The following is a 115,343-nucleotide window of genomic DNA, read 5'->3' as shown; positions in this document are numbered from 1 at the left end:
GTTACACCCCAGAGCGACATCTACAACCTGGGAATTGTGCTTTACGAAATGCTCGTGGGTGTCCACCCGTTCCTCAACACGCCAGAAGCAGGACTGGTATTAAAACAGTTGAACACGCCCTTGCCGGCAATATGCCGGCAACGTCCGGAACTGCCCACCGCGATAGACGAGATTGTGTCGCAGGCTACGGCCAAGAACCCGGTAGCTCGTTTTGCCAATACCGACGCCTTTCTGACGGCCTTCTACCAGGCGGTCGACCGGGCACTGGCCAACGAGCAGTCGGCGACGACTGGTTCAACCCGGTTTCCGGTCATCGACGTCCAGGAAAAGGCGATCCTGACGCCGCCAGAACCGCAAAACCCTTATAAAGGATTGCGCCCGTTTCAAGAAGCGGATACGGTTGATTTCTTTGGCCGCGAGGCATTGGTGCAGCGTCTGCTGACACGTCTACAAACAGGGAAAATGCCGGCACACTCCTCCCCCGCAAAGCCTGTTCAACCCGTTGCCGCACCGCTGCCTCTTCCCTCCGCACCTGGTATCCTATCACCATCAACCCTACCACAACGATTTCTGGCACTTGTCGGCCCAAGTGGCAGCGGCAAATCCAGCGTCATCCGCGCCGGTCTCATTCCCCGCCTACGCCAGGGTATGGTGCCCGGTTCACAGAACTGGTTTATCGCCGTCATCTCCCCCGGCCCCTATCCCTGGGAAGAGTTAGAGGCCGCGCTGCTTCGCCTGTCGGTCAATCCCCCACCCAGCCTTATCGAACAACTACAGCAAGATGAACGCGGCTTGCTGCGGGCCATCAAACGGGTGCTACCACCGGACGAGGGGGAACTGCTGCTGGTCATTGACCAGTTTGAAGAGCTGTTCATACTACCCAAGACCACGGAATCACCGACCCGTTTCTTGAACAGCCTGCGGCTGGCCCTGGAAGAACCAAACAGTCGTCTGCGCCTGGTGATCACGTTGCGTGCAGACTTCTATGATCGCCCCCTCCTTGACCCCGGATTTGGCGAATTGATGCGTCAGGGTACAGAAATTATCCTGCCCATGAGCGCGGAGGAATTGCAGCGCGCCATTTGCGGCCCGGCCGAGCGTGTGGGATTGACCCTGGAGCCGACATTGGTCACCACGATCATCGCCGACGTCAGGGAGCAGCGCGGCACGTTGCCGTTGCTGCAATATGCACTCACGGAGCTGTTCGAACACCGTCAGGATCACCTGTTGACCAGCGCGGCCTATCAAACCATTGGCGGCGTCGCTGGCGCATTGACCCGGCGCGCGGATGAACTGTACGATGGCCTGGGCAAAGACGCGCAAACGGTGACCCGCCAATTGTTCTTGCGCCTGATCACTCTCGGTGAAGGTATCGAAGACACCCGCCGGCGCGTGCCACGCGCTGAACTCCTGGAGCTAGAAGGTGATCCACTAATCACGGAAGCCGTGATTGAGCTTTTTGGCCGGCATCGACTGCTCTCATTCGACCGGGACCCGGCAACCCGGGCGCCCATTATGGAAATAGCACACGAAGCGCTGATCAAGCAGTGGCAACAGGTGCGGCAGTGGCTTGATGACAGCCGGGAAGATGTGCGCCGGCAGCGGATGCTGGAAGCAGCGGCACTGGAGTGGGAGCGCGCCGACAAAGATGCCGACTTCTTGCTGCGAGGCGCGCGCCTGTCCCACTTTCAAGACTGGGTACAATCGTCTGACCTGGTGTTGACACACAGTGAAATGGATTTTCTACAGGCCAGCCTGGCGGCGCAGGCGGCGCGGGAAGCGGTCGAGAGTGCCCGCCGCGCCCGCGAATCGGCGTTAAAAAGACGTTCGCGCCATGTTTTGTGGGTACTCGTTATCGTCATGTTTATCACAACATTGGGCGCTCTCTTGCTGGCCTCTTATGCCGGCATCCAACAAAGACAAGCGGAGCGCAGCGCGGCCGTGGCCCAAAGTTTCGCCCTGGCCGCCAACTCACAAGCCCTGCTACTAGAAGACCGAACCGATCTCGCCCTCACCCTGGCGCTAGAAGCCAATCGTCTGGATGACCCACCCGTTGAATCACAACTGGCCCTGTCTGAGGCCGCTTATACACGTGGCGGAACACGGCTGGTGATGGAAGGGCACATTCCTGTCCCCGCCATGACGACACAGCAGTACGCCCGCACTTCTTTTTCCGGCGTCCAAAGCGTGGCTATCAGCCCGGATAGTCGCTTGGCGCTGTCCGGCGCGGATGATCACACGCTCCGGCTCTGGGACCTGAGTACAGGCAAGGAGCTAAGGCAGTTCGGAGAAGTCAATGGAACCGACAGCGCCAAAGGGCACACCGATGTGGTCCAGAGCGTCGCTTTCAGCCCGGATGGCTCCCTGGCGCTTTCCGGTTCCCGAGACGCCACGCTCATTCTCTGGGACCTGAGCAGTGGGGAAATCGTGCGGCATTTCGGTCAGTCCGGTGATGGGCATAGCGGGGCCATCTGGAGCGTGGCATACCACCCAAACGGCCACACCATTTTGTCCGGCTCCGAAGACGGCAGCATGATTCTTTGGGACGTGGCAACGGGAACAGCCGTGCGCCGTTTCCTTCGTCACACCGGGGCGATCCATGGCATCGCCTTCAGCCCGGACGGTCAGACGATTCTGTCTGGGTCGCAAGACCTGCGCCTGATCTGGTGGGATACGGAAACCGGCAAAGCATTGCGCATCATTGCCGGGTATGAAGGCGCAATCCAGAGCGTGGCCTTCAGCCCGGACGGCCGATCTGCCCTGACGGGAGCCTCTTTACCTCATTTCGATCTATGGTTGTGGGATTTGCAGACAGGCCAACGGCGACAGGAATTTCGCGGGCATACGTCAGATATATGGAGTGTGTCCTTTAGCCCGGATGGTCGCACCATTCTGTCCAGTTCCGCGGATAACACGGTCCGGTTATGGGACGTAGAAACCAGTACGGAGATCGAACGCCTCAGCGGTCACACGCAAGCAGTACTGGCCGTTGCCTTTAGCCCGGATGGCCGACTGGCCTTGACCGGCTCCGTAGACAACACACTACGCCTGTGGCAACTCCGCAGCGGGGCGGAACTCATTCGTTTGACAGGGGACGACGCCTATGTTCCTGACCTGACCGGTTATAGCGTCGCCCGCTTCACGCCCGATGGGCAATCGATTCTTTCCGGTCATTACGACGGCACCGTCCGTTTGTGGCATCTCGACAATCCCGGCGCTCCCGTTTACCTGGGGAACGGGGTACCGCATCAAGGTCCAGTTTGGGGGGTAGCCGTCAGTCCGGATGGTCGCTTTGGTCTATCCGCGTCTTCGGATAAGACGGTTATTTTGTGGGACCTGGCTAACGGTCAGGCGATACATCGACTGGAGGGACACGCCGCGCCCGTGATCAGCGTAACCTTTAGCCCCGATGGACGAACGGCTCTTTCCGGCGGTGCCGATGAGGTAGTCATTGTATGGGATCTGGACACGGGCCAACTGTTGCGACGGTTCGGTTCGCAGCGAGGTTTCGTGCGCAGCGTGAATTTCACCCCGGATGGCCGCCAGGCGCTTACGTCGGCCAACCTCACGATGCTGCTATGGGATGTGGCAACGGGAGACATACAGCAGCAATTTTCAGGACATGCGGCAGAAATCATCGGGGCAAGAATCAGTCCCGATGGGAAGACAGCGCTATCCGGCAGTAGAGATGGCTCTGTTCGCTGGTGGGATTTAGGGACCGGGAGGGAGTTGAAGCACCTCCAACAACCTGGACAGGTGGCCGGCGTTAGTTTCAGCCCCGACGGTCGTTATGCTATTGTCAGTATGAATACAAGCACGGTCTTCATTTGGGACTTGATAAGCGGCGCCAAAATACGCCAATTTGCCGCGTACGGGATTAACGCCGGGGAAATTGATGTCCGCTCAGATGGGCAAATGGCTTTGTCCAGCGCCTGGGGTGAAGGGCTGATCGTGTGGCGATTGGATTATACCTGGGATGATTTGCTGCAATGGGTTTATGCCAATCGTTATATCGTGCAACTAAGCTGCCCCGATCGAGATATTTATCACGTCGCGCCTGCATGTGGCGCGGATTCGGTAGCGCCATCCCTGGCGCCGATGATAACGACGATGCCACAGACACCCGTGGCGCGCGCGCTCGCGGTCACGAGTGTGGCCGCGGAACCACCGGCCGGGCCGCCGCCGACGCCTACGATGACACCGGCGTATGCCGGCATCCTCACGCCAAACACCGACCATCGCGGCCAACTCCCACCCGGCGGCGGCCAAAACTGGGCCTATCAAGGAGAAGTAGACGAACAAATAAAAATCAGCGCTATCGCGGACCATCCTGTGAACGACTTCGTCGCTCAGAACCAACAGCCAGATAGCAGCCTGCTGGACACGCGGCTGCGAGTCTACGCCCCTGACGGCACGCTGCTGGCGGAAAATGATGACAGGCTTAACGGTACGATCAGCGATTCACTGTTGGATAACGTCCTCCTGCCGGCAACGGGCCAGTACACGATTGAAGTCCGCGGCTACCGAGACCAATCCGAAGGGGAATACACCTTGCGCCTGGAACCGGCTATGCCCCTGGATTGCCTTTCCCTTCCCATTGGTGGCATCTGGGGCCTGGCGATCACGCCGGATGGCAAGTATGCGCTGGCCGGTTCCGGCGTCGCCAACATGGACGATCCTTCAACGACAATAAACGATATCCTCGTTTGGGACTTGACGACGCGCGGTGAGGTAATGCGATTTAGCGGGCATGTGGAACGGGTACACACCATGGCGATTTCGCCCGATGGCAATTACGTTCTCTCCGCCGCCTTTTATGAGAAGAGGCCAATCTTGTGGTCTCGCGCCGACGGCACGGTCATCGCTTACCTGGGAATAGATGGGACGGAGCCTACGGGCTATATCACTCAGTTAGCCATCAGCCCGGATGGTCGGGTGGCGGCGGCGGCGTTTATTGACGGGTTGCTTCTTGTCTGGGATTTATCGCTGGAGCATTTTGGGCAGGTGCGCCAGAGCTTGAAACATGATAATCGCATCGAAAGCGTGACCTTCAGCGCCGATAGTCATAGCCTCTTTTGGGGTGACACGGAAGGGGAGGTGGTCATGTGGGCCTGGGAAACAAACGAGATCGTCCGTCACTTTGCCATCGAGGAAAACGGCGGGACCGGCTGGATAGAAAGTCTGGCCGTCAGTCTAGATGGACGCTATCTGCTCTCCACATCCTCATTCCGTGAGGGTGACGGGGATGGCCAGCTTGTCCTGTGGGACGTGGCTTCGGGCCAGGCAACGCTGCAAATGACTGTTCATGCCTCCAGCGTGAACAGTGTTGCCATCAGCCCGGACGGACGGTACGCGGCTTCTGGCTCCGGAAATCTGAGCGTGTCGCCCGGCGAGAGTCTGGTGAGCCTGTGGGACCTGCAAACAGGGGAGGAACTGGCTCGCATTGACGCACACACAAACACAATCACCAATGTCTTGTTTGGCCCCGATGGACATTCCTTGTTTTCGTCTTCTTGGGACGGCAAGCTGTGTACCTGGGACATGGACCTGCTTCTGGCCGGACAACGGCCATAAGGGCGCAGCCGTTAACACGATAGGAATGGACGGATGCGCTGAAAGGGTTCTTACTTACCGCATAATCCCAAGGCAATTTTACGCGAACCCTAAGGGCGCATCCGCCAACAGGTTTGGATAGGCCGCGCCGCTGGCGGCGACATCGGACTCATTACAGGGCGCCCCGATGCCCGTCGTCTGAATTCCCCGACAGCAGCGCGTTTAGCTCAACCCGCAGCGCTGCCGTCTCCGGATGGTCAGGTCCCAAAGCCATATCTTGAACAACCAGGGCGCGCTCCAGGTATGTCCGGGCCTGGGCCGTGTCCCCCGCTGCCTGAGCCACCCGGCCTAACTGGCTCAGGATGACGGCAATATGCGGATGCGCCGGCCCCAGTTTGAGTTCAAAGATCGACAGGGCTTCCTGCAGCATGGGCGCGGCGTCCGCCAGGTTCCCCATATCCTGAAACAAGACCCCTAAATTGACGAGACTGGTCGCCGTTCGCGGAAAGTCCGTATCGAACAGGCGTTCACGGATCGCCTGGGCCTGCCGTGCATAGAAGCGAGCCGCCGACAAATCCCCCTTCGCCTGATACAACGCGCCAAGCTGTCCATAACTAATGGCCGTTTGCGCATGATCCGCTCCCAGATGTTGTTTGTACAGGGCGAGGGCGCGTTCCAGGCATGGTTGCGCCCGCGGCAGTTTGCCGGCAGCCAACAACACGTTCCCCAACACGCTCAGACTCTCGGCTATCTCCAGGAAATCCGGTTCCGCCACCTGTTCGCGTATCAATAACGCCTGTTCCAGGCAATTTTGCGCTTCGTCTGGTTTGTTCATGTCGCCAAACAGGGCGCCCAGGCAGTGAAGCGCACTGGCGGTATCAGGATGCGCGCCCCCCAAGACGCGGCGTCGAATAACCAGCGCCTGCTCAAAATAGGATTGGGCCTCGGCGTATTTCCCACTTAGTTGTAGATACACCGCCAAAGCGTGACACAAGTCCGCCGCTCGCGCGTCCTGGCGCGACAAAGCAATCCCGGTCAAATGGTACAGATGAATATCCCACATGCGTAGTGGTCCCGGATTGCGCCTTTTGTTGAGGCGCTGCGCTTCCCGCAAAACGGCTGCTTCGACATCACTTCGCGCCGTAGCGTCAGGGATCGCCGCGGAATCGGAGACCAGCATGTTGACAAAGGCGGCTAACAGCCGATGCAGGTGGACATAGGTTCTATCGCCGCTTTCCTGGATGAGTCCCAGCGCCAGGAGGCGAGACAAGGCGTCTGCGACAAGCAGTGGGTTGGCGGCTGATGGGTTCCGTCCCGCTTGGGTCAGCGCGGCCCGCAACAAATGGCTGGGAATCGGTTCATTGGGGGCAAAGCAGGCAGCGCGCGCTAATAAAGATTGAGCCAGGGCATCAACATCGTCGTTCGGGTCGAGTCGATTGGTGCTAATTGAGAGGGTGAGGCCTACGTGGGTTTCGTGCCCGGTGGGTGAATAGCCGGCCCCCCATCCCTGTAACGAGGGATGTTTCAGGAAATATTCCCGCAGGGCGCGTAATTGCTCCAGGTAAGCAAGCGGCGTTAAGTCGAACTGGTATCGGTCGAGAAAATTGCCGGCAAGATGCAGCGCCAACGGCAGGTCCCCCAGTTCGGCGGCGATTTCGGCGGCTTCCGTCAGGTCCATATCGGCACAAAACCGGCGCAGCAGGCTGACGCTCTCGTGGCGCGGGAACACCTCTAACGGCAACGCGACGACATCAAGCGCCAGGTCCCAGCGCGCGCGCCGACTGGTGATCAAGACCCGGCATCCCCCGTGCGCCGGTCGCCAGCGGGCAAGCAATGCCTCCTCTTCACAATTATCGAAGATGAGCAGGCGCGGGGATGGCTCACGCCATGCCCGTTGCACCAGGTCCACCTGTCTGTCTACGGGCAAATCATCAAAGTCAGGGGACAAATTGAGGCCATGTAGACCACCGCAAATGGCAACTTGTGCCGGCACGGCGGCCGCGTCGGCAAATGAAAGCCAGAAGATGCCGCCGGGGAAGTAGCGACCATACCGGTGCGCGAACTCAACCGCCAGTTGCGTTTTGCCGATGCCGCCCAGGCCGGTTAGGGCGACGGTTCGATGATGTTTCAGGGTTTGAGCCAGGTCACGCAGCGCATCGGTACGTCCGACAAACAGGGGATTGGGAGTCAGTAGCAGGCGTGAGCCGGTTGGCAAAGGGGCATGAGGGGGGATGGAAAGTGCCGGCATTTCCCGCAAATCCCATTCCACCACGGCAGGCTGCGCCGGCGCAAGCAGTTCCTCATCCGGCCAGTATCCTAGTAGTTCCGCTTCCGCCTCTGTTTGCGCCTGTTCACGCAACGCCTCCAGGGAACAATGTTCCGCCGCCAGCAGCAAAGCATCCGCCTCCCCCCGCGATAGGCGCAGCACCACCGCCAGGCGAACAATATCCCAGCAGTTACGGGGGCGTTTGACATAACCGCTGGCCCAGCGATAAAGCGTTTCCCGGGGAATTCTCTGATAACGGCCAAACTGCTCGCCTATCTGCTGGGAAAGTTGGCTCGCATTACGTCCATCGCGGGTCATAAACCGATTAAGTACATCGGCAAAATCCGCCTTGTCTTGCATATCGCGTTCCCCTTCTCCAAAGATACGCCACTACTGTGACATTGTAACACGACTCCGACACAGAAACGACGCCGGCGGCGACCGACATTTCCTCCGGCCACGCCTACCATGAAGGCAGATGAAGACAACTGCGCAATACCCTCGGCGGGGAATCGCGCAGCCAGATTCTTAGACACCTTGTCAGATGAGCGTGGCTCAATATCGGAGGATGAAATGAACGCCTACTGGAAGAAAACAATCAAAGTTCTGATCATGGCCGCGGCTATCTTCATGACACACTTACTCGTCGCCTATGCGTATGATGACGTACAAATCGGTTCCGAATCGGTAAAGTATGTAGACCCGGAGATTGATAGTGATGCCAACATGATCACGTTTCGCGATGCCTGGCTCACGGGCAATGCCTGGGCCGGATGGCTTGATCCGGCAACCGGCGACCTGGTTTCCGAAACGGGACAGGATTTCTGGCTCGCCGGACAACTCTCGCCTATCAACGAACTGCAAGACAATGGTCCGGAGTGGTTGCGCCACAACGGGGCGCTTATGGTCATCTATACCCGTCAGGAAGGCATGGTGGAGCGGATGTATTTGTGGTCCACGGTGACCGGGCAATCACAACCGGTTATGCCGGGCACCGACTACATTTCCCGCACCCACTTCGACGGCTCGAACAGCGCGGACGGTTCCGGGAAACTGCTGTATCGCCGGCGCTCGCTGCTGTTTGGCTCCTGGGAAGTGTACTGGCTCGATCTGAGCAATCCGACACAGGAACATCGCCTGCCAGACGTGGAACTGGACGTTTCGCTGCCGACCTGGATCGAGAATGATACCATCCTGTACAGTCGCCATCACGGTGATGCCATTCAGCTAGTCCAATACGACACGGCAACCCTGTCCGAGACGGTTCTCACCAGCGACAGCGGCGATAAACTGGGCGCTTATGCCTGGAATGCGCCGGAAGCAGGTGGGGATCTGCTCTACATGGCAGCCGTCAAGATGGAGGGAGACACGTACGCCTCGGAGATTCGCGTTTACCAGATGGTGGCCGGGGCAACAGAACCCATCACATTCGTCACCTTCGCGCCGCCGCCGGAAGCCGGCTCGCACGTGAACATCGCCTCACCGGAACCGTTTGTTTACGATGGCGCTTCCTACATCTCACTGGCGCTGTTCAACGACGCAAAGGATGAAGGGTCGATCTGGGTTTTCGCCTTGCCAACCGAACGAGGCGGTCAGCCTCCGGCACCACAACGCCTGGATGATCCCAATCTGGCGGTGCTGAAACTGGACCCGGAGTGGTATGTAACCCCTGACGGCGCATACGTCTACTATTACTACAATGTTTCCGGCTGGCCCAGCCGCGTCATCCTGCATCGGTGTGCTTTCTACCCGACCGGCGCCGCGTCGCAAGGGGAAGGAAGCGGTTATCCGACGCATCAGGAAGACGAAGAAGTGACGGCGATTCTCCGGGAGAACCGGACCGCCGCTGAGTCCACCCTGAGCGCCCCCCAAACGCAGGAAACCAAACTGATGGGCAACGATGCCGGCATTGGAGACTTGTATGGCTGGTCCGTCGCGCTGGATGGCGATGTCGCCGTCGTCGGCGCGGTCTATGACGATAACAATAATGACATGTCCGGCGCGGCTTACGTGTTCCGCCGCTATGGGCAAACCTGGGTTGAAGAAGCAAAACTGACAGGCAGTGACGTCGTCTTCGAGGATCATCAGGCGCGCATGGTGGCGGTGAATGGGGATGTGATTCTCGTGCCGGCAACCTACGACAATGACAATGGTTACCACGCCGGCGCAGTCTACGTCTTCCGCTGGGACGGCGCGAATTGGAACGAAGAGGCCAAATTAGTCGCCAGTGATGGCGCGGCGGAAGATTACTTCGGTTACGGCGTCGCGGTCCACGGGGATTTGATTCTCGTAGGCGCCAAGGGAGACGATGATAACGGGGTTGACGCCGGGTCGGCCTACATCTTCCGTTGGGATGGCGCGAACTGGAACGAAGAAGCTAAATTGCTGGCCAGCGATGGCGGCGCGGGTGACTACTTCAGTTTTTCCGTGGCCGTGCAAGACAATGTGGCCTTGCTCAGCGCGGTTTATGATGACGATCAGGGAACGGACTCCGGCTCAGCGTATGTTTTCCGTTGGAACGGTCTGGCCTGGGACGAAGAGGCAAAGCTGATGGCTGAAGACGGAACAGCCCATGACCAGTTTGGCTGGTCGGTTTCCCTCAGCAACGGGGTTGCCCTCATTGGCGCGGATGGTGTGGCGAATCAGTCAGGCGCGGCCTATATTTTTCGCTGGGATGGCGCAGACTGGAACGCCGAGGCGAAAGTGACAGCGGAGCCGTTGTCCGCCAACGATCAGTTTGGAAAGTCGGTGTCGCTGGATGGAGATGTGGCCCTGGTCGGCGCGTACGGCACGAATTCCTGGACCGGCGCGGCCTACCGGTTCCGTTTGAACGGCCTGCAATGGGTTGAGGAAGCCGTACTGACGGCCAGCGACGGCAAATACTTGAAGCAATTCGGCCGTTGGGTGGCGCTGAATGGTGAGACGGCTCTGGTTGGCTCACCCGGTCTTCTCAGGAGCATGGGCGCGGCTTACGTCTACACCGAAGGTGCTGCCGCGCAGGACGCACGATAGCATCTGATAGGGGTCTCTCCGGCAATCGCCCGGTAGCAGCCCGCGGTCCACCACTGTGGAGACGATGAGGGTCTTGACCAGGGCAGGTATTCATCCCACCCGGTCAAGACCTTTGTCGTCTTGGGGTCTTCACGGGTCAAACAGAAACGACCTCCTACAGAACGTCCATGAGCTGAGGGTATATCGGCGGGCAAGGCGCTTTTCGGTGGCTGGATATTGGGTTACAATGTTGCTTCGGTGCGGTGTGTGTGTCTGCTGCCTGATTACACGTGACGAGATCTTAACATCCACCCTTCCCCTATTTTGCCATGGAGGTTTGTTTATGGAAATCGACATTAAGACGCTGGAGGAGGCGGACCTTAAGCCCGTTCCTACCAGCAATTTTGGCTTTTGCACGAAGTTTTCGGACCGTATGTTTATGCAGCATTATGATGCCGGCATTGGCTGGCACGATGCCACCATTTGCCCTTATCAATCATTCAGCCTGGAACCCTCCTCCGCGGTTCTCCATTACGGCCAATCTATCTTTGAAGGATTCAAGGCCTATCGTCGGCCTGATGGCGACATCAACCTGTTTCGTCCGTGGGAGAACATGCGTCGGTTTAATCAGTCCGCGGTACGCATGGCAATGCCGGCAGTAGACGAAGAAGAACACCTCACCGCCGTCGTCAAACTCATCGAACTGGACCACAATTGGGTCCCCGACACCCCCGGGTCCAGCCTTTACGTCCGCCCCGTCATGATCGGCACGGAAACGGCCCTCGGCGTCCACGCCAGCAGCCGCTACCTGCACTACGTCATCCTTTCTCCCTCCGGCGCTTACTTCAAAGAAGGCTTCAACCCCATCCCCGTTTACATCTCCGACAAATACCGCCGCGCCGTGGTAGGAGGGACTGGGGAAGCGAAAACTGCCGGCAATTACGCCGCCAGCCTCTACGTCAGCGAAGAAGCCCGCAAAAAGGGGTACTCCCAGGTCCTCTGGCTCGACGCCATCCACGGGCGCTACGTCGAAGAAGTCGGCGCCATGAACATCGCCTTTGTCTACGAAGGCAAACGCATCGTCACCCCCGCCCTCACCGGCAGCATCCTCCCCGGCGTCACCCGCGACTCAGTCCTCACGTTGGCCCCTACACTGGGCTACGAAACCAGCGAGGCGCGTATTGATGTTTACGAGATGCTCGCCGACATCGAATCAGGCAAAATCACAGAAGTGTTCGGCTGTGGCACCGCCGCCGTCATCGCTCCCGTCGGCAAATTTGGTTACTTAGACAAAGAGTACATCATCAATGGCCACAAACCCGGCCCCGTAACCACCCATCTCTACCAGGCGCTCACGGACATTCAGTATGGGCGCAGCAAAGATCCATTTGGCTGGACAATGAAAATCCATGCCAACGCGCACTGAGCAAGCCCCGGATTGGTTCAATCTTCCTGATTGAACCAATCTGGCCCCCCCTCATCATCCCATGTGGGAGAATCCATTGTGACCCGTGTGAAAATTTGTGGCATCACCAACCTGGAAGACGCCCAGGTTGCCGCCGCCGCCGGAGCCGATTATCTCGGCTTTATCCTCTGGCCCGGCAGCAAACGGGCGATCACACCCGCCGCCGCCGCCATCATTTGTGACACGTTATGCCGGCAGCAGCCACGTCCGCTACTGGTTGGCGTCTTCGTCAACGTCAGCGGCGCGGAAATGGCCGCGCACATGGATGCCTGCGGCTTTGATCTGGCGCAGTTGCACGGCGAAGAAGTGCCCGCCCTCATCGGCGATCCCGCCTCGCCCCTCTACGGCCGCGCCTACAAAGGGCTGCGCCCTACCTCCCTGGCGGAAGCGGAAGCCGAGGCGGAATGGTATCAGCCCCCACAGCGCCACCCGGACCACCCCGCGCTGCTCATTGACACGTTTCACCCCAACTTACGCGGCGGCACGGGGCAAACGACGGACTGGCAAATGGCCGCGCACCTGGCCGCGCAGATTCCCGGCCTGATGCTGGCTGGCGGCCTCACGCCGGACAACGTAGCCCAGGCAGTGCGGCAAGTGCGCCCGTTTGCCGTTGATGTGGCCAGCGGCGTGGAGTCCGCGCCCGGACGCAAAGACCACAAAGCAATCCACCGCTTCGTCACCGCCGTGCGGTCTATTTCCTTTCCGTAGTCCGATTTTCCAAATCGGACACTACCAAAAATGAGCCAACTGGATTTCAGACCTTTTTATCGCAAAACCTTACCCCATATCCAGTTACCCGGAGCAACCTTATTCGTAACGTACCGGCTGGCAGGTTCCATATTATGCACTCGCTCAAAGGATTTACGGCCAATTCCGCAAACCGCGCTCTTGGGCGAAGCGGACCGTTTTGGCAACATGAGAGCTATGACCGTGTCGTGCGGAATGAAGAAGAGTTGACCCGGATTCGGAACTATGTCCTGAGCAATCCGGTCAAGGCAGGTTTGGTGGAAGCGGCAGGGGATTGGCCTTGGTCTTATGCTCGTTGGCTGGATTACGTGTGATTAGGATAATCGCACTACCAGGGTTGGGTGCGATTAAGATAATCGCACTACCAGCAGGTTGGGTGCGATTAAGATGATCGCAGGACGATAACCTATGCCTGTCATTTCTCAAGATGGAGACAGTCGCCTTTTGGTCTCAATCATGCTCAAACCGTTCAAAACATTATCGAGTCGTGTTGTCTGGTCTTGCCCCTGGTACAACGTTCGCCAGGATGAAATAGTCACACCCGATGGGAAGCCAGGGGTCTACAATGTGGTGCAGCATCCTGATGCCGTGTGGATCATTCCGGTGACTGACACGGGCGAGATTGTGCTGATACACACCTATCGCTATACTGTAGACGACTGGTGTTATGAGATCCCTGCCGGCAGCGTCAAACCAGACGCCACCCCTTTAACCACGGCGCAGGCGGAGCTGCGCGAGGAAATCGGCGGCAGCGCCCGCGACTGGCACTATCTGGGTCAGTTCTATACGGCCAATGGCATCTGCAACGAAGTGGGGCACTACTTCCTGGCGACGGGCGTCACACTGGGCGCGACGGCCCACGAACCCACCGAGGTGATTGAAGTCCACCCCACCCCCATCCCGGATGCCTTACGCATGGCCGCACAGGGAGCCATCAGTGATGCTCCCAGCGTGATGGCTTTGCTGCTCTGCCAACAAAAACTGCTAGAATGGTATGCAGCAACCACGGCTACCTGATATCTTTGTTTGCACTTGTATGATTCTGGATTTGCTTCATGTTCCCAACAACTCCTGTTCCTGACGCGCGTGGCAAGTTTGGCCCTTATGGGGGTCAGTTTGTGCCGGAGACGTTGATGCCGGCACTCACCACCCTCATCACCGCCTACGACAACGCCCGCACCGACCCCGCCTTCATCGCCGAATTCCAACACCTCCTGCGCACCTACGTCGGTCGCCCCTCCCCCATCACCCACGCCCGCCGCCTCAGCACCGCCCTCGGCGGCGCGCAAATCTACCTCAAACGGGAAGACCTCAACCACTCCGGCGCGCACAAAATCAACAACGCCCTCGGCCAGGCCCTCCTCGCCCAACGCATGGGCAAGCGCCGCATCGTCGCCGAAACCGGCGCGGGGCAGCACGGCGTCGGCACAGCCACCGCCTGCGCCCTCCTCGGCCTGGAATGCATCGTCTACATGGGCAGCGTAGACATCGCCCGCCAGCAGCCCAACGTCCTGCGCATGAAACTGCTGGGCGCGGAAGTACACGCCGTAGACAGCGGCAGCAAAACGCTCAAAGACGCCATCAACGAAGCCATCCGCGACTGGGTCACCAACGTCGAAACCACCCACTACCTGCTCGGCTCCGTCCTCGGCCCCCATCCCTACCCCATGATGGTGCGCGACTTCCAGAGCGTCATCGGGCAAGAAGCGCGCGCGCAAATCCAACAAGAAGCGGGCCGCCTTCCCGACCTGATCATCGCTTGCGTTGGCGGCGGCAGCAACGCCATGGGCATCTTCCACGCCTTCCGCGACGATGAAGACGTGGCCTTGATTGGCGTGGAAGCGGGTGGAGAAGGCATCGGCGGCGGCAAACACGCCGCCCGCTTCGCCGACCTCGCCATTTCCCGCATTGGCGTGCTGCATGGAACCAAAAGCTTCGTCATGCAAACGCCCGACGGCCAGATCATGGAAACGCACAGCATCAGCGCCGGCCTGGATTACCCCAGCGTCGGCCCAGAACACGCCTGGCTGCGCGACCAGGAACGCGCCGGCTACACCTACGCCACCGACGCCGAAGCGTTAGCCGCCTTCCAGACCCTCAGCAAAACGGAGGGCATCATCCCCGCGCTGGAATCCAGCCACGCCCTGGCCGAAGCCATCAAGCGCGCCCCCACCATGCGCCCCGACCAGATCATCCTCGTCAATCTCAGCGGGCGCGGTGACAAAGACCTGGACACAGTTGTCCGGGCGCTGGGACTCGAATAATCCGTGGATCGTGATCAGTTGGCGATGCGCCGGCCATGTTATCTGATCTAAAACCGCGACATTTTTCTCATCACCGAAGTGTTGCCGCATGAATGACCAATGGGAAGCAAAACTACGCCGCCTGGGCGTGGTCAAAGGGACGCGCAATCTCAAACCCACGCCGCCTCCCTCGCCTCCTACCCCCACGCCGCCTGCCAATACCCCGCATACGCTCCCCGATGAGCCGCAAGCCCTGACAACGCTCCTGCCCGGCCTGCGCCTGGAGGAAAACGAGGAGGGCGCATGCCTGGTCATTGACCATGTTTACCCGCTCACGCATGAGCATGGCGGGCATCGGGTCGGGGATTTGCTCCGATTCGCGCCGGAAGCCGCCGTCCCTCTCTGCGGCGACCCTCGCCTGACCTCCCTCCGCTTCCATGATTTCGTCTTCATTGATACAGAAACAACGGGGCTGGCCGGTGCCGGCACGCTGGCCTTCATGGTCGGCGTCGGGTTCTACGAAGGGGATGCCTTTGTCGCCCGCCAATACTTTTTGCGCGACCATGACGACGAACCCGCCATGCTGCAATGGTTGGCAGACCTGCTGCAAGAAAAAGCGGGCCTGATCAGTTTCAACGGGCGCACCTTCGACCTGCCCCTCATTGACAATCGCTACTTGATGAACCGCATGGGGCGCATGGTCGGCGCGGTGCGCGAGATGCCCCACCTGGACTTGCTGCCACCCGCGCGCCGCCTCTGGCGGCAGCGGTTGGGTTCCGTAGCCCTGGTGGAACTGGAAAAGCATCTGCTCTCTTTGCGCCGCACGCAGGAAGACGTTCCCGGCTGGCTCATCCCCCGCCTCTACTACGACTATTTACAGCACGGTGATGGCCGCGAAATGGCTCGCGTCTTTTACCACAATCGCCTGGACCTGATTTCCATGGCCTCCCTGGCGCACCGGCTGCTGCGCCAGTTCCACGACCCACAGCCATACGATGATGCACTGGACCTGGTCAGCCTGGGCAAGTGGCAGAAGGACCTGAATCTGCCGGACGCGGCGGAGGCGAACTTGCGCCGGGCATTGGCACAGCAGGCGCTGCCGTTGGAGGGGTATCAGCGAGGGCTGGCGCTGCTGGCGGATTTACTGAAGCGGCAGGAGCGGCGGGAAGAAGCCGTGCCGCTGTGGCAGCAGGCCGCTGTCACCAGCTACGATGACGTGTGGGCGCATGTGGAGTTGGCGAAGCATTACGAGTGGCACGCCCGCGACCTGGCGCAGGCACAGCATTGGACGGAAGAGGCGCTGCGGCTGGTGAATACGTGGAGTCCGGCCCGCGCTTCCCTGGTGCAGGCGGAACTCACGCACCGCCTGGCACGCGTCTGGCGCAAAAAACAGGGGCTCGGCGACGACGAATCCGAAGCTGCCTGAACGTTGATGGACAGCGCCCTCATTGTGGCGCCCCCTTCTCCTTCTTGCCGCGCCATTATCCCAGCAATCGCTGCGCCACCAGGAGACCCGTCGCCGCGCACACCAGCCCCAACAGATTGTTCCCCACGATACTCAACACCGCCGGCCAGATGTTGCCCTGTCGCAGCATGATGATGCTTTCCACCGCATAGGACGAAAAGGTGGTGTACGAGCCGAGAAATCCGACCACGAGCACCAAACGCATCTCTGACGATAGGCGCAGGCGTTCCGTCACAAACATTAGCAAACCGCCGAGCGCCAGGCTGCCCGTGACGTTGACGATGATCGTGCCATAAGGAAAATCGGCGCCAAACCGTCCTCCTGCCCACGTTCCCACCAGATAGCGGGCATTCGCCCCTAGCGCCGCCCCCACCGCGATCAATAAATAACGCATCATTCCTTCCCCAAAGCGTGCGCGACGCTGCGCCCCCTCGCCTCTCACCACGCCTTTTCCTTATACAACTTCATGGCGTGCAAGATGCTTTCGAGTGCTTCCTGCCGCGGTTCCCAACCAAGTGGTTTGACCTGCTTTCCTTCCAGGTCCTTGTACCGCTCAAAAAAGTGTGCCACTTCCCGCAAGAAATGCTTGGGCACATCATAAATGTTGCGATAATCCTGATAAAGAGGATCATTGGCGGCCACGGCCAGAATCTTGTCGTCGTGATCATCCTGGTCTAACATGCGGAACATGCCAATGGGCCGGGCCGTGATCACGCAGCCAGGGAACGTTGGCTCCTTGATCAGCACGAGGACATCCAGCGGATCGCCATCGTCGTAAAAGGTTTGGGGAATCAGGCCGTAGTCCGCGGGATAATAGAAAGGTGAGGCAAGGACGCGATTGAGGCGAATGAAACCGCCATCATGGTCGAATTCGTATTTGTTGCGGGTTCCACCCGGAATCTCCACAAGGACGTGAATGAGTTCCGGGGGAGCGGGTCCGGTGGGAAGATCATGCCAGAGATTCATGGATTTTTCCTTTATCATGATTCGACGGCTATTGATGCCGTGTCGTACAAGGTACGTCCTCCAAGTCTATGCCAGAAGCAGCCCGTGGTCCAATTTTCCCCCAGGTTGGTATTTTGCCAGTTGTCATTCCAGGTGAGGCGAGGAATCCCACGCAACGTGTAGCAGGAATGTGTGAAAATCCACGAAGTTCGCGTCTGGGTGTGAATCTACCGAATCCGGCAAACGGGGCTTGACCTGGCCCCTGGGGCCGGGCGTATGATAGGGGTATGAAGGAAGAACGGCTTTCCGAATGGTTGACGATTGGCGAGTTTGGCCGACGCGGCCAGCTTTCACGCAAGGCGCTGCGGCTTTATGACGAGCGCGGCTTGCTGCGGCCGGCGCGGATTGATCCCGATTCTGGCTATCGCTACTACACGCGCGAGCAGTTGCGTGTTGCGCGGCGCATTCGTCTGCTGCGCCTGATGGAAATGCCGCTGGAGAAGATGGCGATTGTGCTGGCTGCCTGGGACAGCGATCCCCAACGTGTGCAGCATCAGCTCCGCCTGCAGGTGTCGGTCACGGAAAAGCAGCTTGCCGCCGTGCAATTGGCGGCGCGGCTGCTGCGTGAGGAGTTGCAGCCGAACAAGGAGAATGTGATGTCTTTTACGTTTACGAATCAGGAAGTGGAAAAGCAGATGATGGTTTCGATTCGCCGTCAGATTACTGTGCCGGCATTTCACGAATGGATAATGCCGGCACTGCAACAACTCTGGGGCCACATTCAAGCAGCCGGAGCCACCGTCGCCGGCGACCCCGTGGCCCTCTACTACGGCCCCGTCAACGAAGAAGACGACGGCCCCGTGGAAATCGGCGTTCCCTTCGTAGGCACAGTGCCGCCGCAAGGCGAAATGAAGATCCGCGAATGGCCCGCCCACCGCGCCGTCTGCGTCAAAACCTACGGCGAGTACAACGAATACCCCAAGCTGCTCGAAATGTGGAACGCCCTGGCAAAGTACGTGCAAGAGCAAGAGCTGGAATCAAACTGGGAACAAGACATAACCACCTACGAAGTCTGGCACGCAGACCGCACCATGACAATTAGCTGGCCCGTCTACGAGTTCCCCACTACCTAGCCGCGCGCTGGTGCGACGCGCGCCGGCGCGTCGCACCCTCCCCGGCCACCCTGACCATGAATAGCACCACCATCGTGGCGGAACTGGAAACATACCTCGGCGACCCACGCCTGGACGCCGCGGCGCAATTCCGCCTGCGTGCGCAGGCAGAAGCAACAGCCGCCCTGGCCATCGAGTACGCACGGTATCATCGTCCGGGGGAAGACCTGGACACCCTACGACAGAACGCGGCAGCGCTGCGGCGGCGCGTCCAGGCCACCAATGAGCGGGTCGTCCAGCGCTGGCGCAACCAGATTCAGGCGGGCGGCCATTCGCGGGACGCCCTGATCCGGTTCTGCGCGGACATCATCGGACCCTCGTGGCGAGCGGGGCAACTACACACGACGGCCACGGGCCTGGACGATTTTGTTGACGGGCTGCTGGAACTGCCTGATCAACCCGTGGAAACGCGCCCGCGAGAGAGGGAGATGATCCAGTATGAAGCCGCGCCGGCCCCCGTCGTGTTGGAACTGGCCCAGCGGTTAACGCTGGCGCCCGACGATGTGTTTTACGACCTCGGTTCGGGGCTGGGGAGCGTAGTAATACTGTCTCACTTGCTCACGGGCGCGGTCTGCAAAGGCGTGGAGTTTGAGCCGGCATACTGTCAGGCGGCGACGGCGATGGCGGCGCGCCTGCGGCTGGCGGATGTGGCCTTCATCAACGCCGACGCGCGCGATCTCGCTTACGATGATGGCCGCATCTTCTTCATGTTCACGCCATTCAAAGGCCAGATCATGCGCGATGTGCTGTGCGCCTTGCGCGAGCGAGCCAATCACGGGCTGATCACAGTGGCCAGCTTTGGCTACTGCACGCTGGACGTGGCGGCGGCGTCCTGGCTACGCCCACGGGGAGCCGCCCCGCCGCATCCTTTTCGCCTGGCCGTTTTCGACGGGGTGTGATTTAGACCACGCCGCGCCGCCGTGTTCGCGCGATCACCCGCCGCGCTCTATAATTCTCCCCATGAGCGCCCGCGTGCAATTAACGGAGCAACAGCAAGCCGTCGTCAATCACAATGAAGGCCCCGCCCTCGTCTTTGCCGTCGCCGGCGCGGGCAAAACCACGGCCATGGTCCACCGCATCGAACGGTTGGTGCGGGAGGGGCATTTTCCCGCTGACCGCATTTTGGCAACTTCATTTGGCCGCGGCAATGCGCGCGACCTGGCGCAAAGCCTGCAGCCCTGGCCCCACTGCGCGGGCGTTCACACCCGCACCCTGCACGCCCTGGGGCTGGACATCATCCGCCATGCCCAACGGCACGGCCATTTGCGCCAGTTTAATCTGAAGCAAGAGAGCCGTGAATACACGTTGTTGCGGGAGGTGATGCGCGTGGCACGGAGCGAAAATGCGCCGTATCGCCGCGAGTTGGACAATATGGACCAGGAGGATTTCCTGGCCTATGTACACAGTTGCAAGGGGAACCTGATTTACGCGGACCTGGCGAGCGCGCGCTTGCCGGACGCGGCGCGGGCGATTGCCGCACAGGTGGCGCCCATTGAAGGCCCGCTGAGCTGGTACACGGACCTGTATCAACTGCTGGAGAGGGTGCGCCAGCAGCGGGGGATGATCACGTTCCCGGATATGTTGATGACGGGTTGGCAGATTCTGGTTAGCTACGAGGATGTGCGCGCCGAGATTCAGACGCGGTATCACTGTGTGCTGGTGGATGAATTTCAGGACATCAACCTGGCGCAGTCGGAGATGCTGGATATGCTGACGATGCCGCGCCGGACGAATGGGACGCGCCATTACATGGCGATTGGGGATGATGATCAGACGATTTATGAGTGGCGCGGGGCCAATCCTCATTTCATTCTCGATTTTCCGCGCCGCTATGGGGGGCAAACGTATCTGATCAGCGAGAATTTTCGTTGCCCGGCAGGACCGCTGGTGCTGGCAAATGCGGTGATCCGCCACAACCGGCAGCGACTGGAGAAACGATTGCAGTTGACGAAGGGTTTTGCCGGCACAACTGCCCTCCACTTCAGCCCAAACACGCAAGAGATGGCCGCCGCCATCGTGCGCCAGGTGCGCGTTTACCGGCAGCAAGGGCACGCGGGGAAAGAGATGGCCGTCCTGGTGCGACTGAACGCGCAGACACCCCCGATTGAGCAGGCTTTGATAGATGCCGGCATCAACTACCGCGTCCCCGAACCCTTTTACGACCGCATCGAAGTCAAAACCCTCATTGACTACGCCCGCCTTGCCTGGCTGGAAGACCGCCTCACCCACGGTCACCCCCTCACCCAGGCGCAAGTCAACAGCTTCCGCGACGCCTGGGAAACCATCTGCAACCGCCCCAAACGCTACATCTCCCACCGCCTGCGCGACCAGGTGCGCCGCCAGTTCATGGGTCAGCCGCGCCCGCTCTCCCAACTACTGGCGCAGCAAGCCGAACGGCGCGACAACGAAAGAATCGCCGCCTATCTGCAAAACCTGGGCACGGACCTGCATTGGCTGGGCCAGAACCTGGGGCAGCCGGCGGCGTTTGTGTTGGCGAAATTGGAGAAGCTGCTGGCCTACAAGCAGTTCTGGCGTGATTCCAGTGGATTCACGCAGTCGGGCGAGGGGCGGGCCGTGGCGATTGATACATTCATCGAATTTGCCGGCAACCAGCAATCCCTCCTCGACTTCATGATCAAACTCAACGACCTGCGGCAGCGCAAAGTCGGCCAGGATGGTGAACATAACCAGGACCCCATCACCCTCACCACCCTGCACCGCGCCAAAGGATTGGAATGGCCCATCGTCTTCCTCCCCGACTGCAACCAGGGCGTCATCCCCTTCACCAACGAGCGCGAAAACAACCTGGAAGAAGAGCGGCGGCTGTTCTACGTGGGCATCACGCGGTCGCAGCGCCACCTGCATCTCTATGCCGTGGCCGGGAAACCGGCCTCGCAGTTCCTGGCGGAGGCGGGTTCGCAAGAACTACTGCGGGCGGTCGAACAAGTGCAGGCGGCGCTGACGGCGGACCCCGCCGGTTGGAGCGCACGCGAGGCGCTGGCGCTAATCCGCTCCGTGCCCCGGTTCCAACTGGAATCTTATTTTCGTCGCTGGTGGCGCGCACCTGCCGGCACACGGGCAGCCATCGCCCGTCGCGTGCAGGCGTTCTACGTGGAAGTGGAGCGGTTGTCGGCAGCGGGCATCCGCGAGCTACTGCCGCCGTCTCGCGCTTTGTGGGAGGAGATTGCCCCCCTTTCACCGGATGCTGTTGTGGGAGAATTTGCCGGCATGTCCCAACTCATCGCCACCTACAGCACACCGCCGGACGCCGCCCCCACCCCCCCGCCGCCGGCGCGCAAGCCCGTCCTCATCATACCCGGAACCTGGGTACGCTGCGATGCCGGATGGGGCCAGATTGAAAAAATCTTCGACGCCAAAGGCAATGTCCTCACCAGCCTTTCGCCGCAAGTGACCCGCGCCCGCTACCTGGTGCGCCTGCGCCCTGGCCCCGCCGAGGAACCCGTGGAGATTGATCTGGCGCAAAAGTGGGTCTACTTCCTCAACAACAAACCCATCTACACCTGCAGCAAGTGCGACACCTTCTCCACCGAAGACCCCTACCGCATCACCAGCCAGCACAACAACGCCGCCCACGGCGGCGTTGGTGCCCGCTACCGCCGTGAAAAGCAGCGGTATCGCCCACTCAAACAACTGGATTTCTACGCGGACGCCCCCGCCGATCCGTTCAGCTGAGGGTTCGTGCGAATTTCACTTTGGACTATCCGACGCAGGAACCGCGCATCCGTCATTTCCAATCTTACATACGAATGCGCCCTGAGCAGAAAAATGAGCAACACTACGCAGATTTACCTGACAAGACACGGCCAATCTATCTGGCAAATACAGCGGGACGAAAACTGGGACACCCCCCTTACCGACCTGGGCCACCGGCAGGCGCGGCGCCTCGGCCAATGGCTGGCGGCGCAGCCAGACTTGCCACTGGCCCGCCTGCGCGGCAGCACCCTGGAGCGCGCCCGGCAGACGGGCGCCTACCTGGCGGACGCCCTGCAACTCCCCTTGCTGCCTGACGACAACCTCCGCGAAGCGGAATTCTGGATTGCGCCCCATCTCCCCAGCGTGGATCACCCACGCCAAAGCGCCGATGGCTGGCAGCCGCCGCCCATCTACACGGCATTCAAGCGGCAAGCGCGGCAGGCGCTGGACCAACTGGTAGCGGATACGGAAGAGGCCGGCGGCCCCGTCCTGGCCGTGGCCCACGGCGGCCTTATCGCCACCATGCTGCGCCTGATGGTCAAGAGTGATCATATCGCCTTCTGGAGCCACAACACCGCGCTGCACAAGATCGAGTGGAGCCGCGGGCGCTGGCAAATCATGTACCTCAATCGCCTGGAACACCTACCCGACGACCTGCGCACCTATTGAACGGTCAACATTCAATAAAAAGCGGGAGTAACTATTCACGTCTCCGAGAGATTGGACCAATTTTGTAGACATCAATAAGATTCAACCAGAGCAAATTGGTCCAATCTGGGCAGATGACCTGTATAGTCACAAGCGGGAAACGAAAGACGAACGCCCATCACCAACTTCCCCCGCCCAAGGAACTCGCCGATGATAACCATTCGCCCGGCTACCACTGATGATCACGACGCCATCTGGGATATTTTTCACCGCGTCGTCCGCGGCGGCGACACGTATGCTTTCTTGCCGGAGACCGGCCGCGCCGAGGCGCTAGCCTACTGGCTCTCCCCCCCGGTGCAGACCTGGGTCGCCGAACGAGAAGGGCGCGTGGTGGGCACCTACATCATGCGCCCCAACCAACCCGGCCTGGGCGCGCACGTCGCCAACGCTTCCTATATGGTGCATCCCGACGCGCAAGGCCAGGGCATCGGCCATGCCCTGGGGCGGCACTCCTTGCGGATGGCGCGTGAGGCGGGTTTCCTGGCAATGCAGTTCAATCTGGTCGTTAGCAGCAATGCGGCGGCTGTCGCTCTGTGGCAAAAACTGGGCTTCCATATCGTCGGCGTGCTGCCTCACGCCTTTCGTCATCAACAGTTGGGTTTCGTGGATGCTTACGTGATGTACCAGTGGTTGGATGAAAAAGGGAAGCCGCTTGCTTGACATACGCGCATTTCCGCGAATAATCCCCCACGGGCGTGCGCCTTCCGGCCTGGGCGTGGCGCGACTACGCGAAGAAGTTGGTTTATGCAAGTGCATGACGCTTTAGGATAGATTTCATGGGAATCACATTTGCTTTGGTTTTTGTTGGCAGCCTGATCGTGGTAGCGAACTGGGTGGAGAAACAGGGAAATGAGCTGATTGACCGGTTTTTTACGTGGGTGCTGCTGGCTTATAATTTGCCGGCATTCCTCCTCGGCCTCATCCTCCTCACCGTACCCAACAGCCAGATCGCCGCCGCCATGCAGCTAGATCCCGGCCAGATCAACTTCCCCGCCCTGGGCACATGGCTCGTCCTCATGGCTATCTGGGGCAGTCTCATTGCCCTGCCCGGCGTGCGCCATTTCCTCGCCCGCCGCAGCCCCACCCTCAACCCCGACAGTGCCGTCCACGCCACCGCCCTCTTGTTGGTCGGCTACCTGGTGGGCAACACCCTGGCGACCCTCAGCCAGGGCGGCCTGGAAGGATTAGCCAGCACCGCCGAGCAAGCCACCCTGCTCGACGTTTTCTCGTCTCAATTCCTTTTTGCTGCCGTAGCCTTGCTGGGCGTGGGCATATTTATCCGCCGCCCCGGCAAAGCGGTGCGAGAGCGACTGGGTCTGGAACGTCCCACCCGCGCACAATTGTTGACGGGCGTGGTCGCCATCCTGGTGCTGGTCGTTGCTCAGGCGGTCGCCGGCGCCATCTGGGGCCTTGTCGACCCCCAGCAGGCGCAACTGCTAGACGACATCAGTTCCACCCTCCTCGGCGACATCAACACCGTGGGAGAATGGTTCCTCCTGGCGGCAGCCACAGGCATCGGCGAAGAACTGCTGTTTCGCGGTGCGTTGCAGCCCATTTTCGGCGTCACCGCCACTTCCCTTATTTTTGCCATCGCCCACGTGCAGTACGGCATCACCCCCGTCACCCTGTTTGTCTTCTTCCTGGCTCTCGTCCTCGGCTTCATCCGCCACCGCACCAACACCACGACAACGATGTTCGTGCATTTCGGCTACAACTTCACCCTCGGCCTCCTCGCCCTCCTCGCCGCCTCCCTGCCGTAATCAACCCCACTCCCATATCATCAGAAATCGTGCGAAACTATTACAGCGATTGTTTTCCAGAGAATTACGGATATCTGTGCTGTCTATTTTGCTCAAGATTCCTTCCATCTGATCAAACGATTTGTTGTATGTGATGCCAACAAGGTTCAGTATCAAACCAAATTCGTTAGCGGGATGGAAGAACTGTTCTTCTGGATTCACTTTTGAAAGATCGAAACCTATCTTTTCTTCAATAAAAGGAACCGTTAATGAAGGATGTATTTTCTGAAACAATTGATACATCGATAAGAACCATGCTTCAAGCTCCATAATGGCGAAAAATACCTGGATTCTATCGGGATGACCCATATTCTGGACGGCTGTGCGATGTGCTTGAATAAATAGGGAGATGATATCAGGATCAACAATTTCAGATCGTTTCCTATACTAACGAGAGTACATATCTCGAAGACCTATTATCTCATATCCTTGGCCAACAAGCCTTTCCTCTCTCTCAGCAATGGCACTCAAGACTTTCTCGTCGTTGCCAACATTCACTACCATAACATGAACTTTTGCACTGACAGTCTCATATTTATAAGGAACATCCAAAAGTCTTCCTGAGCGCAATGCGAAACATTCAACACTGAGATGCTCATACCCTATGATCTGAAACAATAAATGCCGAACAAAGATTAATTCACCTTGCCCTTCTGTAAATACTGCAAACTTCTTCATTATATTCCGTTGGCCCGAAGGTAATAATTGCTTGAAAACAAGTCGAAGTTGTTTAGCCCTGTCAACTCAAATTCATCAAACATGCGCTTAGAATTTCTATAGTTATATAGGATGCATTCACTACGTTGCCTCTCCATTATAATCCAGTACTCTAGAGGGACATTGTTCATAACGAAGCGGTCATTAGTCGCCATTATCAACTGTGTGGAGGAATTCCTAATCCTGTTAACTAATAGCGTGATAAGTGCCGACGATCTGCTAAAATCTAGTCCCTCTCCAATATCATCAATGAGAATACAGCTCGGCTCACTTGCCAAAAGCGAGTAATTTACCTGTACGATTACTGACAGTGCCCTGAACATTCCTTGTGATATTGAAGGTTGAAAAGTTCTTCCCTGTCTATCTGTTTCCTTTACATAAATCCCTAAGGGAGGGGCCATGATGCTGGGACGAACCCTCATTTCGGGAACATCGTCAACACCAATATCCTCTATTTGATAACCGATTATTGCCAAGTCTTCGATAATAGCCTTGGTAAAACCATTTGGATATTCTCGCATCCCTCGCAAGAAGATTTCAACAGCCTTTTGAGTCTGCCGAAGATCCATGCGAGCTTGCTCCTCTTCTTCCTCCTGCTTTACTAAGATCGCAAAATGATCCTTGCCCAAAGGTGTTCCAAAGTCATATCTTATCAAACCCTTGCCCCATTCATAAAGATCTTCAAGAAACGGATGCTGAATCGAATCCCTCTTGGCGAAGGCCGCAACTTGATTTACCGGGATTCGAAATCGAATAGCCTTGCCGATTTCTGCGGCATATATCTCACCTGCTCCATCACGCCCCCTCTTCAATCGCATAACAGAATTAACGCGCAATTCTTCTCTAGTTACCGCATACTCATGGTATTCTAAAATGTAAGAAATAGTCTTGTTTTCGCTTTCAAAATCCACTACATAACTACCCTCACGCCATCTTAGTTCGCTGGCTTCTGCCAACAAGTCAGCCAATGCACGGATCACATTAAGCGTTCTCGTCTTGCCGGTTGCGTTCTTACCTACAATGAGATTGATGTTACCAAAGGTGCAATCTGCCAACTTCCATTCCTGAGGTTCCCCGACGAACTCTGTGTAGCTCAATTTAACTAATTTCACGATTTGTCTCCAAACAGGTTGTTTCAAGGGTAGCAATTAGTCGGAAAATTGCAGGAAAAACCATGATACTACAAAATCCATATATTTTCATTGAGCACTGTAACTATTCACGTCTCCGAAAGATTGGACCAATTTTGTAGACATCAATAAGATTCAACCAGAGCAAATTGGTCCAATCTGGGCAGATGACCTGTATAGTCACGAGCAACTAATACTATCAACTCCAGTTACCCCTATCTGGGAAGGTAAGTTCTGAAATAATCACCATACTCTCTTGTCTGATCCCCACCACGTCTGGCAACAATAACACTGCTCAAGCAGATTGCTGATTTCTTGCTATACGGCTGAAAAGACAGCCTCCTCAGATAACAGGCGTAGCAACGTAAACTCCAACTCCCCAATGCAAGGCAGGATTAGCAGAATCACGTCTGAGACAGAAAGGACAGGGTACAACATATTCTCTCAGTGTAACGCAGAATACCAGTCACAACTTCATTGTACCTCTCACCTTGGTGGATAAACAGGGCAAAAGCAGCAGGACACTCCATCATCCTGTCGCCATCAGGCGCGTGACGGGTTGCGTGCGCGTCTCCGTGTTGATGAGCCGACCGTCCTTCAATTCAAACACCACATCCACGGCCTCCATCACCTTGGGGTCATGGCTGGCGATGACGACCGTGACGCCCGTCTCCAGCACAATGCGGCGCAGCAAGGCGATGATGTTGGTCCCCGTGATCGTGTCAAGCTGACCGGTTGGCTCGTCCGCCAGGATGAGGGCGGGCTGATTCACCAGCGCCCGCGCCAGGGCCACGCGCTGCTGCTCGCCGCCGGAGAGTTCGTACGTGCGGTGGCGGGCGCGTTCGGCGAGACCGACCAGTTTCAGGGCATTGAGGACGCGCTCGCGCCGCTCTTTGCGCCCCAGGCGCAACAGGCGCAGGGGAACCTCCACGTTCTCCTGCGCGGAGAGGTAGGGCAGCAGGCCAAAGGTTTGGAAGACGAAGCCGATCTGGCGGCGGCGCAGGTTGACGCGCTCGCCGGCGGAAAGGTCACTGAGCTTCTGCCCGCCGATGGTGACTTCGCCGGTGGTGGGTTCATCCAGGCCGGCAATGAGGTTGAGCAGCGTGGTTTTGCCGGAACCAGAAGGCCCCTTGACGACGACCATTTTGCCACTGGGGATTTCCAGGTTGACGCCATCCACGGCGTGGACTTCCTCCACGCCCAGTTGGAACACGCGGCGCAAATCATGGGTGACGACTGCCGGCATTTTCTCCTCCTCCACCCGCGCCGACAACACCGCCCCATCCTTGCGCTGCCAGAACATCGTCTCCTCCGGCTCTTCCTCCGGGCGCACCAGCCGCGCCACCTGATCCGGCCAGACGGAAACGTGATCCTTCTCCAGGCGCACCTTCACCCGCCCACGCATCCCCAGCGACTCCACGTACACCTTCGGCAGTTGCAGCCGCCCCGCCTGGTCCATAATCACCCACTCCTCATGCTCCAGTTCTCCATCTTCGGCGCGGCGCACGCGGCGCAGTTCCGTGCTGGTGCGGCCATCGCGGATGCCCACGACGCGGTTGACATGGTTGGACACTTTCGGATCATGCGTGACAACGATGATGGTCGTCTGGTACGCCTCGTTGAGGCGGCGCAAGGCATGGAAGATGCTCTCCGCGGAGGCGGAATCCACCTGGCCCGTCGGCTCATCCGCCAGCAGCAGCGGGGGATTATTCGCCAGGGCAATCGCCAGGGCGACGCGCTGCTGCTGCCCACCGGAAAGGCGATCCGGGCGAAAATCGGCGCGGTCGGAGAGGCCAACCATCTCCAGCAACTCCAACGCCCGCTTGCGCCGTTGTCCCGCGTCTAATTGCCCCAACATCATGGGCATTTCCACGTTTTCCAGCGCGGTGAGGTAGGGCAGGAGGTTGCGCGCGGGCTGCTGCCAGACGAAACCGACGGTCTGCCGCTGGTACTGGGTGCGGTCGTTCTGGCTCAGGTTGAGCAAATCCCGGTCGCCGACGGTGATTGTGCCGGCACTGGGCGTATCCAACCCGCCGATAATGTTCAGCAAAGTGGACTTGCCCGACCCCGACGCCCCCACCAGGGCCATCATATCGCCACGGGCAATCTGCAAGTCCAACCCCTGCAGCGCCACCACCTCCAGGTCCGCCACCTTATAAATCTTCACCAGATTATCGCAATCAACAAAAACCGCCCCTACGTCCATCTCATACCTCATACCTCATACCTCATCCCTCATTCATCATTCATCCCCAATGCGCATCACCCGATGAATGCCGGCACGCAACAACGCCAACAGCATCAACCCCAACGCCGCCGCATACACCAGCAGCAGCACCCCATACAACATAAAAACATCGCGCCAATTGACGACAACAGCGTGTACAAAACCGCCACCAATAGCATCCCGCAGCGCCAGCAGCATAAAGGGGCGCATGACATAAGCCAGCCCCAGGCCAATCGCCGTGCCACTACCCACACCCAAAATCAATGTCGCCACCCCCTCCAGGCTAAGCATTGCCAATAGCTGCCCGGTCGCCATGCCCACGGCGCGCAACACCCCAAACTCAAACAAGCGGGCATAGGCGGCAAAATAATGCACCAGCAAAAAGATGATCACGCTAAGAACGCCCAACGTGAGGGCATTGAGATTGAATGCGCCGGTTGTCTCCTGCGCCACCAGTCCAGACTGGAAGGCCGTCAACTGGGCATTAGACGTGCCCAACAGTGTGGCCCCAACGGGCAGGGCAGCGGCAACGGAAGCCTGCCGCGACGGATTCACGCCCAACCACAACTCGCGCGTGCCACCATCCGGCCCCTGCAATTGCACGATGTCCACCTGGTTGGCTAATGCCGGCAAACTCGCCACAAAAAACGGCAGCGATTGACTCCCCGTAGACAGGCGCGGAAAATTCTGAATCAAGCCGCGCACCTCAAAAATCAGATTCTGCTCGCCAATGCGGTACACAACCTGATCCCCCAGCGTCAGGTCGCCCGGCGGGAAATTCTGCGACACCACCGCCGGAATGGTACGCCCGATGGGCTGTTGCAGCACTTCCATGATGGCCGGAATGCTCAAACGAGTGACAGCGGGGGGAAAAGCCGACACTTGCGGCAGCGTCTCCGGATCAACAAACAGGCCAGACACGCTCACGCCCGTGGATGCGCTCAGGCGCGCCCGCGTACGGTACACGGGAGAAACCGCGGTCACCCCCGGCAACGCCGTGATCGCCTCCGTCTGTGCCGCCGCCGCGGCGGTGGGCAAACTGAGTTGCACGCGCATGTCCGCGCCATTGAAGTAGCGAGCAAACGCTTCCTGCCTTTGGGTCACGGAGTAGGAAAAGGCGCTGGCGAACAGGGTGAGCGCGGCGGAGATGCTCACCAGCAGCACCACGCGCCCCGGGCCGATGGGCGCGCGCGCCAATCGTGTCAACCCCAGCGGCAGCACCAGGTCGCGCCGCCCGCGCGTGAGCCAGGCGACAAAGCTGATCAGCAGGGGGAAGAGGCGCAGCAGCAGGAGGGCGACGGAGATGAGAAGGACGGAGGGGCCGAGCAGCAGGAGCGGGTCGGCGACCTGCTCCTGCCCCGCGCCGACGACGAAGCTGCCGCGCTGGTTGAGCTGCCAGTAGGCGATGCCACCTAATGCGAGAAGGAAAATGTCAATGCCGGCACGTTGCCACCCTGAACGCCGCCCCGGACGAGCCGACGCCTGCTGCCAGGCCAGCAAGTTTTGCCGCGAAGCCACATAAACCGACCCCACAATCACCAGCAAACCAACCAACGCCCCCGCTATCGTCAACTGCCACGAGGCCAGGGGAATGGCCGCCGGCGGCGGCGCATCAATCGTTCGCGCCCACAGCCCGACCAAAGCCCGCGCCAGCAGCGGCCCCACGGGCAGCACCATCAAGGTCATGAACGCCCCCTCCACCGCGTACACCGTCGTGACCTGGCGGCTGTCGAAACCGCGCCCCACCAACGTCGCCAGCTCCCCCCGCGACTGATCCAGCATGAAGCCCGTCATCGTCACCAAAGCATACACCACAAAGAGGAAGGATTGCGCCGTAAGCAGGAAAAGGGACAGCCGCGCCGTCGCCAACTGCGCCTGGTAAACGTCAATGATGGGCAGCAGACCGGTGGAAAGCCGCACGCCTGTCTGCGACGCCAGCAGATTATTCAGCGAGGTTTGCACTTGCAGCGCGTTATCCAGCGTGATCGCCTGCCAGTTGATGAAGACGCGCCACGTCTCGCTGAAGGAAAAATACGCCTCCATGGACTCCTGCGGCAAAATGGCGGAGAGGATAACCGTATCCTCGCGGTTGCCGCCGGGGATGCGCTCCAGGCCAAAGGGGAGAAAATCCTCAAACCAGAACTCATCCGCCTCGTCCGTGGGCGCGATAATGCCCACGACTTCCGCCTTGTACTGCTTGTCTGGACTGACGATGCTGTCGCCCACGGCCACGCCATACAATTCGGCGGCGGTCTGTCCGATGGCAATCTCCAGCGTGGGCAGGCGCAGCGGGTTCGTCTGCGCCACGAAATTGGGCAGACGCCCATCAATCACGTCAACATGGTCGTGATACTCGTCCAGCGAGAAGAAGCGTACGAAGAAGAATTCCGGCACCGGGCGCAGATTGCCATCGGGCAGCACAATCCAGCGGGATAGTTCGATGGGGTCTACTACGCGCAGCCGCGCCCGCCTGTCATAAAGCGGCCCGAGGATGTCGCGCAAATCTTGAAATAGGCGCACGCTCAGGTCACCGTTGACCTGCACGTTGCGCGCCAGGGGGGAAGCATCGACGAGCGTCTGGCGCAGGCTGCGGTCGGCGATGGCGGAGGTGTACATGGGCAGCCCGGCCAGCAGGCTGACGGTCAACAGCAGCGTGAGCAGCACGAAGAGGTTGAGCCGCCAATGGCGTATGAGGTGACGGAATGCGAGCTTCAGAAGCATGATTCTACTCTTCGCCGATGCGCAGGATGCGGTGCAGCTTGCGCCGCCAGAGGAGCCAGGTGGCAATGCCCAATGCCGTGAGGAAGCCCACCGCGAGCACAAGGTAGATGCGGCCCACGGCCAGCCAGTCACTGCGAGGAATGAACGGGGGAATAGGCAGGGTGTCTCCCAGGGTGATAGGCAGGCCAGGCAGGGTGATCTGGTTCAAAACGACGCCCAGCAGGGTCCCCAGGGCCAGACCAAAGAGAATGAGGACGACTTGTTCCAGCACGAGCATGGTGTACAACTGCCGCGCGGCCATACCAATGGAGCGCAGCACGGCATAGACGGCTTCGCGCTGGCGGGCGCTGAGGTAGAAGTGGGTGGCAAAGCCGACGAGGCTGAGGATGGTGGTGATGACGTAGCCGAAGAAGGTGACGCTACGTAAACCAAGGGACATGGGATCGGCCTTGATGATAGCACGGGTGGCGGCGATGGTATGCACATCGGAGATGTCGGGGGCAATTTCCAGCGCCTGGGCGACGGTGGCGTCTACGTCTGCTCCATCCTGGAGTTTCAGGAGGAGTTCGTTGGGATTGACGGGGCGGGTTTTGATGTCGTTAAGATAATTGAGAAGCTGGTCCCGTTGGGTGATGAGGTAGCCGGTTTCCAGGTCGTCGTAGAGGGTGGGGAAGTAGTTGACGATACCCTTGATCTGGAATTCTATGGGTTCGGAGGCGACGGTGGCGCGCACGATGTCGCCTACCTGGATGTCGGTGATGTTGCGGAAGGTTTGGTTGACTAATGCCGGCATTGCCCCCCGCACCTCCTCTCCCCCAATCAGCGACACCCGCACCACCGCCCCCGGATCAATGTAGATCAGTTGCAGCCCCAACCGCCCCCGTCCCGCGCGCACAAAATTCAGACTATACGCCGTCGTCGATTCGCCCGTAGCGTACCACACCTCCCGAATATCATCGAAGCCATCGGCAATAATCGTGTCGCCGCTGCTCCGGTCCACCACGGTCAAGTCATCCAGCGCCAACTGCATCGTCGCCGAAAGGAAACCGCCAAAATTCCCCTGTTCGCGGCGCGTGCGGTTGGCAAACCAGAAAGAGTGCAACGACAGCGGGTAAGCCAGTTCACTTTGTGCCGGCACGCTACCGGAAAAATAACGCCAACCATCCGCCGGATACCCCCCCGTCTCCGACGGCAGCAGCTTCACCTGGATCATCTGCCCGCCCGCCGTTTGCAACCGCGCCTCCAGACCAATGCGGTCCAGGTTGCTATCGCCACGGAGCGCGCTGAAGCCCGTATCCTCGCCATCGTCGGGGCCGGACCAGACCCAAACACCCAGGCGCAATGGTTGGCCGGGCAGCGGCAACACCGGATGCGGCGTTGGACCGCCCCGAGCCAGTTCATCCAGCAGCGCGGGCATGGGCTGCGCCGCGAAATCGTCGCGGAAGGTCGTCAATCCGCCGTAGGTGATGGGATCAATCGCCCACAAATCAAAGCGACCAAAGGCGCGCCCCCGCGCCACCGACCCCGTGGTGCGGAAGGCGGTGCTGCTGGCCGCGACGAGGGGCATCGCCTGCAGCGACTCCATGGGCAGCACAAAAGTCGAATCCAGGCGCACGTCGCTGCCGGTCGCGTACTCTGCCCGCTCCAGTTCGCTCAGGTCGAGGGTGGCATTGATGCCCGTGGAGAGCAGCCCCAGGGACATCGCCAGCGTCAGCAGCAGCACCAGGCGCGCCACATGCGTGGGATTGCGCGAGGTTTGCCACATCGCCAGCGCCGTGGGCAGACCGCGTCCACGCGCGGCCAGGGCCGCGCCAAAGCGCAGCACCAGGGGGAAGATGCGCAGCAAGATGGTGCCCGTCCCCAGGAGCAAAGCGAGCGGCGAGAGGAGCAGCAGCCAGTCGATGCGCGCGCCGCCACCGCTGCCGATGATGCCGCCGTAGAGGCGCAGCCGCCAGAGGAGGATGAGGCCACCAACGAGCAGGAACACGTCGAGGTAGAAACGTTGCCATAGGGGGGGGCGATTTTCGCGGGTGACGGATTGGGTGTGGGTGACGATGCTGCGGCGCAAGGCGGGGCCAACGGGCAGCAACAGACCGGAGAGACAGGCCAGCGTGCCAATGCCGGCAGCCAGCCATGCCGCCTGGCTGAGGGTAAGATTCCAGCTTCCCTGGCTCACGTCCCGCAGCGGCCCCAGGAACCCCAGCGCGCGCACCAGCGCCGCCCCCAGAACAGGGCCGCTGAAGAAGGCAACACCACTGATGAGGAGGGCCTCGCCCGTCTGGATGCGAAAAATCTGGCTGCCGGACGCGCCGCGGCTGCGGAGTACGGCAAACTCTCGCTCCACCTGCTTCACGGAGAGGGCGGCAACCATAATCACGTAATAAAGGGCCAGAAGCACGACTTCCGCCGTGAGCAGGAGCAGCGGCGCGCGCACCGCTTCTGATTGGGCGGCGAAGCTGGCAAGCACGTCGCTGAGGTTGGTGGTGATCACGGGGTGCGTAGGCGTGATGTCCAGCAGGTCGAAGATAAAGCCGTCGAGGCGCGAACGCAGCAAGGGGATGTCGGCGACGGAGATGGTCGCCGGATTAAAGAGGACGTTCCAGTACAGTTCGGCACGTCCGCCGGGGAAGTATTTTTCGGCGATGGCGAAGAATTGGTCGGCGGGAACAAAGGCGTTGAATTGGGCGCGCCAGCGTTCGTCGGGGTGTGAGCGCAGGGGATTGAGGGAGCCGGACCAGTAGGGATCACGGGGGTTGCGGGGGCGGACAATGCCGGCAATTTCCAACCACAATTCCGGTTCTTCCGCGCTGCGATTCCGGCTGAGCGGCAGGCGGTCCCCCACCTGCAAATCGTATGCGTTCGCCATCTCCTCGCCAATAGCCACGGCAATCGTCTGCTCATCCACCACCGGGTCGCCGGGGAATACCCCTTCCACCAACTCTGTCTCTCCCTCCAGCGCCCCATCATAGCTGACGTTGACGCGGTCCGTCTCCACCACGTTGTTCTCGAACCAGGGGAAGAGCCAGCTTGTGCCGGCCTGCGGAACCACCTGGTCCAGGTAAGAGGCAAAGCGGCGCTGCACCACGTTATTGACCTGGTCATTCAGCGCCGCGTAATCCGCCGATGACGAACTGGCGGAAAAGACGCTGATGCGCAGGCTGCGCGTGAGGGCGTCCCCCGTGGTGAGGGTATTGCGCAGGCCAAACTCCACGACCGTGTTCACCAGCAGCGGGCCACTGGCGAGCAGGCCGGTGGAGAGGACGACACCCAGGCCCAGCGTGACGAGAATTTGCCAGTGGAAAGCGGCGCGGCGGAGGATGAAGCGGAGAAAATTCATGGGAACGGGATTAACGGTCAATTGGTGAATTCGTGAATGGTTAATGAAACAGTCTCGCCCAGCACCATTGACTCTTCTGAAAAAAGGCCAAAAACCGGGTTTTTACACATGAACCACTCTGGTAATTTCCGCCGGACAATCAAAAAACCCGGTTTTTTCAGTGATTATTCCTCTGGTTACATCCGCCCAGAGCGTAGGTGTTGGGGTAGCGGGTGAAAAAGATGCGCCATTCGCCCTCCTGGAAGCGCATTTTCAATTCGCCGACGTTGCGCCCATCTTTGAGGAGGTCCACGCGCACGAGTCCGGGCCGACTGCGCGGGTAGACTTCGTAGGCCAGGTCGTTGGCGGCCAATTCGCTGCCGCAGCGGGTGATGTTGTCCCAAACACGCACGATGGCCTCGCGGTGGCTGGCATTGCCATAAATACGGGTCAGTAGCGCATTATTCCCATCCAGCGCGGCTTGCACGACGACTGCCGCCAGGTCGTCCGGCGGCAGTTCCAGGCCGTGTCGGATGGGGGGAGTGGGGATGATGGGGGCGCGGGTGGATGCCGGCATTATCACGGCATCGGGCACGGGAACCACCGTCGGCGCTTGCTCCACTTCCAGGCCACTGGCCGGGCTTTCCGCGGTGACATCGCCGCCCGTGTAGCCGGGAACCTGCCGCGCAAAGAAGAAGACGGTGATCATGAGGAGGAGCGTGATGGAGAGGCTGGCGAATTGCCCGGCCAGCCGCCAGGTGCGCTGCAAGAATAGGGCGCGCCTCATGCGGCGGTAGACGGCTTCCTGGATGCGGGCAGAGGCGGCGGGGGTGAGGACGGCGCGACCGCGGATGGCCTCCCAGCGCAGTTCTTGCTCCAGGTTTTGGCCGTCGCTCAGGCGTTGGCGGCAATCGTCGCACTGATCCAGGTGACGGGCAATGACCGCTTTTTGACGGGGGGAGAGGGCGTTGTATTGGTAGGCGGTTAGGTGGGCGCGTACATGCCGGCATCCTACCACCCCATCCCCGCGCCATATTCTATTCATCAACCAATTTCGCAGGCGCTCAACCCACATACCCGGCTTCAACCTTCTCCGCCAACTGCCCATCCTGAGCCATGTCACGCAAGCGTTGCCTGGCCGTATTCAGACGGGCATAGACAGTGGTGGTGCGTACATTCAAAATCGCGGCAATTTCATCACAGGACAGATTCTCGTGGTAGCGCAAAATGACGGGCAGACGATACTTATCGTCCAGTTGGCTCACCATGCCCCACAACCGCTGCCGCTCCATGCGCTCGTCCAGCTCGCGGGGCAAGTTGTGGTCGCTGGCCAGGCCACGAATCCAGTCCAGCGAGAGGGCGTGCCGCACCTTCAGGCGGCGCAGTTTGTCGCGGCAGAGGTTGACAACGAGGCGCGTCATCCACGTTTCAAAGGAGGAATCGCCACGGTAGCTTTTGATTCGCTCCAGAATGCGGATGAAGGCGTCCTGTACGGCGTCTTCCGCATCTTCTTCGTTGCCCAGGATGACCAGCGCCAGGCGATAGATGCGCACCTCATGGATGCGAAACAGTTCGCTGAAGGCGGCCAGTTCGCCTTGTTGGCATCGTTGCACCAGGTTGTCGTTATTGCTCATATGCCGGCATTGCCTACTTTTATTCCGTCCTAAACCATTAGACGCACAACCCACCTTTTTTTGGGGTCCGGTTTGGCATTGAAGCAAACTGAATCTTAAACCAAACGCCCGGAAACACCAACCCCTTCGCGGCAGAGAACGTTCGTCGTTACTATTTCCAATCCTAAACAGACGCGCCCCAAGTCGTTACCACGACGAGACGCTCTGGGCCGGAAATCAAGCTTCCGGGAAGGCCTCATGGCCCATATTCCTCGCAGTCTCCCCCACCGACTTCTGCTATAATGGTCGCGGAGGTATCCCTTTTATGGCAGGTAGGTCCATACGCACCAAGACGCCCACCCTAGACATCTACATCAAATTGGCCCAGTACCCCATCCTGGCCGACCGCATTCGCACACGCATGCGCGAAGAGTTGTTTGCGCGCGGGATGATCACGGAAGAGGCTTTTGAAGAAGAAGTCAAAAAAAAGGCCATCGAATCGCAGAAAACCGAAGGTCTGCACGACCCCTTCCACCAGGAACCGGCCACGGTCTGGGAGCAGCGGAAAAATCGTATCCGCGATTTTCATACCGACTTCACCTTCGCGCACAACTTCCCCCCGCAAGTCTTCGAAGACATCGTTTACGAAGTCCTCACCCACCAGCACACCGACGTCGGCTCGCGCGCGCTCCGTTTCAATCCTGAACTGGCCCCCTGGGAAATGCTCTTCCGCCAGGGCAAATTGTACGAGGAACTGGAACCAGGGGAGCGCGAGCAGTACAAGCATCATCTGGAAGAGATCAAGGTGGTGCTGCTGAAAGGGATGGTCAGCGAGCAACTGCGCTACATTGGCGTCGCCAAAAAGGTCTTTACTATAGAAGACCTGCACCGCATTTTCTTGCGCCGTATTGGCGGCGGCAAAATCGGCGGCAAAGCCGCCGGGATGCTGTTGGCCTGGAAGATCCTGCGGCAACAAAGCCCAGATTATGGCCCGGACATCAGCGAAAGCATTGAGATTCCTGACTCCTACTTCCTGGGAACGGACGTGATCTACGAATTCCGCACGCTGAACAATCTGGATCACTTGATGACGCAGAAGTACCGCGCAATCCAGGAAATCCGCACCGATTATCCGCAAGTGGTGCAGGCGCACCTGGAGGGGGAGTTCCCCGATGCCATTGTCAGCAGCCTGCGAACGGTGCTGGAGGCCATGGGGGATTCGCCCCTGATCGTGCGGTCTTCCAGTCTGTTGGAAGATAATTTTGGCAACGCTTTTGCCGGCAAATACAACAGCTACTTCTGCCCCAACCAGGGAAGCCCGGACGAAAACCTGCATGACCTCCTCAGCAACATCAAGCGCGTCTACGCCAGCACCCTCAACCCAGACGCCATCCTCTACCGCCGTCGCCACGACCTCATCGACTACGACGAACGCATGGCCATCCTCATCCAGCGCGTGCGTGGCAGACGTCATGGCCGCTACTTCTACCCCAGCCTCGCCGGCGTCGGCTTCAGCCAGAACCCATTTCGCTGGAACAAGAAAATCCGCCGCGAAGATGGCTTCCTGCGCCTGGTTCTGGGCATGGGCACACGCGCCGTGGACCGCGTAGACCGCGACTACCCGCGCATGATCGCCCTCAGCCACCCCCGCCTGCGCCCCGAAACCACGCCCAAAGCCATCCGCCAATACTCACAGCACTACATCGACGTGATTGACCTGGAGCAAAACGATCTACGCAGCCTGCCCATCGCCGACGTCATCGCCACCGACTTCCCCGATTTACGCTACGTCGCCTCCGTCCACAAAGATGGCTATCTCCAGAATTACCTCTCCACCGGTTCCATTACCGACGTAGAAGACGCCGTCCTTACCTTTGACTACCTCACCAAAGATCAAAAATTCGTGCGCCTGATGCGCAGCGCCCTCATCCGCCTGGAGCAGAGCTACGGCACGCCCGTGGACATTGAATTCACCATCGACATCATCCCCAACTACCCCTACCCCGACTACAAGCTGCATGTGCTGCAATGTCGCCCCCTGAGCCAGCGCGCCAGCGGCGGCGAGGTGTCCATCCCCAGGGACATCCCCGCCGGTGACATCCTGTTTAGCACATTCAACCTGGTCCCCGACGGCAAGGTCGAAGGCATACGTTACGTTATCTTTGTCGATCCCATTCTCTACCGGCAGATTCCCAGCCAGACGATCAAGCTGGAGTTGGGGCGGGCCATCGGTCGCCTCAACACGCGGCTGGAGCATGAATCCTTCATCATTATGGGACCGGGACGCTGGGGCAGCGCCAACCTGGAGCTGGGCGTGCGCGTCACCTACGCGGACATTCACAACACAAAGGTGCTGATCGAAATGTCTGTGTTGATGGAAGATGGCGTCCCCGACCTTTCCTATGGAACCCATTTCTTCCAGGACCTGGTGGAGGCCGGCATCCATTCGCTACCACTGCACCTGGAAGACCCCCGCAGCAACTTCGATTGGGCCTTTTTCCGCAACTCCCCCAATCAACTGGTGAAGCTGTCACCGCCGGACGGCGCGCTCGATCCTTATCTGCGCGTCATCGACGTGGCCCGCGAAACGGCCAACCGTCGCCTGAATATCTACATGGATGGCTCCGCGGACGAGGCGATGGCCTTCCTCGCCAGCAGCGAATGGCGCGGCGGAAACGGGCAGGGAACGCTTTCCAGTTTTTAGTGGAGATAAACTGGCGCAGTCTCCGCAAATACCAACGCCGCAATGGATGAAAATAATCGCAGTACTATTCACGACCACCTTCCCGGAAGCTGTTCCCCAGGGCCATCATCCGTGACCGAGCTTCCGGGAAGGTTATTTTCGAAGGAGTCCCTCATGATGCTTTATGAAGCCGTACAGCAGCTCACTCAGGTCATGCAGGGGTTGCGTGAAGCGGATCTTAATCGAGAATGGAAATGGTTGTATCACGATGAGGGGGTGCGTTTTGCGCTGATCGGCAGTTATCATGAGTTGCGGGCATTGGCGGTGATGTTGGGAGAGGAATGCCGGCATCGTCCCCCCGCGCAGCACCCCCTCTCCCAATTCCACGCCGCCTTCCGCGACCTGCAAGCCATCCTCATCGGCGTGGCCCCCACCCTGCTAGACACCCGCCCCGCCCCCGAAGAGTGGCCCCTGCGCATCATCCTGGGTCACATGCTGTTCGCCAATCGCGCCTTCTTCAACCAAATCCAGTACGCCCTCACCCGCGCCCCCGGCGACCCGCGCGAATCGCCGCCAGAATTCGGCAGAAGCCTGCTCGGAAACGATGACGAAATGGAAGCCTTTTTGAGCGAAGCGGATCTGCCGGCCATCATGGACGCCTTCAGCGCCCTGCACGACCGCATTCTGCGCGACCTGGGTGGCCTGAGCGCGGCGCAGTTGGCGACCCCAACCTGGTGGTGGGAAGAAGAAGACATCCCCGTCTCCTTTCGCCTGCACCGCTTTGACGCCCACCTGCGCCAGCACACCATCCAGGCGGAAAAGACATTGGCCCAATTAGGCCACCCCCCCAGCGAAGCCCAACAGTGGCTGCGCCTGGTCTACCAGGCGCTGGCGGAGGCGGAAGGCTGGCTCATCGACGTGCCGCGGCCCCACCCCGCTGCCTGCGCCGAAACCGCCGACCAGATCGCCACGCGCGCGCGGGAAATCAGCCGCCTCCTGTCTTCAGACTAAGACGGGCGCTCATTCATGCGGTGTCTCCCGGCTCCGCTGACTGCCGCGCCAGGAACGCCCGCACCATCTCCCTTTCGCCGGCGGCATCCTCAATCAGACCATCCAAACGCGCCGCCAGCAGGCGCTGCAACAGCGCGCCCAGAACCGGCCCCCGTTCAATGCCCATTTGCGCCAGATCATTCCCGTTCAGCGCGGGGGTGACGTGCCGCCATACCTGCTGATAACGTCCAATTAGCCGCGCTGCCTCTCGTTCGCCCGCCGCCTGCGAGGCAGCCAGCGCCGCCGCCAGAACGCGCGCGCGGTTGGCGTGGGGGCGAATGAGACGCGCCGCCTCGCTGGGCGGGCTGTTCGGGGGAAGTTGGGGGAGGGCGCGCAAAAGCGTGCCGGCATTTTCCACATCCTCTTGTGTTGTTTTGCGCACGCGCAGCCGCTGCATTAGCGCCCGCTGTACCGCCAGGGGCAGCGGGAGCAACCAGAGAATAAAGTAAATGACCACCTGATCACCGGAACGCAGCTCTGACTCCCACCGGGGGTCCTGGTAAAGCGCCAGGGCGCAATCAAATGCCACCGCCGTCTCTGGATGCCAGCGCAACTGCGGGTGCAACGCCCGCAAGACGCCCAACTCCCCCAACCGCGCCAGTGCCCGTTCCGGGGCCGCCTCTTGCAAGGCCAGATCCAGTTCGTGGCGAATCCGGTCCCCCGTGATGCGCGCCAACATGGGCAGCGCATCGCCGATCAGCTCCGCCGTGCGCTCCTCAATGGTAAAGCCGAGCCGCTGCTCCAGCCGAGCCGCCCGCAAAATGCGCGTCGGGTCGTCAATGAAGCTGAGGCTATGCAGCACGCGGATCAGCTTGTTCTCCAGGTCCCGCTGCCCCCCGTAGAAATCCAGCAACTGCCCCAGGTGCGCCCCGTCGAGACGCACCGCCAGGGTGTTAATCGTGAAGTCGCGCCGGTGCAGGTCCAACTTGATGGAGCTACGCGCCACTTCCGGCAGCGCCGTCGGTCGGGCGTAAAACTCCGTCCGCGCCGTAACAAAATCGACCGTATCGGGCACGCCATCTTGCGTCAGGTTGGGCGCGACGGCCTGCCAAACGTGGGCATCCGTGAGCCACTTGGCCGTGCCAAAGCGCGTATGCGTGCGCACATCGCCGCCAAAGCGGGCCTGCAACGCCTGCACCAACGCAATGGCATCCCCTTCCACGACCATGTCGATGTCCACGGCGGGCTTTTCCAGTAGTAAATCGCGCACCAGCCCGCCTACGAAATAGAGCGAAACACCTTGCAGGGCGGCCACGCGGCTGATCGCCTGCACCATCTGCCACACGGCGGGCCGCAAAATCTCGGCCATCAGGCGGCGCATATCCGGTTGGCGCGTGGGTTGGACGGGCTGCGACAGTTGGTTGAGCAGGTCGGTGCGGGTGACGATGCCCAGCAATTCCGCCGCCGGTGTATCGGCGACGACGGGAATCTGGCCCCATCCTTCGGCGATCATCAACTGCTGCACCCGCGCCACACTGTCATCGGGATGGACGACGACATGGCCGGCGCGCATGACCTGATGCACGGTGAGGTCGCTGAGCTTGTGGTTCATGGCCCGGTCTACGGCGCGCCGCGTGAGCAGGCCGACGATCTGGCCCTCGTCGTCCACGACCGGATACCCTTCGTGGCCGAGGCGCTGCATTCGTTCGGCGGCATCGGCGACGCTGGTCGCCACGGAAACGGTGCTGACGCCATGCGACATCAGTTGGGAAACTTTCACCATGGGTTTGACCACGTGGGGCAGCAGGGCGATGACTTTCTCGCGCGCCTGCGCCAGGGTGGCATCCATGATCATGGCCGCCGCGGCGCGGCTGTGGCCGCCGCCACCCAGCGCGGCGGCCAACGCGCCCACGTCGATCTGGTCGGTACTGCCGCGGGCGACGAGCTGTACGTGCTGGGTCAGCTCGACAAGCACGAGGAGGCTATCGGGAACGAGCGCGTCTCTCATGCGATGGGCGACGCTGGATATTTCGTCGTCAAAGTGGGGCGGGGCCTGGGCGGTGGCGAGGAGAATGCTTTGCCCTTCCAGGGTGAGCCATTCCGCGCTGGCCTGCAGGCGGGCGTAGAGGGTTTGTTGCGCCTCGGTGAGGGGGATGTCCAGGAAACGGCGCACGATGTTGAGCTGGCCGCCCTGGGACATGAGCCAGGCGGCGGCCTGGGCGTCGCGGGCGGTGGCGGTGTCGTAAGTGAGGGAGCCGGTGTCTTCGTGGATGCCAAGCAGGAGGAGGGAGGCTTCTTCGGGGGAGAGGGTGAAGCCGGCGGATTGCAGCATTTCGGTGAGGATGGTGGTAGTGGCACCAACGGATTGGTAGTGGATGGCCCAGGATGCCGGCATTTTCCCCGGCACATGATGGTCGAAAACGCGCACGCTCACATCCGACTTCACGCCGCGCACATTCGGCAGCGACTGTGTATCCACCAGCACCACCTCATCCACCTTCCGCCGCCGCCAATCCTCCATGCGGACAAAACCAAAGGAGCCGCCGTAGAGCGCCAGAAACTGGTACACGTTCCGATTCACGCGCCGGGGCAGGATGGGGACGCCTTCAGGAAACAGTTTATGCGCCGCGAACTGCGAGGCGATGGCGTCAAAATCGCCATTTTCGTGGGAGAGGATGAGTAACATATTTTGATTATTACCTTCGCGGAAGCTCAATTTCAGGCTAAAGGGGTCTCGTCAATCATGTCATTCCCCCTCAACACAGCTTCTGGGAAGGATTATACTCAAAACCGGGCGGGGCGGCTTGGTGGGCAGGTTCGGATAATCGCGCCAGGTGTGGCCGGCGAATGGGCGACTTTTCGCTGTTGTCCGGGGTCTTGTCCGTCGGCAAAATGCTCATGATTCATGCGATTGCCGCGGAGTGCGTTCAATTATTGCCCAATTGCCGGGGGTGTTTTATAATCCTCTCGAGTAAGTTTTTGTTGCCCTATATGGAAATTCCAGAGTTCATTCTGAACGAACTATATGAGTGTCATGTTCAGCGAAGATGCCGGCACAGCCGATCCCGATTCAGACCCTCCCCAACGTTTTGCTTCCCCTAAATTAGACCAACCATCCGCGTGGACGTTGTCCAGCCTTTCCTCATTCATGGCAGCCGATATTTCCGGGCTGGCGGCCTGCTCCCGCCGCGCAAACGGCGCGTCTCCGTTGAGTAACTAAACCTATGTCTTTTGTCACAGCGATAACGATCGTAGCGCTGCTCGTACTCATGAATGCGCTGTACGTTTCCGCGGAATTCGCCGCCGTCAAGTCTCGTAAAACGCGCCTGGTGGAGATGGCCGCTGCCGGCAACACCGCCGCGCAACGCCTCCTCCCCCTGATCATGGACGGCAAACCCATTGACGACTACGTGGCCGCCTGCCAGGTAGGCATCACCGTCTCCTCCCTCACCCTGGGCGCATATGGACAGCGGGTCCTGGCGCAAGGGTTGGCTCAGCCCCTGGCCCAGATTCTGCCTGACCTGGGCATCAACGTCAGCCCGGGCGTGGCCGCCGAGGCGTTGGCCCTTTCCATCACCATTTGGGTGATCCTGCTGATCATCACCACCCTGCAAGTCGTGATCGGCGAATTGTTCCCCAAGTCCGTAGCCGTGCAGTATCCGGAGCGCGTGGCCCTGGCGACCGTGACGCCCATGCGCCTCTCCTTGTTCCTGTTTCGCCCCTTGATCTGGCTTTTTAATGGCAGCGGCACGGCTCTGTTGAAGCTGATGGGCATCGAACATAAAGAGCATGGCACGGTGCATTCGCCGGAGGAAATCGAGATTTTGGTGACGGCCAGCACACGCGGCGGGCTGCTGGAGGATGAGGAGCGCCAGATGCTGCGGAACACGCTGCGTTTGCGGGACCTGACGGCGCGGCAGGTGATGGTGCATCGCACGCGGCTGATTGCCGCGCCGGCGGAAAGCAGCGTAGAGGATCTGCTGCGCCTATGTATTGACGAGGGTTATACGCGCATTCCGCTATACCAGGAGTCGGTGGACCATATTGCCGGCATTGTCCACGTCAAAGACCTTTTCCTCCTGCACACTCAGGGCATCAGCGACAACCAATCCATCGTCCGCGATGTCGCCTATGTGCCCGAAACCATGGCCATCGGCGAAGTATGGGACACCCTGCGCCGCACCGGCCAATACATGGTCATCGTCTTTGACGAATACGGCGGCACGGCGGGTTTGATCACCCTGGAAGACCTGATTGAAGAGATATTTGGCGAATTCCAGGACGAATTTGACCGCGAAGAAGACCTGTTTACCGAGGATACGGAAGGGCGCTACCATCTGCGCGGCGACCTGCTCATCGCCGACGTGAACGAATATCTGCAACTAAAACTCCCGGAGGAAGAAGCGGATACCCTCAGCGGCCTGATCTTGAGTACGTTGGGCCGCGTGCCCCAAGCCGGCGAAGAAGTCACCGTTAATGGCACGACCATCCGCGTGGAAAAGATGGCCGACCTGGGCGTCGCCGAAATCTCCATTCCGCGGCAGATGGCGCAAATGGAAAGAATCCCCGAATGGGAGGCTGCCGCCGATGATGCGTAAACGAATTCTGTTGGCTGCCGGCTTCCCCGGATTGATGCTATTTGTCACCGCCGCCGCCGCCGCGCCGGACGCCGCCGGCTCTACCCTCCTGCTTGTCCTCATCATTTTCCTCATGGTCCTTGTCAACGGCTTTTTCGTCGCGTCTGAGTTTTCCATCATTGGCGTGCGTGCCAGCCAGATGGAAGAGCAGGCCCGCGAAGGCAGCGGCGCGGCCCGCCGCGTGCTGGCCGTGCTGAGTTCCCCGGCGCGCCAGGACAGCTATATCGCCACGGCGCAAGTCGGCATCACCATTGCCTCGCTGGGGTTGGGCATGGTCGGCGAACCGCGCATCGCTCATTTGGTGGAACCGTTGTTGGAAAAATGGCTGGGCGGCGAGCCGGATCCGGCGCTGGTCGGCAGTATTGGCTACCTGATTGCCGTGAGCTTGCTCACTTACGTACACATTGTGGTTGGCGAAATGATTCCCAAATCCATTGCCCTCAGCGCCCCCGCGCGCGCCGCTATGACGGTGACAACGCCAATGATGGTGATTCAGCGCGTGATGGCGCTGCCCGTGCGCGCCCTCAATGGCATCGGCGCATTGCTGCTGCGCCTGTTCCGCATTCCCCCCGCACGCGGCCAGGACCGCCTGCACACGCCGGAGGAGATCAAGCTGATTGTGGAGGCCAGCACGGAGCATGGGCTGCTGAATTTGAGCGAAGAAGAGATGATCCGCAATATCTTCGATTTTGGCGACCGGCATGTGGGGCAGGTGATGACGCCGCGCACCAAAGTGCAGGCGATTTCTTGCGACACGCCCTACGCGGAGATGAAGCAGTTGGTGACGGAGAGCCGCCACAGCCGTTTTCCCGTCTACGAGGATGACCTGGACCACATCATTGGCATTTTGCATTTGAAGGATTTGGTGCGGTATGAGTTGGACGGGACTGGCGCGTTTGATTTGCGTCAGGTCGTGCGGGCCGCGCCGGCGGTGCCGGAGGCGTTGTACGTGTCAGGCCTGCTGGATGATTTCCGGCGCAAGCGGCTGCACATGGCAATTGTGCTGGATGAGTTTGGCGGTCTTGCCGGCATTGTCACGCTGGAAGACCTGGTCGAAGAAGTCGTGGGAGAGGTGCGGGACGAGTTTGACCAGGAGAAGGAGCCGTTGGAGTTGATTGAGCCGGGGTTTCTGGAAATTGCCGGCAATTTCCTCGTCGAAGACCTGATCGAATACGGGTTGGACCTGGGAGACGAGGACGATCTGCCGGACGTGGACACCATCGGCGGCCTGATCATCACCTGGCTGGGCCGCCCCCCCCTGGTGGCGGACACCGTCAGCCACGGCGACATCACCTTCAACGTGACCGAAGTAGACGGCCTGGCCGTCGCACGCGCCACGATTGAGTTCCCCCCGGCCATGCTGGATAACGGCCCACTGAAATCAAACAACTGAAATTAAACAACAGTCGTAACACCCCCCTCGTCGGCTGAGCTTGTCGAAGCCTAAATTGCCTTCGACAGGCTGCCTTCGACAGGCTCAGGCAGCGGGCGACAGGCTCAGGCAGCGGGCTAAGCAGTTACCAGCAGTCAACCATTGACTGTTTCTGCTGGCACACCCTCAAAAAACGTCACCTCCCCCGTTTCCAGCGCGTATTCAGCGCCCACCACCATTAACCCTTCATGCTCAATCAGATGCTCCAGAATATCGGAGCCATAGCGCAGCGCGTAGGCGGAAACGCGCACGTTGGCGCGCACGGCATGTTGCATCAGCGCTTCCGGGTCGTGCCGGAGTTCCGTCGCCAGTAACTCCTCGACGGACGGTCGAATTCGGTCCACGATGGAGTGCAGATTGCGCGATTGGGTGCGGCTGGGGCGCTGCAATTGCGCCAGCGTGGCCTGCACTGCGCCGCAGTGGGTGTGCCCCAACACGACCACCAGCCGCGTGCCAAACTGTGTTGCCGCATATTCGATACTGCCAATCTGGGAGGCGGCCACAACGTTGCCGGCAACGCGAATCACAAACAAGTCTCCCAATCCCTGGTCAAAAATGATCTCCACGGGCACGCGCGAGTCGGAGCAGCCGAGAATGACGGCAAAGGGCTGCTGGCCGCTGACGAGATCGCCGCGCCGCGCCTGGCTCATGATGGCGTCCAGACCGCGCACGCCGGATACGAAACGACGGTTTCCTTCTTGAAGACGTTGGAGGGCATCGAGTGCTGATAACATAAGGGGTTCCTGTTGATGGTTGGTCGTTGGTGATTGTCCGAGGTTGCCCGGATACAGTAAAATACTCCGCATTGTGCAAATGGACAAGGCGTGTAAGAACGAAAGACGAATGACGGGGGATGAATACGCGCTGCGTCCTTTCTAACGGGTGGCGCTTCTGACAACCGTCAACCGTCAACTATCAACTACTTTCAAAGGAGGTAACTGGCTCAGCCCGTTGCCTGAGTCTGTCGAAGGCAACAAGGACTTCGACAAGCTCTGCCCGCGAGGGAGTTAGCCGTTACCAAAGGAGATACAGACTTGGATACCGTACTCACAACATTGCTTAGTATTCATTCCATCATTCGCTGGCTGGTCGTGATCGTGGCCGTGGCGGCGATGGTGAAGTTCGCTCTTGGCTGGACGCGCCGGACGCCGTTCCAGGCGGCGGATCGTGGCTTGATGTCGGCGTTTGCGGGGCTGGTTGATTTGAATGTGACGCTAGGGCTGGTTATGTTAATTACCTGGGGGGTGCAGAGTGGTGAATGGCCGATGTATCGTATTGAACATGCCGGCACAATGCTACTGGCGGCGGTCGTGGCACATGCGACGGCGGGCTGGCGCAAACGAGGTGATGATGCCGCCCAGTTTCGCAACAGCCTGATCACGGTCGTGATCGTGATTTTATTGATTGTGGGCGGGGTTGCCAGTTTGCCGGGGGGGTGGAGTCGGTGAAGGTATGAGGTATGAGGTTTGAGGTATGAGGTTTGAGGTATGAGGTATGAGGGGTGGGGGCGTCGCGCTGTTGGGTGGCGTGGCGCTCCCGCCGGGTGATGGGGAATTGTCGGGGCCGTAGGGAGGGTAAATGAGTAATCAGCGGGAGAGTACGTGGCATGTGGCGCGGCGTTGCCTGGCGATGGTGCGGCGGTTGCAGCAGGGGCCGGCAAGTAAGCAGGCGCTTCTGGCGGCGGTGCGGGAGTGGGAGGGGGCGGATGCGTATGGGGATGCGACGGGGGAGAAGTTGCAAAAGCGGTTTGACGAGGACAAGCGTCGTTTGTGGGCGCATTTCCATGTGAAAATGCGGTTTGTGGCCAGGAGCAAGGGGTATGAGCTGACGGATTGGGAGCGCCCACTGCTGGATCTGCCGGATACGGCGTTGGAGACGCTGGCGTTTTTGACGGATACGTTTCATCCGGAAACGCCGCATTGGGAGCCGGTGCGGCGGTTGGTGGAGGTGTTGGTGGGGTGGATGCCGGCATCTCGTCAGCGTCACTATCAAAAAATGCGGGGCTTGCAGCCGGGCATGGATTTGCGCCTGCGTGATAGCGAACCCATTTCCCCGGATGTTTGGGAGCGCGTGCTGGAAGCCTACAACGCACGTCAACTCTTGCAGTTCGATTATGTTTCCCTTTACCGTGATGACCAACGGCCCCGGCATCATGTGGTGGAGCCGTGGGACTTTTATTTTAGTGAACGAGGACATTGGCGGCTGCGGGGTTATTGCCGGCAGAACGACGGTCCTCTTGGCGCCTGGGAGCCGCTGGATTACATTACCTACCGCCTGAGTTTTATGGTAGCGGGAACGGTGAAGGTGCTGCCACAAAAGATGTCGAGCGTGCGGCCACTGGGCAAGCCGAAGGAGGTGGTATATCGCCTCTCGCCCGCGCTGGCGCGCGCCGGCGCGGGGCTGCCACGGCGGGAGTTTATCGACCCGCCCCGGTTGGAGGAATTGGAGGATGGGTGGGTGCGGGTTGCCGGCAAAACGTATGACGTTTTCGATGTAGCGAGAAATTTACTCTATTATGGGGATAAGTGTGTAGTAGAGGGAGGCGCGGAACTGCTGCGGGAGGTGCGGGCATTGGTGACCGGGCTGGAGAACGTATATCGGGAATAAAGAGACTTGGGGCGGCTTTTGCCGCACTACCTGTCCCACTTCCCTGGAGTGGCTACCAAGGGGGAGAACGCAGGTCACCAAGTCTAATGACACAACGCAAGGGCGTTTCTGTCACACTTATTTTAGGCGTTTGCGTGGAAAAGTCTAGATGCTCATGTTTGTCGTATATCATTTGACCTGACAGTTTGTCGGAAAAAGAAAGAAGGAAAGAAAAGCGGGCGGATTTTTCCGACAGCCTGCTAGAAGCAGTTCAAGGCAAATTTGTGGACTTTGGTCATACACGGGCAAGAAAACACCCCCAACTATCCTCGTTTGAGGAAGGCCACCCTAGAGAGGTCACCTTATCGTTGGGGGTGAGTAAACCGGATTGCCCGATTTATTTTCTGCAAACACTATACCACAGTTTCTTCGTGGGAAGAAGTCTTTGCAGAATGCAGCCAAATGCTTGAAATAGATCAATCGATTAAGATGGAGCAAACCGCGCAGAGTACGGTCCTGGCCATGGCGGATGAACTTTACCGTTCTATTCTGATTCCTGCGAATGTGAAGCGAGAAGCTTTTGCTTACTTGAAAAGCGTGGGGAAGACACATGATTTGGCGTGCTATCAACTTTTCGCGGCTGGCTTGTTCATCTTGTTAAGGCCGCATCTGTCATGGATTAGCAAGGAGGGGACGTATATCAAAGTCGATGTTGAGTATACGGGTCAGGATGCCAAAATTAAGGGGATGGTTTTACGCTTTATTTATCGGCATGGCTATCAATTAGCCAAGCATCAGTTGTATTTTGCACAAATAGGCAAATCGTCAATGGCTCACCAGGTTGCCTGGCAAGTCCAACGCGGTCAACGAGAAGTTGATCAGATAATAGATTGGGGAGAGATACGGGGTGTTCTAGAAAAATAAAAAGCCTGGGGGGGCTTTCGCCGCACTACCTGGCTTACACCTTTGGAATGGATACCGAAGGGAGGCACAGGTCACCAGGCATTAGACGCAACGCGGGGAACGTATTGTCTGTAAGTATTATAAGGTCTTTGCCCTTGAATGTCTAGCAGCAAGTGTTTGGGCGTTTGGCGTTTGAGTTTGAATCCCCCCACATTTATGGGGGTAGGTGGGCGGTATAATGGCGTTGTCTCCTGGGTTCGGCTCAGGGGAGAACTGAATAGCTGGTGCAACAAGGATAGGATATCAATGACGGGAAAAGTTTGGTGTCTGAAGGGCGGAGCTATCTCTACAATGACTTGGCGAATGGTGCTGCAGACAACGTGTCAGGTCTCTGAGAAGGACCGTGTGCGGAATGTTTAGTATTACAACGCTGCCGGTATATTCCAAATTGGCTAATGAAGCAGAGATACCAATGGATGTGCGAGAGAGAATGCCGGCATCTTGGCAACTCTCCGCACATCAATTGAACACCTATTTAGCAGCCCAGAACCAGCAATGCGACGTTGTGTTCAATACCGCCATGACAGGAGACGGTAAGAGCCTTGCCGCTTATTTACCTACCTTGCTACATTCCGTTCCATTGTTGGCAATGTACCCTACTAACGAGTTGGCCCGCGACCAGGAATTGCAATTACCAGAAACCAAGCAGAGATGGGGTGGACGTTTTCGACATGAACGTATCACTGCTGCCCGCTTGGAAGAAAAGATTGCTACCGATAACTTACGGCGCAAATCGCAAGCTATTGAGTTTCTCACGGATAACAATCAGGTCATTCTCACAAACCCAGACATTTTTCATTACCTGGCGCAATTTTTTTACACATGCCGCGATGATGCCCCGGACTGGCTCTTTGGTCGAAAGATTGCCGGCAATTTTGACCGCTTCCTTTTCGATGAGTTCCACATCTTCTCGACACCTCAGATAGTTTCAGTCGTGAACGCGCTTTTGCTGTTGCGGGAGATTAGCGGACATCAGCCGAAACGGTTTCTCTTTCTATCGGCAACGCCTGACGAACTCCTATTGAACTATCTACAAAAGGCGGGATTCCACGTGAGACAGGTTAGTGGAGAGTATAAACATACTTCGACACTTCCAGACCCCACTTCTTGGCGCCGCATTATTCATGCTACCGACATCACATTTAGCCATTCTCCCATCGAAGAATGGGTGGAAAACAATTGGCAAGATGTTTTGCTACCTTTCTTTCATGAAAACCGACCTGCGGCGAAGGGAGCTATTATTGTGAATAGCGTGGCAACAGCCTATCGCTTGGAAGCAAAACTGACGCCGCTCATGAACGCAAAAGGGTTTTCAGTGGCGCTAAACACCGGTTTAACCAGCGACAACCTTAAGGAAGTCTCACTAGAAAAAGACTTGCTCATTGCGACTTCAACTGTGGATGTCGGCGTGGATTTTCGGATCAATTTCCTGGTATTTGAAAGCAGGGATGCTGGAACGTTTCTACAGCGATTAGGGCGGTTGGGTCGTCATGATAATGATGGCCGCGGACATGGCTTCACAACCTATCAGGCTCATGCTCTTGTCCCTCCCTTTATTTTGGAAAGGCTGTTCCCGACCAAATTGACTTCCGGGGGCACATACAACCGCGAGGAACTGGCAATAGCAATTCGTGATGTATATCCATCCCATAACACCTTCGCTCGCTACGCTCAGGAATACGGCCGTATCCAGTGCGCGCATGTTTACCGCTCCCTAAGTCGGCCCACTGTGCGCGACACTTACAACCAGACGCGCCGAAATCTGAAATCGCTCTATTGGGAAGTTTTTAACATTAACATCAATCAGGCTGTCCGTGACTATAAAGAATGGTCGGCTACTTACAAACCACTGGTCGAAGAAGCACAAAGTTTTCGCGGCGGCAGTCCGCTGCAATGCGGCATTCTTGACGAGACCGAAACAGAATACAGCAAACTCAAACGATATAACCTGGTAACCCTGGCGGCCAATGCCAATCTGACCTGGTTGGGGAAAGAAGAATTCACCGAAGCGGCGCAGCAATTAACTAATGGCGCACTGCCTTTCGACGTGGATGAATTGGCCGGTTGGTTTCGCTTTCATGGCTTTGCCGGCGAACGTCGCCGCCTTTCGTTCATTCTCAATCACCGTGTTTTCGATTGGTCGGCTGACCAATTCGGCGTGCCGCAAATTCTGACTAAGATTCGGCTGGATGTGGAGGGAGCAGACTGGACAGGCCAGCTTAACCGGTATCTTGAAAAACGTCGGTTTGTGGTGACGATTTGCCTGATACATCCATTGGACTTGCAGCGTCGGTTGTACTTGCCCTCCATGTTTGAGCTACACGCTTTTCAATCATTGTTGGATGGAAGTGCCGGCACAATAGCCTTTGCCCGCCAGTCTTTGTTATTGAGTATTGCACTGCAACACAGCCGTTTTGATTGCGGCGGCAACAGCGCGATTATCCCGTAAAAGGAGACGATATGCCCAAAAGACGCACACCGGGTTCCGTTATTGTTGATCTTCCGCCCAGTCAGGATGACGAACTGGAAGACGACATTGATGATGAAGAAGAGATAACTGAAACGAAAACTGACCCTGCTTTAGCGGAAGAACCTCTGTTTTCCTGGCTGTTGCGGCAGGCAGTGTTCAAAACATCACCTGACGACAGAGTTCTGCAAGATTACGTAACGCACGTTGCGCCACAGCTATCAGAATATCTAGCCTTGAAGACAGCGAAGGGAGGTGAGGAATTCATTACGGCGCGGCTGGCGGAGGGGAAAAGCGAAGAGGAAGTCTCGCGCTATCGACATGATCAGAGCCTGCGCGCCCACCTGGTCAACGGGTTGCTTCCCGCCGCCAATGTGGCCCGTTTGCTTAATGCATGGAATGCTCCCCGCTTTTTTGCCTGGGATGAACCAACTTATTACCTCTTCTGCGCGGGTTTCACCATGCACGACTGGGTCAAGTTGCCGGAGATGCAAACCGAATTGGCGGCGCGCGGTCTCAGCCATGATAGCGCCAATCCAGCTTTACATCTGCCGGCATTTGAGGACATTTTCCGTGAATGGGGCACTCGCCTGGGCCTTGATAAATTTCTGGAACCCATTGGTGGGTTGGAAACCTGGCTGCATGACATCATCTACCTGGCCGTGAATACACAACGCCGTTGGGGAACCATGTTAAACCTGAGCGCCTTGCCCAAAGTGCGATTAAACGGCCGTTCCCGTGAACTTGCCGCCGACCTCTGTACGTTGGCTGATTACCTGGCCTACATTGCCAAAACCCCCATTGCCCTGGCAACACACAACTCAATTATAGACCGGATTCACAACCTCAGCGGCGGTGACGCCCGCCTGCTCTATCACCACACCAGCGAAAACCGGGGCGTACTCACTAACTTCATCCACAATGCGGCCATGTCCGCGCTGCAAACAGAACATTGCGTGCCGCTGCTTTACGCACCAAGCGGTGCCGTGTATCTGGCAAAACACCCCATTCCCCCCTTTCCTGAGGCAAGCGACGTAGCCGAAGCAACGATTCAACGCATCCGAGATGCTTGCGGTAAGCGATTGAAAACACAATTTGTTGGCTTTTCACGAGCAGGCAAAGGATTAAAAGCCGCACCCTATTATGATTTGCACCTGTCCATTCCCGACCAGATTCGCCTGACCGCCAGAGCCGTCTTTAAGCAAATTCCGGAAACAAAGAAAGCCGTATTTAGTCAGCGGTTGGAAAAGATTACCAGCAAAGGTTGGCTTGACGTCCCCCTCAATTTGGATGAATTGGACGGCAATGACCCCCGTGTGGATCAACTGGCTGAGTTTGCCGCTTTTGTCACCAATCTTGCGCAAACAGCTGTTTCGGACCTGAATGCTGCCGATATCCTGCTTAGAGCTTTAGACATCGCTGCTATCCAGCCGACCTTTGTTGCTCTGCAAAACGCTCCCAATACTGGCGGCACGCCCTACCATTGGTATTACGCAGCTGCCTATTACACGCAACATAAAGGACGGGGCCGCGACCCACGGCAATGGCGAACCTTGTTGGAGAAGTTGGCCGAATCGTTAGCCGGGGGAGTTGAACAAGCTCAGAACGAACAACAAAACGGTTCGCAACCGGATGGGTGGGATGATTTGCGCGACTACATCGCTCAAACCCTCACTTTTGGTCCGGCGGATACCGCGCAAACCAATATCAATCAACTTGTCGAGGCCGAACTACTGCGCTACCAGAGCGCGAAACGTAAAGGGCGCAAGGCAACAACCGTTTGCTCGCTATGTTCTTCCGCTTTCACGATTAACCCGCAGCGCGAACCCGGTATTTTGTTTGCTCCGCAGGTTTATACAAACAAACAGCCCTTGCATAGCACAAAAGCCATTCGCAACATCTGTCAATTGTGCGAAATGGAAATGATGCTGCGGCAAATTCTGATGAATCGTGGCGGTTCCATTGGCGGTCGTTTTGAGGGGCGCAAATTCCGCTATCTGTACTTCTATCCAGCCTATTTCTTTACACCAGAAACGGCTGTGCAAGTCAATTACCTTTATCACACCCTCAAAAATCTCAGTTTTTCGTCTATTCGCAAAGCATTGCTGACGGAAGATAGGGATGGAATAAAGTTGGATGTTGCTACGCTGCAAAGATTGCAGGAATTCATGCTAACACCTGAACCGCCGCAAGAGGACCGCCTGTTCCGGCTACACTTTCCCGAGAATGACCCCATCTCCCTCTTCTTCCTCGGTATCCCCCCTGGTCGTAATGCCAAAGATGCTGAAGCGTGGATCAATCCTGCTTTTCTGGCGCTGATTTTGCCTTTGGTTCTGGATGTGAAAGTGGTAACGACCGAATCACCCATTCCCTTGCTGCATGAAGCGGATGAACTAGACGAGACTGTTTTTTTTGACGCGCCCCACCATTATGTGAATGATGTGGTGGGATATGGTCGCTTACCTTTGGACCGTTTACTGCTGCGATTACGTGGTTTGATTGTCACCTACATGATTCATCTAGATGGCAATGCCCGGCTCAGTAAGGGTGAATATCGCTGGCACGCTATCCCACCGCTGGCCCGCAGCCTCTCCAGTAACAGCCTGTGGGCCGCAGCCTATCTGAAAAAGTGGCAGCGTACTGAGGGAAAGGAGTCCATTCCCTATGGCCATGCGCGTTTGTATCAACAATACATCGAAGTTCTCGATGAATTATTTCCCCATCAAGGAGGTGTTCGTATGTCCCATGCTCGTCACCTGACGGAGCTATACCGGCAGTTTTATCGGCACAAACGGCGCAATTCCAATAGCTATTTGCGTCCCATTACCGTAGCGTCCAGGGCTATCTTGGATGCTGATCCCAGGCTGTTTGGGGACCAAGAAAGCCTTACTGAGGTCGTTTATGGCGAAGTGCGCGGTTTTATGGATCGGGTTATTAGCGGTAGTGCTGATGGGCATTTGTCCCGACGAATCGGGGACGAAACCCCGGCCGAAGCAATGAACCGCCGTTTTGCCGCCATGCAAGCTTTTGCTGACTACTTCGTCGGCACGATCTATTTTGACGTTTTGGGCGCTGACATGGCCGCCTTGCGAGGCAAGCAGTTAAATCTACTCAAAAACACTTGCGAGATCATCTATCTGGATGCGGAAGCCGCGTATTGGCAAGAACGGAACGCCCAGCCAGAAGATGACAACGATAATAACGAATCATAAACGGAGGATAACATGACCCTGAATACCGATTGGTTCCCCAAAGCTGTCCCTAGTAAGCCATCTGGCCATTATGCACACATCATTGTGCTGCGTGAAACGACGTCCTACGCCATTTTCCAAACGGATGGCGAACTGAATACGGCTCGCGTCAGCAGCGGGCTGGTTGACCCCAAACCGATGACCCGTCTCACCATTTTCAAGCGGAAGCAAACAACCCCGGAACGCTTGACCGGTCGAGAACTACTACGCCGTTACGAGTTTCTCAGCAGCGAACCATATGACGAGAAGAAAAAAGCGGGCATGGATGGAAACGGACGTCTCATTTGTGATTACAACGTCCAATTCTGTAATCAGTGCCCCGACTGTATTACTTACGGCTTTGCCATTGGCGATTCCGGCTCGGAAAAGTCCAAAGTTATTACCGACACGGCCTATAGCCTGACTGATTACGCTTCATCCCATGAATCTTTCACCCTTAACGCGCCGTATGAAGGCGGCACGATGAGCCGGGCGGGACAGGTTACTAGCCGCATTAACGAAGCAGATCACGTAAAACCACAGGTCTTGTTTCCTACGGTTATCACCATTCGTGATGCTACGGTCGCTCTTTTTGAGTACGTCGTTAACAACGTCATTCGCACCAAACATTATGGCGCGCAAACCACGCGCACCGGTGGGATTGCCAACCATATCCTGGCAATAGCCCTGACCGACGGCGAGATCTTCTCCAATCTCAAGTTCTGCCAGAAGCTCCATGACCAGATGGTTGATGCGATTCAGCCGCCCGCCCCGGTGAATGTGTCCCTTGCCAGAGAAAAAGCAGTATCGTTGATTCCCACGCTGTTGCAAGAAGATGGCGTAACCCTTGATCAACTTCTGACTGGAGAAGCTCTGACAAATTGGTTGGCGACGTTTACCGGGCGGCTGTCCGATGCTAATTCCATGCGACAATTGTTGCAAACAGCTTTTGCGGACAGTTCCCGGTATTACGAGACGTATATCAAATCATCGCGGAAATGACAGGAGGTTGCGGATGCACGTTTACCTGGGAACGCTGACCTTGCATGAGAATTTATTCTATGCGACCCGGGAAATCGGCCGTCTGTATGAAACAGGGCGCTATTTGCATAACTATGCGCTTACCTATGCCTTAGAACTGGCGGTAGCGCCCTATTTTCACAGAGAGCAAGTGCCACGCTATGCCGAGCAATTAACGCCTTTGAATGCGCGTGGCATTTACGTTACTCCAGCACGGGGTATAGCCGTTTCCTATGTCTTAAACACCTTCAAATACGCCAATAACCTTTATCATGTGGAGATGGAAAAAGGCAGATTGAATACGCCATCATTTGGCCGCGCCAAAGAACTTGCTGTCGAGAGTCGGTTTCTGTTTGCCGTGCTTTCAGCCCGGGAAGAGTTGACTTTGCCGAATTGGATTCGCCTGGGATTGTGGCGTAGTAAGGCTCGGATTGAGTGGGAAGTCGCAGAAGCAAGTCAAAGGGAGGAGGAATCATTAGAAGCCAGCCTGCCAATGAATCCACTGGATTTACCAATTGAGCGGCTAACTACGTTCGATCTGATATCAATGCCACCAGGTAGCCTACTAGATCATGTACGACTTACAAGCAAATGGTGGTTTGCTGAGACAGAAAGGGGCAAATACGTTTTTCCCGTGGGTCTATCTTATGTATTCCCAGAGAGTATGCGCTCGTGATAGGTTTGTATGCGCTTTGTATTCTCCAAGAATCGGACAGGTAACGCGGTGCGCCTATTCGAGGAACGTCTCCAGCAGCAAAAAAGCCATGTCTCCCGTTTTCCCTTCCCACCGCTTGTCATTGCTCACCACCACGTCCGCGCCGGCAAGATGGCCTGTCGCCAACACAATCGCGTCTGGCAGCCGCAGCCCGGTTTGCGCCCGTACTCGCGCCGCTTGCCGGGCAGTGGCGGCGTCGCAAGGCGCGATAGTAAGGTTCGGAAAATGTGCCAGATACAGTTCGTAGTCGCGCAGCGCTCGTTCGTCCCCTGCTCTGGCCGGAGCCGTCAACAGTTCCGCCAACGTGATGCTGCTGATGATGCCGGCATTCCCCCCCTCCTCCACCCCACGCAACACCACGGCCGCCAGATCAGCATAGCGCGGATGAGCATCCAACAGATAAATCCACACCATGGTGTCCAGCAACACCAGGCGGCGTCCCCGAATCGCCTCCTGCAATTCCGCTACTCCCATGCCGCCCGTTCCTCTTCCAACCATGCCGCCGCATCATCCGCCCAAACCTGCCGATGCAGACCGCGCAACATCTCCGTAAAACTTCGTGGCCGTGGCCGCAGATAGACCTGCTCGCCATCAATCAGAAACAAAACCGTGTCTTCCGGTTGGATATGCAACAACTCTCGCACCTCTTTGGGAATAACCACCTGATACCGGGTACTTACTTTTGCCGCAACAACCGTCATCATGCACCTCTCGTAATTGGTTCATTCTCCAAGAATGAACCAATCTAAATAAACACTTCCGTCAATACAAAGCATTTTACCGAATTGTCTTGTAAAAATCTAATTCATCACACAAACTCACCAGATGTATGTCAAATTCACCACGAGGCACTTTCCTAATATGGACTAGCCACAACCAAAAAGGTTCTGCCCCACTTTGATGATTTTCTTACCTTCTGTACAAGAACTTCACTGATAAGGTACTAATCATGCATTCACCATCTTCCATTGCCGCGCCTGACCTTTATGCGTTAGTGATTCGCTTGAGTGCCGGCATTTCCACCACCCTCCGCGCCACACAAGGCCACCTCGCCCACGGCGCCTTCCTCAATATCCTCCGCCACGCCGACCCTGACCTCGCCCACGACCTCCACGCCGACGCCAAACGCAAACCCTTCACCATCTCCCCCCTACAAGGCTTTGGCCATGGCCGAAATGGACAACTGCGCTTCAAAGCAGGCCAGGAAGGATGGCTGCGCATCACCCTGCTCGACGCCCACCTGTTCCACACCTTCATCCAAAACTTCCTCCAACCTGCGCAGCCGGCCACCATCAACCTGCGGCAAATCCCCTTCCACATCAACGAAATCCTCAGCAGCCCAGGCAGTCATCCCCAGGCCGGCTACAACAGCTTCGAACACCTCTTCTCCCACTGGTCCGAGAAACCCCTCACGCCCGCCGACCGCTTCATCACCCTGGACTTCTGCTCCCCCACCGCCTTTAGCCGTCGCGGGCGCGCCTTTCGCGCCATGCACGTCCTACCAGACCCCTACTTCGTCTTCGGCGAACTGGCCCGCTACTGGGACCACTACACCGAAAATGACACCATGGAAGCCGCCCGCGCCTTTGCCAATGAATGCGTCGTCGTCGCCCGACACGAAATCGCCACCCATATGTATGATTTTGGACGCGATAGGAAGCAGGTCGGTTTTGCCGGCACAGTCACCTTCGAGATCAAAGAAAAAAACGAACCCGCCTTCATCCGCCACCTCAACCGCCTTGCTGACCTCGCCTTCTACACCGGCATCGGCTACAAAACAACAATGGGCATGGGGCAGGTGGTAAGGAGGTATGAGGTATGAGGTATGAAGTGCGAGGTATGAGGTATGAGGTATGAGTGAGCCAAGAACTTCGTTGACGGAGGCGTTGCGAGAGCGGACGAAGCAGTACGCGCTGAGGATTATACGGCTTTATGGTAGTCTGCCTGCGACAACTGAAGCCGACGTCATTGGCCGTCAGTTATTGCGTTCCGGCACATCTATTGGCGCAAATTACCGCGAAGCCTATCGCGCCCGCTCCGCCGGCGAATACGTCGCCAAACTGGGAATTTGTCTTCAAGAACTCGATGAAAGTGGCTACTGGCTGGAATTGCTGGCGGATGCCGGCATCTTCTCCCCAGACAAACTAGCCCCTCTCCAAGATGAAACCAACCAACTCATCGCCCTCCTCACCACCATCGTCAAAAAAAGGAAAAAGGAAAGGTATGAAGTATGAGGTATGAAGTATGAACACCCTCATACCTCCTACCTCCTACCTCCTACCTCCTACCTCATACCTCATACCTCCTACCTCATACATCATGCTCCCCCTCTCTTACCTCAACCAACTCACCTATTGCCCTCGTCGCTTCTGGTACATGTACGTCCAGGGCGAAATCGCCATCAACGCCCCCATGCTCGAAGGCATATACCAGCACCAAACCCGCGCCGACCAGCCCGGTCAGGAAACCGACGACCAGGGTCGCGCCATCCACCGCCGTGTTTGGGTCTGGTCCGAGCGATTAGAAATTGCCGGCATCGCCGACTTCATCGAACACACCCCCCACACCAACCAACCCATCCCCGTCGAATACAAACACGGCCAAAAAGGACAATGGGACAACGACCAAATCCAACTCTGCGCCCAGGCCCTCTGCCTCGAAGAAATGCTCAACACCACCATCCCCCACGGCGAAATCTTCTACTACCGCTCCCGCCGCCGCATCACCGTTCCCTTCACCCCCACCCTCCGCCAACAAACCGAAACCGCCATCCAACAAGCCCGCGCCCTCCTCCAAACCAACCAAACACCCCTCCCCACCTCCGATCCCCGCAAATGCAAACACTGCTCCCTCCAACCCATCTGCCTCCCCCACGAAGTCCAACAACTAAACAAAGTATGAAGTATGAGGTATGGGGTATGAATCCCTCATACCTCATACCTCATACCTCACACCTCATACCTCACACCTCATACCTCACACCTCATACCTCATACCTTCCATTATGAACCTCCAAAACCTTCCCACCGCCCTCATCCCCATCTACCACTGGCGTGGCGCACGCCCCCGCCTCCTCGACCTGCAAACCGACCAGCAAGGCTGCCTCATCAGCCTCCTCCTCACCCGCCAGGGCGACTGCTGTCTCCTTCCCATCGCCTGGGTCTACGACCAACCCCGCGACGGCGACCCCGACCCCCTGCGCCCCACCATCCCCCAGGAACACCAGGCCCTCGACCAACCCACCCTCGACCTCATCCTCAACCAACTCACCCACGAAGGCTGGGAAATCAGCGGACGCCTCGACATGAACTTCACCGGCATCCACACTACCCCCCACTTCTGGCAAAACCTCCACCCCTTCCTCTCCCCTACTCCTTGACTCATACCCCATACCTCACTCATACCTCATACCTCCTACCTCCTACCTCCTACCTTGATAACCATGGAACTACAAATGGCAACCCTCTACCTCACCCAACCCCAAAGCCTCGTCAAAAAAGAAGGCGATACCCTCATCGTCCACCTGCCCGCCACCGATGACAAACCCAAAAGCAAAATTCGCGTTCCCTTGCGCAAAGTCGAACGCGTCGTCGTCCAGGGCAACACCACCCTCACCAGCCCCGCCATCGCCGCCCTCATGGAACAACACGCCGAAATCACCTTCCTCAACCAATATGGCCGCTTCCAGGGACACCTCACCCCCGCCTTCAGCAAAAACGGCCAACTCCGCCTCGCCCAAAGCCACGCCCACACCGACCCCCACCGCAGTCATCACTTCGTCCAGGCCTTCATCCACGGCAAAATCCACAACATGCGCACCATGCTCCTCCGCGCCAACCGCAAACGCCAACACCCCGACCTCGCCCAGGCCGCTGCCGGCATGAAACAAATCATGCAAACCGTCACCCAACTCCCCCCCGACCCCCACATGCCCGATCCCGCCCAACCCCAGGCCAACTCCGCCTACGGTCAACTACAAGGCTACGAAGGCCAGGCCACCGCCCTCTACTTCAACAGCTTCGCCCACCTCCTCAACACCCCCGAACTCTTCCGCGGACGCACCCGCCGCCCCCCCCGCGACCCCGTCAACGCCCTCCTCAGCTATGGCTACACCATCCTCCTCCACCAGGTCACATCCGCCATCTGCACCGTCGGCCTCGACCCCTACATCGGCTACCTCCACAGCAGCCAATACGGCAAACCCGCCCTCGCCCTCGACCTCATGGAAGAGTTCCGCCCCCTCATCGTCGATTCCGTCGTCCTCACCCTCTTCAACACCAAAGCCATCCAGCCCAAAGACTTCATCGAAGAGTTTGGCGCCTACCGCCTCCGCGACCACGGACGCCGCACCTTCCTCACCCGCCTCGAAGCCCGCTTCGACGAAACCATCACCCATCCCACCTTCAACTACAAAACCACCTACCGCCGCGGCCTCGAACTCCAAGCCCGCCTCCTCGCCAAAACCCTCCAACAAGAAATTCCCGCCTACCCCCCCTTCACCGTCAGATAAAGTATGAGGTATGAAGTATGAGGTATGAAGTGTGAGGTATGAAGACGAAGTTCCTGCTGCATACCTGGTCCTCCCCATCCGTCTCCTGCATGGCATGCGATCAGAACCTGGCGACGCTGACAGACACATTTGGCACGGACCGCCCCCCGCATCCGTCTCCCGCGTGGCACGCGATCAGAACCGCCCACTGCAGACAATGCTACAGAGAGCTATCTAACCCCGCATCCGTCTCCCGCGTGGCACGCGATCAGAACTCCGCTAACCCCTCGCACGAACAGCCTACTCAACAAAGCATATGCCACAAAAATAACCATTGACGCCAGAACTCCGATAACGCCTCGCCCCAGCAGCCTCCCCGATCCCCCCTCCCCCCTCCCCCCTCCCCCCTCCCCCCTCACCCTCATACCTCACACCTCACACCTCACACCTCACACCTCACACCTCATACCTCACACCTCATACCTCATACCTCATACCTCATACCTCATACCTCACAACACCTCCCATGTACCTGATCGCTTACGACATCCCCAACGACCGCCGCCGTACCAAAGTCCACAAAATCCTTTGTGGCTACGGCCAATGGACCCAATTCAGCATGTTCGAATGCTTCCTCAACGACAAAGAACTCATCACCCTGCGTCACCAACTTGACCAAATCCTCAAACCAGACCAAGACAACGTCCGCATCTACCACATATGCCAAACCTGCCAGGCCAAAACAACAACCATTGGCAGTCCCCCCCCCGCCGAAAATAAGGTATACTTGTTCTGAAGGGAAAACATCGTCCAAATCACCCACCACATACCGCCTACCCGTTCACGAAACAACACCCTCATACATCCCTCCCTTCACCCGCGAGCGCCTCAGCGCCGCCCCTAACAACCGGACCCGCTCGCGGCCCAGCCCCTTCCATAAATAGAAAGGGCGGAACCTTAACAACCAAATACCCCGGACTAACAAAACAACCACACATCCCCCCCCGCTCGCGCCTGCCTACCCGGTGGGACAAACCCATCAAAAACTTGCCCCAAAATGCCATTCCCTGTAACATACTTTGCAATTCCTTGCCAATCAGACACACTCAGTGGGACACATCTTGTATATCGAGTGGGGGGCATGAAATCCCAGAATCGCCCCCGCGATTGAAACCACCGCACTAAACATATCATCGCCAATTACCCCATTTGCATGAATCCCCAGAATCGCCCCCCGCGATTGAAACTGCACTTTCATCGCCATCTCCTATCCCCCTTCCGCCGCATGAATCCCCCAGAATCGCCCCCGCGATTGAAACGGTGTTCTGGGCCACCCACCGGCAATAGCCGGGGTCGGCATGAATCCCCAGAATCGCCCCCGCGATTGAAACCTCATTGGTGAGATTGTCGCCATTACAGAGGGCGGGCATGAATCCCCAGAATCGCCCCCGCGATTGAAACAAAAAGTTGGCGGCGGCGGGCGATCTGATTCTGATTGCATGAATCCCCAGAATCGCCCCCGCGATTGAAACCAGGAACTAGACCCGTAAGGGGCATCATGGCAGGCATGAATCCCCCAGAATCGCCCCCGCGATTGAAACCCGCCGCTGTTGGTCGTGCCGATGAGCCTAATTTGGCATGAATCCCCAGAATCGCCCCCCGCGATTGAAACGCCAGTTTCTCATGATTTTCTCCTTGCCCTTTCGGGGCATGAATCCCCAGAATCGCCCCCGCGATTGAAACGGGCGCATCGACGAAAGCATACAGACGTACAGCGTCGGCATGAATCCCCAGAATCGCCCCCGCGATTGAAACCACCCTAAGCGGTCTGGCGATGGAAGGGCCGCTGCTCGCATGAATCCCCAGAATCGCCCCCGCGCGATTGAAACATTTTCCCCGTTGTAATTTTCAGATATGCGCCCACAGCATGAATCCCCAGAATCGCCCCCGCGATTGAAACCGTATCTCTTACCAGCGTCAAACGCCGGTTCGCCTGCGCATGAATCCCCAGAATCGCCCCCGCGATTGAAACTTCCCAAACAGGCTCATAGTACTGTGAATCATGACTGGCATGAATCCCCCAGAATCGCCCCCGCGATTGAAACTTGTGACGTGTTATCACGTCACGATTAAAGGTATGCATGAATCCCCCAGAATCGCCCCCGCGATTGAAACCAGCAGCGAATCTGTGATGGTCAGTAGTTCTGAGCATGAATCCCCAGAATCGCCCCCGCGATTGAAACTCTCCAACTCTTGATGTATTTCAGGAAACGGATGACGCATGAATCCCCAGAATCGCCCCCCGCGATTGAAACACGTTGCCGTCGTGCTATATGACAGTACGGGCGGCGCGCATGAATCCCCAGAATCGCCCCCGCGATTGAAACTCTAAAACGACCATGGCGTCATGGAATCACCCGCGACGCATGAATCCCCAGAATCGCCCCCGCGATTGAAACAGCCGCCAGGTGCTGCCCAAAGGGAGCGAGATCGGCGCATGAATCCCCAGAATCGCCCCCGCGATTGAAACCCGCGTTTCTGATGGAACAAGCAGGCGGAAGCCTGCGCATGAATCCCCAGAATCGCCCCCGCGATTGAAACTACTTCGTCTACTACGAAAAGACCATGCAAGAGACGCATGAATCCCCCAGAATCGCCCCCGCGATTGAAACTTATTTGTCGTCAACGATTTCACCTCGCCCGTATCTGGCATGAATCCCCAGAATCGCCCCCCGCGATTGAAACCATCATGAGATTGCCGTAACAAGGCCCTTGACGACGCATGAATCCCCAGAATCGCCCCCGCGATTGAAACATTCGCTTTAACAAAGGAGACGCCAGCACGCCCATCAGCATGAATCCCCAGAATCGCCCCCGCGATTGAAACATCCAGGTCTCATCATTGGCAGGTTGCCAAGAAAGGTGCATGAATCCCCAGAATCGCCCCCCGCGATTGAAACCATTATTTGCACATAGCTGGGCTTTCTGAGTAGAGCATGAATCCCCAGAATCGCCCCCGCGATTGAAACAAACGCCTGTTTAAACACGCCGCCCATCACGGCGAGCATGAATCCCAGAATCGCCCCCGCGATTGAAACTGTATTGACAACCGTTGCCATGTTGTTGACAATGGCATGAATCCCCAGAGAATCGCCCCCCGCGATTGAAACATTCATATCTCCTCATTCACGCCGTCAATCGGCGGGCATGAATCCCAGAATCGCCCCCGCGATTGAAACAAGCCATCCGCACCATCCTCGCCACCTTTTCGGGCGGGCATGAATCCCCAGAATCGCCCCCGCGATTGAAACGTAAAATGTAAGTGTGGTCTCCAATCCCTTAATGTTGCATGAATCCCCAGAATCGCCCCCGCGATTGAAACACGGGAGCAGCCACGCTCGCGGGGGCCGTCACGCACGCATGAATCCCCAGAATCGCCCCCGCGATTGAAACCATACCATGACGCCGCCTGTTCGTCATCAATGGTGGCATGAATCCCCCAGAATCGCCCCCGCGATTGAAACCATAATCCCATCTCCTTGCGCGTGTAAGATGCGCGCATGAATCCCCAGAATCGCCCCCCGCGATTGAAACCGGCCGTGAAGGGTGACGGTATAGCTTACCGCGCCGGAATGCATGAATCCCCAGAATCGCCCCCGCGATTGAAACTTGCCAATCCCAATATCGCCCAACACTCCGCGCATGGCATGAATCCCCAGAATCGCCCCCGCGATTGAAACTGCAAGTACGCGCCATCCACGCGCCAAGCCAGGCGGCATGAATCCCAGAATCGCCCCCGCGATTGAAACCTCTCCTCATCCCCCTTCCGCCACCTGCTGGGGGCATGAATCCCCAGAATCGCCCCCCGCGATTGAAACTGGAAACGAAGTCTCAGACAGCGTAGACATAGGGGCATGAATCCCCAGAATCGCCCCCGCGATTGAAACGATGCATCCGATAGCCGCCACGAGCAAATCGGAAAGCATGAATCCCCAGAATCGCCCCCGCGATTGAAACTCGCCGATTGCCTGAAAACAACTGTCCGTGTTACGTGCATGAATCCCCAGAATCGCCCCCGCGATTGAAACAAGAACTGCCCCTGTCGGAATTGGGGTAGGCAAACGGCATGAATCCCCCAGAATCGCCCCCGCGATTGAAACTATCATAGCAACCTCCCCACCGTCTGGGCGACGGCCTTACTTGGGCATGAATCCCCAGAATCGCCCCCGCGATTGAAACCCAACTGCAAATTTTTCCAACAACTTCGCTGCTTGGGACGCATGAATCCCCAGAATCGCCCCCCGCGATTGAAACCTGGTACGCACATCAGGGCAAGGTCCGCATTTTCAAGCATGAATCCCCAGAATCGCCCCCGCGATTGAAACTTTGCACGCTTGCACGATGTCGGCGGGGGCGGAAGTGGCATGAATCCCCAGAATCGCCCCCGCGATTGAAACTATCGCGATACGGAAGCCAGCGCCATCAGCTACAAGCATGAATCCCCAGAATCGCCCCCGCGATTGAAACACGACCGCATTCCACCCCACCTGCCAGGCCTGCCCGGCATGAATCCCCAGAATCGCCCCCCGCGATTGAAACTCTACTGCGCCCAGATGTGCCGGCAGCTATCCGGGCATGAATCCCCAGAATCGCCCCCGCGATTGAAACGCGAGCTTCTTCTATCCCTGCAATCAGCAGGAGAAAGCATGAATCCCCAGAATCGCCCCGCGATTGAAACTATACCAATAAACTTGACTATTTAACATTATTCAGCATGAATCCCCCAGAATCGCCCCCCGCGATTGAAACAATACATAGCCGAAACGCCCCGTCAGACAGCCGCCCGCATGAATCCCCAGAATCGCCCCCGCGATTGAAACTGGCACAATTGCGGCAAGGTAAAATTGTGGCACAGGCATGAATCCCCAGAATCGCCCCCGCGATTGAAACTTTGAGTCAGTTTTTTCGGCGTGTTTTCGTTTGTTGCATGAATCCCCCAGAATCGCCCCCGCGATTGAAACACTTTTGGCGTAACTCAGACAGTGGCCGCGTGATGCATGAATCCCCAGAATCGCCCCCGCGATTGAAACCTGCTGCTTCCCTGCCGCTAGTTGCCTTTGCTCTTATGCATGAATCCCCAGAATCGCCCCCGCGATTGAAACGGCGTTGTCCATTGCCGTACTGCGTGACGCGAAAGCATGAATCCCCAGAATCGCCCCCGCGATTGAAACCTGTCCGCGCCGTCATCAGCGCGGGAGCGGTACATGTGGCATGAATCCCCAGAATCGCCCCCGCGATTGAAACTACGCGACTGTTGCCGGCAACTTCTCGTTTGTGGTGGCATGAATCCCCAGAATCGCCCCCGCGATTGAAACTTGAGATTTAGCAATCCGCTGGTTGTCACTTGTACTGCATGAATCCCCAGAATCGCCCCCGCGATTGAAACATACAGGCCCGTCCGGTTGTACTGAATAAATCCAGCGCATGAATCCCCAGAATCGCCCCCGCGATTGAAACACCGCTGGTTGCTATAGGGCAGGGTGTTTTCCCCGGCATGAATCCCCAGAATCGCCCCCGCGATTGAAACTGCAGGGTCCGACCAGGGGTACAGGAGGGAAACGAGCATGAATCCCCAGAATCGCCCCGCGATTGAAACGGTACAACGGTACTTGTCACGCTTCAGGACGGCACGCATGAATCCCCAGAATCGCCCCCGCGATTGAAACAGCATTTTGCCATCTATCGCAGAGGGAATGGTCGCGCATGAATCCCCAGAATCGCCCCCGCGATTGAAACATTTACCATCAGATAGACGATACACCCGCCCGTTTTGCATGAATCCCCAGAATCGCCCCCGCGATTGAAACTGGGCAATCGGGCATAGAGCGGGAAGTCTTTGGCGGCATGAATCCCCAGAATCGCCCCCGCGATTGAAACTGGTTACGTGCGTCATCAGGCTACCGTTCCCCATGGCATGAATCCCCAGAATCGCCCCCGCGATTGAAACACGAGCCTTCCATGATGAAGGCATCTTCACGTGGGGCATGAATCCCCAGAATCGCCCCCGCGATTGAAACAGGGGAGATATTTATGACCCATTCTGGGAAGCGGGGCATGAATCCCCAGAATCGCCCCCGCGATTGAAACGTCAATCACGCCGCAGACCAGACGGGCGACACAACCGCATGAATCCCCAGAATCGCCCCCGCGATTGAAACATGAATCCAGAAAAGTACGGCGCGGTAGAAACCGCGCATGAATCCCCAGAATCGCCCCCCCGCGATTGAAACTAAGCAATAATCAATCGCCTTAAAATAGCGGTTCTGGCATGAATCCCCAGAATCGCCCCCCGCGATTGAAACCCTCAAGTACAGCGGTGTCAAACGCTTTGTTTGCGTCAGCATGAATCCCCAGAATCGCCCCCGCGATTGAAACACGCTGGATACGCTGGATAATTGCCGCGCCGTACGCATGAATCCCCAGAATCGCCCCCGCGATTGAAACCAGGGGCTGGCGGCGTACCAGTTTCACCCTGGAAGCATGAATCCCCAGAATCGCCCCCGCGATTGAAACTTGTCAATGTTTCATCTCCCCAATACGAAACTCTCCGGCATGAATCCCCAGAATCGCCCCCCGCGATTGAAACCGTAATTTACATTCAGATAATCAAACATTTCTGCGCATGAATCCCCAGAATCGCCCCCGCGATTGAAACGAATTCGGGGCGGGCTATGCGCAGCACTGCGGGCACGCATGAATCCCCAGAATCGCCCCCGCGATTGAAACAGGTGGGCGCCGCGTCAGTGCGAGAAGGCGAACATCGCATGAATCCCCAGAATCGCCCCCGCGATTGAAACACATGCGCGACCACTACTCATAACGCACTATACAGGCATGAATCCCCAGAATCGCCCCCGCGATTGAAACTCATTTTTGTCGCGTCTTAGGACGCGACGAAAGCATGAATCCCCAGAATCGCCCCCCCGCGATTGAAACCCATCCAATCATCTGTTGCCATAACAGATTGGTTAAGCATGAATCCCCAGAATCGCCCCCCGCGATTGAAACACCACGACTTGATTCAATTGCTAATTTAATTCCGTGGCATGAATCCCCAGAATCGCCCCCGCGATTGAAACCGTGTCATCCCCGGCGTAGACACCGACCAACGATGGCATGAATCCCCAGAATCGCCCCCCGCGATTGAAACATTGTCATTCGCCCCTCCTTTTGTTCTACGCTCGTCGCATGAATCCCCAGAATCGCCCCCGCGATTGAAACTTCATCTAGCGTCTTTATGCTGGTATGACTGCCGCCGGCATGAATCCCCAGAATCGCCCCCGCGATTGAAACAGCCAGCCAATAGCTGCTGCCGTCGTGGAATACGGCATGAATCCCCAGAATCGCCCCCGCGATTGAAACCACGTAGGCGGCGATAGCACCGAAATTGAGCACAAGCATGAATCCCCAGAATCGCCCCCCGCGATTGAAACGAGATTTTGGAATCAGGAAGTAAAGAGCTTGATGGAGCATGAATCCCCAGAATCGCCCCCGCGATTGAAACTTGAAAACGACAAATCCGCTGTCCGTGCAACGGAGCATGAATCCCAGAATCGCCCCCGCGATTGAAACTTCTGATAATCGTTCCACCAGGTACTTCTGGTAGGCATGAATCCCCAGAATCGCCCCCCCGCGATTGAAACAGGCAACAGGTCAATGAGTATCTTCTAGCGCGGTGCATGAATCCCCAGAATCGCCCCCGCGATTGAAACCGCAACGTATTGAAAGCATCCGCTGAAGACGCGGAGCATGAATCCCCAGAATCGCCCCCCGCGATTGAAACAAGCACAACCAGATGATTGCCGGCGATGTGGCCTATGCATGAATCCCCAGAATCGCCCCCGCGATTGAAACTGGAACCAGATGGACCCACTGCCGGCATTGCCCGTGGGCATGAATCCCCAGAATCGCCCCCGCGATTGAAACCCGCCCGCCGTGGCCGCGCCGCCCGTCTGCTGCGCGCATGAATCCCCAGAATCGCCCCCGCGATTGAAACGTGACAGTTCCAATGCCATTCTTTATGCCGAATCAGGCATGAATCCCCAGAATCGCCCCCCGCGATTGAAACGGCCCCTATATCTGGACACGAATGGAGGCATCTTCGCATGAATCCCCAGAATCGCCCCCCGCGATTGAAACCAGAACGTCGGCACAGCCCTGGTGCCGTGCGACGCCGCATGAATCCCCAGAATCGCCCCCGCGATTGAAACGTATCCCAGCAGCAAATCATAGCGGTCCATGCCGGCGCATGAATCCCCCAGAATCGCCCCCGCGATTGAAACTATTATAAAAGGGCCGGCAGTGGCGATGACGCGAATGCATGAATCCCCAGAATCGCCCCCGCGATTGAAACACAATCAATGTCGCCGGCGGGGGCCATCCCATTCCACGCATGAATCCCCCAGAATCGCCCCCGCGATTGAAACCGTCCCATCATTTGCCTTTTTGTCCGCGGCGGTGATGCATGAATCCCCAGAATCGCCCCCGCGATTGAAACCAGTGGTTCTAGCCCCAGGACGCCGCGCCACGCGCCGCATGAATCCCCAGAATCGCCCCCGCGATTGAAACCACGACCTGCCATTGTGTTGGCAAACTCTCGTATCCCGCATGAATCCCCAGAATCGCCCCCGCGATTGAAACAGAACCGCCGCCAACAGAATCCGGTCGCGTCCGCTGCATGAATCCCCAGAATCGCCCCCGCGATTGAAACCAAAATTTTGCTGGCGCTGGCCTGGCACGCGGATAGCATGAATCCCCAGAATCGCCCCCGCGATTGAAACTATCGGGATGTGCGTATAGGCAATGACATCACCAGGCATGAATCCCCAGAATCGCCCCCGCGATTGAAACTTTATCAACTCGTCAATGTAATGAGGCATGGGCATGCATGAATCCCCAGAATCGCCCCGCGATTGAAACCATCCGCGCTGCAAGCACTTCAGGTATGAAATTGCCGCATGAATCCCCCAGAATCGCCCCCCGCGATTGAAACCGGCGCAATGTGCCAGAGGATAGTACAGGCTCGTTCGCATGAATCCCCCAGAATCGCCCCCGCGATTGAAACTAGAATGTCTAAAACATCCACCTCCGCAAGGGAGGGCATGAATCCCCAGAATCGCCCCCCGCGATTGAAACGTCTACCTGAAGACCAATAGACTGCTTAATTTTCAAGCATGAATCCCCAGAATCGCCCCCCGCGATTGAAACCCCCCGAAACAAATCCAACGCGACTATTTTGAGAGCATGAATCCCCAGAATCGCCCCCGCGATTGAAACATGCTTGCTCTTTTCGGAGCGCGGGAGCCGTGGATGGCATGAATCCCCAGAATCGCCCCCGCGATTGAAACAGAGGCGAGCGGACCTTGGTCACAGGAATTGGTTCCGGCATGAATCCCCAGAATCGCCCCCGCGATTGAAACTGGCCAGGGAAACACGATTACCTCCCACCGAAAAAGCATGAATCCCCAGAATCCCCCGCGATTGAAACTGGCCCTTTTTCACCAAACAGATCACGATCATGCAGGGCATGAATCCCCAGAATCGCCCCCGCGATTGAAACCGCCCCCTTGCAATGAGGGGGATTCTTGATGGACGGCATGAATCTCCCAGAATCGCCCCCGCGATTGAAACTTTCCCATGCCGTCACCAGCAGCTATGACCGCCAACAGCATGAATCCCCAGAATCGCCCCCGCGATTGAAACTTGAATTTGTCAAATTTGCTGCTGCCTTGTTGGTTGTTGCATGAATCCCCAGAATCGCCCCCGCGATTGAAACTTGATAGAAGCTGATTCAGAAACTTTGTGGATAAAAGCATGAATCCCCAGAATCGCCCCCGCGATTGAAACGTTGGTGTCGAGTCTCGCCACCAGGAAATTAGAAGGGCATGAATCCCCAGAATCGCCCCCGCGATTGAAACGGGCCGCTATCAGTTTTCCTGAGTCGGTAATATGCATGAATCCCCCAGAATCGCCCCCGCGATTGAAACAGCAGGTCTGGCCGCATGTCGGGGTGTACGAGTAGGCATGAATCCCCAGAATCGCCCCCGCGATTGAAACCATACAAATCGCCGCCACAATGCCGGCATCTTCGCCGCATGAATCCCCAGAATCGCCCCCGCGATTGAAACTTGCTCGAATTGAGCCAGGGCGTTCCATGCGTGAAGCATGAATCCCCAGAATCGCCCCCGCGATTGAAACATAAAAATTCGTGGAGTCCCACCCACGTCCACGCATGAATCCCCAGAATCGCCCCCGCGACTGAAACGTAGAGACCTAATCACGAGAGGTGATCGCAAGGAGGACGTGGCCGTGCATGAATCCCCAGAATCGCCCCCGCGATTGAAACGTAGAGACGATGGTTGCCGAGGCAAATGAGTTTGGCATGAATCCCCAGAATCGCCCCCGCGATTGAAACACAACCGTCAAGGGTGTTGGTCCCCTACTGGCGGCGCATGAATCCCCAGAATCGCCCCCGCGATTGAAACTTTTCTTGTCTTCGATTTGAAGACTTGCCCGTTAGGTGCATGAATCCCCAGAATCGCCCCCGCGATTGAAACATTGACATTGATGCGGATACGAGTGGGGTGCCGGATGCATGAATCCCCAGAATCGCCCCCCGCGATTGAAACCGAAAGGGCTCCAAATGAAGGCCCACTCTTACCAAGCATGAATCCCCAGAATCGCCCCCGCGATTGAAACTTCCATGGTTGGCATTATAATGGGGTGGATTATTATCGGCATGAATCCCCAGAATCGCCCCCGCGATTGAAACTCTGGTAAATCCGCCACAATTTTCTTGATTTCCTGCATGAATCCCCAGAATCGCCCCCGCGATTGAAACAACTATTACAATTTTTAACATGATTTCAATTGATGCATGAATCCCCAGAATCGCCCCCCGCGATTGAAACACCACGAGGAAATCGATTGCACACTTCTCACGCTGCATGAATCCCCAGAATCGCCCCCGCGATTGAAACTGTATTATTCTTGACAAACAATAAAATTGGTATAAAGCATGAATCCCCAGAATCGCCCCCGCGATTGAAACTGGCGATTTTGATACCCCGGCTGTCGAATTTCCTTCGCATGAATCCCCCAGAATCGCCCCCGCGATTGAAACTGTCAACGGCCTGCTGCGGGTGACGATTGCGCCTCGCATGAATCCCCAGAATCGCCCCCCGCGATTGAAACGTGGCAGCTGTTTGATCTGCGATGTACAGTGCCGTGGCATGAATCCCCAGAATCGCCCCGCGATTGAAACACCACCATTTGGGTCATCTTGAATGTCAATAAATGACAAAGGCATGAATCCCCAGAATCGCCCCCGCGATTGAAACATTATTACATGGAGAAATACAAACGAGGGCATTGGGATGCATGAATCCCCAGAATCGCCCCGCGATTGAAACAGCTAGAAGTCCTGCCTCTGAAACATTTTGTCCATGCATGAATCCCCAGAATCGCCCCCGCGATTGAAACATAACTGGTCTGGCGTCAAGAAACGAGTTTCGTCATGGCATGAATCCCCAGAATCGCCCCCGCGATTGAAACCTGCACTCGCTCTACCCGCATACCCACTACTTCTAGCATGAATCCCCAGAATCGCCCCCGCGATTGAAACGACGCGCAATGGCACAGAAACGCGGCGGAGTGCGCGCATGAATCCCCAGAATCGCCCCCGCGATTGAAACACCCTGGCATACTTTTTGTAGAGGATTATTGTGGTGCATGAATCCCCAGAATCGCCCCCGCGATTGAAACTGACCTACCGTGAACATTTTTGATTCTCCTGTTGGCATGAATCCCCAGAATCGCCCCCATGCGATTGAAACTGGCATCCGGGGACGGAAGCCACAAACCACGACAAGGCATGAATCCCCAGAATCGCCCCCGCGATTGAAACAAACTAGCCATCAGTGGCTACTGTGGGCAACGGCGCATGAATCCCCAGAATCGCCCCCCGCGATTGAAACCAAAACAATTGTCAATGAACTTCAACGAGAGTGGGGGCATGAATCCCCAGAATCGCCCCCGCGATTGAAACCACTCTCTCCTGTTGTGTGCTGGTTGACTTCCTCAAGCATGAATCCCCAGAATCGCCCCCGCGATTGAAACACGGCCTGCCAGCAAGCCACAAAACGGCGGAAAGCCGCATGAATCCCCAGAATCGCCCCCGCGATTGAAACTGTTAAATTCGCATTCATTTTTTTCTCTTTGATTCGCATGAATCCCCAGAATCGCCCCCGCGATTGAAACGTTGGCTATGTCAAACCACACCAAGACGGGGCAACGGGGCATGAATCCCCAGAATCGCCCCCGCGATTGAAACGATAGCAGCTCTTCTTGCCAATCCTCGTTGCCATTCGCATGAATCCCCAGAATCGCCCCCGCGATTGAAACTTCCACCTGACGTACAAAAGGAGCAAAGGATAGGTCGCATGAATCCCCCAGAATCGCCCCCGCGATTGAAACACCAGGCTCATTACGAGCATCAGGTAACACGAACAAGCATGAATCCCCAGAATCGCCCCCCCCGCGATTGAAACGTGACGGAATCCTGACGGATTTCCATACTGATTTGCATGAATCCCCAGAATCGCCCCCGCGATTGAAACTCCAATGACCGTCACACTCAGAGACTACCAACAAAGCATGAATCCCCCAGAATCGCCCCCGCGATTGAAACAGGCCGCAGCTATACCAGCCCGCAAACGGCATTCCTGGGCATGAATCCCCAGAATCGCCCCCGCGATTGAAACGGTAAGCTGCGCCAGCAGGCGCGACATGAGCACGGCATGAATCCCCAGAATCGCCCCCCGCGATTGAAACTCTTCGGGAATTAGGCTCCATTCATCTTCTGTTGTTGCATGAATCCCCAGAATCGCCCCGCGATTGAAACATTGGGAATCAGCCCCCATACCAGGACGTGGAAGAAGCATGAATCCCCAGAATCGCCCCCGCGATTGAAACAGGCTCAGCGCCGCATTCCCCGCCTCGACGCTGCCAGCATGAATCCCCCAGAATCGCCCCCGCGATTGAAACGGCACACGATACCATGTGCTGCCCAGGGAATCCAAGCATGAATCCCCCAGAATCGCCCCCGCGATTGAAACTTTGCTTGCTCCTTGAGATACGCCTCTTGCTCTTTGCATGAATCCCCAGAATCGCCCCCGCGATTGAAACATGCGATTGCGGCGCGCCGCATCACTGATGGCGCGCGCATGAATCCCCAGAATCGCCCCCGCGATTGAAACCTCTATTGCCTCATACCACGATACCCACCGCGCCAAGCATGAATCCCCAGAATCGCCCCCGCGATTGAAACCAGCGTCGCTCACCAGCCCCCCTCGCAGCTGTTGACAGGCATGAATCCCCAGAATCGCCCCCGCGATTGAAACTTGGGCGAATTTGGCATAGGCAACAGCAGCGCGGTTAGCATGAATCCCCAGAATCGCCCCCCGCGATTGAAACCCGAAACATAGGGCGCTCGCGGCAGCCGGCAGACCGCATGAATCCCCAGAATCGCCCCCGCGATTGAAACCGACATAGAACTCTTCTGTTGCATAATCCTTCCATGGGCATGAATCCCCAGAATCGCCCCCGCGATTGAAACGAGTATTTGGAATAGGCGCGAGGGGTTTGTCCCGGCATGAATCCCCAGAATCGCCCCCGCGATTGAAACAATGCGCTGGCTATCGGACCAGATGGCAACCTCTAGCATGAATCCCCAGAATCGCCCCCGCGATTGAAACATGACCGTGCCGGAGATGCAGCGGATTATCGTCGGTGTGCATGAATCCCCAGAATCGCCCCCGCGATTGAAACGCTAGGCGGCACGATTGACGACAACGCCGCCATCTGCATGAATCCCCAGAATCGCCCCCGCGATTGAAACTGGAGACGCACCCGCCAAAGCCATCAAAAAGACAATGCATGAATCCCCAGAATCGCCCCCCGCGATTGAAACCAGCTTTTGCCGGCGGAGGATAGCAGGATAAGCGCATGCATGAATCCCCAGAATCGCCCCCCGCGATTGAAACTGCGGTACTAGACCTGGGCGCGGCGGCGACCAATGGGCATGAATCCCCAGAATCGCCCCCGCGATTGAAACTAGCAGGCGTTGTATCAGTTCTGTCGGCCTGCTGGCATGAATCCCCAGAATCGCCCCCGCGATTGAAACGCGAATTAAAGGCAATAAAAACATCGGCACGTGTTGCATGAATCCCCAGAATCGCCCCCGCGATTGAAACTTCAGACAGCAGCGCAATTCCTACGGGGTTGGTTGTGCATGAATCCCCAGAATCGCCCCCGCGATTGAAACGATTTGCCAGACTGAGGCGCATTAGAACACACCGGCATGAATCCCCAGAATCGCCCCCGCGATTGAAACAAGCGCTATACTTCCCAACCATTCGGCGGATTCGCCGCATGAATCCCCAGAATCGCCCCCGCGATTGAAACATGAACCATGCCCCAAGGTTGTTTGATGGTAATTGTTGCATGAATCCCCAGAATCGCCCCCGCGATTGAAACGGTGTCGTAGACGGACAGGATTTCCTGTCCCTTGTAGCATGAATCCCCAGAATCGCCCCCCGCGATTGAAACGATAGATGATAACGGAAGTGGCTCCAACTTTTGGGGCATGAATCCCCCAGAATCGCCCCCGCGATTGAAACCGGCGGCTGCGTTTGCGGAATGGGCGGTGGCGTTGCATGAATCCCCAGAATCGCCCCCCGCGATTGAAACTTGCGACCCACTAATTGGTATCCTAAACTTTCTGGCATGAATCCCCAGAATCGCCCCCCGATTGAAACTTATGGCCGATTATCGGTAGTCCGACGATGTTCTTGCATGAATCCCCCAGAATCGCCCCCCGCGATTGAAACCGCTGCATTACGAAGGGCAGTTTTGCGCCTTGCCCGCATGAATCCCCCAGAATCGCCCCCCGCGATTGAAACGCACATGATACGGCTGGTCTGGGTAGACTGGCGGAGCATGAATCCCCCAGAATCGCCCCCCGCGATTGAAACTTGACCGCAAACCGTAGGCCAGACCTTACGGTTCACGCATCCCCCCAGAATCGCCCTCGTGACAGGGTTTTTCAGTAGTCCGGAAATCTGCCATCCGAAAGCGAGTTGGAGCAAATCGCGTTTGCTTCTCACTCTTGTGGCAAATCGCCGCAACTTCGGGAAAAGCCGCCTTCGATACGACTACTGAAAAATCCTATGTGGGTGGCGGATTTGCTTGCAGGGACGGGCGCGTGTTGCTACACTCCTGAGTGATGATACGCCTTTTTGATTTGCGTGATCTGGCTCTGGTACATCGCCTGAGTGGTGAGTCAATTTCCTTCCACGCTGAGTCGGCGCTGACAAGCGACGTCCACCCTGTACGCAGCGCGCTTGCCGGCATGTTAATGGGCCGCCCCTTTTCGACATACATCTGGAAAGCGGACGAAAATGGCGCTGCCGGTTTCGTGCAACTGCAACTGCGCGAAGAGGGCGCGCAGGCCCAATTGATTCGCGTCGGCCTGGAACTGGCGGAACCTGCCATGACGGGCGAGCAGCAAGGAAATGGCGATGCGCTGGACATCTGGCTGCCACTGATGGACCAGTTGGCCGTGGAAGCAGGCCAGCAAGGAGTGCAGCACCTGATCGCGGAAGTAAGCGAGTTGGGCGACGAGCTGCCGCTGCTGCGCCGTGCCGGTTTTGCCGTGTATACGCGCAAGGACGTGTGGATGCTGCGGACGTATGAGGCAGCGGCCGGGCCGCAGATCCTCACCCCGCGCAAGTCAGTGGATGATTGGGACATCCATTTGCTTTATGCGAACATCGTTCCCCGATTGATTCAATTGGTGGAACCATCACCGCCGCTGCAAGATGGGGCGGTGTGGGTGCTGCATGAGGATGGGGAGATGACGGCGTTGGTGCAGCGCCGCGATGGACCAGGAGCAAGCTGGTTAAGTTTGTTCATTCATCCGGGAGCGCATATGCCGGCAGAAACCATCATCGCCGCCGCCCTCCAACTCAAACCACCCGAAGCCGACCGCCCCCTTTACTGCTGCGTTCCCCGTTACCAGGGCTGGCTGCAAAACATCCTACCGCGGCTCGGTTTCCGGCTGAGCGGCAGCTACGCCGTCATGGTGCGGCACATCGTCAAGCGCGCACCCGCCTTGCAGCCGGAACGCGCCGCCGTCATCGCCAGCAAGCAAGTTGCCGGCAGCACCCCTTTCATCTCGCACCCACCGGCGCGACCGAAACAACGCTCCTGACGTGCTCGTTTTGCCCCTTTCGCCCTACTGATTGCGCCACGCGGGCAAGCCCGTGGCAACAACACACTCCGTAAGAATTGAATTTTCCTGGGACGACGGCAATCAGCCGCTTCATGCACCAGACAGCAAGAAGATACAAAACAACAATGTCTAAAGAACAAGCTAGAGAAGAATTGCACGCGCTGCTGGCGGTGCTGCCGGCAGGCGTGCGGGATCGAATCCAAGAAATCGACCGCGACGAGGAACTGCTTGAAGTGGTGATGGACCTCGGTCGCCAACCCACGGCTCGTTACTTTGATGGGGAGGTGGTGCTGCGCCAGGGGGAAGTGACGCAGGCGGAAATTGGCGTGGTGGTGGAGGGAATTGGGGATTTCGATGATGACAATCGTGCCGGCATTACCCGCACCCTCCATCGTATCTCCGGCATCCGCAACCGCCGCGGCGAAGTCGTCGGCCTCACCTGCCGCGTCGGACGCGCCGTCTACGGCACACTCGACATCATCGCCGACATCGTCGCCGAAGGCAACAGCATCCTCCTCGTCGGTCGCCCCGGCGTGGGCAAAACCACCATGCTGCGCGAAATGGCCCGCGTCCTCTCCGAAACCAAACGGGTCATCATCGTAGACACCTCCAACGAAATCGGCGGCGATGGCGACATCCCCCACCCCGCCGTGGGGCGCGCCCGCCGGATGCAGGTTCCCCGCCCGTCCCACCAGCACGAGACGATGATCGAGGCAGTGGAAAACCACAACCCCGAAGTAATCATCATCGACGAAATCGGGCGCGAGCAGGAAGCCAAAGCCGCGCGCACCATCAACGAACGCGGCGTGCAACTCATCGGCACGGCCCACGGCAACAGCCTGGACAACCTGCTCCTCAACCCCACCCTCTCCGATCTGGTCGGCGGCATCGAAAGCGTCACCCTCTCCGACGAGGAAGCCCGCCGCCGCGGCACGCAAAAAACGGTCCTGGAACGGCGCGCACCACCTACTTTTAACATCATGGTGGAAATCCAGGACCGACAGCGACTGCTGGTGCATCGCAGCGTGGCCGACTCCGTGGATGCCATGTTGCGCCGCCGCCCCATGAATGTGGAACTACGCTTCCGCGATGAAAACGGCCAGATTCAGGTGGAGCGGCAAGAACTGCTGAAGGATGCGCCCGGCCTCTCGCCCCGTACTCTCTCCACCGCACAAGGGCAGCGCGCACAAGATGCCGGCAAATCGTCACGACGCGCACGCCAGGAAAGCAGCGGCAACGGCAGCGGGCGGCCCCAGGCGAATTTCGTAGCCAGCGGGGATCCGCCCAAATCATTGCGCATCTTCTCCTACGGCGTGGCGCGTAACCGCATCATCCAGGCGGGGCAATCACTGGGCGTGCGCGTCGAACTGGTGGACGAACTCAGCGACGCGGATGTGCTGCTGACGCTGAAGAATTACTACCGGCGGCGGCGGCGCGTGATCAGCGACGCGGAACAGAAGCGGAAACCGATTTACGTTCTGCGAGCCAATACGGTCAACCAGATCGAGAATTTTCTGGCGGAGGCGCTGAGCCTGGAGGCAGCGCCTCAGGACCCTTTTGAGCGAGCGATCTCCGAGGCGGAGAAGGCAATCAACCTGATTCAGTCGGGACGCGGCAGCGTGGACTTGAGTCCCGCCGGCTCCGCCATTCGTCGCTACCAACACCAACTGGCGCGCCAGGCGAACCTGGTTTCGCACAGCTACGGCAAGGAACCAAATCGGCACGTGCGCATTTTCAACAATGCGCGCAACGAAGGCACAACCCCGGAACAGAGCAGCGCCATGTAAACGAATTCCGTGACCGGATACTCGCTCCTGTTCAGATCGGTTCGTTCCTGGTAACGGCTAAGTAACCGTCCGAAAATAACTTCATGCCTTTTTTCGGACGGTTACTGACTAGCTGGATAGCCGCTCTCCAGGCATTTCCGCTGATTTAATCGCTCTCTGGAGATTGGGCCAATTTCACCGGAGAAAACAGGTCCAATCTGGCCTGGCGGTTACCATTCCTGGAGAATGAACCAATCTTGGGTAGTCTGGTGGTCAGAGCAGGATGACTCCATTAGCCATTCGACGATTCACAAATCCACCAATTAATCGTTCACTTGAAAAGACGACAAAAATCTCACGGCAGAGCATCCGTCGATGTGCCAGATCGGGACTTTTGTAGTCTCTACTTTTCGGGACAGGGTATGTTTATTACGTTTGAGGGGCCGGAAGGCGGAGGGAAAACAACACAGATCGGTTTGTTGGGGGCGTTTTTACGGGAGCAGGGGTGGCAGGTGTTGCCGACGCGGGAACCGGGGGGAACGCGCATCGGCGATCAGATTCGGGATTGTTTGCATGATGTGCGCAATACGGGGATGATGCCGCAGACGGAACTGCTGCTATATTCGGCGTCGCGGGCGCAGATTGTGCATGAGGTGATTCGTCCGGCGTTGAATGCCGGCATTCTCGTCCTCTGCGATCGCTTCTTTGACAGCACCCTCGCCTACCAGGGTTACGGGCGCGGCTTGGACCTGCCCACCCTGCGCCAGATCACCCACTTCGCCACCGGCGGCCTCATCCCCGACCTGACCATCCTCTTCGACATAGACGTCGCATCAGGATTGGCCCGCCGCACCCAGGGTGGCGAAGAAATGAACCGCCTGGACCTGGAAGCCCTCACCTTTCACCAGCGCGTGCGGCACGGCTTTCATACGCTGGCAGCCGCCGAACCGCAACGATGGGTCGTCCTGGACGCCCAGCGCGACCCTCAGGTCGTCCAATCCGACCTACGTCGTATCATCGCAGCCCGGCTGCCTAAAAATCATCCCCCGCAAACGACGACTCCGTGCCCGCCAGGTCCGGCATAGACGACTCAATCTCATCGGGCGACTGCCCTTTTTCCAGGCGGTCCACCACCTCGTGAAACTCATCCCCCAGGTCTTCGCCCATTTCCCGGCTCATCTTGCGCATAAACTGGCCCAGCGCCCGTGGGTCTTCCTCATCCAACCCGGCCATCACGCTGTCGTCCGCCAGCGCGTCAAAACGACTTTCCTCCGACTTGCCCAACGCCACCCGGCCAATGATGCGCAACATCCGATTGCTCTGGCAGTGCGGGCAAACAGGCTCCGCTGAGTCATATTCCGCGTAGGAGAAAAACAAGCGCGCGCGACGGCGACAATTCTGGCAGCGGTAGTCATACATTGGCATGATTGTGTATCACCTCGTCAATGAGAAACGGAAGCAGCAAGAAAAGCTGCCCTCGTGGTAACTACTAACGCTCCGCAGTTACCCCTCGTGAAAAAACGGCCTGACGTCTTCTATTATAACGTCTCCGCTCGTTGCCGGCAGAACTATCCCATCGCGTGCATTCCTGGCGGTTCATTGGTAAGATATGGTTGCCATCCGCCACCAAACGCCAACCGTCCTGAACAACGAAATCACCCCGTATCTCCCGCGAGGCACGCCAGGCAGCACGAGGATATTCGTAATGCCGGCATCACCCGACAGGCGAAGCAAATGCTCATTCTGCCACGAACCGGCAGCGCCGCTAACGCCACCAACCGCCAACTTTCCAGAAACTCGCCCTACACCCTATTTCAAGAGGAGAATTGACTGCTTTGCCACAGGAAAACCTTTATCAGCGTCCTGAATACCCCGTCCTCGTCGTCATTTCTGGTCCTTCGGGCGTGGGAAAAGACACTATCGCCCGCCAACTGATTGCCACGCAGCCGCAAAAGTTCCATTTCGTTGTCACCGCCACGACCCGCCCGCCGCGCGTGGGAGAAGTGGAAGGGTATGACTATTTCTTCGTCACCAGCGACCAATTCGCGGCCATGATCGAGAATGACGAACTGCTAGAATACGCCGTCGTCTATAACGACTACAAAGGCATTCCCAAGCAGCAAATTCGGGACGCTTTGGACAGCGGGAGAGACGTGATCATGCGCCTGGACATCCAGGGCGCGGCCACCGTGCGCAAACTGATTCCCAATTGCATCTCTATCTTCCTCGTGGCGGAGTCGGAAGCATCCCTGTTGCAGCGACTGCAAGAACGCAAATCAGAGACACCGGAAGGGTTAAATTTGCGCATTGCCACGGCGCGGCAGGAAATGAAGCAGGTGCAGGCGTTTGACTACTGCGTGGTGAATGCCGCGGGCAGGCAGGAAGAAACGGTCGATCGGATTCTGGCGATTGTCAAGGCGGCGCACAGCCGCGTCCATCAGCATCCGGTGCGTCTAAAATAAAGGGCGCATCCGTTAATAGCGGCTTCGTTCGGGAATTGACGGATGCGCTGAAAGGGTTCTTGCTTGTAGGATAATGCAAAGCTTATTTTGGACGAACCCGAAGTAGGCGCGGCTATCCCACGGCGCTGGCAACCCAAACGATGACGCCGATGATGGTGATCATGATCAGGCCGTAAGCAGTGGCGGAACGCAGCACCCGCCCATCGTCCGCTCCGGTAACAGTGCTGCATCCGACAATGATTTTGGCGGGGGCGAAGCTGCTGCCCAAGGCGCCGCCGGTGGTTTGCGCTGCCAGGATGAGGGGCAGGGCCAGATTCAGGGCCTGCCCGGTTTGCTGCTGCAACTGGGCGAAGACGACGTTGCTGTTGGTGTTGCTGCCCGTCATCAGGGCGCCAAGGGCGCCAATGAAGGGGCTGAGGAAGGGGAAGAGGCGGCCTGTGTTGCTTAATGTCTCGGCCAGGAGTTGGGTCATGCCGGCATGTTGCATCGTCACCGCCATCGCCACCAGCGTAAAAATCGCCAGCGTCGAACTCACCGAACCCTTCACCGTCTTCCGCACGATCAGAGAAGCCCGGTATCCGTCACCACGCGGCGTCCCGCGCCGACGGAACCAGGCATAAGCCAGCACACTACTGTACAACAACAACGCCCCCGCGTGCCCAAACACCGACACGGAGCGGCCCGCTCCCGCCGCCGTCGTCCAGCCGTACGATGTACGCACCTGCGGAAACGTGAAATTCAACTGCACCGCATTCAGAGGTTTGTCCAGCGCCAACTGCCCCAGCACGATAATCACCACCAACAGCAAATAGGGGAAGAAAATGGACCACAAAGCCCCCCGGTCCATTTTGACCGCACGGTTGGCCTCTCCGCGCATCCGCCCCCGGTCCAACCAGCCAAAACGAAAATGAAGGATGCCGGCCACCATGCCCGCAAAGCCCGCGCCGAATGCCGCCAGCGTCCACAATCCGGCAGTTGCCAATCCCCACTGCACGCCGGCCATAATCGCCGCCAACCCCACGGCAGAATACCAGCGCTGGCGCAACGCGGCCCCGCCCCCGGCGATTAGCAGCGTGCCCAAACCGCACAGCAGGCAACTTATGCCCAACAAAGTGGCGGCAGGGCTGGCGAGCATGGTTCCTGGCAGCCCCGTGGCCGCCATCAAGGCCAGGAAGGAGGAACCGAGCGAGCCAAAGGTGACGGCCCAGGAGTGTCCCATCAGGGCCATCACCACGCTCTGATCGGCGGCGAATCCGAGGCCAACGAGCAATGGAGCCACAATAGCCGCGGGGACGCCGAAGCCGCTGGCGCCTTGCAGGAAGGAGGCGAATAACCAGCCAAGCAGGAGGGCTTGGGTGGTGCGGTCGGGCGCAAATGCCGGCATTATCTCCCGCATCGCCCCGATCACCCCCGCCTCATTCACCACATGATAAAACAGAAGAGCCATCCAAATAATGTACAGAACGTACAGCGCCAGCAGCACAGACCGCCCCCAGGCCACCCACAACAAATCAGCCCCCGCGCCAAACCATACCACGGCCACCACCGCCGCCACCGCCCAACCAACCGGACCTGCCTGACTACCCTTCCATCGCCGCCCCATCATTAAATAGAGCACCAACAATAAAGGCAACGCCGCCAACAAGACATTTACGAACGTTTTTTCTGGAATTTGCATGGTCGTCAGTATAACCTAACCGCCGCGTAAAGAATAACTCGTGGTCTGCCTTTGTGCCGGCATTCCCCCCACGTACAAACCCTCTTATAGACCATCATCTAACCAGGCTCCCCACATTCCTTGACGAAATACTGCCAGCGGCTAAAATTAGCCTAAGATGAGCGCGTTCCTGGGCAGACATAAGTCTTACGATCCATATTGCTTTGTTCTGCTGCTACCGGAACAACAGCCTGACTGTTCATCTAACTTCAGCCGTCCCGGACTAAAAATTCTAGCCCCCTCCAGTCTCTAGCCAAAAGCAGCAAACGCCCCCTCATTGTTGCGAGAACTGCGTTTGCGCTTATGCAAATGAAGGACACTTGATATCAGAAGTAAGGAGAGTTTTCATAAGCACAACTTCAATTCACCAATGTTCTATCATCCATCCCCATTCCGTATCCGCTTGCGGCAAACGCATTTCCCACGCGCCTTGCCTGCGGGAAAACTACAGCCTGATTTAGGAGAGATGCAATGAGTAAAAAATCTATCCTGGCTATCGTCCTGATCGCACTGGTCTCACTCTTCGCGGCCACCGTCAGCGCGAGCCAACCATCGGAGATGAGCTTTCAACCGGTAGCGGTTGAGCGCGTTCCGGCTCCGATAGTGCAAGACAAGGGAGCCACTGGTGTAGCCAACTACATCGTGCAACTCAACGACGCCCCCCTGGCGCTCTACAATGGCGGCGTCGCCGGCCTGGCGGCCACCAGCGCCGAAGCGGCGGGCACGTTCGACATCAAGAGCGCGGCCGCCGTGGCCTATCGCGCTCACTTGATTGACGCGCAGAATTCTCTGGTCAGTGCGGCGGCCGCCGCCCTTGGGCGCAATGTGACCGCGGGAGCGCAGTACCAGTACGCGCTCAATGCCGTCGTGTTGGCCCTCACGCCCGAAGAAGCGGCCTCCGTCGCTACCCTCAACGGCGTGAAACTGCTGTTCCGCGAACGCATAGAACAGATGGTTACGGATTCCAGCCCTGAATGGATCGGCGCGAACAACGTCTGGGACGGCAGCGCCACGGGCACGCCCAGCCTGGGCGAAGGAACCGTCATCGCCGTCTTGGACAGCGGCATCAATTTCGATCATCCGTCGTTTGCCGATCCCGGCCCGGTGGATGGCTACGACTTCCCCGCCCCGCCGCAGTACTTCGGCGTCTGCGATCCGGGCGACCCGCAGTACAACCCCGCCTACACCTGCAATGACAAACTCATCGGCGCGTACAGCTTCGTCACCGAAGCGGTGACGCCGGAAGACTCCGACGGCCACGGCAGCCACACCGCCAGCACCGCCGCCGGCAACTTCGCCGATGCCGTGCTGGAAGCGCCCACCATCACGATTGAGGCGCAGGTGAAGGGCGTGGCCCCGCACGCGCACGTCATGTCCATGGACGTCTGCACGGCTGGCTGCCCCACCTTCTCCGTCTTGGAGGCGATTGACAAAATTGTGGAATTGAACGGCATCTATCCGGGTCTGATCGACGCCATCAACTATTCCATCAGCGGTGGTCCGTTGGCCTGGGGCGACCCGGTAGAAGAAGGCTTCCTTTCCGCGACGGCGGTGGGTGTGTTTGTGTCCGCCTCCGCCGGCAACAGCGGCCCCGGTCCTTCCACGGCCGCGCACCGCTCCCCCTGGCTCACCAGCGTCGCCGCGGCGACGCAGGCGCGCACCTATGAAACCGGCATCGTCAACATGAGCGGCGGCACGAATCCGCCCGCCGACATGGTTGGCCGCGCCATCACCGCCGGCTATGGGCCGGAGATGATTGTGTACGCCGGAGACTATGACAACGGCGACCCCGATCCGGAGCAATGCCTCAACCCGTTCCCGCCCGGAACGTGGAGTGGTGAAATCGTGGTCTGCGACCGCGGCTCCATCGCCCGCGTGGACAAGGGCGCGAACGTCCTGGCCGGCGGCGCCGGCGGTTTCGTGTTGGCCAACGCGGCCAGCAATGGTGAATCCACGAACGCCGACCCGCACTTTTTGCCGGCAGCGCACATTGGCTACGCCGACGCCCAGGTGCTGGAAGCGTGGCTGGCCGGTGGTTCCGGTCACGTGGCCACCATCCCTGAAGCGGTGCGTACCGTAGACCCGGCGAACGGCGATCACACGGCAGGCTTCAGCTCCCGTGGTCCGAATACCACGTTTGACACCATCATCCCGGACATCATGGGTCCCGGCGTAGACATCTACGCGGCCGTGGCCGATGGCGTCATCCCGCCGGATGGTCAGAGCGAGTTTGACTTCCTCAGCGGAACGTCCATGTCCAGCCCGCACGACGCGGGTGTCAGCCTGCTGCTGAAATCGCTCCACCCGAACTGGTCCCCGCCGCAGATTCAGTCGGCGATCATGACCACTGCCGTGTACATGGGTCCGACGAAAGAAGACAACGTCACCCCCGCCGACCCGTTCGACATGGGCGCGGGCCGGATGCAGGTGGACTGGGCGGCCCAGGCTGGCCTGGTGCTGGATGAGTCCATCAGCAACTTCACGGACGCCAACCCCGATCTGGGCGGCGATCCCCGTGCCCTGAATATCGCCAGCATGGCGAACTCACAATGCGTGGCCGGCAACTGCTCCTGGACGCGCACAGTCATGGCCACCGTGGACGGCTCCTGGACGGCAAGCTGGGCAGGCGATTTCCCCCTGACCATTGAACCGGCCAGCTTCAGCCTCATGGCCGGCGAAACGCAGGAACTGACCATCACGGCAGATGCCTCCGGCGCAACACCCGGTGACTGGACCTTCTCCAACGTTATCCTCACCCCGGCCCCGGCAAACGCGCCCGTGAACCGTCCCGTCCTCACCGGCGGCGACCCGGGTCTGGCGCGGGAAACGACCGGCGCGGATAGTAACGCCCCCACCGGCACGGCTCCCGCCCTCGGTGACTACCAGGCTCCGCAGGACGTTCTCTACGACAACGGCCCGCTGGTCAACTGCGCCGGCTGCGGCGCGGGCGGCGCGGACGAAAGCGTGCTGCAAAGCACCACCCTGCTCATGACCACCCTCGGCTTCGGCCACCAGTTCACCGTGGGCAACCGCATCGCCGATGACTTCACCATTAGCGATCCCGATGGCTGGAACATCGACCAGATCACCTTCTTTGGCTACCAGACAAACGCGCCCACCAATCCTTCCCCGATTACGGGCGTCTACTACCAGATTTGGGATGGCCCGCCCAATGATCCGGGCAGCAGCGTCATCTTTGGCGACACCGGCACCAACCGCCTGACCAACTCCACCTGGGCCAACATGTATCGCGTTAGCGAGACGACGCAAGGCACGACCGGTCGCGCCATATTCGCCAACGTCGCTTCCGCGGGCGTCACCCTGCCTGCCGGCACGTACTGGCTGGACTGGATGACGGACGGCAGCGCCTCGTACTCTGGTCCGTGGGCGCCGCCGATCACCATCAACGGCGAAACGACCACGGGCAACGCCATGCAGTACACGGGCACCTGGGGTCCGGCCAATGACGGCGGTACGCTCACGCAGCAGGGCTTCCCCTTCATCATTGAAGGGAGTGTGGCCGGCGGCGGCGGCGGCGGCAGCTTCAGCGAGACCTCCAACCCGAACCTGGACATCCCCGACGATGCCTACGATGGCTCGCTGGGCAGCATGGCTTGCGACACCATCGACGCCTCCAGCATTCCTGGCGGCGAGACGGTGAGCAACGTCACCCTGTCTCTGGGCGCGACCCACACCTGGATCGGCGACCTGACAGTGAAACTGCAAAGCCCCGATGGCAACATTCTGGGCGTGTTTAGCCGCGTCGGTTACGCTGAGCCTGCCGACGATGGACAAGGCTGCTGCGGCGACAGCTCCAACCTGGACGGCACGCCGCTGCTGTTCGACGATGCCTCTGGCGACGACGCGGAGACGATGGGCAACACCATCGGCTCCTCCGAATTCGTCTGCACGACGGACGGTCGCTGCGACTACTACCCGAATCCTGATTCGGTGGTCGGACACAGCAGTTTCGCCGACTTCAACGGCGAGAACGCCTCCGGCATGTGGATGCTGTGCATGGGCGACAGCGCGGGTGGCGACACCGGCGTGTTCCAGGAATGGACGCTGAACATTGAGTACGGCGGCGGCGGTGGCGGCGGGGAAATCCCCGAAGCGCACATGCCTGTGGCCGTCATACCAGTGCTGGGCGAGCTGCCGACGGAAGTGAACATCACCACGCGGCGTGACGCCGGTTCCTGGTTGGTTCCTGACAACACGGCGATTGAGATCACCGATCTCACTTCCACCTTCCACGGTCCGGCTCCGGCAACCATCACAACCGAGATGCTTAGCCAGGACCCGACCAACACCGATCCTTACGACAATCTGAACGACGGCACCACCTTCTGGACCTCGGTCACGGTTAACCCCGGTGATCTCTGGTTCGTGGCTCAGATCACGGCTTCCGAGGCGCCGGACATTGACCTGTTCGTCGGTCTGGACACCAATGGCAACGGCCCCGAACCGGGTGAAGAGTTATGCGCCAGCACGACTTCTTCCTGGACGGAAATCTGCGAGTTCGACAACCCGACGCCAGGCGACTGGTGGGTGTTGGTGCAGAACTGGCAGGAATCCGACAATCCGCCAGACGAAGTAACGTTGGCGACGGCCTCCGTACCGGATGCGGATGCGGGCCTGATGTGGGTGGAAGGCCCTGCCGCGGTTCCTCCGGGCCAGCCGTTTGACTTGCGCGTCTATTGGGACGGCACGGGTCTGCTCAGCGAAGGCCTCGTGTGGTATGGCATCTTTGACCTGGGTACGGATCCGGGCAATCCGGGCAACCTGGGGAGTGCTCCGGTAACGTTGAGCCGCGTGGCGGATGACGTGACCAAGAGTGTGGACAATGCGGCGCCCAATCCAGGCGATACGTTGACCTACACGATCACGGTGCAACCGAACGTGACCAATGAAGATCTGAGTTACATGCTCACGGATACGATTCCGGATGGCCTGACCTACGTACCTGGGTCGGCTTCTGCTTCCTTCGGCACGGTAGACGTGGTGGGGAACCAGTTGACCTGGACGGGCACGATGGTTCTTCCGGGCTATACGTACCAGATAGCAACCAGTGATACCGATCCGGGTGGGTGCACGGCTCCGTTGGCGACGGATGGCGCGTACGTGGACCTGGCGGCCTATGGCATCACGCCTGATCCGACCGTCTTCGGCGACACAGTTGATTACTCGGTGAACCCGACGGGCGGTCCGTTCAGCTTCTTCGGTGAGTATCAGGGTGAGTTGATTCACTTCACGGACGATGGCTTTGCCTTCTTTGAGCCGTCAACGCCTGGAGCGCAGCCGTGGGTGAATGAGCCAATCCCGACGGCGGGTGATCCGGACAACTTGATGGCGATGTTCTGGCGAGACATGGAAATTGTTTACGATGCCGGCACAAACCGGGGCGTAACAATTGCTAACCTCACCAGCGGCGGTCAACCCGTGGCCGTTGTCATTGAGTACGACGACGTGGAAGACTGGCCTGCCGGCGGCAACCCGACCTATGACTTCGAGTTGGTTGCCTATTACGAGCCTGATCCGGGCGAGTATGAGTACGTCTTCGCCTACAACAACCTCACCGGCGACGTAACGGCGGGCACGATTGGTCTGGAGAATGCGGATGGTTCGGCGGGCGTTCAGTACGCCTACAACGACATCGCCGTCACCGACGGCATGGCGGTCTGCTTCGACTTCGCGCCCGTGGTGCAGGAACCGGCGACCATCACCTACCAGGTGACGGTGGACCAGAATGCCTGCGGCACGCTGTCCAATGAAGTGGTTCACGACACCGACAATCCGGGCAGTATGCCGGCAATGACCCAGGCTGACGTGACCGTGGAATGTGGCGGCGCGCAGTTGACACTGGACTACACGTACTACACGCGCGGTGGTGGCACGATCTCCGGCACGCTCTCCTTCTACGATGATGGCACGTACATGGACGAAAGCGGCGGTATGGGTGCATGGCAGTTCATCCCCAACCCGCCACGCATTCGCTTCATCTACACCGACGGCTCCCGCTGTGGCGCTATCTCGCAAGGCCACTACGCGGGCAACCTCCAGGTTCAGGGCTACTGGGCCTGCACCGACGGCTCCGGTCGTTGGGGAACCTGGGATGCCAGCATCGTCACAGGCTTCGAGAACGGCATTCCCACCACGCCTTTGGGCGCGGAGGCTTTGCCGGCATTTAAGTAAACCCTCATGAGCAAACACCTGGTGAGCGCGAGCTGACCAGGTGCTTGTCAAACAGAAAAAGCGGTGGGTTTCGCACGAAACCTACCGCTTTTTTGTTGAGACAGTTGCGGCGGGGACAATCTCCAGAAGGACGGGAGCGGTTGGGAAAACGACGCCCATCTGGGAAGTGCGTAACTGTGACAAGACCGCGCGGGCGTGCTAAGATAGCGGCCTCAACGCCTAGGAGCGGAAATTGCATAAGACAACGAAGTTGTTTCCTTACCGCTCCTTCAAACTGGCGCTACAATTTCCGTTTGTAACTATTCACGTCTCCGAGAGATTGGACCAATTTTGTAGACATCAATAAGATTCAACCAGAGCAAATTGGTCCAATCTGGGCAGATGACCTGTATAGTCACTTCCGTTTTATTTCAGCGCCAGTCCTTAACGCCAACTTCGCCAATCGATTGCGTCAGCGTCAATCACACCAGTTTTATGCTATTCAAATCCTTCTCTATCCCGGCTTTTTTGCTTGGGCGCAGCACAATGCTATGGCGGCTCGATATGCTATCCTTGCTGCTGGGCATAGGGTTAGGCCTGCTCTTGGGGGCAACCCTCTTCTTTTGGCTCTGGCCGCGGCTGGAGAAAACCGGAGAGCGGCTGGTCGCGCGCTGGCGGCGCACCTATGATTGGGTGCAGTCGAGTACGGAGGAGCGGTATCGCGCCGATCTGGCGCAATGGCTGGCGCGACAACATGATTGGGGCAGCGCGGTCGCATTGGCTCAGGTGTTTGTGCCGCCAAAAATCATCGCGCCGTTGACGGAAATGGACACGACAGCAACGACGGATGCCGGCATTCGCGCTCTCTATCATCTCTGGCCCACGCTGGCCGGCCACACAGCGGTCCCCCCGCCCTCCCTGTTGCCGTGGCGCTCCTTGTGGCGCGATGGGCGACGGGTGCTGCTGGCGGCGGAAGCAGGCGCAGGGAAAACGACGCTGCTGGCTTATGTGGGTTGGTTATTCGCCACGGGGGAAAATGAGGGCGCGCAGGAGCATTTGCCGTTATGGCTACACGCCGCGGATGTGGCCCAGGCGGGATGGCCGTCGGACATGGAGGGGCTGTGCACGCTTTTGCAGCCGCGATTGGGACGAGTGGTTAGTGCCGGCATTTCCGACCTCCTCACGCGCAAATTCGCCGAGGGCCACGTTTTGTTGCTGCTGGATGGGGCGGATGAAATGCCGGCATCTCAACTCCCTCGCCTCGCATCCTGGCTGCAAGGCTTCCTGCACCCATTCCCCGAAACCCGCGTCCTCATCGCCGCCCCCGAACGCGGCTACGCCCCCCTCATGCTGCCCGGCTTCGTCCTCAGCGGCCTGCTTCCCTGGCGCGGCGGGCAAGCGGAATCCCTGGCGCGCCAGTTAGCCGCGGCCACCGGGCAAGAACCACTGCCCCTCTCCCACTTCTGGTCGCCCGGACAGGCAACGTGGCAAACGACACTACGCCTGCAACAGGGAGCAGCCGGCCTCGCCCCTTCGGAGAAGGAGCGCCCCCCCCGCTGGGTGGACCGTTTTGAGGCTGCGTTGCGGACGCGATTGCCGGCAAAAGATCCCCCCTGGCAGGCCCCCGCCGCCCGCGAACTGTGGCAAGAAATCGCCTATCGCCGGCTGGCCGAACCTGAACACAGCCTGACCGAAGCGGACGTAATCCTCCTGGCGGAACAAACCTGCGCCCGCTACAACATCAGCGAGCGCACCGCGCCGCGCCGCCTGCTGCGCTTCAGCGAGCAAAGCGGCCTTTTCACCGACCAGGAAACCGGCACATGGCGCTTTCGCTCACCCATCTGGCGCGATTTCCTCGCCGCCAGCCACCTGGCGCAAACACAACCCTTCTCCGCCGCCCGCGACGCCACTGCCGATCCACATTGGCACGGCGCACTGCGCTTCTACGCCGCACGCGCAGACGCGGTCGGGCTGGTCGATGCCGTTTTACACGACAGCGAAACCGACCCCCTGCAAGATGGCCTCTTCCAGGCCGTCACCTGGCTGCCGGAAATAGTGGAAGCAGGCGATCATCGCCGCCAGATTCTGCTGCGCCTGGGTCGCCTCGTCATGCAACCCCATGTGCCCGCGGTCATGCGCCAGCGCGCCATCCTCGCCCTGGCGCAAACAGGCGAAGCGGGCGTCCTCACGCTCCTGCGCCAACTACTCCATCGCCCCAATCCCCTGCTGCGACAGGCAGTTGTGGCCGCCCTACCCGCATTAGGAAACGCCACCGCCCTGGACCTCCTCTCCCAGGCATTGGCGGACGAGGACGCGACGGTGCGCCAGGGTGTGGTGGCCGCGCTGGGGTGGCTGCACCACGCGGCGGCGGACAAGCTGCTGCTGCGCATCCTCTCCGGTGACGATGAGCAACTCTTCCAGGCGGCAGCGGAGGCCATTGGACTGAATGCGGGCGCGGACGTGGCCACGCTGCAAGAAGCGGCAACGCTCGACGATCCGCTGTTGCGCCGCGCAGCCGTGTTCGGTCTGGCGCTGGTCGAAGAAGAATGGGCCACGGCGCTGCTGCGGAGACTACAAAAAGATGACCAATGGCGGGTGCAATCCGTCGCTGAAGCGGCTGTCGAATTGCGAGAGAGTAAGGGTATCGCCAATCGCTTGTGGCAGCCCACACCGCCGGAAGATCAGCCCTGGCTGGTCGAATGGGCCACCACGCAGGGGCGCGGCGTTCCCGGCGGCGCGGCGGCGCTATCCGTACTCGTAGACGTACTCCAACCCATGCAGCCGCAAAACGTGCGCCTGGCCGCCATTGCCACCATCGGCCAGATGACCGGTCTGGACGGGGCAGCGGCACTGGCATCCCTGCTCGAAGACGCTTCCACTCAGGTGCGCGAAGCCGCCTTCCAGGCTTTGTGCCAGATGAGCCGGGCGCATGGTCATTGGGTAGGGCAAAACACCGGCCCGCAAAAGACAACTACTTGAACCGGCAGGGCATACGCCTCCTCTCCTCCCACACCCGCGGACACGCACCATGAACACAAAGCCATTGATCGGCACTGATTTGAAGCGGTTTCTCAAGGCATACCGGCGTACGCATCCTGTGACACGGGAAGTGGCAGCGCTGCTACAAAGCGTAGAGTATCCGGCCAATGTCGGCTCCATCTTTCGGTTGGCGGAGGCCGCTGCCTTGCGTCAGCTTGTCCTCACGGGCATCACGCCGCTGCCCAACACAGCTACCGTGGCGAAAGTGGCCCGCTTCAAGACGGATCGCGTTCCCTGGCGCTACGAGTCGGAGGCGGTGGAGGCCATACGTCAACTGAAGCAGGATGGCTATCACGTGCTGGCGCTGGAATTGACCGATGCCGCCTTGCCCTATCAGGATTATGTCTATCCCCCGAAAACGTGCCTTGTCGTCGGACACGAAGACCACGGCGTGACGAAAGCGACGCTGGGGGCATGTGATGGCGCGGTTTTTCTGCCGATGTATGGCAAAGGGCTGTCGCTAAACGTGCATGTGGCTCTGAGTATTGTCGTCTACCACATTCTGCACACGGCGCGCGCCGCCTGACAGCGCGCGCTGCCTGGCAGCGCGGGCGAGACGGAAATCAGGAGCAAAAACACGCTTGCTATCCGCAAGCAAATTCTGTATACTAGCTGACGTAGACATGCGGGGTATTACAACAAAACTTTGCGTCTATTCGCCGCCAGCGGTGTGGCACGGGAGAAAGGAATCTATCTTGTCAAACGTCCTCTAGAAGCGTCGCGCCTGGTATTGATCCCACAGCAACTGCTTGAGTCTGGCGGAATTCACATATGGTGATCGGAGTCGAGGTTTCAGCCGGTTCAAACCCCATATGTGGGCCGGCTGAAGCCCCCGCTCCCAAAGCGCCACTGTCCTGTAAACTGGAGAATGAAGATGAAGGTCTCATGCCTGCAAGAAAATCTGGCCCGGGGTTTGAGTACGGTGGCGCGGGCGGTAAGCACCCGCTCCACGCTGCCCGTTCTGTCGAACGTGCTGCTGGCGACGGACAGTGGCCGCCTGAAGTTGTCGGCAACGAATCTGGAGATTGTGATCACCTGCTGGATTGGGGCGAAAGTGGCGGAGAGTGGGGCGATTACCGTGCCGGCACGAACCTTAAGCGATCTCGTGAATGCGTTGCCGGCAGAACTGATCGAACTTAACCTCGAAGAACAGACGCAGACCCTACACCTGGCCTGCGCCCGCACCGAAGCCAACATCAAAGGCATCGACGCCCAGGAATTCCCCCTCGTGCCCGAACCCCAGGCCGACAACCAGATTCGCCTGGACACCGTCCTCCTGAAACAGATGATCAGCCAGGTCGCCTTCGCCGCCGCCTCCGACGACACCCGCCCCATTTTGACCGGCGTCGCCACCAAGTTTGAAGGCAGCTCCATCACCATGTCCGCCACGGACAGCTTCCGCCTCTCCGTGCGCACGGCGGAATTCCCCGGCTTCGTCTCCGAACCGATCAGCATCATCATTCCCGCGCGCGCGCTCAACGAAGTGGCCCGCGTGGCCCCGGATGACGTGGAGACGATCACCCTGTCCATCCCCCCGGGGCGCAATCAGGTCATCTTTGACATGGGCGACGCGGTGGTCGTATCTCAACTCATTGATGGCACATTCCCAGATGTGGGGCGACTGGTTCCCGACCACTACCTGACGCGCACCGTGATGGGCACGGCGGAGTTCCTGAAGGCGTGCAAAACGGCCAACATCTTCGCCCGCGAATCCAGCAACACCGCCCGCGTGCAGGTGTCACCGGGGAACGAGATCATGCCCGGCTACGCGACCATTGCCGCCACCAGCGCGGAAACGGGCGACAACATCGCCCAGGTGGATGCCAGCGTGGACGGGGAGCAGGTAGAAATCGCTTTCAACGTCAAATACATGACGGACCTGCTCAACGTGATCGATACACCGCAGGTGGCCCTGGAGACGCGCACGGCGCGCGAACCAGGCGTCCTCAAACCCGTAGGCTACGAAGGCTTCCGTCACGTCATTATGCCCATGCACTTTGGGCGCTAAGGACTGACGATTGAAGTAAAGTACGGAATTGCATCGTCAGTTTGAAGGAACGGTAAGGAAACAACTTCGTTGTCTTGTTTAATTTCCGTTCCTAAAACAGCTCCTGTCTAGGAAGTTAACCGGTTCAACTAAGCTGATCAAGCACGGTGTGGTAGAGCGTTTCCGCGCGCAGGTCGGCGAGGGAGAAGCAAGGGGCGTCCAGTTTCTCCGCCAGCAGGCGAGCCAATCCCTGATCAAATGCCTCATGCTCCATGTTGATAACCACGGAGCGCACGTCCGCCTCTTTCAGCAAGCGGGCGATGCGGTGCGCTTCTTCCTGCGGTGGCAGGTCGGACATGCTCACGTTGCCCGCGCCATCGGTGAGCAGAATCATCAGGGGCATCACGTCGGGGTGGAGTACGGCTTCCTGGCGGAAGACGTTGTAGGCCAGCAGCAGGCCGGCGGAGAGGGGGGTTTTGCCGCCAACGGCGATGTCCGCCAGCGTGCGTTGCGCTAACTGCACGGAGTTGGTGGGGGGCAGTACCAGCCGCGCATCATTTTTGTGGAATACAATCAGGCCGACGCGGTCGCGGCGCACGTAGGCGTCAGAGAGAAGGGACATAATGGCCCCTTTGGTGGCTTCCATGCGTTCGGAGACGGCCATGCTCCAACTGGCATCCACGACGAAGAGGATGAGGTTGGCGGAGCGGCGCACGCGCACTTTCTCGCGCAGATCGCTCTTTTCCAGCGCCAGGGCCACGTCGGAACGATCCCGCTGGCGTTGGTGCGGGGCGGCGGCGCGCAGGGTGGCGTCAAAGGCCAGGTCGGTGATTTTTTTGCCTTGCCTGGGGATGCGGGCCTGGATGTAGCGGCCTCGTTTGCGTTGGGTTTTGGTGCGTGAGCGTTTGCCGGCAGTTTTGCGCGTCAAACGGTCCAGTTGCGTGTCCAGGCGGCGCGCGGTGAACTCGGGGGCGGACTGGGCTTTTTGGCCCCCTTCCCACCAGTGGCCTTCCTGCGGCGTATGCGGAATGGTTTGCGGGGCGGCTTCGATCTGGCCGATGTCCGCCCCTTCTTGCATGTCAGAATTCAGCGCCTGTTTTTTTTTACGGGGCTGGTTTCCTGCTCGTTGTCCATCTGTTCTTGCATTTCGCCCTGGCCCCATTCGCTTTGCGCCTGTTCCAGACGTTGCTCCAGGTCGTAGGCGGAAATGGCGGCTTCCTGGAAGGGCTGGTTGCGCATACGATGTGGCAGGGCCAGTTCGGCGGCGAGGAGGATGTCGCGTTCGCCGATGTGGTCGCGGCCTTCGAAGGCGGCGTGGGCTTGCGCGCCGCGCAAGATGACGAGGTCCGCCCGGTGTCCGTCTACTTTCATGGAAGCGGTGAGTCCGGCAATGCCGGCAAGATCGCGCCGCGAATACCGCACTTTATTGACCAACTCCCGCGCCTGGGCAATCTGCGCCGACAGGCGACGTTCCGGCTCCTGCCAGCGACGGCGAAACGCCTCCGGGTCCGTCTCAAAAGCAATGCGCCGCTCCATGATCTCCATCCGCTGTCGCGGGTCGGACAACCCGGCAATCTGCACCGCGAAGGCGAACCGATCCAGCAACTGCGGGCGCAAGTCTCCTTCTTCCGGGTTCATCGTCCCCACCAGGATGAACTTGGCCGGGTGGCTGAAACTGATGCCTTCCCGCTCCACCACATTCACGCCCATCGCCGCCGAATCCAGCAGCAAATCCACCACATGGTCATCCAGCAGGTTGACCTCATCCACGTAGAGCAGGCCACGGTTGGCCGAAGCCAGCACGCCCGACTCAAAATGCTTTTCCCCGCGCTGGATCGCCTTTTCAATATCCAGCGTGCCCACCACGCGGTCCTCGGTGGCGCTAACGGGCAGGTCCACGAACGGGGTGCGGCGGATGCTGGTGACCAGAGAACCATTGCTGTGGTGGGCGCGGCAGTCGTCGCACCAACTACTCGGTTGGAGTGGGTCGCAGCCAAAGCGGCAGTCGGCGACAACCGTGATGTCCGGCAAAAGGGCCGCCAGACCACGCGCCGCCGTGGACTTGGCGGTGCCGCGTTCGCCGCGAATGAGAACGCCACCAATCTGCGGGTTGACGGCATTGAGGATAAGGGCGCGCTTCATGCGCTCCTGGTTGACGATGGCCGTAAACGGGTACACAGCACGAAAACTCATAAAATCATCTCTCCGACAACAACAATCTTGTCCAGGGCGGTCACGCGGCGAGCAGTTTCATGACCAAATTATCCTGATGCCATCTAACCACTCTTATGTGGATTTCGCCAGACTCGAGTCACTAACTGCTCACCGCGTCTGGTTCATGTCTTGTTAGATGTCCTTACACAAGTGATGCGAACCTGATCACCAAATGACTGATAGCACACCAGCGTCAGTAATCGCTTGATCTTTCGTGATAATTTCAACAGTGTCGCCCAAGTCTTGTAAATGAAGCCCTGTACTGACGATAAATCGGTCATGGAGTTCAGGCATCTGTAAACCTTCGGGAGTCAAACTGCGTTCAAACACATCCAATGTAAGCGGGAAGATTTCGATGCGCGTATCGGCATAGACGCGGTTTAGCAACTTTGACATGTCTGATATGGTTGTTCTACCTCTTTCAATGATCAGAGATGCTTCCGCCAGGGCGATGAGCGGTAGTACCATTTGGCTGTCAGTTGCCGCGATAATTGCCTTGGCTGACTCACTCAGCCGTTTGTTGCCTTCTACAAACCAGACCAAAGCATGGGTATCAAGAAGATACTTATGGGCCATCTAATTCCTCATCCGTAGGTCGCCATTCGGCTATGGCAAAATCCTCCATCGTAGACATGGCTGCTTCATCACCCCCAAACTCACCAAAACGTAGCGGTTGCGGTTCTTGAAGAGGTGAAGATGAAACAAGCGTCTGTATGATTCTTTGCACAAGGCGAAGCCGGTATTCTGGCGAGAGGTGTCTGGCTTCGCTAAATATGCGATCTAGACTTTGCGTATCAGCTATCATGGAATTGTCTCCTTATGAACAATGCTATTTTAGCAGATTCTGCTCAGAACCGAACGGAATATAGGTTTTCACAGTCCCCTGAGAACCTGGAGTTTCTGGGGAAATAAACCACTCAAAATCATAAAGTTGAGGTACCAGGTTGTCTCCTTGGGCAACAACTGTGGCAAAGGCATGGCGGCCATTAGCATGGCGCGCACATTAGCCATGGACAGTGCTGGCAGCACGTCAACTTCATAGTGGGCCAGGAGTTCAGGGTCCCGCGCAAAACGGCGGGACTGGTCCAGTCAGGTTTCGGTGATAAACCAACTAAGGAAAAGTCGAACATTGTGTATTAGCTCTTGTTCAGCGGGTGCTTCTCTTTGGCAGAAAGGTTTTGTTGTGCCAGCCTTAAACCATTGGATTATACTGCATGGGGGAGATAGCGACACTCTCAGGGGAGGCGCGCGCGGAGGAGTTTGCCGTGGCGAGCGTGGGAGAGCCAGATGTCCGCGCCGACCCAGGCGACCCCCATAGGCAGAAAATCGAGGCCGTAGCGGGCTACTTCTTGCCCGGTGGCGGGATCGATTTGTGCCAGGGCGAAGGCGGGCGGGTCGTTAGCCCAGTCGAAGGACTCGGAATCGGAATCGTAGGTCATGCGGTCGGGGAAGCCGAGCCAGAGGTGGCCCGCATGGAAATCCAGGCCGCCGCCGGCAACGGGGGCGGACAGGGTGCGCTGCACGTTGCCGCTTTGCGGATCAATGCCCAGGAGTTGGCCTTGCTGCTGGGCCACGGCCCACAACAGGCGGCCATCCCAGGCCAGCCCGGCCAGCCAGCCGTGACCGATGGCATAATCCATGTCAATATCGTGGGTGGTCGGGTTGAGGCGACGCACCACGCCATCGTTGTGCAGGGCCTGCCAGAGACCCTGACCGTCCCAGGCGAGGCCGCTGAGCGTGCCCGGACACAGCAGTTCGTCGTCGGGGGCCAGGATGCCACTGGCCTCAGCCTGGCGCACGTCCAGACGAAAAATCCGCGCCCGGGAAAAGTCGGCATTCCATAAGTGAGTGCCGTCCCAGGCGAGGCCGGACGGTCCGCGGCCTGGGGTTTTGAATTCTTGGACAATGGTCAATTGGGTCATGGTTGTTAACTCGCCGTGTCAATAGAGTCACAGATTTCGCGGAAAGGAGATCGCAGATTTCGCAGATTTTGGGGATTTTGGGGATGAGTAGTTTTGTTGCATGGCGCGTCTGGCAGGACTGACGATGAAATAAAGTACGGAATTGCATCGTCAGTGTGAAGGAACGGTAAGGAAAAGATTCCTCGTCTTATTTTATCTCCGTTCCTTAGAATAGTTGTCGTGGTCCGGTTCACGCGCCTCTTGCCTCTCGCCCCTCGTCACTCAATGGTGCGCCCGACGGCCTGGGCGATGGCGCGCATTTCGCGTACCAGGCGGGCGAAGTCTGTGGGGGTGAGCGATTGCCGCCCATCGGAGAGGGCCTCTTGCGGGCGGGGGTGGACCTCGATGATTACACCGTCGGCACCGGCGGCGACGCTGGCTCGGGCTGCCGCGCCGACGTATTCCCATTTGCCGGTGGCGTGGCTGGGGTCGGCGATGACGGGGAGATGGGAGAGATGTTTGACGACGGGGATGGCGTTGATGTCGAAGGTGTTGCGCGTGTATTTTTCAAAGGTGCGGATGCCGCGTTCGCAGAGCATGACGCGGGTGTTGCCGTGGCTGAGGATGTATTCGGCGCACATGAGCCACTCTTCCATGAGGCTGCTCATGCCGCGTTTGAGGAGGACGGGGTGCTGCGACTCGCCGACGGCGTGCAGCAGGGCGTAGTTTTGCATGTTGCGGGCGCCGATTTGGAGGACGTCGGCGTATTCGCAGACGAGGGGGACGAGGGATGGTTCCATCACTTCGGTGATGATGGGCAGGCCGGTGATTTCGCGCGCTTCGGCGAGGTAGCGCAGGCCCTCTTCGCCCAGGCCCTGGAAGGCGTAGGGGGAACTGCGTGGTTTGAAGGCGCCACCGCGGAGGACGTGTGCGCCGGCTTCTTTGCAGGCGATGGCGGTTTCGATGATCTGGGCGCGGCTTTCAACGGAGCAGGGTCCGGCCATGACGATGAGGTTTTGGTCGCCGACGGTGTGGTCGCCAATGGGGAAGACGGTGTTGTCCGCTTTGAATTCCCGGCTGGCGAGCTTGAAGGGTTGGGTGACGGGGACGACACGCTCAACGCCGGGAATTTGTTCCAGGGATTCGCGGTCGATTTTGTGGCCGTTTTCGACGATGCCGAGGACGGTGCGTTCTTTACCTTCGGAGATGTGGACTTTGCAGCCCTGGTCTTCGACGCGGGCAATAACGGCGGAAATGTCACGCATGCCGGCATCTACTTTCATTATCACGAGCATCATCGAACCACCTCTATCCCATCCAACGTGCCGTTGAACGCCGCCGCCAGTTCCTCCGGCGGAATCGGCGGCAGCGACTGCTTGTCCGGGCGCAGCGACTGCGCCTCGCGCAAGTAGACGTGGACGATCTCATCCTGCGCTTGCCGTGTGTTCCAATGCAGCAGGATTCGAATACATGCCGGCAAACCATCCGGCACGTCCATTTCATGTCCACACAACAAGGCCACATCATACCACCCAAGCTGCCGTGCTGCCAGAGCCGGATACGTCGCATTTAGATCGCGCGTCGTCGTGAAATAAACACTGGCGACCGCCTCCGGTTCAATGCCATTCGCCCGAATCATCACGTATAACAGCTCTCGCGTTGCCGCCAGGATCGCCTCCTTACTGTTCACCGCCGCGACCGTGGCGCCGCGCACCCCGCGACAAACCAACGGCTGCGTGGGTATCCCTTGCCCGACAAGATGGTTTCCGTCTACTTGCTGCTCATACATACGTCATCCTCCAAAAATAACCAGGCATACTCAATCCTTGTGGCGTTGCGTTGACCGTTGTCCTTTCAAACAGGCAAAAAAAAGACGCGACCTTGAGGCCGCGTCTTGAGTTGCTGTTTGCGGATGGACCTTCGGCTTCTATTTTGGCGCGGAAGGGCCTCCTGCGCGGACGCGGCGCGGGATGGGTCGGCTAAAATAGACGTAAAAGGCGTTGAATGTGAAAGGGATCATGCGATTTCCGTGCCACCAATTGCTGATGTGTGGCGCATGATAGCCAGGAAGACGTTGTCTGTCAAGGGGTAATTTTTTTGAGATGCCGGCATTTCTCGGACATCCCCTTTTCTCCCCCGGCTGAGTATAATTCACCCTAGGGGTCACACCGGCATTCGCGGCAGGCGACCCGCCCATCACGACAATAGCACGCCGACCGACGGCAGCGACACAAACGAGAGGAATAGCCATGTACGAACCAAAATCTGAGCATAAGTTCACGTTTGGCTTGTGGACAGTGGGCAACGTGGGGCGCGACCCATTTGGCAGCCCCGTGCGGGAAGCCAAATCGGCGGTGGAGCTGGTACATCTGTTAGCGGAAGTGGGGGCCTGGGGGGTCAATCTGCACGATAACGACCTGGTGCCGATTGACGCCACGCCGGCGGAGCGTGCCGGCATTGTGCGCGAGTTCCGGCAGGCGTTGGCGCAAACGGGCATAGTCGTCCCCATGGCCACGACAAACCTGTTCGGCGACCCCGCCTTTCGTGACGGAGCCTTTACGAGCAACGATCCGCGGGTGCGGGCATACGCGCTGCAAAAGACGATGCAGGCAATTGACCTGGGCGTGGAACTGGGGGCGAAAGTGTATGTGTTCTGGGGCGGGCGCGAAGGGACGGAGACGGACGTGGGCAAGAACCCATTAGAGGCGTCCAAATGGTTCCGCGAGGCCCTCAATTTCCTCACCGACTACACCCTGGACCAGGGGTATGATCTGAAGTTTGCTCTGGAAGCCAAGCCCAACGAACCCCGTGGCGACATCTATCTGCCTACGACCGGCGCGATGCTGGCCTTCATTGAAACGCTGGACCACCCGGAAATGGTGGGGGTCAATCCCGAAGTCGCCCACGAACACATGGCCGGTCTCAATTTCTTGCATCATGTGGCGCAGGCGTGGGAAATGGGCAAGCTGTTCCACATCGATCTCAATGATCAGGCGTTTGGTCGCTATGATCAGGATTTCCGCTTTGGCTCCGTCAACCTGAAGAGCGCCTTCTTTTTGGTGAAGTTTCTGGAGGATGTGGGATATGCCGGCAGTCGCCATTTCGATGCCCACGCCTACCGCCCCGCCGACTACGACGACGTGAAAGCATTTGCCCGCGGCTGTATGCGCACGTACCTCATCCTGAAACACAAAGCGGAGCAGTTCAACCAGGACGAGGAAATCCAGGGACTCCTGGCGCAAATCACGGCGGACGATGGCGCGATGGCCCCCTACAGCGGCCCCTACACCCCCACCAAAGCCGCCACCCTCAAAGCACACTCATTTGATCGCCTTGCCCTGGGGCAGCGCGGCCAACCCTACGAACGGCTGGACCAACTGCTGATAGAACTCCTGCTAGGCGTCAGGTAGTCGCGGCAAAGTCACACCAGCCCGTCTGCCAGAACAAACGAAAATAGCGCGTGTTTTTGACTTTTTGGAATGGATATGATATATCTTTCGGGTGAATAAGAGAAATTTTCACGCGGAGGGTGTCTCATGCTGATTCGTTTCACGGCGGAGAATTTTCGTTCAATCAATGAGGAAATCGTGCTTTCACTAATCCCTGGGCGGATGCAAAAGCATGGTGATCACGTTGCCCTAACCGATCAAGAGATCAAGGTCTTGCGTCTGGCGCTGCTGTATGGCCCTAACGCTTCTGGCAAATCAAATGTGGTCCGGGCAATGGATTTTGCCCGTCGCCTGATCGTGGAAGGCTTACCCGCAAAGCGCGAAATTCCCGTCGAACCGTTCTTGCTGGATAAGGGGCGTCCTTCGCAACCATCTCGATTTGAGTTTGAGTTTAATGCCGGCATTCACACCTATGCTTACGGGTTTGTTTTAGACCGACAACGTGTTTATGAAGAATGGTTGTACCTGGTCAAACTACACGACGAGACGCCCCTCTTCGAGCGAAAAACGGACGATAACGACGTGACCCATGCCAACTTCGGGAATATCGCCACAAAAGACGTTGACCCGCAATTCCTTCGTTACGTCGCCCGCGGCACCAGACCAAATCAACTCCTGTTAACGGAATTAATTGAGAACAATGTGGGCACATTTGACCCCCCGTACAACTGGTTCCGCAACCGTCTGCAAATTGTGTTTCCTCACTCACATGCGCGCGGGATTCAACTCCAGGTACACAAGAATCAAAAATACAGTCAGGCGCTTGCGGCCTTTCTGCGGGAAATGCACACGGGAATTGAGGAAGTCAACACAAAGCAGGTGGATTTGGAGTCCATCGATCTCCCCATGGAAATGCTCGCGAACAACCTGGATGCCGGCAATAACAGCTATGAAACAGCAAATGGAGCCAGCGACAGTGAGGAACGCATGGTGATTCTGGACAGTTCCCTCGGGCATCGCTACCTGCTCGCCCGGAACGACACCGGTCAAATTGAAGCGCACGCGCTTAATACCCGGCGTTTTATCGGTGACACACCTGTTGACTTCGAATTACTGAATGAATCAGACGGAACGCGGCGATTATTTGATCTTTTTCCCATTCTCTACGGCGCCGAAGATCGCGTCTTCGTCATTGATGAGCTTGAGCGCAGTCTGCACCCCAGTCTAGTACGCCGCTTTGTGGACATTTTTCTGGAGAGCAAGACCCGCAATCAGTTAATTGTCACTACCCATGAATCCACGCTGCTGGACTTAGAGCTAGTGCGCCGCGATGAGATATGGTTTGTGGAAAAATCCCCTTCGGGGGCATCCATTCTCTATTCTCTGGAAGACTTTAAGCCCCGCCACGATCTTGATATTCGTAGAGGATACCTGCAAGGCCGGTTTGGCGCGATCCCCATCTTTGGCAGCAACCTCGAACCTGGACACATGGAGGCTTGATGCCCCGTAGACGCCGCCCGTTCATACGGGAAGATGCACAGCGCGACGCGCGATTAATTGTCATTGCCACAGAAGATACCAAAGCCACAGTCGCGTATTTATCACTGAAAAAACCGGGTTTTTCGAGTGTCCGGCCAAAATAACCAGAGTGGTTCATGTGTAAAAACCCGGTTTTTGGCCTTTTTTCAGTAGAGTCAAAGGTACACGTTGAGATTCTAACTCGTGAAGAGACAGCTTCTTCCCCGCGGCACATCTTAGACCAGATAAACCAATGGATGGCCCAATACCAGATAGGTGAGAATGACGAGTTTTGGCTGGTTATTGACGTAGATCGGTGGAAGGACGCGAAATTAAGTCGGATTGCGCAGGAATGTGTTCAGAAGTCTATCCGGCTGGGTATTAGCAATCCGGCCATAGAACTGTGGTTCCTGCTGCATTTGACAGCGCCGGACTTCGACGCCAAGACACGTCAGGCGTTTCTTGAAAATGGCAAAAGATCAGGACGAACTCGTTTAGACCGCGCAATCATTGAAATTGCCGGCAGCTACAACAAAAGCAATCTCAAAGCAGATGATTACCTCCCATACGTGACTGAGGCAATACAACGAGCCAGACTTCTAGACGTCAATCCAGAAGATCGCTGGCCTCAGCAATTAGGGACCAGAGTCTATCTGCTCGCCCAATCAATTATTGATTCGGCGTCATACGGGCATAAGTGAATGCAAGACAGCAGTAGCTCCCGCCGCGACCTTCAACTTCCCCCGTTTTCGATCCACGTCAACATCCGCAGCAAAAACTCGGCATCCACGCGCGGCGTCCGCTCCAGGCGGCGCGGTGGACCGCTCATCTGGTAGAGCGTCGCCAATTCGTCCGCATCCTCGCGGCGGCTGCGCCCATCCATCACCAACACCAGCGGACGCGGGGACAGCCGCTGCGCGTACCGGCTCACAAAAAATGTGTGCGGATTCTCGTTCTTGAAGATGTGCGCCGGGCGGAAGGCCATTTGCGCCCGCCCGATGACGATTGCCCCGCGCACTTCCGGCATGCCCGCCGCCCACACCAACCCTAATCCGGCGGCAATAGGCTGGCTGATGACGATGGGGGGGCCGGGCAAGGTGGGCAGGAACAAACGAAAGTCCTGCCATAAGTCCGGGGGAGAAAGGCGCTCAATGGCGCTGGCGTGCAGCAAATAACGCAGCGGGTCCAGCGCGTAGACGTGGTAACCCGCCTGCGCCAATTCCCGGCAAAGCGCCGCATCGTCATTCACGAAGTTGCCATAGGTTGCCAGGTAAACGATGGTGCGGCCCGTGGGACGACCCACGGCAGGGAAAACATAATGTTCCAGCGGCACGGCAGGGCGCAGCGGCAGCAGATGCACGCGCCCGTATTCCATGTCGGGCGTGCCATAGAAACCAATACTTATCGGGCCAAATCGCTCCAATGCCCAGGCGCGAATCCCCTGCAGATCCATCTCGTAGTTGGCATCCTTGTAATCACTCTCCCCTGTGCCGCGCAAGTCAAATACGAGATGGGCAATGGCGCTTTGCGACCCCGCCGCGGCAACCTCCTGGCGGGCACAGCCAATCAGGCTCACTTTGGTCAGCGGGGTCTTGGGAACCCAGACGCGGATGGCGCGCAGCGCCTCGTCCGGCAAGGACGGAGGACGCACCAGGATACAATCAAGATAAAGCTGATCGTCGGTGAGGATGCCGAAAGCTTCTTCCACGTAGGCAGGCTGTTCCGTTGGCGGCTGCATAACTCTTCTATTGCCCTCTGGTTTGCGCCCGTTCATGGCGTTGGCGACGGGGTTGGTGTGGGTAGATGATAGGCGTAGTCGGGGATGAGGGCAACGGTACGTTTGTATGCTTCGAGGGCGGTTTGTTCGCTGTTGAAGTAGCCGCTGAGCATTTCTTGCAGCACGATGGGCATAACGCGCTCCACGGTCATGTGGCTGATGAGCGCGCCCTGGCCCTGGCGGAAGCCCCAGCGGTTCGCCTGGGCAATGCCCTGGCGCAGGTCGTCTACCAGGGTGGCGGGGTAGAAGTCGAGCAGGGTGTGGTCGCTGCCGGCAATGGGCAAGGTCAGCCACGCATCCGCAAACATCATCGGCTCATCCACCGTCCCCAGGCGCAGCGGCACCTTCCGCTCCGACTCCAGCCCCAACCACGGCAGATACGCCTGCGTAAACCAGTATGCGGCAAACGTCTCCGCCGCCGCCCGGTTCGCGCGCGTGGTGATGCCCAACACCGTAATCTGGCTGTAGCTGCTGCTGACCGCCGCCGTGCCACCGCCGCGCAAGCTGGTGACAAAGCCACTACTGCCGGCCAGGTAGTCGCCACTCGTGCATTCGGCGCAAGTGGGCGTGACCGCGGGGTCCAATCCGGCCAGGATGGGCAGCAGCGCGGGCGAACTCATAATCAAACCGGTACGCCCCTCCAGGTACGCATTGCGGGCGCTGGTATCCGTCTGCACGTCGCTGGGGCTGAATCGGTTGATCAGGTCCCGATAAAAATCGAAAGCCTCCACGCAAGTCGGCTCCATGATGGTCACTTCCCCCTTGCCGTCGATAAGCTGGCAGCCGTTGGCCGTGGCGAACTGCTCAAACACCTGCTGCGTACTGAGCAGGTCCGATTCGGTGGGCACAACCACGCCGGAGATGAGGTCGTCCGCATTATAAATGGCCTGGGCATCGGAAATGATGCTGGTATAGTCCACGGGCGGCGGCAGACTCCGCGCCGCGTACCAGTCGGCGCGGTAAACGAGAAGCTGTTTCCAGCCGTCGCTGGGCAGCGCCGTCAGCACATCCGTCTGGGGGTCGCGCAGCAGGTCCAACGCTTCCGCGTCGAAGGTCTCCGCGCCCAATTCCTGCAGCACCGCCTGCGCCGCCTGCCCATCCAAAATGCCATCTTCATACCAGCCAACCGTGTAATCAATCGGGTGCAGAATCAAATCCGGCAAGGTATCCGAAAGAACGGCGGTGTTCAGGAATTCGGGCAGCAGCTTGGGCGCGACGTGGACCACATCCACATGAATCGGGTAAGATTCACTGAATTGGCCGGCAATTTGCTTCATCAGAGCGATGTGCGCGGGGGAGGTTTCGTTGATCCAGATGGTGATCGTAGGATGGGTGGCCGCTGCCTGGGGGGAGTCCGGCGTGCCCGTGGGCGCGGGCGAAGGCAGCAGCGGCGGGGCGGGCGTGGGCGGCGGGGCGGCGGCGGCGCTGGCCGTCTCCGTGGCCGCGCGGGGAGGGGTGAAGATTTTCTCCGGCTGGCAGGCGGAAAGAGCGGCCAGAAGGCAGAGGCAGAGGAGCAGCGCCAACCGGAGCGTGGGAGATGGATGCGTCAAAAGCGAATATGTCTTTCTCGCGGGGTTCGTCGTGTTCATGTAAGGGGAGATTGTATAAGGGGGGAGAGTGGGAGGCAATAGGGGGATAGTTGGTGGTTGGTGGTTGGTTTACTACAATTGGGGTAAATGGCGTTTGGCGGGATGAGGCAGGATGAGAACAGGGATGTTGGATACGTTGGAGAAGCGGAACCAGGAGTTGACGATCCTGAACCAGATTGCGGAGGCGCTGAATCGCACGGTTAATCTGGATGAGGCGGTGCAGACGGCGCTGGCGCAGGTGGTGCAACTGCTGGATTTGCACACGGGCTGGGTGTGGCTACTGCACGAGGAGACGGGCGAGAGTTATCTGGCGGCGGCGCTGAATTTGCCGCCTGTACTGGCGAGTCAGCCCGAACGGATGGAAGGCCACTGCTACTGCCTCAATTCGTATCGGGATGGCGATCTGGCGGGGGCGGCGAATGTGAATGTGATTGAGTGTTCGCGGTTGTCGGGGCTGGTGGATGGCACGGAAGGGCTGCGGTATCATGCCAGCATTCCGCTGTATGCGCATGGGCGGAAGTTGGGGGTGCTGAACGTGGCGAGTACGGATTGGCGGGAGTTGGAGCCGGATGATTTGCGCCTGCTGTATACGGTGGGGGATTTGTTGGGTATTGCGGTGGAGCGGGCGCGGTTGTTTGCGCGCAGTACCCAGGTGGGGGCGGTGGAGGAGCGGAACCGGCTGGCGCGGGAGATTCATGATACGCTGGCGCAGGGGATGGCGGCGGTGGTGTTGTATTTGGAGTCGGCGGAGGCTTTGTTGGATGCCGGCAATTTACCCCGCGGCCAACAAGTTATTCACCAGGCCCTCAAACTCACCCGCGCCAATTTGGAAGAAGCGCGTCGCTCCGTGTTGGACCTGCGCGCCGCCCCTTTGGAAGGGCGCAACCTGGTGGAGGCGCTGCAACTGCTGGCGCAAACCTACCGGCAGCGGTGGCGGCTGCCCGTCACCTTGACCGTCATTGGCGGCGGACATCCTCTACCCGCGCGCATAGAAGTGGGCGTTTATCGCATGGCGCAGGAAGCCTTGACGAACGTGCTGCGCCACGCTCAGGCCACGCAAGCCGATGTAGAATTGACCATCACGCCCGCGCAGGTCACGCTGGCGGTGCAAGACGATGGGCGCGGGTTTGATCCCGAGCAGGTGGAAGCGGGGCGTTTTGGGCTGCAAGGGCTGCATGAGCGGGCGCGGCTGCTGGGGGGCCGTCTGACTATTGCGAGCAAGCCGGGCGCGGGGACGCGGCTGCGGGTGACGCTGCCGCGGCAGGAGGCGGCATGAACGAACAAGGAGATGGCGTGACGATTCGGATTGTGGTGGCGGATGACCATCCCGTGGTGCGGGATGGGTTGGTGGCGGTGCTGAGCACGCAGCCCGATTTTGTGGTGGTGGGCGAGGCGGACAACGGCGAGGAGGCGCTGGCGCTGCTGGCGACACGGCAGCCTGACGTTCTCTTGTTGGACCTGGAAATGCCGGCACTCGATGGCGTGGGCGTGCTGCGACAGATGCAACAGCGCGGATTGGCGCACATTCCGGCCATCGTGTTCACGGCATTTGACACGGACGAGCGTATCTGGCAGGCCGTGCAGGCGGGGGCACAGGGATATTTGCTCAAGGGGACGCGGCGGGAGGAGTTGTTCAAAGCGATTCGGATTGTATGGGCGGGGGGATCGCTGCTGCAGCCGGTGGTCGCCTCGAAGTTGTTGCAGCAGATGCGCGGCGTTCAGGAGGAGGTGGATATGGCGGAAACCTTAACACCGCGAGAAATGGAGGTGCTGCAACTGCTGGCGCGGGGGTTGCAGAACAAGGAGATTGCCGCGGCGCTGGTGATCAGTGAGCGCACGGTGAAATTTCATGTGAGTTCGATTTTGGGGAAGCTGGATGCCGGCAATCGCACCGAAGCCGTGGCCGTAGCCGCGCAAAAGGGTCTCATCACGCTGTCGTGAGGGCGGATCCCTCCTCTTCGTCCGTGTCCGGCCAGGGGGGCAGCCCCAATAGGCGGGCGTGCAGGTAACGCCCCAGGATCATGCTTGTGCCCATGAGGGGGACGATGATCAGGGTGATGAGAATGCCGGCAAGTACCAGGGAGCTGAGGACGCCGATGATGACGATGCCGGGGTGCAGTTGCAGCGCGTATTTCATGATGATGGGACGCAGCCAGATGTTTTCGGCGGCCTGGATGAGGATGAAAATGCCGGCAATGATCAGCGCAAACACCGCCGGCGACACAGACAAATAACTCGAACCCTCAAACCAGGCAATACCCACGCCCACGCCCATCGCCAGGATCGGCCCCACCGAAGGAATCACATCCAGCGCCCCGGCCACAATCCCCAACGCCAGCGCCCCCCGCAGCCCGGCGACCGCCCCCCCCAACGCCGTCAGCGCGCCGATGACCAGCATCAACAGAAGCTGGCCGCGCAGATAGCCGCGCCACACCCCGCGCACATCCTCATACAAGCGCCACACGTCCCCTTGCGCCGCCGCCGGAGCCAGCCCGATCATCCAATCGCGCAGCCGGGACCAGTCCCGCAGCAAATAAAACGCGCTCACCAGGATAACGGTAATCCAGGCCAGATTGGTGCTGGCCCCCTGCATGAAGCGAAACGCCCGGTCCGGCTGTAGCAGATCGCTGGTGCTGCCGCGCAGCATTTCCACCACATCGCGCGGGCGCAGCTCCAGGAAGAGGAAGGAAAAGGTGCGGTCCGCCAGCGTGTTTTCCAGGCGCGCCTGGATGTTTTGCAGTTCCAGGGCCAGATCGTTTAGCTCGCGCAGCAGGTAGGGAGCCAGCAAGATAGCGCCACCCACGAAGACGATGAGGAAGAGGAGGAAGACCAGGGGCACGGTGAGGCTGCGCGGCCAGCGTGTGCGCTGCTCAATGCGCAGCAAGAATGGGTTGAGGATGAAGGCGATCAGCGCGCCCAACAGCAGCGCGGAGATGAGGTCGCGGGCGTAGTAGGCGAACCAGATCCCCAGGGCAATGAGCAGGGCCAGCATCGTCAGGCGGGTTGGTCGTGACCAGGTGTATTGTTTCATGGATGTTGCTATGCGGATTGGTTCATGAAAAAACCGGGTTTTTCGATTGTCCGACTGAAATTACCAGAGTGGTTCACGTGTAAAAACCCGGTTTTTGGCCTTTTTTCAGTAGAGTCAAGATTGAGCCAATCTGGGAAGGTTGATTTCAGTCGTTTCCGGGAAGATGGTAGTGCTTGGGGAAAATGCCGGCATTCTCACCCCACAAGCCAGGCAGGACGATCACCGGGAGGCGAAACCCGCGCCGCCGGCGGCGTCACCGGCAAAACAATATGCACCTCCGTCCCCGGCAGCAGCGCCTCATCGCAGCCACCAGATTCCACCCAAACGCGCCCGCCGTGCGCTTCAATGACGCCGCGGGCAATGGGCAGCCCCAAACCCGGCCCGGCTCCTTTGAACTTCGTATTGCCACTTGAGTGCAACTTGGGATCGCCAATACGAAAGAACTTCTCAAAAATCAACTCGTGGTATTGCGCGTCAATGCCAATGCCCGTATCAGCCACCACAATCTCCACAAAATCGCCCAGGTCGGGCGCGCTCGGCGCCAACGTGCCGCGAATCGTAATGATACCGCCATCCGGCGTGTACTTGATGGCATTGCTGATGACGTTTTGGAACGCCTGCACCAGCCGCTTGAAATCCGCCTGAATCTGTGGAAGCTGGTCCAATCCCTGCTGCGCCAGCGTCAGGCGGCGCTCGTGCAGCGCCGGGCGCAGCGGGTCCACCGCCAGGCGCACAATCGTTTCCATGCCCGTGCCCATGAAGGAGAGCCGCATCTCCTGCACGTCAATCTGGCTGGCGTCCAACATGGCGGAAATGACTTTCTCCAACTGGTGAATGGCGCGATTGACGTGCCCCACGATTTCCTGCGTTTGCTCACGACTGAGGGCGTCCGCCTTGTTCATGGCTGCCAGAATATCCGCGTACCCCTTTACCTGCGTCAGCGGCGTGCGCAGTTCATGCGAAGCGATGGTGATGAAGTCTGACTTGACTTTATCCAGAATGCCCAGCCGCTCGTTTCGCCGCACCAGGTCCTCGTTGAGTTGGCGCACTATCTCATTTTGCTGCCCCAGTTCCCGATAGAGGCGGGCATTTTGCAGGGCGACGCCCGTCTGGTCGGCAAGGAGTTGCATCAATTCAATCTCAATGGGGCGAAAGGTGAGGCCGGAGGATTTGGGACCGAGGGCAATGAGGGCTTCCAGGCGCGGTGCTTCCGAGGTTCCCTCAATGATGACGGGAACGTACACGTCCATGGCCTGTTCCGCCAGCCACTCCCGTTCGGCGCGGGTGAGGCCGTGGAAGGCGGGGTTGAAGTCTAGCTCATATTGCAGCAGGGGGTAACGCTGCCGCAGGAGAAGCTGCAAGAAGGGGCTGGCGGCGGGCAGGCGAAAGGTCTGGCGGGGCAGGCGGCCTAATGCGGGAACGGGTTCGAGTTCGTACCCGGTTTCCGTGGGGGAGAGCAGCATGAGCGCGCCGCGATTGATGCCCAGGCGTTCGCTTATCTGGCCGATGATGACGTGGGAGAGTTGTTCGACATCGAGGACACGGGCGATAGCCTGGCTGTAGGCGCGCACGGCGGCGCGGGTGTCGAATCGCTGGCTGGGGAGGTAGCGGTAGAAGAGGCGTTCGAGGAGGCGGCGCAGGGGCTGGAAGAGGGCGAAGCTGGCGACGGCCAGGAGGAGGATGCTGAAGGCGACGGTGAGGGGGGGCAGGGGTGGTTGACGACTGACGATGCCGCGGAAAATGCCGGCAGCCGGCAAACCAATCAACACTGTCGTCACTGCCAGGCTGATGCTCAATCGCAGCCGATGACGCACGTCAAAGACCCGGTGCGTGGCGACGGCGTAAGCCAGCCCCAGGGCCGCCAAGAGGCAGAACAACTGCCCCGTCCACTGTGCCGGCGGCGGGTTGAGGAACAGCAGCAGTTCGCCGCCCGCCATGGTCCACAGCATGAGGAGCCAGAAGAGGAGGCGGTTGGCGTGCCAGGGGAGGCGGGTGTGGCGGTAGGTGTGCCAGGTGCGCGCCAGCAGGGGCAGTGAGACGCCCGCCCACAGGAGGAGGCCGCCGACGCCACCCAGGGAGAGGCGCGGGTGCAGCCAGGGGGGCGCGGGGAGGATGGCGCGGGGGCGGGCGAGTTCGATGAGGAGAATGCCAACAATGAACCCCACGCCCACGGGCAACCAACCACGGTCGGACCATTCCAGAAAGGCGGCGGTGAGCAGGGCCAGAAAGAGGAGCGAGGCCAGCAGGGCGATGTGCGAGAAGTTGGGGGGATGGCCGTCAGGGGGCCAGAGGAAACGGAGTAGTTGCCAGGCAATGAGGGCCAGGAGGAAGGCGAGCAGTCGGCGACGCGGGCGCGGGGCAATGCCCTGGCGCAGGAGGATGGCCAGGAGGAGGATGGTGTAAATGCCGGCACTCATCGCCGGCGCCAGTTGCAGCAATTCTGACAATACCATGCGGAAAGAAACGTATCACGGCCAGAGCAGTCTGGCAGCCCATGACGAACTGCCCATACGTTTCTATTCTACCTGCGAAAGACGCAAGGGTAAACCAACGAATACAAAACCATCCTCCAGGGTTCATCCTGCATTCGTGCGAGACGCAACGCGTCTGGTGCGACTGATGCGAAGCCATTAGTGGCTGCCCACAATTAAATTAGCGGAAATGTGCGGGCAGCTTGTCAGTAACCGCCCGTTAAAAGTGTGAAGTTGTTTTCGGGCGGTTACTTAGGTTGCCAGATTCCATCTCACCATCGCGCCGAAATCGTAGCCACACGGTAACTCCTAAGCCAGATTGGACCAATTTTCTCTGGCGAAAAGAGTCATTGAGCGCGTGAAATTGGTCCAATCTCCAGAGAGTGTTAGTAGTTACGCCACACGGATTAAATCGCACATAGCCTTACTACTGGACTCTGGCGTTTTGGCGTGGAGGCTTCAGCCGGTCCACATATGGGGTTTGACCCGGCTAAAGCCTGGACTCCGATCACCCTATGACCCGGCTAAAGCCTGGACTCCGATCACCCTATGTGGAATTCGCCAAACTCCAGCTTACTATTGTTTTGGCTCGTTTTTTGCCGGCATGGTAACGGACGTTCCCACATACGCCCCCACAATAATCGGCACAATCAAACTGGCAGGCATCAACAACACAACCAACAGCACCACGGCCAACGGCTTGCGCAGCATCGCCGCCGTTGTCGCCGCCATTGTGGCCATCGTGCCCACCATCGGGTCAACGGCCGGAATCAAGTAAGCAACCCCCATACCTACTGCCGCTCCAACAAACATCATCGGGAAAAACTCACCCCCTTTCCACCCTGTGGCCACCAATATCGCCACCGCCAGCAGCTTGGCCAGCCCAATGGTAATCAGCAGCCAGCCGCCCATTTCCGCCCCTTGCGTAAACAAGTCATTTATGCCCGTTTGCCCGGAAAAGAGGACCAGTGACGAGAACGTGGCCAGCAACCCTAAAACCAGGCCGCCGATTACGCCTTGGGCGATTTTACTGGTCGTCAATTGGGGAACGCGATGGTGCAGCCAATCATGCAACCACAGAAAGCCAGCCCCAAGCAATCCGCCCAGCAAACCAAAGGGAGCCGCTATCAGCAAATCGACACCATTGCGGGGCGCGGTATAAGGCAAAAAATCGTAGTTCACGCCCAACGTGTCGCCCACCAATAACAGCGTGACCAGCAGTCCGGCCAATCCGGCAAAGATACCGGGAATCATGGTCCAGGAGCGGGGAAGTTCTGTGCCATCGGCTGACTCCAGGGGCAGGGCGGCACTGCCCAGCGGCGAGCGAAAGAATGCACCCAAGGCGCCACTGACGCTGAAGTAAGTAAAGGCATACGCCTGCTGCGCCGTCATCTTGAGTTGTCGCGCAACGTAAGTCCCCAGACCTCCCGCCAGCCCGATAAGCGCGGCTTCGGGACCTAATGCCCCGCCAAAAGCGAGCGAGATGAGGGAGATGGCAACGCCATGTGGCACGTGTGCTACGTCAAAACCGCCCTGTGTGCGCACATCTTCGAGAGCGGCTTTCATTGGTTTGGGCCAATCGCCCAGAAAATGCTGCCCCAGCCCAACGAGTAAGCCACCGATAAGACAAACGAGCAAGGTATAAAAGCGGAATTCGCCCAGTTGGTGCGGTATTTCTTCCCAGATTAGCTCGACAAGCCAATGTTCGACGAGAAGGAAAATGGCCGTAGCCACCCCCACGATCGCGCCGAGGACGACAGCATAGAGAATTAGCTCGTAAAAGCTGCGATTCGTCAGGGTTTCTTTGTCAATTCGTCTCGTTGATGCCATTTGAACCTCTATTCGTTAAGTGACCCGTTACAGGCGTCGGAGAAAACACGGCTTGAAGCATCAGAGGGCCGGCAATCACGTCACGCAACCGACGGCCCTCATAAGTCAGCACAAACTGCTTAAGAC

73 protein-coding genes and 1 CRISPR repeat array (1 of these 74 only partly in view) are annotated in these 115,343 nt (G+C 58.5%); of the genes, 44 read left to right on the top strand and 29 right to left on the bottom strand.

Annotation, left to right across the window (positions count from 1 at the left end):
• Nucleotides 1–5,574 carry the 3' portion of a protein kinase gene (locus H6650_15875; GenBank protein ID MCB8953486.1) on the top strand. The gene continues 561 nt to the left of window position 1, outside the view, so the window shows 5,574 of its 6,135 coding nt (coding positions 562–6,135); the start codon falls outside the window, past its left edge; it ends in the stop codon at nucleotides 5,572–5,574.
• A gap of 151 nt (nucleotides 5,575–5,725) precedes the next feature.
• On the opposite strand, the gene H6650_15870 is transcribed toward H6650_15875, so the two are convergent.
• On the bottom strand, nucleotides 5,726–8,179 hold the full coding sequence (locus H6650_15870; GenBank protein MCB8953485.1) for a tetratricopeptide repeat protein: 2,454 nt from the start codon (nucleotides 8,177–8,179) through the stop codon (nucleotides 5,726–5,728).
• Between the two features lie 213 nt (nucleotides 8,180–8,392).
• Here H6650_15870 and H6650_15865 point away from each other — a divergent pair, with 213 nt between their 5' ends.
• The 6 genes from H6650_15865 (at nucleotide 8,393) to H6650_15840 (ending at nucleotide 16,691) form a co-directional block, all read left to right on the top strand.
• Nucleotides 8,393–10,831, top strand: coding sequence for an FG-GAP repeat protein (locus H6650_15865; protein ID MCB8953484.1), 2,439 nt, complete (start codon nucleotides 8,393–8,395; stop codon nucleotides 10,829–10,831).
• A gap of 322 nt (nucleotides 10,832–11,153) precedes the next feature.
• Nucleotides 11,154–12,236, top strand: coding sequence for a branched-chain amino acid aminotransferase (locus tag H6650_15860; protein ID MCB8953483.1), 1,083 nt, complete (start codon nucleotides 11,154–11,156; stop codon nucleotides 12,234–12,236).
• 78 nt (nucleotides 12,237–12,314) lie between these two features.
• Nucleotides 12,315–12,983 carry a phosphoribosylanthranilate isomerase gene (locus H6650_15855; protein MCB8953482.1) on the top strand — a complete coding sequence of 223 codons (669 nt, stop codon included), beginning with the start codon at nucleotides 12,315–12,317 and terminating at the stop codon, nucleotides 12,981–12,983.
• A 495-nt stretch (nucleotides 12,984–13,478) separates the two neighbouring features.
• Nucleotides 13,479–14,039 carry an NUDIX hydrolase gene (locus tag H6650_15850; GenBank protein MCB8953481.1) on the top strand — a complete coding sequence of 187 codons (561 nt, stop codon included), beginning with the start codon at nucleotides 13,479–13,481 and terminating at the stop codon, nucleotides 14,037–14,039.
• A 38-nt stretch (nucleotides 14,040–14,077) separates the two neighbouring features.
• Nucleotides 14,078–15,286 carry a tryptophan synthase subunit beta gene (trpB, locus tag H6650_15845; protein MCB8953480.1) on the top strand — a complete coding sequence of 403 codons (1,209 nt, stop codon included), beginning with the start codon at nucleotides 14,078–14,080 and terminating at the stop codon, nucleotides 15,284–15,286.
• Nucleotides 15,287–15,374: 88 nt separating this feature from the next.
• Entirely contained in the window at nucleotides 15,375–16,691 is a 1,317-nt protein-coding gene (locus H6650_15840) for a ribonuclease H-like domain-containing protein (GenBank protein ID MCB8953479.1), read from the top strand.
• Nucleotides 16,692–16,746: 55 nt separating this feature from the next.
• On the opposite strand, the gene crcB is transcribed toward H6650_15840, so the two are convergent.
• Complete coding sequence (crcB, locus tag H6650_15835) at nucleotides 16,747–17,127, bottom strand: fluoride efflux transporter CrcB (GenBank protein MCB8953478.1); 381 nt, start codon at nucleotides 17,125–17,127, stop codon at nucleotides 16,747–16,749.
• A 41-nt stretch (nucleotides 17,128–17,168) separates the two neighbouring features.
• The gene (locus H6650_15830) at nucleotides 17,169–17,696 is read right to left on the bottom strand and encodes an inorganic diphosphatase (GenBank protein MCB8953477.1); all 528 of its coding nucleotides are present in this window, start codon (nucleotides 17,694–17,696) and stop codon (nucleotides 17,169–17,171) included.
• A 266-nt stretch (nucleotides 17,697–17,962) separates the two neighbouring features.
• Here H6650_15830 and H6650_15825 point away from each other — a divergent pair, with 266 nt between their 5' ends.
• The 6 genes from H6650_15825 to H6650_15800 all read left to right on the top strand — a co-directional run bounded on the left by H6650_15825 (nucleotide 17,963) and on the right by H6650_15800 (nucleotide 25,029).
• Nucleotides 17,963–18,808, top strand: a complete 846-nt coding sequence (locus H6650_15825) for a MerR family transcriptional regulator (protein ID MCB8953476.1) — start codon at nucleotides 17,963–17,965, stop codon at nucleotides 18,806–18,808.
• Nucleotides 18,809–18,864: 56 nt separating this feature from the next.
• On the top strand, nucleotides 18,865–19,746 hold the full coding sequence (locus H6650_15820) for a hypothetical protein (protein MCB8953475.1): 882 nt from the start codon (nucleotides 18,865–18,867) through the stop codon (nucleotides 19,744–19,746).
• Between the two features lie 61 nt (nucleotides 19,747–19,807).
• A complete protein-coding gene (locus H6650_15815; GenBank protein ID MCB8953474.1) occupies nucleotides 19,808–22,540 on the top strand; it encodes an ATP-dependent helicase in 2,733 nt (910 codons plus the stop codon).
• 93 nt (nucleotides 22,541–22,633) lie between these two features.
• Entirely contained in the window at nucleotides 22,634–23,230 is a 597-nt protein-coding gene (locus H6650_15810; GenBank protein ID MCB8953473.1) for a histidine phosphatase family protein, read from the top strand.
• 189 nt (nucleotides 23,231–23,419) lie between these two features.
• Nucleotides 23,420–23,929: a GNAT family N-acetyltransferase gene (locus H6650_15805; protein MCB8953472.1), complete on the top strand. Its 510-nt coding sequence runs from the start codon at nucleotides 23,420–23,422 to the stop codon at nucleotides 23,927–23,929.
• 116 nt (nucleotides 23,930–24,045) lie between these two features.
• On the top strand, nucleotides 24,046–25,029 hold the full coding sequence (locus H6650_15800) for a CPBP family intramembrane metalloprotease (GenBank protein ID MCB8953471.1): 984 nt from the start codon (nucleotides 24,046–24,048) through the stop codon (nucleotides 25,027–25,029).
• Here the strand turns inward: H6650_15800 and H6650_15795 are convergent, their stop codons facing one another.
• The 8 genes from H6650_15795 to H6650_15760 all read right to left on the bottom strand — a co-directional run bounded on the left by H6650_15795 (nucleotide 25,030) and on the right by H6650_15760 (nucleotide 36,813).
• Nucleotides 25,030–25,377 (bottom strand): hypothetical protein, encoded by a 348-nt coding sequence (locus H6650_15795; protein ID MCB8953470.1) that lies wholly within the window; start codon nucleotides 25,375–25,377, stop codon nucleotides 25,030–25,032. It lies immediately after the preceding gene.
• Between the two features lie 78 nt (nucleotides 25,378–25,455).
• Nucleotides 25,456–25,746 (bottom strand): hypothetical protein, encoded by a 291-nt coding sequence (locus tag H6650_15790; GenBank protein ID MCB8953469.1) that lies wholly within the window; start codon nucleotides 25,744–25,746, stop codon nucleotides 25,456–25,458.
• On the bottom strand, nucleotides 25,746–26,897 hold the full coding sequence (locus H6650_15785; protein ID MCB8953468.1) for an ATP-binding protein: 1,152 nt from the start codon (nucleotides 26,895–26,897) through the stop codon (nucleotides 25,746–25,748). Before H6650_15785 ends, H6650_15790 begins: the two co-directional genes overlap by 1 nt.
• Nucleotides 26,898–27,444: 547 nt before the next feature.
• Nucleotides 27,445–29,121, bottom strand: coding sequence for an ABC transporter ATP-binding protein (locus H6650_15780; GenBank protein ID MCB8953467.1), 1,677 nt, complete (start codon nucleotides 29,119–29,121; stop codon nucleotides 27,445–27,447).
• Between the two features lie 36 nt (nucleotides 29,122–29,157).
• A complete protein-coding gene (locus H6650_15775) occupies nucleotides 29,158–31,863 on the bottom strand; it encodes an ABC transporter permease (GenBank protein ID MCB8953466.1) in 2,706 nt (901 codons plus the stop codon).
• Nucleotides 31,864–31,867: 4 nt separating this feature from the next.
• Nucleotides 31,868–35,221: an ABC transporter permease gene (locus tag H6650_15770; protein ID MCB8953465.1), complete on the bottom strand. Its 3,354-nt coding sequence runs from the start codon at nucleotides 35,219–35,221 to the stop codon at nucleotides 31,868–31,870.
• Between the two features lie 136 nt (nucleotides 35,222–35,357).
• Nucleotides 35,358–36,224 (bottom strand): zf-HC2 domain-containing protein, encoded by an 867-nt coding sequence (locus H6650_15765; GenBank protein ID MCB8953464.1) that lies wholly within the window; start codon nucleotides 36,222–36,224, stop codon nucleotides 35,358–35,360.
• A 19-nt stretch (nucleotides 36,225–36,243) separates the two neighbouring features.
• Nucleotides 36,244–36,813 (bottom strand): sigma-70 family RNA polymerase sigma factor, encoded by a 570-nt coding sequence (locus H6650_15760; protein MCB8953463.1) that lies wholly within the window; start codon nucleotides 36,811–36,813, stop codon nucleotides 36,244–36,246.
• 304 nt (nucleotides 36,814–37,117) lie between these two features.
• Here H6650_15760 and H6650_15755 point away from each other — a divergent pair, with 304 nt between their 5' ends.
• Nucleotides 37,118–39,496: a PEP/pyruvate-binding domain-containing protein gene (locus H6650_15755; protein ID MCB8953462.1), complete on the top strand. Its 2,379-nt coding sequence runs from the start codon at nucleotides 37,118–37,120 to the stop codon at nucleotides 39,494–39,496.
• 153 nt (nucleotides 39,497–39,649) lie between these two features.
• Complete coding sequence (locus H6650_15750; GenBank protein ID MCB8953461.1) at nucleotides 39,650–40,486, top strand: DinB family protein; 837 nt, start codon at nucleotides 39,650–39,652, stop codon at nucleotides 40,484–40,486.
• 13 nt (nucleotides 40,487–40,499) lie between these two features.
• Here the strand turns inward: H6650_15750 and H6650_15745 are convergent, their stop codons facing one another.
• Complete coding sequence (locus H6650_15745; GenBank protein ID MCB8953460.1) at nucleotides 40,500–43,151, bottom strand: CBS domain-containing protein; 2,652 nt, start codon at nucleotides 43,149–43,151, stop codon at nucleotides 40,500–40,502.
• A gap of 339 nt (nucleotides 43,152–43,490) precedes the next feature.
• Between H6650_15745 and H6650_15740 the strand changes: the two genes are divergently transcribed.
• Genes H6650_15740 through H6650_15730 form a run of 3 tightly spaced genes read left to right on the top strand, consistent with a single transcriptional unit; the run spans nucleotide 43,491 to nucleotide 46,495 of the window.
• Complete coding sequence (locus H6650_15740; protein ID MCB8953459.1) at nucleotides 43,491–43,685, top strand: hypothetical protein; 195 nt, start codon at nucleotides 43,491–43,493, stop codon at nucleotides 43,683–43,685.
• A 4-nt stretch (nucleotides 43,686–43,689) separates the two neighbouring features.
• Entirely contained in the window at nucleotides 43,690–45,063 is a 1,374-nt protein-coding gene (locus tag H6650_15735) for an HlyC/CorC family transporter (protein ID MCB8953458.1), read from the top strand.
• On the top strand, nucleotides 45,053–46,495 hold the full coding sequence (locus tag H6650_15730) for an HlyC/CorC family transporter (GenBank protein ID MCB8953457.1): 1,443 nt from the start codon (nucleotides 45,053–45,055) through the stop codon (nucleotides 46,493–46,495). The genes H6650_15735 and H6650_15730 overlap by 11 nt, the downstream gene beginning before the upstream one ends.
• Nucleotides 46,496–46,629: 134 nt before the next feature.
• On the opposite strand, the gene H6650_15725 is transcribed toward H6650_15730, so the two are convergent.
• A complete protein-coding gene (locus tag H6650_15725; GenBank protein ID MCB8953456.1) occupies nucleotides 46,630–47,268 on the bottom strand; it encodes a carbonic anhydrase in 639 nt (212 codons plus the stop codon).
• Between the two features lie 300 nt (nucleotides 47,269–47,568).
• On the opposite strand from H6650_15725, the gene H6650_15720 reads away from it, so the two are divergent.
• From H6650_15720 to cas5d, 7 genes are all read left to right on the top strand, one after another.
• A complete protein-coding gene (locus tag H6650_15720; GenBank protein MCB8953455.1) occupies nucleotides 47,569–47,982 on the top strand; it encodes a hypothetical protein in 414 nt (137 codons plus the stop codon).
• A 130-nt stretch (nucleotides 47,983–48,112) separates the two neighbouring features.
• A complete protein-coding gene (locus tag H6650_15715; protein MCB8953454.1) occupies nucleotides 48,113–49,141 on the top strand; it encodes a WYL domain-containing protein in 1,029 nt (342 codons plus the stop codon).
• A 441-nt stretch (nucleotides 49,142–49,582) separates the two neighbouring features.
• Nucleotides 49,583–50,044, top strand: coding sequence for a hypothetical protein (locus tag H6650_15710; GenBank protein MCB8953453.1), 462 nt, complete (start codon nucleotides 49,583–49,585; stop codon nucleotides 50,042–50,044).
• Nucleotides 50,045–50,435: 391 nt separating this feature from the next.
• Entirely contained in the window at nucleotides 50,436–52,532 is a 2,097-nt protein-coding gene (gene cas3, locus H6650_15705) for a type I-D CRISPR-associated helicase Cas3' (protein ID MCB8953452.1), read from the top strand.
• Between the two features lie 11 nt (nucleotides 52,533–52,543).
• Nucleotides 52,544–55,762 carry a type I-D CRISPR-associated protein Cas10d/Csc3 gene (cas10d, locus tag H6650_15700; protein MCB8953451.1) on the top strand — a complete coding sequence of 1,073 codons (3,219 nt, stop codon included), beginning with the start codon at nucleotides 52,544–52,546 and terminating at the stop codon, nucleotides 55,760–55,762.
• A 12-nt stretch (nucleotides 55,763–55,774) separates the two neighbouring features.
• On the top strand, nucleotides 55,775–56,782 hold the full coding sequence (gene cas7d / locus H6650_15695) for a type I-D CRISPR-associated protein Cas7/Csc2 (protein MCB8953450.1): 1,008 nt from the start codon (nucleotides 55,775–55,777) through the stop codon (nucleotides 56,780–56,782).
• A 13-nt stretch (nucleotides 56,783–56,795) separates the two neighbouring features.
• Nucleotides 56,796–57,476 (top strand): type I-D CRISPR-associated protein Cas5/Csc1, encoded by a 681-nt coding sequence (gene cas5d / locus H6650_15690; GenBank protein MCB8953449.1) that lies wholly within the window; start codon nucleotides 56,796–56,798, stop codon nucleotides 57,474–57,476.
• A 54-nt stretch (nucleotides 57,477–57,530) separates the two neighbouring features.
• Here the strand turns inward: cas5d and H6650_15685 are convergent, their stop codons facing one another.
• Together H6650_15685 and H6650_15680 are read right to left on the bottom strand one after the other, a co-directional pair.
• Complete coding sequence (locus tag H6650_15685) at nucleotides 57,531–57,989, bottom strand: PIN domain-containing protein (protein ID MCB8953448.1); 459 nt, start codon at nucleotides 57,987–57,989, stop codon at nucleotides 57,531–57,533.
• Nucleotides 57,980–58,219 carry an AbrB/MazE/SpoVT family DNA-binding domain-containing protein gene (locus H6650_15680; GenBank protein ID MCB8953447.1) on the bottom strand — a complete coding sequence of 80 codons (240 nt, stop codon included), beginning with the start codon at nucleotides 58,217–58,219 and terminating at the stop codon, nucleotides 57,980–57,982. The genes H6650_15685 and H6650_15680 overlap by 10 nt, the downstream gene beginning before the upstream one ends.
• Nucleotides 58,220–58,464: 245 nt before the next feature.
• On the opposite strand from H6650_15680, the gene cas6 reads away from it, so the two are divergent.
• The 9 genes from cas6 (at nucleotide 58,465) to H6650_15635 (ending at nucleotide 81,206) form a co-directional block, all read left to right on the top strand.
• Entirely contained in the window at nucleotides 58,465–59,337 is an 873-nt protein-coding gene (gene cas6, locus H6650_15675; GenBank protein ID MCB8953446.1) for a CRISPR-associated endoribonuclease Cas6, read from the top strand.
• Nucleotides 59,338–59,368: 31 nt separating this feature from the next.
• Nucleotides 59,369–59,749 (top strand): four helix bundle protein, encoded by a 381-nt coding sequence (locus tag H6650_15670; protein ID MCB8953445.1) that lies wholly within the window; start codon nucleotides 59,369–59,371, stop codon nucleotides 59,747–59,749.
• A gap of 85 nt (nucleotides 59,750–59,834) precedes the next feature.
• Nucleotides 59,835–60,416 (top strand): CRISPR-associated protein Cas4, encoded by a 582-nt coding sequence (gene cas4 / locus H6650_15665; protein MCB8953444.1) that lies wholly within the window; start codon nucleotides 59,835–59,837, stop codon nucleotides 60,414–60,416.
• Nucleotides 60,417–60,519: 103 nt separating this feature from the next.
• On the top strand, nucleotides 60,520–60,894 hold the full coding sequence (locus H6650_15660; GenBank protein ID MCB8953443.1) for a hypothetical protein: 375 nt from the start codon (nucleotides 60,520–60,522) through the stop codon (nucleotides 60,892–60,894).
• A 75-nt stretch (nucleotides 60,895–60,969) separates the two neighbouring features.
• The gene (cas1d, locus tag H6650_15655; protein ID MCB8953442.1) at nucleotides 60,970–62,025 is read left to right on the top strand and encodes a type I-D CRISPR-associated endonuclease Cas1; all 1,056 of its coding nucleotides are present in this window, start codon (nucleotides 60,970–60,972) and stop codon (nucleotides 62,023–62,025) included.
• A 505-nt stretch (nucleotides 62,026–62,530) separates the two neighbouring features.
• Nucleotides 62,531–62,800: a CRISPR-associated endonuclease Cas2 gene (gene cas2 / locus H6650_15650; GenBank protein ID MCB8953441.1), complete on the top strand. Its 270-nt coding sequence runs from the start codon at nucleotides 62,531–62,533 to the stop codon at nucleotides 62,798–62,800.
• A 347-nt stretch (nucleotides 62,801–63,147) separates the two neighbouring features.
• Nucleotides 63,148–77,164: direct repeats of the CRISPR family, unit length 27 nt; unit sequence CCCCAGAATCGCCCCCGCGATTGAAAC.
• A gap of 183 nt (nucleotides 77,165–77,347) precedes the next feature.
• The gene (locus H6650_15645; GenBank protein MCB8953440.1) at nucleotides 77,348–78,334 is read left to right on the top strand and encodes a hypothetical protein; all 987 of its coding nucleotides are present in this window, start codon (nucleotides 77,348–77,350) and stop codon (nucleotides 78,332–78,334) included.
• Between the two features lie 146 nt (nucleotides 78,335–78,480).
• Nucleotides 78,481–80,142 carry an AAA family ATPase gene (locus tag H6650_15640; protein MCB8953439.1) on the top strand — a complete coding sequence of 554 codons (1,662 nt, stop codon included), beginning with the start codon at nucleotides 78,481–78,483 and terminating at the stop codon, nucleotides 80,140–80,142.
• A gap of 401 nt (nucleotides 80,143–80,543) precedes the next feature.
• Nucleotides 80,544–81,206 carry a dTMP kinase gene (locus tag H6650_15635; GenBank protein ID MCB8953438.1) on the top strand — a complete coding sequence of 221 codons (663 nt, stop codon included), beginning with the start codon at nucleotides 80,544–80,546 and terminating at the stop codon, nucleotides 81,204–81,206.
• Here the strand turns inward: H6650_15635 and H6650_15630 are convergent.
• Complete coding sequence (locus H6650_15630) at nucleotides 81,154–81,546, bottom strand: zinc ribbon domain-containing protein (protein MCB8953437.1); 393 nt, start codon at nucleotides 81,544–81,546, stop codon at nucleotides 81,154–81,156. The two genes, H6650_15635 and H6650_15630, sit on opposite strands and share 53 nt — an antisense overlap.
• 401 nt (nucleotides 81,547–81,947) lie before the next feature.
• On the opposite strand from H6650_15630, the gene gmk reads away from it, so the two are divergent.
• On the top strand, nucleotides 81,948–82,583 hold the full coding sequence (gene gmk / locus H6650_15625; GenBank protein MCB8953436.1) for a guanylate kinase: 636 nt from the start codon (nucleotides 81,948–81,950) through the stop codon (nucleotides 82,581–82,583).
• Between the two features lie 112 nt (nucleotides 82,584–82,695).
• Here the strand turns inward: gmk and H6650_15620 are convergent, their stop codons facing one another.
• Nucleotides 82,696–84,261 (bottom strand): L-lactate permease, encoded by a 1,566-nt coding sequence (locus tag H6650_15620; protein MCB8953435.1) that lies wholly within the window; start codon nucleotides 84,259–84,261, stop codon nucleotides 82,696–82,698.
• 510 nt (nucleotides 84,262–84,771) lie between these two features.
• Between H6650_15620 and H6650_15615 the strand changes: the two genes are divergently transcribed.
• The 4 genes from H6650_15615 to dnaN all read left to right on the top strand — a co-directional run bounded on the left by H6650_15615 (nucleotide 84,772) and on the right by dnaN (nucleotide 95,518).
• On the top strand, nucleotides 84,772–90,492 hold the full coding sequence (locus H6650_15615; protein MCB8953434.1) for a S8 family serine peptidase: 5,721 nt from the start codon (nucleotides 84,772–84,774) through the stop codon (nucleotides 90,490–90,492).
• A gap of 543 nt (nucleotides 90,493–91,035) precedes the next feature.
• Nucleotides 91,036–93,450, top strand: coding sequence for a HEAT repeat domain-containing protein (locus tag H6650_15610; protein MCB8953433.1), 2,415 nt, complete (start codon nucleotides 91,036–91,038; stop codon nucleotides 93,448–93,450).
• 49 nt (nucleotides 93,451–93,499) lie between these two features.
• Nucleotides 93,500–94,036: a tRNA methyltransferase gene (locus tag H6650_15605; GenBank protein ID MCB8953432.1), complete on the top strand. Its 537-nt coding sequence runs from the start codon at nucleotides 93,500–93,502 to the stop codon at nucleotides 94,034–94,036.
• Between the two features lie 348 nt (nucleotides 94,037–94,384).
• Nucleotides 94,385–95,518, top strand: coding sequence for a DNA polymerase III subunit beta (gene dnaN, locus H6650_15600; protein ID MCB8953431.1), 1,134 nt, complete (start codon nucleotides 94,385–94,387; stop codon nucleotides 95,516–95,518).
• A 124-nt stretch (nucleotides 95,519–95,642) separates the two neighbouring features.
• Here dnaN and H6650_15595 read toward each other — a convergent pair whose 3' ends face one another.
• The 7 genes from H6650_15595 to aroH form a co-directional block, all read right to left on the bottom strand.
• The gene (locus tag H6650_15595) at nucleotides 95,643–96,575 is read right to left on the bottom strand and encodes a VWA domain-containing protein (GenBank protein MCB8953430.1); all 933 of its coding nucleotides are present in this window, start codon (nucleotides 96,573–96,575) and stop codon (nucleotides 95,643–95,645) included.
• An 8-nt stretch (nucleotides 96,576–96,583) separates the two neighbouring features.
• Nucleotides 96,584–97,690: an ATP-binding protein gene (locus H6650_15590; GenBank protein MCB8953429.1), complete on the bottom strand. Its 1,107-nt coding sequence runs from the start codon at nucleotides 97,688–97,690 to the stop codon at nucleotides 96,584–96,586.
• Nucleotides 97,691–97,876: 186 nt separating this feature from the next.
• Nucleotides 97,877–98,287, bottom strand: coding sequence for a PIN domain-containing protein (locus H6650_15585; GenBank protein MCB8953428.1), 411 nt, complete (start codon nucleotides 98,285–98,287; stop codon nucleotides 97,877–97,879).
• The gene (locus H6650_15580; protein ID MCB8953427.1) at nucleotides 98,277–98,516 is read right to left on the bottom strand and encodes a hypothetical protein; all 240 of its coding nucleotides are present in this window, start codon (nucleotides 98,514–98,516) and stop codon (nucleotides 98,277–98,279) included. The genes H6650_15585 and H6650_15580 overlap by 11 nt, the downstream gene beginning before the upstream one ends.
• Before the next feature lie 430 nt (nucleotides 98,517–98,946).
• Nucleotides 98,947–99,633: a hypothetical protein gene (locus H6650_15575; protein ID MCB8953426.1), complete on the bottom strand. Its 687-nt coding sequence runs from the start codon at nucleotides 99,631–99,633 to the stop codon at nucleotides 98,947–98,949.
• A gap of 257 nt (nucleotides 99,634–99,890) precedes the next feature.
• Nucleotides 99,891–100,907: a 3-deoxy-7-phosphoheptulonate synthase gene (gene aroF / locus H6650_15570; protein MCB8953425.1), complete on the bottom strand. Its 1,017-nt coding sequence runs from the start codon at nucleotides 100,905–100,907 to the stop codon at nucleotides 99,891–99,893.
• Nucleotides 100,907–101,401, bottom strand: a complete 495-nt coding sequence (gene aroH, locus H6650_15565) for a chorismate mutase (GenBank protein ID MCB8953424.1) — start codon at nucleotides 101,399–101,401, stop codon at nucleotides 100,907–100,909. The genes aroF and aroH overlap by 1 nt, the downstream gene beginning before the upstream one ends.
• 460 nt (nucleotides 101,402–101,861) lie before the next feature.
• On the opposite strand from aroH, the gene H6650_15560 reads away from it, so the two are divergent.
• The 3 genes from H6650_15560 (at nucleotide 101,862) to H6650_15550 (ending at nucleotide 105,220) form a co-directional block, all read left to right on the top strand.
• Entirely contained in the window at nucleotides 101,862–103,022 is a 1,161-nt protein-coding gene (locus H6650_15560; protein ID MCB8953423.1) for a xylose isomerase, read from the top strand.
• Between the two features lie 126 nt (nucleotides 103,023–103,148).
• Nucleotides 103,149–104,501 (top strand): ATP-binding protein, encoded by a 1,353-nt coding sequence (locus tag H6650_15555; GenBank protein MCB8953422.1) that lies wholly within the window; start codon nucleotides 103,149–103,151, stop codon nucleotides 104,499–104,501.
• A 155-nt stretch (nucleotides 104,502–104,656) separates the two neighbouring features.
• Nucleotides 104,657–105,220 carry an RloB domain-containing protein gene (locus H6650_15550; GenBank protein ID MCB8953421.1) on the top strand — a complete coding sequence of 188 codons (564 nt, stop codon included), beginning with the start codon at nucleotides 104,657–104,659 and terminating at the stop codon, nucleotides 105,218–105,220.
• Between the two features lie 32 nt (nucleotides 105,221–105,252).
• Here the strand turns inward: H6650_15550 and H6650_15545 are convergent, their stop codons facing one another.
• Together H6650_15545 and H6650_15540 are read right to left on the bottom strand one after the other, a co-directional pair.
• On the bottom strand, nucleotides 105,253–106,257 hold the full coding sequence (locus H6650_15545) for a hypothetical protein (GenBank protein MCB8953420.1): 1,005 nt from the start codon (nucleotides 106,255–106,257) through the stop codon (nucleotides 105,253–105,255).
• Between the two features lie 32 nt (nucleotides 106,258–106,289).
• Nucleotides 106,290–107,846, bottom strand: a complete 1,557-nt coding sequence (locus H6650_15540; protein MCB8953419.1) for a hypothetical protein — start codon at nucleotides 107,844–107,846, stop codon at nucleotides 106,290–106,292.
• Between the two features lie 151 nt (nucleotides 107,847–107,997).
• Here H6650_15540 and H6650_15535 point away from each other — a divergent pair, with 151 nt between their 5' ends.
• A complete protein-coding gene (locus H6650_15535; protein ID MCB8953418.1) occupies nucleotides 107,998–109,161 on the top strand; it encodes a GAF domain-containing sensor histidine kinase in 1,164 nt (387 codons plus the stop codon).
• Nucleotides 109,158–109,826 carry a response regulator transcription factor gene (locus tag H6650_15530; protein MCB8953417.1) on the top strand — a complete coding sequence of 223 codons (669 nt, stop codon included), beginning with the start codon at nucleotides 109,158–109,160 and terminating at the stop codon, nucleotides 109,824–109,826. Before H6650_15535 ends, H6650_15530 begins: the two co-directional genes overlap by 4 nt.
• Here the strand turns inward: H6650_15530 and H6650_15525 are convergent.
• From H6650_15525 to H6650_15515, 3 genes are all read right to left on the bottom strand, one after another.
• Nucleotides 109,813–110,916 carry an AI-2E family transporter gene (locus H6650_15525; GenBank protein ID MCB8953416.1) on the bottom strand — a complete coding sequence of 368 codons (1,104 nt, stop codon included), beginning with the start codon at nucleotides 110,914–110,916 and terminating at the stop codon, nucleotides 109,813–109,815. The genes H6650_15530 and H6650_15525 overlap by 14 nt on opposite strands.
• Nucleotides 110,917–111,110: 194 nt before the next feature.
• Nucleotides 111,111–113,369, bottom strand: coding sequence for a GAF domain-containing sensor histidine kinase (locus tag H6650_15520; GenBank protein ID MCB8953415.1), 2,259 nt, complete (start codon nucleotides 113,367–113,369; stop codon nucleotides 111,111–111,113).
• Between the two features lie 594 nt (nucleotides 113,370–113,963).
• The gene (locus tag H6650_15515; protein ID MCB8953414.1) at nucleotides 113,964–115,217 is read right to left on the bottom strand and encodes a chloride channel protein; all 1,254 of its coding nucleotides are present in this window, start codon (nucleotides 115,215–115,217) and stop codon (nucleotides 113,964–113,966) included.
• Nucleotides 115,218–115,343: the final 126 nt, after the last annotated feature.

Source organism: Ardenticatenales bacterium (assembly GCA_020634515.1).
In the GTDB taxonomy this organism is placed as follows: domain Bacteria; phylum Chloroflexota; class Anaerolineae; order Promineifilales; family Promineifilaceae; genus JAGVTM01.
This window is presented reverse-complemented; position numbering and strand designations above follow the sequence as displayed.

Coding starts and splice junctions, on each gene's coding strand:
- cas4 (MCB8953444.1), top strand. CDS start 59,835: ATGCTCCCCCTCTCTTACCTCAACCAACTCACCTATTGCCCTCGTCGC.
- cas5d (MCB8953449.1), top strand. CDS start 56,796: ATGCACGTTTACCTGGGAACGCTGACCTTGCATGAGAATTTATTCTAT.
- crcB (MCB8953478.1), bottom strand. CDS start 17,127: ATGATGCGTTATTTATTGATCGCGGTGGGGGCGGCGCTAGGGGCGAAT.
- H6650_15730 (MCB8953457.1), top strand. CDS start 45,053: ATGATGCGTAAACGAATTCTGTTGGCTGCCGGCTTCCCCGGATTGATG.
- H6650_15850 (MCB8953481.1), top strand. CDS start 13,479: ATGCTCAAACCGTTCAAAACATTATCGAGTCGTGTTGTCTGGTCTTGC.
- H6650_15670 (MCB8953445.1), top strand. CDS start 59,369: ATGAGTGAGCCAAGAACTTCGTTGACGGAGGCGTTGCGAGAGCGGACG.
- H6650_15520 (MCB8953415.1), bottom strand. CDS start 113,369: ATGGTATTGTCAGAATTGCTGCAACTGGCGCCGGCGATGAGTGCCGGC.
- cas6 (MCB8953446.1), top strand. CDS start 58,465: ATGCATTCACCATCTTCCATTGCCGCGCCTGACCTTTATGCGTTAGTG.
- H6650_15610 (MCB8953433.1), top strand. CDS start 91,036: ATGCTATCCTTGCTGCTGGGCATAGGGTTAGGCCTGCTCTTGGGGGCA.
- aroF (MCB8953425.1), bottom strand. CDS start 100,907: ATGCTCGTGATAATGAAAGTAGATGCCGGCATGCGTGACATTTCCGCC.
- H6650_15645 (MCB8953440.1), top strand. CDS start 77,348: ATGATACGCCTTTTTGATTTGCGTGATCTGGCTCTGGTACATCGCCTG.
- H6650_15530 (MCB8953417.1), top strand. CDS start 109,158: ATGAACGAACAAGGAGATGGCGTGACGATTCGGATTGTGGTGGCGGAT.
- dnaN (MCB8953431.1), top strand. CDS start 94,385: ATGAAGGTCTCATGCCTGCAAGAAAATCTGGCCCGGGGTTTGAGTACG.
- H6650_15555 (MCB8953422.1), top strand. CDS start 103,149: ATGCTGATTCGTTTCACGGCGGAGAATTTTCGTTCAATCAATGAGGAA.
- H6650_15860 (MCB8953483.1), top strand. CDS start 11,154: ATGGAAATCGACATTAAGACGCTGGAGGAGGCGGACCTTAAGCCCGTT.
- H6650_15615 (MCB8953434.1), top strand. CDS start 84,772: ATGAGTAAAAAATCTATCCTGGCTATCGTCCTGATCGCACTGGTCTCA.
- H6650_15545 (MCB8953420.1), bottom strand. CDS start 106,257: ATGCAGCCGCCAACGGAACAGCCTGCCTACGTGGAAGAAGCTTTCGGC.
- H6650_15715 (MCB8953454.1), top strand. CDS start 48,113: ATGAGTAATCAGCGGGAGAGTACGTGGCATGTGGCGCGGCGTTGCCTG.
- H6650_15585 (MCB8953428.1), bottom strand. CDS start 98,287: ATGGCCCATAAGTATCTTCTTGATACCCATGCTTTGGTCTGGTTTGTA.
- cas1d (MCB8953442.1), top strand. CDS start 60,970: ATGGCAACCCTCTACCTCACCCAACCCCAAAGCCTCGTCAAAAAAGAA.
- H6650_15815 (MCB8953474.1), top strand. CDS start 19,808: ATGAGCGCCCGCGTGCAATTAACGGAGCAACAGCAAGCCGTCGTCAAT.
- H6650_15750 (MCB8953461.1), top strand. CDS start 39,650: ATGATGCTTTATGAAGCCGTACAGCAGCTCACTCAGGTCATGCAGGGG.
- H6650_15575 (MCB8953426.1), bottom strand. CDS start 99,633: ATGACCCAATTGACCATTGTCCAAGAATTCAAAACCCCAGGCCGCGGA.
- H6650_15810 (MCB8953473.1), top strand. CDS start 22,634: ATGAGCAACACTACGCAGATTTACCTGACAAGACACGGCCAATCTATC.
- cas7d (MCB8953450.1), top strand. CDS start 55,775: ATGACCCTGAATACCGATTGGTTCCCCAAAGCTGTCCCTAGTAAGCCA.
- H6650_15795 (MCB8953470.1), bottom strand. CDS start 25,377: ATGGGTCATCCCGATAGAATCCAGGTATTTTTCGCCATTATGGAGCTT.
- H6650_15775 (MCB8953466.1), bottom strand. CDS start 31,863: ATGCTTCTGAAGCTCGCATTCCGTCACCTCATACGCCATTGGCGGCTC.
- H6650_15760 (MCB8953463.1), bottom strand. CDS start 36,813: ATGAGCAATAACGACAACCTGGTGCAACGATGCCAACAAGGCGAACTG.
- H6650_15660 (MCB8953443.1), top strand. CDS start 60,520: ATGAACCTCCAAAACCTTCCCACCGCCCTCATCCCCATCTACCACTGG.
- H6650_15805 (MCB8953472.1), top strand. CDS start 23,420: ATGATAACCATTCGCCCGGCTACCACTGATGATCACGACGCCATCTGG.
- H6650_15640 (MCB8953439.1), top strand. CDS start 78,481: ATGTCTAAAGAACAAGCTAGAGAAGAATTGCACGCGCTGCTGGCGGTG.
- H6650_15630 (MCB8953437.1), bottom strand. CDS start 81,546: ATGCCAATGTATGACTACCGCTGCCAGAATTGTCGCCGTCGCGCGCGC.
- cas10d (MCB8953451.1), top strand. CDS start 52,544: ATGCCCAAAAGACGCACACCGGGTTCCGTTATTGTTGATCTTCCGCCC.
- H6650_15820 (MCB8953475.1), top strand. CDS start 18,865: ATGAATAGCACCACCATCGTGGCGGAACTGGAAACATACCTCGGCGAC.
- H6650_15710 (MCB8953453.1), top strand. CDS start 49,583: ATGCTTGAAATAGATCAATCGATTAAGATGGAGCAAACCGCGCAGAGT.
- H6650_15680 (MCB8953447.1), bottom strand. CDS start 58,219: ATGATGACGGTTGTTGCGGCAAAAGTAAGTACCCGGTATCAGGTGGTT.
- H6650_15595 (MCB8953430.1), bottom strand. CDS start 96,575: ATGCAAGAAGGGGCGGACATCGGCCAGATCGAAGCCGCCCCGCAAACC.
- H6650_15735 (MCB8953458.1), top strand. CDS start 43,690: ATGTCTTTTGTCACAGCGATAACGATCGTAGCGCTGCTCGTACTCATG.
- H6650_15560 (MCB8953423.1), top strand. CDS start 101,862: ATGTACGAACCAAAATCTGAGCATAAGTTCACGTTTGGCTTGTGGACA.
- H6650_15780 (MCB8953467.1), bottom strand. CDS start 29,121: ATGGACGTAGGGGCGGTTTTTGTTGATTGCGATAATCTGGTGAAGATT.
- H6650_15745 (MCB8953460.1), bottom strand. CDS start 43,151: ATGTTACTCATCCTCTCCCACGAAAATGGCGATTTTGACGCCATCGCC.
- H6650_15870 (MCB8953485.1), bottom strand. CDS start 8,179: ATGCAAGACAAGGCGGATTTTGCCGATGTACTTAATCGGTTTATGACC.
- H6650_15635 (MCB8953438.1), top strand. CDS start 80,544: ATGTTTATTACGTTTGAGGGGCCGGAAGGCGGAGGGAAAACAACACAG.
- H6650_15825 (MCB8953476.1), top strand. CDS start 17,963: ATGAAGGAAGAACGGCTTTCCGAATGGTTGACGATTGGCGAGTTTGGC.
- H6650_15840 (MCB8953479.1), top strand. CDS start 15,375: ATGAATGACCAATGGGAAGCAAAACTACGCCGCCTGGGCGTGGTCAAA.
- H6650_15800 (MCB8953471.1), top strand. CDS start 24,046: ATGGGAATCACATTTGCTTTGGTTTTTGTTGGCAGCCTGATCGTGGTA.
- H6650_15740 (MCB8953459.1), top strand. CDS start 43,491: ATGAGTGTCATGTTCAGCGAAGATGCCGGCACAGCCGATCCCGATTCA.
- H6650_15725 (MCB8953456.1), bottom strand. CDS start 47,268: ATGTTATCAGCACTCGATGCCCTCCAACGTCTTCAAGAAGGAAACCGT.
- aroH (MCB8953424.1), bottom strand. CDS start 101,401: ATGTATGAGCAGCAAGTAGACGGAAACCATCTTGTCGGGCAAGGGATA.
- cas3 (MCB8953452.1), top strand. CDS start 50,436: ATGTTTAGTATTACAACGCTGCCGGTATATTCCAAATTGGCTAATGAA.
- H6650_15765 (MCB8953464.1), bottom strand. CDS start 36,224: ATGAATAGAATATGGCGCGGGGATGGGGTGGTAGGATGCCGGCATGTA.
- H6650_15620 (MCB8953435.1), bottom strand. CDS start 84,261: ATGCAAATTCCAGAAAAAACGTTCGTAAATGTCTTGTTGGCGGCGTTG.
- H6650_15830 (MCB8953477.1), bottom strand. CDS start 17,696: ATGAATCTCTGGCATGATCTTCCCACCGGACCCGCTCCCCCGGAACTC.
- H6650_15535 (MCB8953418.1), top strand. CDS start 107,998: ATGAGAACAGGGATGTTGGATACGTTGGAGAAGCGGAACCAGGAGTTG.
- H6650_15515 (MCB8953414.1), bottom strand. CDS start 115,217: ATGGCATCAACGAGACGAATTGACAAAGAAACCCTGACGAATCGCAGC.
- trpB (MCB8953480.1), top strand. CDS start 14,078: ATGTTCCCAACAACTCCTGTTCCTGACGCGCGTGGCAAGTTTGGCCCT.
- H6650_15525 (MCB8953416.1), bottom strand. CDS start 110,916: ATGAAACAATACACCTGGTCACGACCAACCCGCCTGACGATGCTGGCC.
- H6650_15580 (MCB8953427.1), bottom strand. CDS start 98,516: ATGATAGCTGATACGCAAAGTCTAGATCGCATATTTAGCGAAGCCAGA.
- H6650_15755 (MCB8953462.1), top strand. CDS start 37,118: ATGGCAGGTAGGTCCATACGCACCAAGACGCCCACCCTAGACATCTAC.
- H6650_15685 (MCB8953448.1), bottom strand. CDS start 57,989: ATGGGAGTAGCGGAATTGCAGGAGGCGATTCGGGGACGCCGCCTGGTG.
- H6650_15590 (MCB8953429.1), bottom strand. CDS start 97,690: ATGAGTTTTCGTGCTGTGTACCCGTTTACGGCCATCGTCAACCAGGAG.
- H6650_15550 (MCB8953421.1), top strand. CDS start 104,657: ATGTGTAAAAACCCGGTTTTTGGCCTTTTTTCAGTAGAGTCAAAGGTA.
- cas2 (MCB8953441.1), top strand. CDS start 62,531: ATGTACCTGATCGCTTACGACATCCCCAACGACCGCCGCCGTACCAAA.
- H6650_15605 (MCB8953432.1), top strand. CDS start 93,500: ATGAACACAAAGCCATTGATCGGCACTGATTTGAAGCGGTTTCTCAAG.
- H6650_15865 (MCB8953484.1), top strand. CDS start 8,393: ATGAACGCCTACTGGAAGAAAACAATCAAAGTTCTGATCATGGCCGCG.
- H6650_15790 (MCB8953469.1), bottom strand. CDS start 25,746: ATGAAGAAGTTTGCAGTATTTACAGAAGGGCAAGGTGAATTAATCTTT.